This is a genomic window from Streptomyces sp. NPDC050806 (genome assembly GCF_055586425.1).
The window spans coordinates 449872-563886 of the sequence record NZ_JBVJIF010000006.1 but is presented as its reverse complement, the minus strand read 5'-3'; the positions used below and the strand labels follow the sequence as shown (position 1 = coordinate 563886).

96 protein-coding genes, 3 tRNA genes and 1 pseudogene (2 of these 100 cut by a window edge) are annotated in these 114015 nt (G+C 71.5%); 42 read left to right on the top strand and 58 right to left on the bottom strand.

Features of this window, described 5'->3' with window-relative positions; all coding sequences use genetic code 11:
- Positions 1-261 carry the 5' portion of a hypothetical protein gene (locus ACZ6WH_RS21850; protein ID WP_469729977.1) on the bottom strand. Its footprint begins 153 nt before the window's first position, so the window shows 261 of its 414 coding nt (coding positions 1-261); it begins with the start codon at positions 259-261; its stop codon lies off the left edge, out of view.
- Between the two features lie 289 nt (positions 262-550).
- On the opposite strand from ACZ6WH_RS21850, the gene ACZ6WH_RS21845 reads away from it, so the two are divergent.
- Complete coding sequence (locus ACZ6WH_RS21845; RefSeq protein WP_469729976.1) at positions 551-2974, top strand: phosphoketolase family protein; 2424 nt, start codon at positions 551-553, stop codon at positions 2972-2974.
- Positions 2975-3007: 33 nt separating this feature from the next.
- On the opposite strand, the gene ACZ6WH_RS21840 is transcribed toward ACZ6WH_RS21845, so the two are convergent.
- The gene (locus ACZ6WH_RS21840; protein ID WP_469729975.1) at positions 3008-4123 is read right to left on the bottom strand and encodes a Gfo/Idh/MocA family oxidoreductase; all 1116 of its coding nucleotides are present in this window, start codon (positions 4121-4123) and stop codon (positions 3008-3010) included.
- 63 nt (positions 4124-4186) lie between these two features.
- On the opposite strand from ACZ6WH_RS21840, the gene ACZ6WH_RS21835 reads away from it, so the two are divergent.
- The 6 genes from ACZ6WH_RS21835 (at position 4187) to ACZ6WH_RS21810 (ending at position 9285) form a co-directional block, all read left to right on the top strand.
- On the top strand, positions 4187-4579 hold the full coding sequence (locus tag ACZ6WH_RS21835) for a winged helix-turn-helix transcriptional regulator (RefSeq protein ID WP_432856645.1): 393 nt from the start codon (positions 4187-4189) through the stop codon (positions 4577-4579).
- A 425-nt stretch (positions 4580-5004) separates the two neighbouring features.
- Entirely contained in the window at positions 5005-6633 is a 1629-nt protein-coding gene (locus ACZ6WH_RS21830; protein WP_469729974.1) for a sensor histidine kinase, read from the top strand.
- Positions 6630-7052 carry a roadblock/LC7 domain-containing protein gene (locus ACZ6WH_RS21825; protein ID WP_361553608.1) on the top strand — a complete coding sequence of 141 codons (423 nt, stop codon included), beginning with the start codon at positions 6630-6632 and terminating at the stop codon, positions 7050-7052. The genes ACZ6WH_RS21830 and ACZ6WH_RS21825 overlap by 4 nt, the downstream gene beginning before the upstream one ends.
- The gene (locus tag ACZ6WH_RS21820) at positions 7049-7402 is read left to right on the top strand and encodes a DUF742 domain-containing protein (protein WP_469729973.1); all 354 of its coding nucleotides are present in this window, start codon (positions 7049-7051) and stop codon (positions 7400-7402) included. Before ACZ6WH_RS21825 ends, ACZ6WH_RS21820 begins: the two co-directional genes overlap by 4 nt.
- On the top strand, positions 7383-8012 hold the full coding sequence (locus ACZ6WH_RS21815; RefSeq protein ID WP_361553602.1) for a GTP-binding protein: 630 nt from the start codon (positions 7383-7385) through the stop codon (positions 8010-8012). The genes ACZ6WH_RS21820 and ACZ6WH_RS21815 overlap by 20 nt, the downstream gene beginning before the upstream one ends.
- Before the next feature lie 22 nt (positions 8013-8034).
- Positions 8035-9285, top strand: coding sequence for a cytochrome P450 (locus tag ACZ6WH_RS21810; RefSeq protein WP_469729972.1), 1251 nt, complete (start codon positions 8035-8037; stop codon positions 9283-9285).
- A 43-nt stretch (positions 9286-9328) separates the two neighbouring features.
- Here the strand turns inward: ACZ6WH_RS21810 and ACZ6WH_RS21805 are convergent, their stop codons facing one another.
- Positions 9329-10501 (bottom strand): cytochrome P450, encoded by a 1173-nt coding sequence (locus ACZ6WH_RS21805; protein WP_469730017.1) that lies wholly within the window; start codon positions 10499-10501, stop codon positions 9329-9331.
- Between the two features lie 315 nt (positions 10502-10816).
- On the opposite strand from ACZ6WH_RS21805, the gene ACZ6WH_RS21800 reads away from it, so the two are divergent.
- Together ACZ6WH_RS21800 and ACZ6WH_RS21795 are read left to right on the top strand one after the other, a co-directional pair.
- Positions 10817-11821: a cation diffusion facilitator family transporter gene (locus ACZ6WH_RS21800; protein ID WP_469729971.1), complete on the top strand. Its 1005-nt coding sequence runs from the start codon at positions 10817-10819 to the stop codon at positions 11819-11821.
- Positions 11822-11946: 125 nt separating this feature from the next.
- Positions 11947-12924 (top strand): hypothetical protein, encoded by a 978-nt coding sequence (locus ACZ6WH_RS21795; RefSeq protein WP_469729970.1) that lies wholly within the window; start codon positions 11947-11949, stop codon positions 12922-12924.
- Here ACZ6WH_RS21795 and ACZ6WH_RS21790 read toward each other — a convergent pair.
- Positions 12911-13852, bottom strand: coding sequence for an NADP-dependent oxidoreductase (locus ACZ6WH_RS21790; protein ID WP_432856659.1), 942 nt, complete (start codon positions 13850-13852; stop codon positions 12911-12913). The two genes, ACZ6WH_RS21795 and ACZ6WH_RS21790, sit on opposite strands and share 14 nt — an antisense overlap.
- Positions 13853-14050: 198 nt before the next feature.
- On the opposite strand from ACZ6WH_RS21790, the gene ligD reads away from it, so the two are divergent.
- The gene (ligD, locus tag ACZ6WH_RS21785) at positions 14051-14986 is read left to right on the top strand and encodes a non-homologous end-joining DNA ligase (RefSeq protein WP_469729969.1); all 936 of its coding nucleotides are present in this window, start codon (positions 14051-14053) and stop codon (positions 14984-14986) included.
- A 37-nt stretch (positions 14987-15023) separates the two neighbouring features.
- Here ligD and ACZ6WH_RS21780 read toward each other — a convergent pair whose 3' ends face one another.
- Positions 15024-17111: a PhoX family protein gene (locus tag ACZ6WH_RS21780; protein ID WP_469729968.1), complete on the bottom strand. Its 2088-nt coding sequence runs from the start codon at positions 17109-17111 to the stop codon at positions 15024-15026.
- A 302-nt stretch (positions 17112-17413) separates the two neighbouring features.
- Here ACZ6WH_RS21780 and ACZ6WH_RS21775 point away from each other — a divergent pair, with 302 nt between their 5' ends.
- Positions 17414-19102: a vWA domain-containing protein gene (locus ACZ6WH_RS21775; RefSeq protein ID WP_469729967.1), complete on the top strand. Its 1689-nt coding sequence runs from the start codon at positions 17414-17416 to the stop codon at positions 19100-19102.
- Between the two features lie 147 nt (positions 19103-19249).
- On the opposite strand, the gene ACZ6WH_RS21770 is transcribed toward ACZ6WH_RS21775, so the two are convergent.
- Positions 19250-19441 carry a DUF397 domain-containing protein gene (locus ACZ6WH_RS21770; protein WP_469729966.1) on the bottom strand — a complete coding sequence of 64 codons (192 nt, stop codon included), beginning with the start codon at positions 19439-19441 and terminating at the stop codon, positions 19250-19252.
- A gap of 176 nt (positions 19442-19617) precedes the next feature.
- Here ACZ6WH_RS21770 and metG point away from each other — a divergent pair, with 176 nt between their 5' ends.
- Positions 19618-21333, top strand: a complete 1716-nt coding sequence (gene metG / locus ACZ6WH_RS21765; RefSeq protein ID WP_469729965.1) for a methionine--tRNA ligase — start codon at positions 19618-19620, stop codon at positions 21331-21333.
- A 57-nt stretch (positions 21334-21390) separates the two neighbouring features.
- Here metG and ACZ6WH_RS21760 read toward each other — a convergent pair whose 3' ends face one another.
- Both ACZ6WH_RS21760 and aspS read right to left on the bottom strand, forming a co-directional pair.
- On the bottom strand, positions 21391-21945 hold the full coding sequence (locus ACZ6WH_RS21760) for a Uma2 family endonuclease (protein WP_469729964.1): 555 nt from the start codon (positions 21943-21945) through the stop codon (positions 21391-21393).
- A gap of 104 nt (positions 21946-22049) precedes the next feature.
- Positions 22050-23813: an aspartate--tRNA ligase gene (aspS, locus tag ACZ6WH_RS21755; RefSeq protein WP_469729963.1), complete on the bottom strand. Its 1764-nt coding sequence runs from the start codon at positions 23811-23813 to the stop codon at positions 22050-22052.
- Positions 23814-24083: 270 nt separating this feature from the next.
- Here aspS and ACZ6WH_RS21750 point away from each other — a divergent pair, with 270 nt between their 5' ends.
- Positions 24084-26297 (top strand): SpoIIE family protein phosphatase, encoded by a 2214-nt coding sequence (locus tag ACZ6WH_RS21750; RefSeq protein ID WP_469729962.1) that lies wholly within the window; start codon positions 24084-24086, stop codon positions 26295-26297.
- On the opposite strand, the gene ACZ6WH_RS21745 is transcribed toward ACZ6WH_RS21750, so the two are convergent.
- The 3 genes from ACZ6WH_RS21745 to ACZ6WH_RS21735 all read right to left on the bottom strand — a co-directional run bounded on the left by ACZ6WH_RS21745 (position 26216) and on the right by ACZ6WH_RS21735 (position 29057).
- A complete protein-coding gene (locus tag ACZ6WH_RS21745) occupies positions 26216-27331 on the bottom strand; it encodes an AI-2E family transporter (protein ID WP_469729961.1) in 1116 nt (371 codons plus the stop codon). The genes ACZ6WH_RS21750 and ACZ6WH_RS21745 overlap by 82 nt on opposite strands.
- A 113-nt stretch (positions 27332-27444) precedes the next feature.
- A complete protein-coding gene (locus tag ACZ6WH_RS21740; RefSeq protein ID WP_469729960.1) occupies positions 27445-28398 on the bottom strand; it encodes a pirin family protein in 954 nt (317 codons plus the stop codon).
- A 185-nt stretch (positions 28399-28583) separates the two neighbouring features.
- Positions 28584-29057 (bottom strand): SseB family protein, encoded by a 474-nt coding sequence (locus ACZ6WH_RS21735; RefSeq protein WP_361553559.1) that lies wholly within the window; start codon positions 29055-29057, stop codon positions 28584-28586.
- A gap of 131 nt (positions 29058-29188) precedes the next feature.
- Here ACZ6WH_RS21735 and ACZ6WH_RS21730 point away from each other — a divergent pair, with 131 nt between their 5' ends.
- From ACZ6WH_RS21730 to ACZ6WH_RS21705, 6 genes are all read left to right on the top strand, one after another.
- Entirely contained in the window at positions 29189-31015 is a 1827-nt protein-coding gene (locus tag ACZ6WH_RS21730; protein WP_469729959.1) for an acyl-CoA dehydrogenase, read from the top strand.
- Positions 31016-31256: 241 nt separating this feature from the next.
- Positions 31257-32549, top strand: a complete 1293-nt coding sequence (locus tag ACZ6WH_RS21725; protein WP_432856695.1) for a M18 family aminopeptidase — start codon at positions 31257-31259, stop codon at positions 32547-32549.
- A gap of 1 nt (position 32550) precedes the next feature.
- Positions 32551-34497, top strand: a complete 1947-nt coding sequence (locus ACZ6WH_RS21720) for an AfsR/SARP family transcriptional regulator (protein WP_469729958.1) — start codon at positions 32551-32553, stop codon at positions 34495-34497.
- 102 nt (positions 34498-34599) lie between these two features.
- Positions 34600-34827, top strand: coding sequence for a DUF6458 family protein (locus tag ACZ6WH_RS21715; RefSeq protein ID WP_030621558.1), 228 nt, complete (start codon positions 34600-34602; stop codon positions 34825-34827).
- Positions 34828-35220: 393 nt separating this feature from the next.
- The gene (locus tag ACZ6WH_RS21710; protein WP_469729957.1) at positions 35221-36168 is read left to right on the top strand and encodes an NlpC/P60 family protein; all 948 of its coding nucleotides are present in this window, start codon (positions 35221-35223) and stop codon (positions 36166-36168) included.
- A 154-nt stretch (positions 36169-36322) separates the two neighbouring features.
- Entirely contained in the window at positions 36323-37114 is a 792-nt protein-coding gene (locus ACZ6WH_RS21705; protein WP_432856705.1) for a helix-turn-helix domain-containing protein, read from the top strand.
- A 32-nt stretch (positions 37115-37146) separates the two neighbouring features.
- Here the strand turns inward: ACZ6WH_RS21705 and ACZ6WH_RS21700 are convergent, their stop codons facing one another.
- Positions 37147-38958: an NHL domain-containing thioredoxin family protein gene (locus ACZ6WH_RS21700; RefSeq protein WP_432856708.1), complete on the bottom strand. Its 1812-nt coding sequence runs from the start codon at positions 38956-38958 to the stop codon at positions 37147-37149.
- Between the two features lie 65 nt (positions 38959-39023).
- Here ACZ6WH_RS21700 and ACZ6WH_RS21695 point away from each other — a divergent pair, with 65 nt between their 5' ends.
- On the top strand, positions 39024-39515 hold the full coding sequence (locus ACZ6WH_RS21695) for an LURP-one-related/scramblase family protein (protein WP_432856711.1): 492 nt from the start codon (positions 39024-39026) through the stop codon (positions 39513-39515).
- Between the two features lie 49 nt (positions 39516-39564).
- On the opposite strand, the gene ACZ6WH_RS21690 is transcribed toward ACZ6WH_RS21695, so the two are convergent.
- Positions 39565-40353, bottom strand: coding sequence for a carbon-nitrogen family hydrolase (locus ACZ6WH_RS21690; RefSeq protein WP_469729956.1), 789 nt, complete (start codon positions 40351-40353; stop codon positions 39565-39567).
- A 143-nt stretch (positions 40354-40496) separates the two neighbouring features.
- Between ACZ6WH_RS21690 and ACZ6WH_RS21685 the strand changes: the two genes are divergently transcribed.
- On the top strand, positions 40497-41321 hold the full coding sequence (locus ACZ6WH_RS21685) for a maleylpyruvate isomerase family mycothiol-dependent enzyme (RefSeq protein ID WP_469729955.1): 825 nt from the start codon (positions 40497-40499) through the stop codon (positions 41319-41321).
- A 121-nt stretch (positions 41322-41442) separates the two neighbouring features.
- Here the strand turns inward: ACZ6WH_RS21685 and ACZ6WH_RS21680 are convergent, their stop codons facing one another.
- Together ACZ6WH_RS21680 and ACZ6WH_RS21675 are read right to left on the bottom strand one after the other, a co-directional pair.
- The gene (locus ACZ6WH_RS21680; protein WP_432856720.1) at positions 41443-42756 is read right to left on the bottom strand and encodes an MFS transporter; all 1314 of its coding nucleotides are present in this window, start codon (positions 42754-42756) and stop codon (positions 41443-41445) included.
- A complete protein-coding gene (locus ACZ6WH_RS21675) occupies positions 42753-43436 on the bottom strand; it encodes a GntR family transcriptional regulator (RefSeq protein ID WP_432856723.1) in 684 nt (227 codons plus the stop codon). The genes ACZ6WH_RS21680 and ACZ6WH_RS21675 overlap by 4 nt, the downstream gene beginning before the upstream one ends.
- Positions 43437-43622: 186 nt before the next feature.
- Between ACZ6WH_RS21675 and ACZ6WH_RS21670 the strand changes: the two genes are divergently transcribed.
- Entirely contained in the window at positions 43623-44399 is a 777-nt protein-coding gene (locus tag ACZ6WH_RS21670; RefSeq protein ID WP_469729954.1) for a class I SAM-dependent methyltransferase, read from the top strand.
- Between the two features lie 13 nt (positions 44400-44412).
- Here the strand turns inward: ACZ6WH_RS21670 and ACZ6WH_RS21665 are convergent, their stop codons facing one another.
- The 4 genes from ACZ6WH_RS21665 to pdhA (ACZ6WH_RS21650) all read right to left on the bottom strand — a co-directional run bounded on the left by ACZ6WH_RS21665 (position 44413) and on the right by pdhA (ACZ6WH_RS21650) (position 48626).
- Positions 44413-44853 (bottom strand): NUDIX hydrolase, encoded by a 441-nt coding sequence (locus ACZ6WH_RS21665; protein WP_469729953.1) that lies wholly within the window; start codon positions 44851-44853, stop codon positions 44413-44415.
- An 89-nt stretch (positions 44854-44942) separates the two neighbouring features.
- Entirely contained in the window at positions 44943-46397 is a 1455-nt protein-coding gene (locus ACZ6WH_RS21660) for a dihydrolipoamide acetyltransferase family protein (RefSeq protein ID WP_469729952.1), read from the bottom strand.
- A 23-nt stretch (positions 46398-46420) separates the two neighbouring features.
- Positions 46421-47404: an alpha-ketoacid dehydrogenase subunit beta gene (locus ACZ6WH_RS21655; protein ID WP_432856735.1), complete on the bottom strand. Its 984-nt coding sequence runs from the start codon at positions 47402-47404 to the stop codon at positions 46421-46423.
- A gap of 1 nt (position 47405) precedes the next feature.
- Entirely contained in the window at positions 47406-48626 is a 1221-nt protein-coding gene (gene pdhA, locus ACZ6WH_RS21650; protein ID WP_469729951.1) for a pyruvate dehydrogenase (acetyl-transferring) E1 component subunit alpha, read from the bottom strand.
- Positions 48627-48953: 327 nt separating this feature from the next.
- Between pdhA (ACZ6WH_RS21650) and ACZ6WH_RS21645 the strand changes: the two genes are divergently transcribed.
- From ACZ6WH_RS21645 to ACZ6WH_RS21635, 3 genes are all read left to right on the top strand, one after another.
- Entirely contained in the window at positions 48954-49610 is a 657-nt protein-coding gene (locus ACZ6WH_RS21645) for a response regulator (RefSeq protein WP_432864502.1), read from the top strand.
- A 137-nt stretch (positions 49611-49747) separates the two neighbouring features.
- The gene (locus ACZ6WH_RS21640) at positions 49748-50164 is read left to right on the top strand and encodes a pyridoxamine 5'-phosphate oxidase family protein (RefSeq protein ID WP_432856741.1); all 417 of its coding nucleotides are present in this window, start codon (positions 49748-49750) and stop codon (positions 50162-50164) included.
- A gap of 57 nt (positions 50165-50221) precedes the next feature.
- Positions 50222-51247, top strand: coding sequence for a phosphotransferase (locus ACZ6WH_RS21635; RefSeq protein WP_469729950.1), 1026 nt, complete (start codon positions 50222-50224; stop codon positions 51245-51247).
- A gap of 86 nt (positions 51248-51333) precedes the next feature.
- Here ACZ6WH_RS21635 and ACZ6WH_RS21630 read toward each other — a convergent pair whose 3' ends face one another.
- A complete protein-coding gene (locus ACZ6WH_RS21630; RefSeq protein ID WP_432856746.1) occupies positions 51334-52884 on the bottom strand; it encodes a protein kinase domain-containing protein in 1551 nt (516 codons plus the stop codon).
- 449 nt (positions 52885-53333) lie between these two features.
- On the opposite strand from ACZ6WH_RS21630, the gene ACZ6WH_RS21625 reads away from it, so the two are divergent.
- Positions 53334-54977 (top strand): Stk1 family PASTA domain-containing Ser/Thr kinase, encoded by a 1644-nt coding sequence (locus ACZ6WH_RS21625; RefSeq protein WP_432856749.1) that lies wholly within the window; start codon positions 53334-53336, stop codon positions 54975-54977.
- A gap of 75 nt (positions 54978-55052) precedes the next feature.
- On the opposite strand, the gene ACZ6WH_RS21620 is transcribed toward ACZ6WH_RS21625, so the two are convergent.
- On the bottom strand, positions 55053-55622 hold the full coding sequence (locus ACZ6WH_RS21620) for a bacterial proteasome activator family protein (RefSeq protein WP_432856752.1): 570 nt from the start codon (positions 55620-55622) through the stop codon (positions 55053-55055).
- Positions 55623-55846: 224 nt separating this feature from the next.
- Here ACZ6WH_RS21620 and ACZ6WH_RS21615 point away from each other — a divergent pair, with 224 nt between their 5' ends.
- On the top strand, positions 55847-56698 hold the full coding sequence (locus ACZ6WH_RS21615; protein WP_469729949.1) for a hypothetical protein: 852 nt from the start codon (positions 55847-55849) through the stop codon (positions 56696-56698).
- 159 nt (positions 56699-56857) lie between these two features.
- On the opposite strand, the gene ACZ6WH_RS21610 is transcribed toward ACZ6WH_RS21615, so the two are convergent.
- The 7 genes and pseudogenes from ACZ6WH_RS21610 to pdhA (ACZ6WH_RS21580) all read right to left on the bottom strand — a co-directional run bounded on the left by ACZ6WH_RS21610 (position 56858) and on the right by pdhA (ACZ6WH_RS21580) (position 66211).
- Positions 56858-57838, bottom strand: coding sequence for an NAD(P)H-quinone oxidoreductase (locus ACZ6WH_RS21610; RefSeq protein ID WP_469729948.1), 981 nt, complete (start codon positions 57836-57838; stop codon positions 56858-56860).
- A gap of 347 nt (positions 57839-58185) precedes the next feature.
- The gene (locus ACZ6WH_RS21605) at positions 58186-59373 is read right to left on the bottom strand and encodes a potassium channel family protein (protein ID WP_432856764.1); all 1188 of its coding nucleotides are present in this window, start codon (positions 59371-59373) and stop codon (positions 58186-58188) included.
- Positions 59370-61136, bottom strand: a pseudogene (locus ACZ6WH_RS21600) (molybdopterin molybdotransferase MoeA); the annotation flags it as partial. The pseudogene ACZ6WH_RS21600 and the gene ACZ6WH_RS21605, both read right to left, overlap by 4 nt.
- 401 nt (positions 61137-61537) lie before the next feature.
- Positions 61538-62422 (bottom strand): DUF6457 domain-containing protein, encoded by an 885-nt coding sequence (locus tag ACZ6WH_RS21595; protein ID WP_469729947.1) that lies wholly within the window; start codon positions 62420-62422, stop codon positions 61538-61540.
- Between the two features lie 71 nt (positions 62423-62493).
- Positions 62494-63975: a dihydrolipoamide acetyltransferase family protein gene (locus ACZ6WH_RS21590; protein ID WP_469729946.1), complete on the bottom strand. Its 1482-nt coding sequence runs from the start codon at positions 63973-63975 to the stop codon at positions 62494-62496.
- Entirely contained in the window at positions 63975-65057 is a 1083-nt protein-coding gene (locus tag ACZ6WH_RS21585; RefSeq protein WP_469729945.1) for an alpha-ketoacid dehydrogenase subunit beta, read from the bottom strand. Before ACZ6WH_RS21585 ends, ACZ6WH_RS21590 begins: the two co-directional genes overlap by 1 nt.
- Positions 65057-66211 carry a pyruvate dehydrogenase (acetyl-transferring) E1 component subunit alpha gene (gene pdhA, locus ACZ6WH_RS21580; RefSeq protein ID WP_432856779.1) on the bottom strand — a complete coding sequence of 385 codons (1155 nt, stop codon included), beginning with the start codon at positions 66209-66211 and terminating at the stop codon, positions 65057-65059. Before pdhA (ACZ6WH_RS21580) ends, ACZ6WH_RS21585 begins: the two co-directional genes overlap by 1 nt.
- 233 nt (positions 66212-66444) lie before the next feature.
- Here pdhA (ACZ6WH_RS21580) and ACZ6WH_RS21575 point away from each other — a divergent pair, with 233 nt between their 5' ends.
- On the top strand, positions 66445-66933 hold the full coding sequence (locus ACZ6WH_RS21575; RefSeq protein ID WP_361553471.1) for an Lrp/AsnC family transcriptional regulator: 489 nt from the start codon (positions 66445-66447) through the stop codon (positions 66931-66933).
- A 42-nt stretch (positions 66934-66975) separates the two neighbouring features.
- On the opposite strand, the gene ACZ6WH_RS21570 is transcribed toward ACZ6WH_RS21575, so the two are convergent.
- The gene (locus ACZ6WH_RS21570; RefSeq protein WP_432856785.1) at positions 66976-67569 is read right to left on the bottom strand and encodes a TetR/AcrR family transcriptional regulator; all 594 of its coding nucleotides are present in this window, start codon (positions 67567-67569) and stop codon (positions 66976-66978) included.
- Between the two features lie 223 nt (positions 67570-67792).
- On the opposite strand from ACZ6WH_RS21570, the gene paaN reads away from it, so the two are divergent.
- Positions 67793-69490 (top strand): phenylacetic acid degradation protein PaaN, encoded by a 1698-nt coding sequence (gene paaN, locus ACZ6WH_RS21565; protein ID WP_469729944.1) that lies wholly within the window; start codon positions 67793-67795, stop codon positions 69488-69490.
- A 9-nt stretch (positions 69491-69499) separates the two neighbouring features.
- On the opposite strand, the gene ACZ6WH_RS21560 is transcribed toward paaN, so the two are convergent.
- The 3 genes from ACZ6WH_RS21560 to ACZ6WH_RS21550 all read right to left on the bottom strand — a co-directional run bounded on the left by ACZ6WH_RS21560 (position 69500) and on the right by ACZ6WH_RS21550 (position 72272).
- Positions 69500-70171, bottom strand: coding sequence for a TrmH family RNA methyltransferase (locus ACZ6WH_RS21560; RefSeq protein ID WP_362212646.1), 672 nt, complete (start codon positions 70169-70171; stop codon positions 69500-69502).
- Positions 70172-70260: 89 nt separating this feature from the next.
- Positions 70261-71586 (bottom strand): HTTM domain-containing protein, encoded by a 1326-nt coding sequence (locus ACZ6WH_RS21555; RefSeq protein WP_469729943.1) that lies wholly within the window; start codon positions 71584-71586, stop codon positions 70261-70263.
- Entirely contained in the window at positions 71583-72272 is a 690-nt protein-coding gene (locus tag ACZ6WH_RS21550; RefSeq protein ID WP_432856791.1) for a DUF5819 family protein, read from the bottom strand. Before ACZ6WH_RS21550 ends, ACZ6WH_RS21555 begins: the two co-directional genes overlap by 4 nt.
- 231 nt (positions 72273-72503) lie before the next feature.
- On the opposite strand from ACZ6WH_RS21550, the gene ACZ6WH_RS21545 reads away from it, so the two are divergent.
- Positions 72504-73637 carry an acyl-CoA dehydrogenase family protein gene (locus ACZ6WH_RS21545; RefSeq protein ID WP_469729942.1) on the top strand — a complete coding sequence of 378 codons (1134 nt, stop codon included), beginning with the start codon at positions 72504-72506 and terminating at the stop codon, positions 73635-73637.
- A gap of 152 nt (positions 73638-73789) precedes the next feature.
- On the opposite strand, the gene ACZ6WH_RS21540 is transcribed toward ACZ6WH_RS21545, so the two are convergent.
- Genes ACZ6WH_RS21540 through ACZ6WH_RS21530 form a run of 3 tightly spaced genes read right to left on the bottom strand, consistent with a single transcriptional unit; the run spans position 73790 to position 76551 of the window.
- On the bottom strand, positions 73790-74134 hold the full coding sequence (locus tag ACZ6WH_RS21540; RefSeq protein WP_361553456.1) for a rhodanese-like domain-containing protein: 345 nt from the start codon (positions 74132-74134) through the stop codon (positions 73790-73792).
- A gap of 41 nt (positions 74135-74175) precedes the next feature.
- Positions 74176-75045: a J domain-containing protein gene (locus ACZ6WH_RS21535; RefSeq protein WP_469729941.1), complete on the bottom strand. Its 870-nt coding sequence runs from the start codon at positions 75043-75045 to the stop codon at positions 74176-74178.
- Between the two features lie 21 nt (positions 75046-75066).
- Positions 75067-76551 carry a DUF2252 domain-containing protein gene (locus ACZ6WH_RS21530; RefSeq protein WP_469729940.1) on the bottom strand — a complete coding sequence of 495 codons (1485 nt, stop codon included), beginning with the start codon at positions 76549-76551 and terminating at the stop codon, positions 75067-75069.
- A gap of 596 nt (positions 76552-77147) precedes the next feature.
- Between ACZ6WH_RS21530 and ACZ6WH_RS21525 the strand changes: the two genes are divergently transcribed.
- On the top strand, positions 77148-77582 hold the full coding sequence (locus ACZ6WH_RS21525; RefSeq protein WP_432856800.1) for a MarR family winged helix-turn-helix transcriptional regulator: 435 nt from the start codon (positions 77148-77150) through the stop codon (positions 77580-77582).
- Between the two features lie 100 nt (positions 77583-77682).
- Here the strand turns inward: ACZ6WH_RS21525 and ACZ6WH_RS21520 are convergent, their stop codons facing one another.
- Positions 77683-78045 (bottom strand): winged helix-turn-helix transcriptional regulator, encoded by a 363-nt coding sequence (locus ACZ6WH_RS21520; RefSeq protein WP_361553444.1) that lies wholly within the window; start codon positions 78043-78045, stop codon positions 77683-77685.
- Positions 78046-78197: 152 nt separating this feature from the next.
- Between ACZ6WH_RS21520 and ACZ6WH_RS21515 the strand changes: the two genes are divergently transcribed.
- Entirely contained in the window at positions 78198-78848 is a 651-nt protein-coding gene (locus tag ACZ6WH_RS21515; RefSeq protein WP_469729939.1) for an FMN-dependent NADH-azoreductase, read from the top strand.
- 208 nt (positions 78849-79056) lie between these two features.
- Here ACZ6WH_RS21515 and ACZ6WH_RS21510 read toward each other — a convergent pair.
- Positions 79057-79140 (bottom strand) — tRNA-Leu (locus ACZ6WH_RS21510).
- Between the two features lie 555 nt (positions 79141-79695).
- Between ACZ6WH_RS21510 and ACZ6WH_RS21505 the strand changes: the two genes are divergently transcribed.
- The 6 genes from ACZ6WH_RS21505 (at position 79696) to pknB (ending at position 87702) form a co-directional block, all read left to right on the top strand.
- Entirely contained in the window at positions 79696-80508 is an 813-nt protein-coding gene (locus ACZ6WH_RS21505) for an FhaA domain-containing protein (RefSeq protein ID WP_469729938.1), read from the top strand.
- A gap of 10 nt (positions 80509-80518) precedes the next feature.
- Positions 80519-81052: an FHA domain-containing protein FhaB/FipA gene (locus ACZ6WH_RS21500; RefSeq protein WP_361553434.1), complete on the top strand. Its 534-nt coding sequence runs from the start codon at positions 80519-80521 to the stop codon at positions 81050-81052.
- A 129-nt stretch (positions 81053-81181) separates the two neighbouring features.
- The gene (locus tag ACZ6WH_RS21495) at positions 81182-82693 is read left to right on the top strand and encodes a PP2C family protein-serine/threonine phosphatase (RefSeq protein ID WP_469729937.1); all 1512 of its coding nucleotides are present in this window, start codon (positions 81182-81184) and stop codon (positions 82691-82693) included.
- A 23-nt stretch (positions 82694-82716) separates the two neighbouring features.
- Positions 82717-84114 carry an FtsW/RodA/SpoVE family cell cycle protein gene (locus ACZ6WH_RS21490; protein ID WP_432856808.1) on the top strand — a complete coding sequence of 466 codons (1398 nt, stop codon included), beginning with the start codon at positions 82717-82719 and terminating at the stop codon, positions 84112-84114.
- Positions 84111-85577 (top strand): peptidoglycan D,D-transpeptidase FtsI family protein, encoded by a 1467-nt coding sequence (locus ACZ6WH_RS21485; protein WP_469729936.1) that lies wholly within the window; start codon positions 84111-84113, stop codon positions 85575-85577. Before ACZ6WH_RS21490 ends, ACZ6WH_RS21485 begins: the two co-directional genes overlap by 4 nt.
- 145 nt (positions 85578-85722) lie before the next feature.
- Positions 85723-87702: a Stk1 family PASTA domain-containing Ser/Thr kinase gene (gene pknB, locus ACZ6WH_RS21480; RefSeq protein ID WP_469729935.1), complete on the top strand. Its 1980-nt coding sequence runs from the start codon at positions 85723-85725 to the stop codon at positions 87700-87702.
- Positions 87703-87828: 126 nt separating this feature from the next.
- Here the strand turns inward: pknB and ACZ6WH_RS21475 are convergent, their stop codons facing one another.
- From ACZ6WH_RS21475 to ACZ6WH_RS21450, 6 genes are all read right to left on the bottom strand, one after another.
- Entirely contained in the window at positions 87829-88614 is a 786-nt protein-coding gene (locus ACZ6WH_RS21475) for a class E sortase (RefSeq protein WP_469729934.1), read from the bottom strand.
- A gap of 23 nt (positions 88615-88637) precedes the next feature.
- Positions 88638-90044, bottom strand: coding sequence for a class E sortase (locus ACZ6WH_RS21470; RefSeq protein WP_469729933.1), 1407 nt, complete (start codon positions 90042-90044; stop codon positions 88638-88640).
- On the bottom strand, positions 90041-90679 hold the full coding sequence (locus tag ACZ6WH_RS21465) for an aminodeoxychorismate/anthranilate synthase component II (protein WP_469729932.1): 639 nt from the start codon (positions 90677-90679) through the stop codon (positions 90041-90043). Before ACZ6WH_RS21465 ends, ACZ6WH_RS21470 begins: the two co-directional genes overlap by 4 nt.
- A complete protein-coding gene (locus tag ACZ6WH_RS21460) occupies positions 90676-90852 on the bottom strand; it encodes a hypothetical protein (RefSeq protein WP_361553413.1) in 177 nt (58 codons plus the stop codon). The genes ACZ6WH_RS21465 and ACZ6WH_RS21460 overlap by 4 nt, the downstream gene beginning before the upstream one ends.
- Positions 90853-90923: 71 nt before the next feature.
- Positions 90924-91664: a class E sortase gene (locus ACZ6WH_RS21455; RefSeq protein WP_469729931.1), complete on the bottom strand. Its 741-nt coding sequence runs from the start codon at positions 91662-91664 to the stop codon at positions 90924-90926.
- A gap of 131 nt (positions 91665-91795) precedes the next feature.
- Positions 91796-92566, bottom strand: coding sequence for a DUF881 domain-containing protein (locus ACZ6WH_RS21450; RefSeq protein ID WP_432856821.1), 771 nt, complete (start codon positions 92564-92566; stop codon positions 91796-91798).
- 141 nt (positions 92567-92707) lie between these two features.
- Here ACZ6WH_RS21450 and crgA point away from each other — a divergent pair, with 141 nt between their 5' ends.
- Positions 92708-92965 carry a cell division protein CrgA gene (gene crgA / locus ACZ6WH_RS21445; protein WP_030615198.1) on the top strand — a complete coding sequence of 86 codons (258 nt, stop codon included), beginning with the start codon at positions 92708-92710 and terminating at the stop codon, positions 92963-92965.
- 604 nt (positions 92966-93569) lie between these two features.
- Here the strand turns inward: crgA and ACZ6WH_RS21440 are convergent.
- Together ACZ6WH_RS21440 and ACZ6WH_RS21435 are read right to left on the bottom strand one after the other, a co-directional pair.
- On the bottom strand, positions 93570-94499 hold the full coding sequence (locus ACZ6WH_RS21440; RefSeq protein WP_469729930.1) for a rhomboid family intramembrane serine protease: 930 nt from the start codon (positions 94497-94499) through the stop codon (positions 93570-93572).
- A gap of 186 nt (positions 94500-94685) precedes the next feature.
- Positions 94686-95213 (bottom strand): peptidylprolyl isomerase, encoded by a 528-nt coding sequence (locus tag ACZ6WH_RS21435; protein ID WP_399716670.1) that lies wholly within the window; start codon positions 95211-95213, stop codon positions 94686-94688.
- 446 nt (positions 95214-95659) lie between these two features.
- On the opposite strand from ACZ6WH_RS21435, the gene ACZ6WH_RS21430 reads away from it, so the two are divergent.
- Entirely contained in the window at positions 95660-96373 is a 714-nt protein-coding gene (locus ACZ6WH_RS21430) for a DUF5324 family protein (protein ID WP_432856827.1), read from the top strand.
- Between the two features lie 78 nt (positions 96374-96451).
- Here the strand turns inward: ACZ6WH_RS21430 and ACZ6WH_RS21425 are convergent.
- Positions 96452-96524, bottom strand: a tRNA-Ala gene (locus tag ACZ6WH_RS21425).
- Positions 96525-96641: 117 nt separating this feature from the next.
- Between ACZ6WH_RS21425 and ACZ6WH_RS21420 the strand changes: the two genes are divergently transcribed.
- Positions 96642-97187 (top strand): helix-turn-helix domain-containing protein, encoded by a 546-nt coding sequence (locus ACZ6WH_RS21420; RefSeq protein WP_361553396.1) that lies wholly within the window; start codon positions 96642-96644, stop codon positions 97185-97187.
- A 33-nt stretch (positions 97188-97220) separates the two neighbouring features.
- Positions 97221-98582: a serine/threonine-protein kinase gene (locus ACZ6WH_RS21415; RefSeq protein ID WP_469729929.1), complete on the top strand. Its 1362-nt coding sequence runs from the start codon at positions 97221-97223 to the stop codon at positions 98580-98582.
- Between the two features lie 168 nt (positions 98583-98750).
- On the opposite strand, the gene ACZ6WH_RS21410 is transcribed toward ACZ6WH_RS21415, so the two are convergent.
- From ACZ6WH_RS21410 to dnaA, 12 genes are all read right to left on the bottom strand, one after another.
- Positions 98751-100196 (bottom strand): hypothetical protein, encoded by a 1446-nt coding sequence (locus ACZ6WH_RS21410; protein WP_469729928.1) that lies wholly within the window; start codon positions 100194-100196, stop codon positions 98751-98753.
- On the bottom strand, positions 100190-102067 hold the full coding sequence (locus tag ACZ6WH_RS21405) for a vWA domain-containing protein (protein WP_469729927.1): 1878 nt from the start codon (positions 102065-102067) through the stop codon (positions 100190-100192). The genes ACZ6WH_RS21410 and ACZ6WH_RS21405 overlap by 7 nt, the downstream gene beginning before the upstream one ends.
- 167 nt (positions 102068-102234) lie before the next feature.
- The gene (locus ACZ6WH_RS21400; protein WP_003958712.1) at positions 102235-102369 is read right to left on the bottom strand and encodes a DLW-39 family protein; all 135 of its coding nucleotides are present in this window, start codon (positions 102367-102369) and stop codon (positions 102235-102237) included.
- A gap of 157 nt (positions 102370-102526) precedes the next feature.
- A tRNA-Ile gene (locus ACZ6WH_RS21395) sits at positions 102527-102600 on the bottom strand.
- A 113-nt stretch (positions 102601-102713) separates the two neighbouring features.
- Complete coding sequence (locus tag ACZ6WH_RS21390; protein WP_469729926.1) at positions 102714-103388, bottom strand: DUF3566 domain-containing protein; 675 nt, start codon at positions 103386-103388, stop codon at positions 102714-102716.
- A gap of 15 nt (positions 103389-103403) precedes the next feature.
- On the bottom strand, positions 103404-106028 hold the full coding sequence (gene gyrA / locus ACZ6WH_RS21385) for a DNA gyrase subunit A (protein WP_469729925.1): 2625 nt from the start codon (positions 106026-106028) through the stop codon (positions 103404-103406).
- Between the two features lie 49 nt (positions 106029-106077).
- Positions 106078-108108: a DNA topoisomerase (ATP-hydrolyzing) subunit B gene (gene gyrB / locus ACZ6WH_RS21380; RefSeq protein WP_469729924.1), complete on the bottom strand. Its 2031-nt coding sequence runs from the start codon at positions 108106-108108 to the stop codon at positions 106078-106080.
- 390 nt (positions 108109-108498) lie between these two features.
- The gene (locus ACZ6WH_RS21375; protein WP_432856843.1) at positions 108499-109056 is read right to left on the bottom strand and encodes a DciA family protein; all 558 of its coding nucleotides are present in this window, start codon (positions 109054-109056) and stop codon (positions 108499-108501) included.
- On the bottom strand, positions 109057-110190 hold the full coding sequence (gene recF, locus ACZ6WH_RS21370; RefSeq protein ID WP_469729923.1) for a DNA replication/repair protein RecF: 1134 nt from the start codon (positions 110188-110190) through the stop codon (positions 109057-109059).
- Positions 110191-110263: 73 nt separating this feature from the next.
- Positions 110264-111142, bottom strand: a complete 879-nt coding sequence (gnd, locus tag ACZ6WH_RS21365) for a phosphogluconate dehydrogenase (NAD(+)-dependent, decarboxylating) (protein WP_432856846.1) — start codon at positions 111140-111142, stop codon at positions 110264-110266.
- A 264-nt stretch (positions 111143-111406) separates the two neighbouring features.
- Positions 111407-112537 carry a DNA polymerase III subunit beta gene (gene dnaN / locus ACZ6WH_RS21360; RefSeq protein WP_361553368.1) on the bottom strand — a complete coding sequence of 377 codons (1131 nt, stop codon included), beginning with the start codon at positions 112535-112537 and terminating at the stop codon, positions 111407-111409.
- Between the two features lie 954 nt (positions 112538-113491).
- Positions 113492-114015 carry the 3' portion of a chromosomal replication initiator protein DnaA gene (dnaA, locus tag ACZ6WH_RS21355; protein ID WP_469729922.1) on the bottom strand. The gene runs 1486 nt beyond the window's last position, so 524 of the gene's 2010 nt are visible here — the last part of the coding sequence; its start codon lies off the right edge, out of view — the gene reads right to left on this strand; its stop codon occupies positions 113492-113494.

The following is a 114015-nucleotide window of genomic DNA, read 5'->3' as shown; positions in this document are numbered from 1 at the left end:
GGCGGCGAGGAGCCGGCGGATGCGGCCCTGCCAGTCCCGGCGCAGCTCTTCCTCGGTCTCCTCGTCGGCGGAGTCGCGGGCCGCGAGCAGGTCCTCGCGGGCGGCCTCCAGCTCGGCCGAGACGGCGTCGGCGCGGTCCGGGCGGGCCCGCCGCCACAGGCCGACGACGCCGTCGCGTACACCCTGCCAGGCCTCGGTGGCCATCAGCGTGACGAGCGTCGTGCCGGCGGTGCCCGCCAGCGTCGCGATCTCCGGATCCATCCGCGCTCCCCCTTCGCGTACGGCGGCCGTCCGCCGCCTTCCCTGCCCGCACGGTACGTGACGTGTTCCCCTTCCGCAGGGCGTCCGTGGGTGCCTTTCGTCCGGCCCCCTCCCGCAGGGCGCCCGCGGGCATCTCTCTTCCCGCCCACCTTCCGCAGCACGCCCGCGGGCATCTCTCTCCCGGTCACGGGTACCGCGTACCCCGGCCGATCCTGCGTTGCCGGGTGGCGCCCCCGCTCCCAGCATGGAAAGGGTCGGTTCGACGGGTAGGCCGGAGAAGGGTTGATTCATGCGGGATGCACCGGGGACCGGGACGGCGGTGGACGGCGGCGAGCGGGGCGCCGGCACGCTGTCCGACGAGGACGTACGGGCACTGGACGCCCACTGGCGGGCGGCGAACTACCTCGCCGCGGGCCAGATCTACCTGCTGGACAACCCCCTCCTGCGCGAGCCGCTGGCGCCCGAGCACATCAAGCCCCGGCTGCTGGGCCACTGGGGCACCTCGCCCGGCCTCAACCTCGTCTATACCCATCTCAACCGGGTGATCGTCGAGCGCGACCTGGACGCGATGTGCATCTGGGGTCCCGGGCACGGCGGGCCCGCGGTGGTCGCCGGGTCCTGGCTGGAGGGCAGCTACTCGGAGATCTATCCGGACGTCGCGCAGGACGAGCCGGGCATGGCGCGCCTGTTCAAGCAGTTCTCGTTCCCGGGCGGGGTGCCGAGCCATGTCGCGCCCGAGACGCCGGGCTCGATCCACGAGGGCGGCGAGCTGGGGTACTCGCTGGCGCACGCGTACGGAGCCGCCTTCGACAACCCCGGTCTGGTAGTGGCCTGCGTCATCGGCGACGGCGAGGCGGAGACCGGCCCGCTGGCCACCTCATGGCACTCGAACAAGTTCCTGGACCCGCGGCACGACGGCGCCGTGCTGCCGATCCTGCACCTGAACGGCTACAAGATCGCCAATCCGACGGTGCTCGCCCGGCTGCCCGAGGAGGAGCTGGACGCGCTCCTGCGCGGGTACGGACACGACCCCGTTTACGTCACCGGCGACGATCCGGAGACCGTGCACCGCGAGCTGGCCGCCGCCATGGACCGTTCGCTGGACCGCATCGGCACCATCCAGCGCGCCGCGCGGGAGGGCTCCGCCACCGCCCCGCCCGCGCGGCAGCCCTGGCCGGTGATCGTGCTCCGTACGCCGAAGGGCTGGACCGGGCCGCGCGAGGTCGACGGCAAGCCCGTCGAGGGCACCTGGCGCGCCCACCAGGTACCGCTGGCCGCCACCCGCGAGAACCCCGACCATCTGCGCCAACTTGACCGCTGGCTGCGTTCCTACCGGCCCGAGGAGCTGTTCGACGAGCGGGGCGCGCCGCGCGAGCAGGTACTGCGCTGGGTGCCGGAGGGCGCGCGCCGGCTGGGCGCCAATCCGCACGCCAACGGCGGGCAGCTGACCCGCTCGCTGCCGATGCCGCCGCTGACCGAGTACGCGGTGCCGGTCGAGCGCCCCGGCACGGAGCTGCGCGAACCGACCAAGGTGCTCGGCAAGCTGCTGCAGCGGGTCATGGCCGACACCGCTGAGAGCCGCAACTTCCGGCTGGTGGGCCCGGACGAGACGGCCTCGAACCGGCTGCAGGCGGTGTACGAGGCCTCCGGCAAGACCTGGCAGGACAGGCTGCTGGACACCGACGAGGACCTGGACCGGCACGGCCGGGTGCTGGAGATCCTCTCCGAACACACCTGCCAGGGCTGGCTGGAAGGCTATCTGCTCACCGGCCGGCACGGCCTCTTCTCCTGCTACGAGGCCTTCGTGCACATCGTCGACTCGATGGTGAACCAGCACATCAAGTGGCTGAAGGTCACCCGCGACCTGGACTGGCGGCGTCCCGTACCGTCCTTGAACTACCTGCTCAGCTCGCACGTCTGGCGCCAGGACCACAACGGCTTCTCGCACCAGGACCCGGGCTTCGTCGACCACGTGCTCAGCAAGTACCCGCCGGCCGTCCGGGTCTATCTGCCGCCGGACACCAACACCCTGCTCTCCGTGGCCGACCACGCGCTGCGCAGCCGGGACTACGTCAACGTCATCGTCGCGGGCAAGCAGCCCACCTTCGACTGGCTGGACATGGACCAGGCCATCGCGCACTGCGCGCGGGGCGCGGGCGTGTGGGACTGGGCGGGCACCGAGCGCGGCGGCGCCTCCCCGGACGTGGTGCTGGCCTGCGCGGGCGACGTGCCGACCCAGGAGGTGCTGGCGGCGGCCGCGCTGCTCCGCGAGCACCTGCCCGAGCTGGCCGTACGGGTGGTCAACGTGGTGGACATCGCGCGGCTGCTGCCCAGCGAGGACCATCCGCACGGGATGAAGGACGCCGAGTACGACGCGCTGTCCACCCCCGACAAGCCGGTGATCTTCGCGTACCACGGCTACCCGTGGCTGATCCACCGGCTGGCGTACCGCCGCACCGGCCACGAGAACCTGCACGTACGCGGCTACCAGGAGCGGGGCACCACGACCACCCCGTTCGACATGGTGGTCATCAACGACCTGGACCGGTTCCGGCTGGTCATGGACGTCATCGACCGGGTGCCGGGGCTCGCCGTACGGGCCACGGCGCTGCGCCAGGAGATGCAGGACGCGCGCACCCGGCACCACGCCTACATCCGTGAGCGCGGCACGGACATGCCCGAGGTCGCGGACTGGACGTGGCCGTACCACTGACCACCGGAAGCCGGTCGTCAGAAGGCGGGCGCGTCAGAAGGTGACGCGCTCGCCCGACGCCGCGGACCGCTGGATCCCGGCGAGCAGCCGCTGGCGCCGGGCGGCGTGCGCGAAGTCCGGTACGGAAGCGGTGCCTTCGGCGAGGTCGGCGCGGATCTCGGCGTACTGGGCGCCGACGTTGTACGGGGTGCGGTCGACCACGTCGCCGAGGGACGGGACGTCGTAGTAGCGGCGGGGAACGGGGAGTTCGGCCAGGTCGGAGGCGGTGCCGCGGGCGCCGCGCACGGTGAGGACGGCCTGCTGGAGGTGGCCCGAGTCGCCGGTGACGACCAGGTCGCCGTCGGTGCCGTTGATCTCCCAGTGGAAATCGGTGCCGCGCGACAGGCCACCGCGGAAGTGCACGGACGCCACCGCTCCCGTGTCGAGCACGCCGCTCACCGCGACCTGGTCCTCGGCGGTCATCGGCGCGGAGCGCCCCGTGCCCTGCTCGCGCACCGTGCGGCGCCGGGTCGCGGTCACCGCCGCCAGTTCGGCGAACTCGCCCAGCACCATGGTGAACGCGTCGATGGTGTGCCCGAAGGGGATGGTCAGCATGGTGGCGCCGTTCTCCCGGTCCAGGAGGTAGTCGACGCCCCGCGGGAACTCCGCCCCCCAGCTCCGGCCCGAGGCCACCAGGCCGGTGGAGAGCACCTCGCCCACGTAGCCGTCGGCGACCAGGTCACGGAGGTACCGGACCGCCGGCGAGGTACGGGCCTGCAGCCCGGTGAAGGTCCGTACGCCCGCCCTCGCGGCGGCCGCGGCCAGCTCCTCGGCCTCGGCCACGCCGTTGCCCAGCGGCCATTCCGAGAGCACGGCCTTGCCGGCCCCGACCGCCGCCAGTACCGCCTCGCGGTGCCGCGGCACCTTCACGCTGACCACCACGAGGTCCACCTCGCCGCTGCGGACCAGCTCACCGGCGCTCCCGAAGGCGAGCGGGACGCCGTACTTCTCGCCGGCAGCGCGCGCCGATGCGGTGCTGCTCGCCGACAGGGCGCGGACCTCGAAGCCGGGCAGCCGGGTCAGCGCGGGCAGATGGGCCCGAGCGGCCCAGCCGCCGCGGGCGGAGAGGCCGATGATGCCGATACGGACGGGTGCGGTGGAGTGCGTCATGGCCGGGACGCTAGGCCCAGCGGCCTGATAACCCGCAAGGACCCTTGCTACCTTTTGGAAACCATGACTGCTCAGCGAGGACCTCACCCCCGTACGGAGCCGGCTTCCCGGCACGACATCTATGCGCTGCTCTGCCCGGGCCGGGCCGTTTTCGAGCTGCTGGCCAACAAGTGGACGGGGCTGGCGATCACCGCGCTGGAGGACGGCCCGCGCCGCTTCGGCGAGCTGCGCCGCAAGCTGGAGGGCGTGAGTCCGAAGGTGCTCACCCGGACCCTGCGCCGGCTGGAGGACCACGGCCTGGTCGACCGGACCGTGTACGCGGAGGTCCCGCCCCGCGTCGAGTACGAGCTCACAGCACTGGGGCGCGGCGCGCTGGAGCCGCTCGCGCACCTGCGGACGTGGGTGCGCGCCAACACCGGCAGCTTCGTCGCGGAGCCGCCGGTGCCGGGCGCATGACCGGCAGGACAGGGGCCGGTCGGGCGCCGGGCGGGGCGGGCGCCGGACCGCAGTCCTCCGGCACCCGCCACCGCCCGGTCGACGGGAATGCCCGACGAGGGCTGCCGGCCCGCTGGGCATTCCCGAGTCCGGGCCGTCCGGGGCGTGCGACCCCGGGCGGGGCCGGACACCGGACGGCGCGCGGCGCATACCGGAACCGTAGCAGTTGATAATCATGTTCAACAAGGGCGGGCGGCGAACTTCGCAGATCCGGTGGAAGCGCACGTGAGGGAAGAGCGGCGCTCCGGGTCCGGACACACATTCAAAAGTTCGTCCCTACGCGGAAGTTGCTCGCCGGTAGGAAGCGGATAGGGTGCAGTCGATCTTCGCTTGTCCTGCGCCCGCAGGGCTGTTTGCGACCCCGCGACCGCCCGAGGACCCGTTTGATGTCAGCTCAGACACCCACCCGTCCGCAGCCGGCACGCTCGCCCCTGGCGGCGGCGCTCTACGCGCTCCTCGCCGCCCTCGTCGTGACCGGCGCCCTGGCGCTGTGGCCGGTGCTCGCCGGCCCGGCGGAGTCGCGGACCTGGCTGGCGTGGTGCTGCGGCACGGCGGCGGTGGCGCTGAGCGTGCTGGTGGCGGCCACGGTGTACGCGTTCCGTACCGCCGCCCGGCACCGTGCGCGGCTCGCCGGGGTGGAGGCCGCGGCGGAGCAGCTCGCGTCCGAGACGCTGCCCGCGCTGGTGACCCGGCTGCGGGACGGTGCCTCGGTCGGCACCGCGCTCGGGCACACCCCGATGCCGGAGTCCGCCGCGCACCGCCGCATCGTGGAGACGCTGGCCACCGAGGTCGGCCGGGGTGAGCGGATGCGGGCCGCCGCGATGTCCGCCTGCGCCAGCGCCGCCGGCCGGGTCCAGGCCCTGGCCACCAGCATGCTCGCCGACCTGCGCGAGATGGAGCACCGGCACGGCGAAGAGGTCCTGGGCGACCTGCTGAAGCTGGACCACAGCACCGCGCAGGCGGGCCGGCTGGCGGACAGCATCGCCGTACTGACCGGCTCCCGCTCCGGCCGCCGCTGGAACAAGCCGATCACCATGGAGAGCATCCTGCGCGGCGCGATGGGCCGGATCAGCGCCTACCGCCGCATCCGGCTGCACAGCAGCAGCACCGCGGCGGTCGCCGGGCACGCGGCCGAGGGCGTGATGCACGCGCTCGCCGAGATCATGGACAACGCCACCTCCTTCTCGCCGCCCACCTCGACGGTGCACGTGTACGTCGAGGAGGCGCAGGCCGGCGTCGTGATCAGTGTCGAGGACAGCGGCCTGGTGATGACCGAGACGGCGCTGCGCCGCGCCGAGGCTGCGGTCTCCGCGAAGACGCTGGACCTGATGTCGCTGTCCGGCACCCGGCTCGGCCTCGCCGTCGTCGGCTGCCTGGCCGGCAAGCACGGCCTGACCGTCTCCTTCCGGCCCTCGGCACGCGGCGGCACGAGCGTCGTCGTGCTGGTCCCGCAGCACCTCATCTCCCAGCAGCCCGCGCACCGGCCGGACGACGCCCGGACCGCGGCCGGCGAGACGCCCGCCACGCGCCTGCGCACCGCGCACGACCTGCAGGACCGCGAGGTGCACGAGCGTGACGTGCCCGAGCTGCCCGCCACCCGCGAGCGCGGCGACGCCACCGCGGCGCGCGCCGTACGGGAGGCCACCGACGATCGCTTCACCGTCCCCGACCGGGACGCGGGCACCGCGCGCGACGGGGGCGCGCCGCGGAGCCCGGACGACCCGCACGACCGGAGCACGCCCCACCGGGACGCGCCGGACGTGCCCGCGCCGCGCGGAGCCGGCCCGGCGCCCGCGACGGAGTACGGGCCGAGCGGGCTGCCCAAGCGGCGCCGCGGCCAGACCCTGGCCGGCGCGCCCATCCCGCAGAACCCGTCGGCCACCGGACGCACCCGCAGCCGCTCCCACGAGGAGTCGGCGGCGCGCCTGCGCTCCTTCCGCCGGGCCGTGCAGGGCGAGGCCCCGCCCGCCCGGCCCACCACCCCCGAAGAAGCCCCGAAGGACGATCCCCGATGAACACCACCGACAACCGCCTGGACTGGATGCTGGAGAACCTCCTGCAGAAGACGCCGGGCGCGCGGCACGCGCTGGTGCTGTCCCGCGACGGCCTGAAGCTGTGCCACTCCAAGGACCTCAGCGTCGACCAGGCCGACCAGCTGGCCGCCATCGCCTCCGGCATCCAGTCGCTGTCGCACGGTGCCTCCGTGGAATTCGGCGACGGCAGCGGCGGGGTGCGGCAGGCCATGACCGAGTTCCACGGCGGGATCCTCTTCATCGTCGAGGCGGGGCACGGCGCGCATCTGGCCGTGGTCGCCGTCGAGGACGCCGACGTCGGCGTGATCGGCTTCAACATGAACGAACTGGTCGAGCAGATCGGCGAGTACCTCAGCGCCGCGCCCCGCGAGGACGGCGGCGCGCCGGGCCGACCGGCATGAGCCCGCTGGGCCCGGACGACGACCCGGACCGGCTCTATACCGTCACGGGCGGCCGCAGCCGGGCCACCGGCAGCGCCTTCGACCTGGTCACGCTGATCGTGGCCGAGTGCGAGCCGGCGCCCGGGATGCAGTCCGAGCACATCCGCATCCTGGAGCTGGCCCGGCGCCCGACGGCGGTCGTCGAGCTGTCGGCGGCGCTGCGGCTGCCGGTGAGCGTCGTCCGGATCCTGCTCACCGACCTGCTCGACACGGGCCGGATCACCGCCCGCCATCCGCGCACGCCCGCCCGGGCCGAGCTGCCCGAACCCGACCTGCTGAAGGAGGTGCTCGATGCACTCCACCGCCTGTGACGACACGGCCGGGACCGCCGTGGACGAGAACGTACGGGCCCCGTTGCACCAGTCCGCCGAGAACGGCCTGAAGATCGTGATCGTCGGCGGCTTCGGCGTCGGCAAGACCACCATGGTCCGCTCGGTCAGCGAGATCCGTCCCCTCAACACCGAGGAGACGATGACCCAGGCCGGCGTGGGCGTGGACGACCCGGCCGGCGTCGAGGGCAAGTCGACGACCACCGTCGCCTTCGACTTCGGCCGCATCACGATCAATGAGCGCAACGTCCTGTACCTCTTCGGCGCGCCCGGCCAGGAGCGCTTCTGGTTCCTGTGGGACCGGCTCTTCTCCGGCACGCTGGGCGCGGTGGTGCTGGTCGACACCCGGCGGCTGGACGACTCCTGGTACGCGATAGACCGCCTGGAGGCCCACGGGATGCCGTTCGTGGTCGCGCACAACGACTTCGGCGGCGAGCGGCACACCCTGGAGCAGATACGGGACGCGCTGGACCTCTCCCCCGGCGTGCCGCTGATCGCTTGCGACGCCCGCGACCGGGAGTCCAGCAAGCAGGTGCTGATCTCCCTCGTCCGCCACCTGTACGCGCTCACCGCCCAGGAGACCACCGCATGAACCGAGTTCAGGAGGGTGCACCGTGACCGAAGCCCCGCAGACCGCCGGCTGCCCCGTCTCCGCAGGGGCCGTCCCGCTGTACGGCGAGGGGCTGAGCGGCGATCCGGCCCGGCTGTACCGGGAGATGCGCAGCCGGCACGGTGCGGTGGTGCCGATCCTGCTGGACGGCGGCTTCCCGGCCTGGTTCGTGATCGGCTACCGCGAGCTGCACCAGGTCACCTCCGACCCCGAGCTGTTCCCCCGCGACTCGCGCCGCTGGCACGCCTGGGACCGGGTGCCGGACGACTGGCCGCTGCTGCCGTTCGTCGGATACCAGCCGTCGGTGATGTTCGCCGAGGGGCCCGAGCACCGGCGGCGGGCCGGCGCGATCAGCGACGCGCTGCTGGCGATCGACCAGTTCGAGCTGCGGCAGATCTGCGAGCGGGTCGCGGACCGGCTGGTCGACGCCTTCGCCGGGCGCGGCGAGGCGGACCTGATGGCCGAGTACGCGCTGGGGCTCCCGCTGCGTGTCGTCGCCGAGCTGTACGGCGCCCCCACCGAGGAAGTCCCCGGCCTGGTACGGGACATCGCCGAGTCGCTGGACGTCCACGAGGGCGCGATCGACGCGCACCGGCGGGTCGCGGAGCGGATGGCCCACCTGCTCGCGGTGAAGCACGAGCGGCCCGGCCCGGACATCCCGTCGCGGCTGCTGGCCCACCCGGCGGGGCTGACCGACGAAGAGGTGGTCATCGACCTGCTGGTGGTGATGGCGGCGGCGCAGCAGCCCACGGCCAACTGGATCGGCAACACGCTGCGGCTGATGCTGACCGACGACCGCTTCGCGGTCAGCCTGACCGGCGGGCGGCGCAGCGTCGGCCAGGCGCTGAACGAGGTGCTGTGGGAGGACACCCCCACGCAGAACTTCATCGGGCGCTTCGCGGCCCGCGACACCCAGCTCGGCGGCCACCGCATCAAGGCCGGGGACATGATCGTCCTCGGCCTGGCGGCGGCCAACAACGACCCGTTGGTGCGGCCCGACTTCACCGCTGCCGACGCCGACGGCAACCAGGCGCACATGGCGTTCAGCCACGGCGAGCACGCGTGCCCCTACCCGGCGCCGCAGCTGGCTGAGGTGATCGCGCGGGCGGCGGTGGAGGTGCTGCTGGACCGGCTGCCGGACGTGGTGCTGGCGGTGCCGGACAAGGACCTGGTCTGGCACCCGTCGGTGTGGATGCGCGGCCTGACGGGGCTGCCGGTCACCTTCACCCCGACGTACACGCCGGGGCCCGCCTGAGACACGGGACCGTACGGGGGCGCCCCCGTACGGTCCCTCGTGCTCAGCCCACCGGCGTGAACGTCACCGGCAGCGCGTCCAGGCCGCGGGTGAAGACACCCTGCTCGCGCGGGGTGGCCCCGTCCTCGATCGCCGCGTCCGGCAGCGCGTCCAGCAGCTGCCCGACACCGGCCGCCACCTCGGCCTTGGCCAGCAGCGCGCCGACGCAGAAGTGCCGGCCCAGCGCGAAGGCCAGGTGGTCGGCGGCGGCGGAGAACGCCGTCGCCGACTTCAGGTCGTCGCGGAAGATGTCGAAGGTGTCCGGGTCCGCGTAACGCCGCTCGTCCCGGCCGGCCGCGCCGATCAGGCAGGTCACGGTGGCGCCCGCCGGCACCTTGCCGCCGCCGATGAGAACGTCCTCCGCCGGCTGCCGCATGATCATGTGCACCGGGGGCGTGTACCGCAGCGTCTCGGCGAAGGCCCGCTCGATCAGCGACCGGTCCTCCCGCACGGCGGCCAGCTGCTCCGGGTGGCGCAGCAGGTTGTGCATGACGCTGGAGATCGCCTTGTCGGTGGTCTCACCGCCCGCGGCCAGCAGCAGGCTGCAGAACGCCTTGATGTCCTCGTCGCTCATCGCCGTGCCGTCGATCTCCGCGGTGCACAGCGTGGAGAGCAGATCGTCGCCGGGGTTCGCGCGCCGCTCCCGGATGATCGGCAGCATGTACGCGGCGAACTCCTGCTGCGTCCGCAGCCCGGCCGCGGCCACGTCCGGGTCCTGGCTCAGGTTGCCGAGGAAGCCGATGATCGCGGTGTACCAGCGGTGGAAGCGGTCGTAGTCGCCGCGGTCCAGGCCGAGCATGTCGACGATGACGTTCACCGGGAAGCGGGTCGCGAACTGCGCGACGAGATCGGCCCGGCCCGCGTCGCGGAAGCCGTCGATGAGCTCGCGCGCGTTGCGGTCGATGACCGGCTGGAAGGTCTCCTGGAGGGACACGCCGCGGAAGGCGGGCGCCACCAGGGCCCGGCGTACGGAGTGTTCGCGGCCGCTCATCTGGAGGATGGTCCGGCCGTGCACCGGCTCCAGCTGCCAGTCGTAGTTGTCGGTGGTGAACGCCGGGTCCTTGAAAGCCCGCTCGACGTCCTCGTACCGGGAGACGATGTAGCTCTGGGTGGGCTCGTGGTGGAGCAGCGGGAAGTCGTCGCGCATGACGCGGTACGCGGCGTACGGGTCCGCCATGAACTCGGGCGACAGTATGTCCGGCGCTTCTCGGTTCGCGGCCAAGAACGCTCCCTGGGGGTGTGGATGGGGTCCTGCGGTCCGTACCAAGATCGTCTCTGTCCGGCGCCCTTTCAAGACCGGAAGCGGAGATCCTTTTCGGGACGACGCGCGGGACACCCGCCCGCACGCGGCTCTGAACTGCGGCGATACCCGGATGCCGGGGGAATGACAACGGGTACCGATGCAGCCTTTGGATCTTTCGCCGAAGTGCGGTTTCCTTCGTTCGAGGGCCCTTGCGGCAGCCATGCCGCCCGACCCAGGAGGGAGTGGGCCATGACGGGGCACGCCCACGCGCACGGTGATCACTCAGGCCACTCGCACGCCGTGGCGGCGGACGCGGACCGCCGCTGGCTGCGCGCCGCACTGATCCTGATCACCGCGTTCATGGCCATCGAGGTCGTGATCGGATTCATCGCCCGGTCCCTGGCCCTGATCTCGGACGCGGCACACATGCTCACCGACGCCGCCTCGATCGTCCTCGCGCTGATCGCGATGCGGCTGGCGGCCCGCCCGGCACGCGGCGGCTACACATACGGCCTCAAGCGCGCCGAGATCCTCTCCGCCCAGGCCAACGGCGTCACGCTCCTGGTGCTGTCGGTCTGGCTCGCGTACGAGGCCGTTCACCGGCTCATCGAGCCGCCCGAGGTCACCGGCGGGCTGGTGCTCGTCACGGCGCTCGCCGGAGTCGCGGTGAACCTCGTCGCGACCTGGTGCATCTCCAAGGCCAACCGCTCCAGCCTGAACGTCGAGGGCGCCTACCAGCACATCCTCACCGACCTCTTCGGCTTCATCGCCACGGCGGTGGCCGGTGCGGTCGTGCTGACCACCGGCTTCGCCCGCGCGGACGCCATCGCGTCGCTGCTGGTGGTCGCGCTGATGCTCAAGGCGGGCATCGGGCTGGTCCGCGACTCGGGCCGGATCTTCATGGAGGCCGCGCCCGCCGGTGTGGACCCGGACGCGCTGGGGGACCGGCTGGTCGCCGCCGACCAGGTCGTGGAGGTCCACGACCTGCACGTCTGGGAGATCACCTCAGGTGATCCCGCGCTCTCCGCGCATGTCCTGGTCGAGCCCGGCGGCGACTGCCACAAGGTGCGCCGCACGCTGCAGGAGCTGCTGGCGGCCGAGTACGGCATCACCCACGCCACGCTCCAGGTCGACCACCTCGGCGAGCAGGACGGCGAGGAACTGCTGCGCATAGGGCATCGGGCCGATTCCTCCGGCGCCCACTGTGCCGACACGCACGGGCCCGTGCACCGGGCGGGGCCGCACGACCACTGAGCCGGGAGCGACGCGACTCACGTGGCCGGATCGAGCGTCGGCGGGACGGGGCGCGGCACACTTGCGGGAGAACGGGCGTCCATGGCACGCCCGGAGGTGCCGGTTTCACGTGAAACGGAGGAGACATGGCAGCGAGCGCACCGGCCCGCACCGGCGCTCCGACCGTCCTCGGACCACCGCCCCGTCATCGGCCCCGTGCCGCTCTGGCCATCGTGCTGCTGCTCCTCGGCTGTCTCCTGGCACCGCCGGCCCTCGCCTCCGGCTGGGCACGTGCCGAACTGACCGACACCGCCCGCTACACCGCCACTACCGCGCCGCTCTCCCGAGACCCCGCCGTCCAGCGGAACATGGTCACCGCGATCACCGACGGCGTGCTGCGCCGGGTGGACCTGTCGCCGCTGGTGGATGCCGTGCCACCGGCACAACGCCCCGCGGTGCGCGAGCGGTTCACCCACGGCGTCCGGGACTTCGTGGCCACTCAGATCCGCGGCGTGGTCACCTCGCGCGGCTTCCCCGCCCTGTGGAACCGCGTCAACGGCACCACCCACGCCTCCCTCGTCACCGCGCTCTCCTCGTCCGGTGAACGGACCGTGCAGCTCGATCTCCAGCCCGTCGTCGACCGGGCCCGGGCCCGCCTCGTGCACACCGTGCCGGCCGGCGCCCGGCTGATCCAGCGGGTCCATGTCTCCGGCACCACGCTCACGTTGCTGCGGTCCGACGAGGTGGCCGAGGTCCGCGGCCCGTACGCGGCGGTGCGTACGCTCGGCCGGCTGCTGCCCGTCGCCGCCGGTCTGTGCCTGGTGGCCGGGCTGCTGCTGGCGCCGCGCCGCCGCCGGGCGCTGATCGGTACCGGCCTGGGCTGTGCCGTGGGCGGCGCGCTGCTGCTCGCCGTGGTCGCCGGGGCCCGCGGCTACGCCCTGGACGTGCTGCCGCAGTCGGTGACTCCGGCGACGGGCGCCGCGGTCTTCGACACGCTCACGGCGAGCGCTCGGACCGGTGGCCTGCTGCTGGGCGCGGCAGGGCTCGTCGCCGCCCTGGCGGCCTGGTTGCCCGGCGTCCTCGCGGGGCGGCTGCGGGCCCGCCGGGGGCTCAGAGCCCGATGACCGTCTTGCCCTGCGCCCGGCCGCCGCGGCTGCGGGCGAGGGCCGCCGGGGCGTCCTCCAGCTGCACCTCACTGGTGATCAGCACGGTGAGCCGCCCGGCGTCGAGCTGATCGGCGAGGATCGACAGCAGCTGCGGCGAGGGCCGGTTGAGGAAGTTGAAGCCGCGCAGGTTGTGCTCGATGAGCATGTCCGTGTCGGCCGCGCCGACCGTGGACACGACCGTGCCCCCGTCCCGTACGACACCGGTCAGCTCCGCGAACGTCTCCACCCCGCTGACCAGGTCGATCAGGATGTCCACGCCGTCCGGGTGGGCGGCCCGCACCTGATCGGCCACCGGCCCCCGGGTGTGGTCCACCGTGGCCGCCGCGCCGAACTGTCCCATCAGCTCCGCGCTGCCCGCCCGTGCGGTGGCGATCACCTCGGCGCCGCGCTGCGCGGCCAGTTGCGTGACGAAGGTGCCGACGCCGCCGGTCGCACCGACCACCAGCACCCGCTTGCCCTCCACGACCCGGGTCTCCTCGACGAGGTTGTACGCGCTCGTGCCGGCCGTCGGCACCGCGGCCGAGGTCGCGTACGTGACGTTCCGGGGCGCGGGCGCGACGGCGTCCTCCGCCGCCACGGCGTAGTCCGCGTACGAACCGCCGCCCCTGCCCACCAGCTGGAACTGACCGAACACCTGGTCACCGACCGTGCAGCGGCGCACCCCGGGACCGATCGCGACCACCTCGCCCGCCCCGTCGTCCCCCAGGACCAGCGGGAAGGTGTGCGGCGCCGCGTCCTTGAGCATGCCGTCGGCGATCTTCCAGTCGACCGGGTTCAGGCCCGCGACCGCCATCGCGACCAGCACCTCGCCCGGCCCCGGCTCGGGCTGCGGCAGGTCCATGAGCTCGGGCTCGGCCCCGAAGGCGCTGACTGCTACGGCTCTCATCGCGGCGTCCCTTCCACTTCTCCGTACCCGGCCCCTGTCCGGCCCCTGCCGCCAAGGATCGTAAGCACGCCGGTACCGCCCCGCACGGCAGGCGAACGGCCGTGGCCCGGAAGCAACTCGTACGGCCGTCCCCGGTGGCGGTCCGGGCACCGTGGCGGCGGGTTTGGCACCCGGCCGGCGCGGTTACCCCTCCCCCTTATGAAGGGCGACAAGAAGGACGAGGAGACCGTACGGGCGGGCCGGCGTACCGTCGCGATCACCCGCCCCGACAAGGTGCTCTTCCCGGACGACGGCCTCACGAAGCTGGACGTGGCCGAGCACTACCGGGCCGTCGCCCCGCGCGCGCTGCCGCACCTGCGCGGCCGCCCGCTGATGATGGAGCGCCACCCGGACGGCATCGGCGGCCGGCCCCTGATGCAGAAGAACGCGCCGGACTACTTCCCCGACTGGATCCGCACCTCCGTGCAGGAGAAGGCCGGCGGCAAGGTCACGCACGTGGTCTGCGACGAGGCCGCCACCCTCGTCTACCTCGCCGGGCAGGCCTCCCTCACCCAGCACCGCTGGCTCTCCCGGGAGGACACCCCCGACGACCCCGACCTCCTGATCTTCGACCTCGACCCTTCGGAGGGCGCTGACTTCGAGGACGTGCGCTGGGCGGCCGCCCGGGTCTGCGAACTGTGGGACGAGGTCGGACTGCCCGTACGGCTGATGACCACCGGCTCGCGCGGACTGCACGTCATCGCGCCGCTGGACGCCGAGCACGACTACGACACGGTGCGGGACTTCGCGCACCGCGCCGCCGGGCTGCTCGCCGACCGCCACCCGGACCGGCTCACCACCGAGCAGCGCAAGGCCGACCGCCCTACGAAGGGCGGCCGGGGCCGCATCTACCTCGACGTGCAGCGCAACGCCTACGCCCAGACCGCCGTCGCGCCGTACAGCGTGCGGGCCAAGCCGGGCGCGCCGGTGGCCATGCCCCTCACCCGCGACGAACTCGACGACCCCGGCCTGACCGCCCAGCGCTGGACGCTGCGGACCACCCCGGAACGGCTGGAGGCGGCCGACCCGTGGTCCGGTGACGGCTGGCGGGCCCGCTCGGTGAGCGCGGCGGCGAAGCGACTGCCGGAGGAGTGAGGCGCGGCGCGGCGGGGTGCCGCGCCGCGCACCCGCCTCAGACGCCGATGTCGTCGCCGTCCTTGCGCCAGACGCTGATCACCGACGGGCGGACCAGCTTGCCCGGACCGTCCGGCCAGTGCGACGCCGGCTGCTCCACGCTCGCGCCGTCCAGCTCGCCGGGGTGCTGCACCGCGACCAGTACCCGGCGCTCCTGCACGATCGGCCCGCAGGTCTCGGCGCCGGTCGGCACGGTCAGGAACTGCCGCACCTGGCCGCGCCGCGAGCCGGTGGTGGCCACGCCGAAGAGGCCGTCGTGGCTGCCCAGGGCGTTGCCGTCGGTGGAGATCCACAGGTTGCCGTGCACATCGAAGGTGATGTTGTCGGGGCAGGAGATCGGGCTGACCTGGTCCTTGGGGAACCCGCCGAAGTACGTCGACGGGTCCTCGGGGTCGCCGCAGACCAGGAAGAGGTTCCACGTGAAACGTCCGGCCGCCGGGTCGTCTCGGTGCTCCGTCAGCTCCAGGATCTGGCCGTGCTTGTTGCCGTTGCGCGGGTTGGCCTCGTCGGCGGCGGCCTTGCCGTCCTTGCCCCGGTCGCTGTTGTTGGTCAGCGCCACGTAGACCTTGCCGGTACGGGGGCTGGGCTCGACGTCCTCGGGACGGTCCATCTTCGTGGCACCCACCTTGTCGGCGGCCATCCGGGTGAAGACGTAGACCTCTTCCGCGGTCATGCCGGGCACATGCGAGGTGGTGCCCGTGGCCAGCGGAATCCACTCGCCGTGGCCGTCGAACTCGCCGTCCTCCGGCAGCTTCCCCGATCCGTCGATCCCGTCCGCCGGGCTGTCGCCGGTGAACTTCGCGACGTACAGCGTTCCCTCGTCCAGCAGCGTGCGATTGTGCTCGCGGGCCGCCGCGCTGTTGCCGCGCTTCATCCGCTTGGCGGAGACGAACTTGTAGAAGTAGTCGAACTTTTCGTCATCACCCATGTAGAGCACGGGCCGGCCGTCCGGGGTCAGCCGCGGCTCGGCGGCCTCGTGCTTGAAGCGGCCGAGCGCGGTGAGCTTGCGCGGGGTGGAGTCGGGGTCGAACGGGTCGATCTCCACGACCCAGCCGAAGCGATTGGTCTCGTTCGGCTCCTTCGCCACGTCGAAGCGGCGGTCGAACCGCTCCCACTTGCGCTCGCTGGCCGCGCCCTTGATGCCGTACCGCTTCAGCCGCTCCGCGGTCTTCGCGTCGCCGGCCGCGTCGCCGTTGGCGAAGTACTGGTTGAAGTTCTCCTCGCCGGACAGCACCGTGCCCCACGGGGTGATGCCGCCGCCGCAGTTGTTGAGCGTGCCCAGGATGCGGGTGCCCTCGGGGTCGGCGGAGGTCTTCAGCAGGTCGCTGCCGGCCGCCGGGCCGGTCACCTCGAACGGCGTGGTGCCGGTGATCCGGCGGTTGAGGTGGTGGCGGCGTACCGCGGTGAGCCGGCCGCTGCGCCGCTCCTCCTGCGCGACGAGCACCGTCAGGCCGTGCGCCTGGAGGCCGATCTCCGCCTGTGCGCGGGTGGGGTTGTCCGCGTCGTACCCGGCGAACATCAGGGCCTCGTCGGTGTACTCGTGGTTGATCACCAGCAGTTGCCGGTCCCGCTCGCCCGGCAGGTCCAGCACGGCCATGTAGTCGTTGTTGTAACCGAACTGACCGGCCTGCGCCTTCGCGGACTGCCGGTCCGCGTCGAACGCCGGAGCCCCGCGCAGCACCGGGTCGCCCCAGCGGATCACGATGTTCTGCTCGTGACCTGCCGGGACGGTCACGGAGTCCGCGGTGTTGGGCGCGACGGGCGCGAAGCGCAGGCCACGGGCGGGGCGACGGGCGTGACGGGTGGCGCCGGCCGCCGTGCCGGACGCGGTGCCGGACTCCGCCGCGGTGGCGGGGGCGGCGCCCGGGCCGACGAGCGCGGCACCGGTGGCCGCTGCGGCCGTGACGACGGCGCTGGCGCGCAGCACGGACCGGCGGGAGAGCGCCCCCGCGATCACGTCACCGACGTAGGCATTGCCACTGGTGTTGGGCGTCTCGTGGAAGCAGGCGTCGCCGCAGCGGTAGCGGCAGGTCATGGCCGAACGGCCGCCGGGGTGCGAGCCGATCAACGGCAGCAGCTTGCGCACGGTGTTCCTTCCCTGGTCCGGCCGGTGTGCCGGTCCGTAGGCCTGTCGGCCGGTATGACGATGAGTCGTGTGATCAGCGGCGACGGTATGGGCACAGGTCCGACACGCGGCGACAAAAAGATGAACTGACGGTGAATCCGGGCGGCTTCGGCTCGTGCCGCAGCACGACGCGCGGGGTCCCACGATGCGATAGGGACAGGCCGCTACCCTTTGGTGTCCGTCCAGGTCAGGAACGCGCCTCGTTTTTCGGACATTCGCCGCACCCACACATGCACGACACCACACGCACGAGAGGTACGCCGATGGGCATTCGGAGTCTGCTGCGCAACGCTTTCGGTCGCTCCAAGGCGGCCCGTAACGAACCGAATGCCCCCGCGGCGACGGAGGCCACCGACGCGGCGGCCATTCCGGAGGCCCGCGAGGAGTCGGCCCCCGTGACGGAGGCGGCGCCGGCCGCACCGGCCGCCGAGACCGAGGTACCGGCGGCCCGTACGGAGCAGGAGCCGGCCCGTACGGAGGTGTACGCCGAGACCGCACCCGCCGCGGGCGCCGCGGTGGTGGCCGGCTCGGCCGCGCCCTCCACCACGGAGCCGGCCACCGGGTCCTCCGTCTCGGACGTGCCCGACGTCTCCGAACTGGTACGGGAGGCCTTCGACCGCCCGTCGCCGCAGAAGTCGGAGCGGAAGCCGGAGCCGGAGCCGACTTCGGCTCCGAAGTCGGAGTCGAAGTCGAAGTCGGAGACCGCGAAGGCCGCGGTCGCCGAGCCGGAGGCCGCGAAGGCCGCAGAAGCCGGGGAGGCCGCTGAGGCTGCTGGCACCGAGGCCGAGACCTCGCCCGCCGAGGCCGCGCCCGAGACCAAGACCGTGGCCGAGCCGGACGCAGAGGCCAAGGCCAAGGCCAAGGCTGAGGTCGTGAGCGAGCCCGCGGCTGCCGAGCCGGTCGCGGAGCCCGCGGCCGAGCCGGTGGCCGCCGCGGCCGAGCCCGAGACGAAGCCCGTGCCCGAGCCCGTGAGCGAGCCCGAGCCCGAGGCAGCGGCCCAGGCCGAGGCGGAAGCCAAGGTCGAGGCGGAGCCCGCGGCCGAGGTCGCGGAGGCGGAGCCCGCGGCCGAGGTCGCGCCCGAGGCCGAGCCCGTGGTGCCCGCCGCCACCATTCCCGCCGCCCGTACCGAGGCCCCGGCCGAGCCGGCCACCGTCGAACCGGCCGCGGCCCCCGCGCCCGAGACCGCGCCCGCGTCCGTCGCCACCGCCGCGGCGGACGGCGGGAGCGGTGCCGCGATCTCCCTGAGCAAGGTCGAGGAGGTCGCGCCCGGCCTGGTCAGCCTGTACAAGGACGCCGGCGCGGCGCTGGCGAAGCAGGGGCTCGGCACCCAGCGCGCCGCCGTCTACCTCGTGCTCGACCGCTCCGGCTCGATGCGCAACTACTACAAGGACGGCACCGTCCAGCACCTCGCCGAGCAGGCCCTCGGCCTCTCCGCGAACCTGGACGACGACGGCACCGTGCCCGTCGTCTTCTTCTCCACCGACATCGACGGCACCGCCGACATCGACCTGACCTCCTACGAAGGCCGGATCGAGGAGCTGCACGCGGGCCTCGGCCACATGGGCCGGACCAACTACCACTGGGCGATCAAGGCCGTCATCGACCACTACAAGAAGTCGAAGACGACCGCCCCGGCGTTCGTGATCTTCCAGACCGACGGCGCCCCCACCTCCAAGCCCGCCGCCGAGAAGGCGCTGTGCGAGGCGGCCGGGCTGCCGATCTTCTGGCAGTTCGTCGGCTTCGGCGACCCCGAGGCCAAGGGTTTCGACTTCCTGCGCAAGCTGGACGACCTCGCCGTGCCGGAGAAGCGCAAGGTCGACAACGCCGGCTTCTTCCACGCCGGCCGCGACCCGCGTGCGGTGGCCGACGCCGACCTCTACGCGCAGCTGATGATCGAGTTCCCGGAGTGGCTCGCCGACGCGCGCGCGGCGGGCGTGCTCAAGGACAGCTGACCGACAGCAGGACAGCCGACCGGCAGCAAGGACTGCTGACCGGCAGCGGCAGAACCGTCACGGCCCGGCGGCCCCTCACGGGGCGGCCGGGCCGTTCCGCTGCACCGGCACGTCCGTACTCGTACGCCGCTCGGTCTCGTACTCCGCTCAGTCCGCCGTCGTATGCGCGAGGAACAGCGTCCACGCCGCGACGGAGAACGTCAGCCGGGGCGCGTCCTCGTCCCCGCCCTGCCGCGAATCCCGCACGTGCACCCGTCCCGCCGTGATCGCCGCTTCCACGCAGGTCGCGTCCGTGTCACAGCTGTAGCTCGACGAGACCCATCTCCGTTGCTCTCCCATGGCCCGCCCCTCCCCCTGGCCCCTCCTCCCCACAGCATCCCCGGTCGTCCGCGCACCATGCGTACGCCGCGGGGGCGGGGAAAAGGGGGCGCGGTGGCACCCGGTCGGGCGAGTACGATATTGGCGTTCCGTAGTGCAAAAAATCACTCACCGTAGCGACTTGGGAGCAGCCGGCAATGGCTCGACACCTCATCACCAGCGCCCTTCCGTACATCAACGGGATCAAGCACCTGGGCAACATGGTGGGGTCCATGCTCCCGGCCGACGTGTACTCCCGCTATATGCGCCAGCGCGGGCACGACGTGCTGTACATCTGCGCGACCGATGAGCACGGCACCCCGGCCGAGCTGGCCGCGAAGGACGCCGGCCAGTCCGTCGACGCGTTCTGCGCCGAGCAGCACGACGCGCAGAAGGCGATCTACGAGGGCTTCGGGCTGGCCTTCGACCACTTCGGCCGCAGCTCCTCGCAGCAGAACGTCGAGCTGACCCAGCACTTCGCGCGCAAGCTGCACGAGAACGGCTTCATCGAGGAGCGGGCGATCCGCCAGGTCTACTCGAAGGCCGACGAGCGCTTCCTGCCCGACCGCTACATCGTCGGCACGTGCCCGCACTGCGGCTACGACAAGGCCCGCGGCGACCAGTGCGAGAACTGCACCCGCGTGCTGGACCCGACCGACCTGATCGACGCCCGCTCGGCGATCAGCGGCAGCAGCGACCTGGAGGTGCGCGAGACCAAGCACCTCTTCCTGCTGCAGTCCAAGCTGCAGGGCGAGGTCGAGAAGTTCATCGACGAGACCGGTGAGGAGTGGCCGACGCTGGCCTCCTCGATCGCCCGCAAGTGGCTGACCGAGGGCCTGCACGACCGCGCGATCACCCGCGACCTGGACTGGGGCGTGCCGGTGCAGGCCGACGTCTGGCCGGACCTCGCCGCCGAGGGCAAGGTCTTCTACGTCTGGTTCGACGCCCCGATCGAGTACATCGGCTCGACGAAGGAGTGGGCGGACGCGGCCGCCGACGGCGAGACCCGCGACTGGAAGTCGTGGTGGTACGAGGCCGACGACGTCCGGTACACGGAGTTCATGGCCAAGGACAACGTCCCGTTCCACAGCGTGATGTTCCCGGCCACGCAGCTGGGCACCCGCGAGCCGTGGAAGAAGGTCGACTTCCTCAAGGCCTTCAACTGGCTGAACTACTACGGCGGCAAGTTCTCCACCTCGCAGCGGCGCGGCATCTTCACCGACGCGGCGCTGGAGCTGCTGCCCGCCGACTACTGGCGCTACTTCCTGATCGCGAACGCTCCGGAGTCCGACGACACGTCCTTCACCTGGGAGCTGTTCTCCTCCTCGGTCAACAAGGACCTCGCCGACACCCTCGGCAACTTCGTCAACCGCGTGCTGTCCTTCTCGCGGAAGCGCTTCGGTGACGAGGTCCCGGCGGGTGCCGAGGCCGGCGAGGCCGAGGTGAAGCTGGGCGAGCAGATCGCCGAGCTGCTGGCCGAGTACGAGGGCCACATGGAGGCCCTCCAGTTCCGCAAGGCCGCGGCCTCGCTGCGTGCCCTGTGGAGCGCGGGCAACTCCTACCTGGAGGAGAAGGCCCCCTGGCTGGAGATCAAGACGGACAAGGACGCGGCGGCACTGACGCTGCGTACGGCGATGAACCTCATCCACCTGTACTCGGTGGTCTCCGAGCCCTTCATCCCGGCGTCGGCGAAGGCGATGCGCGGCGCGTTCGACCTCGCCGACGACACGGCGCTCTGGGTCACGCAGGACGAGGCGAAGGCCCTCTCCTCCGTCCCGGCGGGCACGTCCTTCACCGTCCCCCCGGTCCTCTTCGCCAAGATCACCGAAGACGACCTGACCACCTACCGCGACCGTTTCGGCGGCGAGGAGTAGGACGCAGAGCATGCGGGAGGGCCCGGAACCACACGGTTCCGGGCCCTCCGCACGTCGCTACGCGGCCGTACCGCCGTACGGATGCCAGCCCGCCGTACGTACCGTGAAGCCCATGGGCTCCGGCATCGTGATCTCCTGCCCGAAGATGCCCTTCGCGGTCTCGACGAAGTGCCGGCCGTCGAGCTGGAGCACGTGCCAGGTCGCGTCGTTCGGATCGACGATCAGGTAGACGAGGATGCCCGCCTCGGCGTACCGCTCGCGCTTGTCCTCCCAGTCGCGCCGGATCGCGGCGCGAGTCGTGGAGACCGTTTCGACGACTGCCCGGACGATCCGAGCGGGCCAGTCGGGTTCCGCGCCGTCGTGGGCCGGGCGGTCCTCGGCTCGGATGATGACGGCGTCGGCGCGTGGGCGGTAATCGTCGGCCACCAGAACGCCACGGCCGCTCCACGCTTCGAACGGTGCCAGGGTGTGCCGCACCAGGGTGCGGCCCGGCAGGTCGTGGAAGAGCCCGGGGTCGGGTTGCAGGACCAGTTCGCCGTCGAGCAGCTCGACGCGCGGCCCGCCGGAGACGTCCAGTTCGTGCCACATCCGGATGAGCGCATCACGGTCCACGCAACGTCCTCCTGATGCAGCGCTTGGCGCTGAGGGTAGTGCGCGGCAACGCAGAGGGGCCCGGGACCGCTGAACGGTTCCGGGCCCCTCTGCATGCCTGCGGCCTACTTCACCTGCGGCTTGCGGATGTTCAGGTGGAGTTCCTTCAGGCGGGACTCCTCGACCTCGCTCGGGGCGCCCATGAGGAGGTCCTGGGCGTTGCCGTTGAGCGGGAAGGCGATGGTCTCGCGGATGTTCGGCTCGTCCGCGAGGAGCATCACGATGCGGTCCACGCCCGGGGCGATGCCGCCGTGCGGCGGGGCGCCGAACTTGAACGCGCGGAGCATGCCGCCGAACTCCGCCTCGACGGTGTCCTTGTCGTAACCGGCGATCGAGAAGGCCTTGTACATGACCTCGGGCTCGTGGTTACGGATCGCGCCGGAGGACAGCTCGACGCCGTTGCAGACGATGTCGTACTGCCAGGCCAGGATGTCCAGCGGGTCCTTGGTCTCCAGCGCCTCCAGGCCGCCCTGGGGCATGGAGAACGGGTTGTGCGAGAACTCGATCTTGCCGGTGTCCTCGTCCTTCTCGAACATCGGGAAGTCGACGATCCAGCAGAAGCGGAAGACGCCCTCCTCGAAGTGACCGGCGCGCTTCGCGGCCTCGACGCGGACCGCGCCCATGATCTTCGAGACCTCGTCGAACTCGCCGGCGCCGAAGAAGACGGCGTGGCCGGGGGCCAGGTCCAGCTTGCTGACCAGGGCCTTGACGTCGTCCTCGGTGAGGAACTTGGCGATCGGGCCGGTGAGCGCGTTCTCCTCGCCGACGCGGACCCAGGCCAGGCCCTTCGCGCCCTGCTCGACGGCGTAGTCGCCGAGCCCGTCGAAGAACTTGCGCGGCTGGTCGGCGGTGTCCGGCACGGCGAGCGCGCGGACGTGCTTGCCGGCGAACGCCTTGAAGCCGGAGCCCTCGAAGACGTCGGAGACGTCCACCAGCTCCAGCTTGGCGCGCAGGTCCGGCTTGTCGTTGCCGTACTTGAGCATGGACTCGCGGAACGGGATCCGCGGGAACGGGGAGGTGACCTCGCGGCCGCCGCCGAACTCGGTGAAGAGCTCGGTCATCAGCTTCTCGACCGGCCCGAAGACGTCCTCCTGCTCGACGAAGGACATCTCGATGTCGAGCTGGTAGAACTCGCCCGGCGAACGGTCGGCGCGGGCGTCCTCGTCGCGGAAGCACGGCGCGATCTGGAAGTACCGGTCGAAGCCGGCGATCATCAGCAGCTGCTTGAACTGCTGCGGGGCCTGCGGCAGGGCGTAGAACCGGCCGGCGTGCAGGCGCGAGGGGACCAGGAAGTCGCGCGCGCCCTCGGGGGAGGTCGCGGACAGGATCGGCGTCGCCATCTCGTTGAAGCCGAGCGTCACCATCTTCTGGCGGATGGCGGAGATGACGGCCGTGCGCAGCATGATGTTGCGGTGCATGCGCTCGCGGCGGAGGTCGAGGAAGCGGTACTCCAGGCGCTTCTCCTCGTTGACCCCGTCCTCGGCGTTGATCGTGAAGGGGATCTGCTCGGCGGCGCCGAGCACCTCGACCGCGGAGACCTCGATCTCGACCTCGCCGGTGGGCAGGTCGGGGTTGACGTTGTCCGTGCCGCGGGCGCTGACCTTGCCGTCGATGCGGACGACGGTCTCCTTGGTCAGGGAGCCGAGCGCTTCGTTGGCGGGGGTGCCGGGGCGGGCGACGAGCTGCGTGATGCCGTAGTGGTCGCGCAGATCGATGAAGAGGATGCCGCCCAGGTCACGTCGATTGTGCAGCCAGCCGCTGAGGCGGACGTCCGTGTCGACGTCCGCGGCCCGGAGCTCGCCGCAGTTATGGGACCGGTACCGATGCATCGCTCATCCAAGTCGTCGCGAGTCGAGGTGGGGCAACGGGGGCGGGAGGCCGGGTCGGCTCCCGGGCGACACCCGATGATCACCCCAGGATTGGCATAACCGCTCCAGGTTACCGCTCCGCCCCCTCGTCACGGGCTGCCATATACACGTCAAGAAACTCGCGGAGATCCCCCGGGGGAGCACCGGAGGACTTCCTGTCGGCACACCATGGGACCAGGGTCACGTCCTTCTCACTGGTGGGCCTCCGTGAAACCCACATAAAGTGATGCAATGCGCACCAAGGACGTCCTGGCCGCCATCGGCACGGGCCTGTGGCACTGGGACCACGCAGTCGGCAAGGTGACGCTGGACGCCGAGGCGGCCAGGCTGCTCGGCCTGCCCGAGGAGCCCGCCGACTTCAGCGAGGCCTTCATCCGCTCCCGCTTCCACGCCGTCGACTTCGCCGAGATCAACGGCGTCGTCCACCTCGCGCTGACCGAGGGAACCCTCGCCGAAGGCCGGCTCCGCGTCATGCGCGACGACGGCAAGGTACAACGCGTCGTCCGCTGCCGCGCCCGGGTCACCCCGCTGGACAACAGCTACGAGCTGGTCGGCACCCTCCAGGAGGTCCCCGAGCCGCAGCCGGGCACCTCCGCGGCGCGCACCCCCGTCACCGGCGACTGGCGCCGCTCCCGCGAGGCGTTCCTGCTGGACGCGGGGCGTGCGCTGGCCGAGGCCCGCTCCACCGCCGAGGTGCTGCGGGTGGCCGCCGGCCTGTCCATGCCCGGGTTCATGCCCGACGGGCTGGCCGTCTTCGGCATCAAGGGCGACCACATATCGGTGATCGGGCACCACGGCCACAAGCCCGGGGCCGAGCGCCCCTTCGTCGACATGCCGCTGCAGACCGACTACCCGGCCGCCGAGGTGATACGGACCGGACGGGCGATCTACCTGCCCACGCCCGAGGAGTACCGCCGCCGGTTCCCCGCCACCTGGCCGATGGCCGAGCGGTTCGAGCGCCAGTCCTGGGCCTTCCTGCCGCTGATCAGCGCGGGCCGCACGGTCGGCGCCTGGATGGCCGCCTTCGGCCACCGCGTCGCCTTCACCCCCGACGAGCGCTCCGTGCTCACCACCGTCGCCCGGATGCTCGCGCAGGCCCTGCACCGCGCCGGGGACCAGGAGTCGCAGCTGGAGCTGACGACGGGCCTGCAGCGCAGCATGATGCCGACGGTGCAGCCGGACATCCCGGGGATGGCGGTGGCCGCGCGGTACGTGCCCACCGGCGGCGGCCTGGAGGTCGGCGGCGACTGGTACGACATGATCACCCTGCCGTCGGGCCGGATCGCGCTGGTCATCGGGGACGTACAGGGCCACGACGTACGGGCCGCCGGCCTCATGGGCCAGCTGCGGATCGCGCTGCGCGCCTACGCCTCCGAGGGCCACCACCCCGACGCCGTGCTCTCCCGCGCCTCCCGCTTCCTCTCCGGCCTGAACGACACCGAGGCCGAGGGGATGGACCCGCGCTTCGCGACCTGCCTCTACATCGAGGTCGACCCGGCCACCGGGCTGCTGGACATCGCGCGGGCCGGCCACCCCGACCCCGCCATCCGGATGACCGACGGCACGATGCTGGTACGGCCGACCGCGGGCGGGATACCGCTGGGCATCGACCCGGACACGGACTACCCGACCACCCGGCTCGTCCTGGAGCCCGGCGAGACGATGCTGGTCTGCACGGACGGGCTCATCGAGACCGGCGGGCACGACCTGGAGAGCGGCTGGACCCGGCTGCGGGACGTCATGGAGGCCCATGAGGACCCGGACACCGACGACGGGCTGGAGCGCCTCGCGGACGCCCTGGTACAGGCCGTGCACGGGCCGTCCTCGCACCACACCACCGGGCCGCTGGCGGACCGCCGCGAGGACGACATCGCGATGCTGCTGCTGTCCCGTGAGAGCGCCAGCTGCGCCATCGGCACCGGCGGCATGCAGCCCGGGCCGCCCCTCCGCCGTACGGTCCTGACCATCGCGCAGGCCGAGCCGGAGCGGATCGCCGAGGCCCGCGGCCAGATCCGCGACGTCCTGCACGACTGGGCCGACGAGGACCAGGTCGACTCGGCCGTCCTGATGGTCTCCGAGATGGTCACCAATGTGCTGCTGCACACCGACGGCGACGCCCTGCTGGTCGCCGAGATCTCCGGTACGCGGGGCGCCCGGCGGATCCGGGTGGACGTGGCGGACAGCAGCGACGAGCTGCCGCACCGCCGCCGCCCCGGCGAGCTGGCCTCCTCCGGACGCGGCCTGGTCCTGATGGAGCTGCTGGCCGGCGCGTGGGGCGTGGACCCGCGCGGGGACGGCAAGTCCATCTGGTTCGAGCTGTACGAGGACGCGGGGGACGGCGGCGGCATCGTGGCGGACGCGGCTCAGGCCGGCGTTCCCCCGGAGGAGCCCCCGGACGGCGGCCCCTCGCTGTCCGGCCCGCCGTTGTCCGAACCGGCGGCGTAACGCCCGTGCAGCTCTGACAGGATCCCCGTCACCGCGGCCGCCAGCGGCACGGCCAGCAGCATGCCGAGGATGCCCGCCAGGCTCGCGCCCGCGGTGATCGCGATCAGCACGACGGCCGGGTGCATGTGGACGGTGCGGCTCTGGATGAGCGGCTGCAGGATGTGCCCCTCCAGGACCTGCACGAACAGCACCACGCCCAGCGCCCACAGCGCGATCACGAAGCCCCGGTCGGCCAGCGCCACCAGCACCGACACCGCACCGGAGAGGAACGCGCCCAGGTACGGGATGTAGGCGCCGACGAACACCAGGGCACCCAGCCCGACCGCGCCCGGCACCCCCAGGATCAGCAGCCCGACGGTGATGCACACGGCGTCGATCAGCGCGATGACGGTCGTACCGCGCATGAAGCCCTCGACGGCCTCGAAGCCGCGTCGCGCCATCCGCTCCAGCTGCGGCCCGGAGTCGCCCGGCGCCCAGGACCGCAGCACGCCCACCGCCTTGTCCGCGTCCCGCAGGAAGAAGAACGTCAGCAGCAGCGCCAGCACGGCGGCGGCCACGGTCTGGCCGACCAGGCTGATGCCGGAGAGCAGCCCGGTGGCGGCCCGGCCGCCGAACTTCTCCGCCAGCTGCTTGATGTTCCCCGTCAGGTCCCCGAGCGAGGTGCCGGTGGCGCCGAGGTACTTGCTCAGCTCCTTGGTCGCCTGCTGCACCGACGCCACGATCTGGTCGCCGGTGTCGATCAGCGCGGAGACCACGATGTACCCGGCGCCGCCGACGACCACCAGCAGTGCGGCGCAGGTCAGCGCGGACGCCAGCGAGCGGTTGAGTTTCATCGCGACGAGCCGCCGGTAGAGCGGTTCGAGCAGGGCGCTGCCGAGCAGGGCCAGCAGGACGGGCGTCACGGCCGCCTTCAGGTGCACCGTCAGCCAGACGGCGACCGCGAGCACGGCGGCGACGAGCAGCGCCACTCCGCACCAGGCCGCGGTCCGGCGCGCACCGAGGGGAAGCAGAGCTTCCTGTTCATCCCTGTTCATCCGTTTATGCACCCGCCCAGTCCACCACGCGGAGGCGCGTCACGGCCCGCACAGCACAGAGCCGGGCCCGGCGTTTCACGTGAAACGCCGGGCCCGGCCGGAGCGCGTTCGGGTCAGCCGGCAGCAGCCGGGATGGTGCCGAGGCGGCCCGCCTGGAAGTCCTCGAAGGCCTGGGCCAGCTCCGCGTGGGTGTTCATCACGAACGGGCCGTAGTGCATCATCGGCTCGCGGATCGGCTGCCCGCCGAGGAGGACGACCTCGAAGTTCGGGCTGCGGGACTCCTGGGTGGCATCCGCCTTGATCGTGACCGAGTCGCCGGCGCCGAAGACGACCGACTGGCCCATACGGAACGGACGGCCTTCGGGGCCCGCCGTGCCGCGCCCGGCCAGCCCGTACGCCAGCGCGTTGAAGTCCGACCGCCAGGGCAGCGTCAGCTCGGCACCCGGGTTGATCGACACATGCATCATCGTGATCGGCGTGTGCGTGATGCCGGGGCCCTCGTGCCCGTCGATGTCGCCCGCGATCAGCCGCAGCAGCGCACCGCCGTCGGACGAGGTCAGCAGCTTGACCTGACCGCCGCCGATGTCCTGGTAGCGGGGGGACATCATCTTGTCCCTCTTCGGCAGGTTCACCCACAGCTGGAGGCCGTGGAAGAGACCGCCGGACATCACCAGCGACTCCGGCGGCGCCTCGATGTGCAGCAGGCCGGAGCCCGCCGTCATCCACTGGGTGTCGCCGTCGTTGATGGTGCCGCCGCCCCCGTGCGAGTCCTGGTGCACGAAGGTGCCGTCGATCAGGTACGTCACCGTCTCGAAGCCGCGGTGCGGGTGCCAGGGCGTGCCCTTGGGCTCGCCGGGCGCGTACTCCACCTCGCCCATCTGGTCCATCATGATGAACGGGTCGAGGTGCTTGTAGTCGATGCCGGCGAAGGCCCGGCGGACGGGGAAGCCCTCGCCCTCGAACCCGGTGGGCGCGGTCGATACGGCGAGCGCCGAGCGCTGCCGGGCGTCGGCAGGCGCCGCGACACGCGGCAGGGTCAGCGGGTTCTCAACGGTCACTGCGGGCATGACGGCCTCCTCGGTCGTTCGGCTTTCAAGTTAGTTGAACTCTGAACAACCTGCAAGGCGCACTTCATTCCCCACGCGTTTCCGCAGGTCACCGGGGAGAGAAAACCGGTGGGCCGGTCGCGTACGGACGCGACCGGCCCACCGGGACGGGGTGGGCGACGCCTCGGCCGCCCGGGAAGTGAGTGCTAGCCGTACATCCGCCGCATCGCGAAGTCGACCATCTGCTCCACGGCCTTGGCGTCGAAGACCATGCGGTGCTCGCCCTCCATGTCGAGCACGAAGCCGTACCCGGTGGGCAGCAGGTCCAGCACCTCGGCGCCCGTGATCACGAAGTACTTGGACTCCTTGCCGGCGTACGCGCGCAGCTCCTTGAGCGAGGTGAACATCGGGATCACCGGCTGCTGGGTGTTGTGCAGCGCCAGGAAGCCCGGGTTGTCGCCGCGCGGGCAGTACACCTTGGAGGTCGAGAAGATCCCTTGGAAGTCCTCGGCGGACATCGACCCGGTGGTGAAGGCACGCACCGCGTCGGCAAAGGAGGGCGGGGACGGCTCGGGGTACAGCGGCTGCCCGCCGTAACCGCCAGGAGCCTGCTGCGGCGGAGGCGGCGCAGCACCGTAACCCTGCTGACCCGCACCCACGTTCTGGTCGTAGCCGTACATAGCTGCAAAGCGTACTGAGTCACAGATGGGCCGTTAGGGGTTGCTTCTTATTACCGACGGGTAGCATCCTGGTAGCTACTACCTGGTATGCGTTTGAGGACCTCCTCACGAAGGATTACGGAGCCGTCGCCATGGGGCACTACAAGTCGAATCTCCGCGACATCGAGTTCAACCTCTTCGAGGTGCTCGGCCGCGACAGCATGTACGGCACCGGACCGTTCGCCGAGATGGACGTCGACACCGCCAAGAGCGTGCTGTCCGAGATCGCGCGGCTGGCGGAGAACGAGCTGGCCGAGTCGTACACCGACGCCGACCGGAACCCCCCGGTCTTCGACCCGGAGACCAACACCGCGCCGGTCCCGGCGTCCTTCAAGAAGAGCTACCAGGCGTACATGGACGCCGAGTGGTGGCGGCTGGGCGTGCCGGAGGAGATCGGCGGCACCACGACGCCGCGCTCCCTGCTGTGGGCCTTCGCCGAGTCCATCCTGGGCTCGAACCCGGCCGTGTGGATGTACGCGTCCGGCCCGGCCTTCGCCGGCGTGCTCTTCGAGGAGGGCACCGAGCAGCAGAAGCACATCGCCAAGGTCGCCACGGAGAAGGGCTGGGGCTCCACGATGGTGCTGACCGAGCCCGACGCGGGCTCGGACGTCGGCGCGGGGCGCACCAAGGCGATCAAGCAGGAGGACGGCTCCTGGCACATCGAGGGTGTGAAGCGCTTCATCACCTCCGGTGAGCACGACATGTCGGAGAACATCCTTCACTACGTGCTCGCGCGCCCCGAGGGCCACGGCCCGGGCACCAAGGGCCTCTCCCTCTTCCTCGTGCCGAAGTACGAGTTCGACTTCGAGACCGGTGAGCTGGGCGACCGCAACGGCGTCTACGCCACCAACGTCGAGCACAAGATGGGCCTGAAGGCCTCCAACACCTGCGAGATGACCTTCGGCGACAAGCACCCCGCCAAGGGCTGGCTCATCGGCGAGAAGCACGACGGCATCCGCCAGATGTTCCGCATCATCGAGTTCGCGCGGATGATGGTCGGCACGAAGGCCATCGCCACCCTGTCGACCGGCTACCTGAACGCCCTGGAGTACGCCAAGGAGCGCGTGCAGGGCCCGGACCTGGCGGCCTTCACCGACAAGACCGCGCCGCGCGTCACGATCACCCACCACCCCGACGTGCGCCGCTCGCTGATGACGCAGAAGGCGTACGCCGAGGGCATGCGCGCCCTCGTCCTCTACACGGCCACCGTCCAGGACGAGATCCTGGTCAAGGAGAGCGCGGGCGAGGACGCCTCCGCCGAGCACGCGCTGAACGACCTGCTGCTGCCGATCGTGAAGGGCTACGGCTCGGAGAAGTCCTACGAGCAGCTGGCCCAGTCGCTGCAGACCTTCGGCGGCTCCGGCTACCTGCAGGAGTACCCGATCGAGCAGTACATCCGGGACTCCAAGATCGACACCCTCTACGAGGGCACCACCGCGATCCAGGGCCAGGACTTCTTCTTCCGGAAGATCGTCCGCAACCAGGGCGCGGCGCTGACCACCCTGTCCGAGACCATCAAGAAGTTCCTGGCCGAGGCGGTCGGCGGCGAGGAGCTGGAGGGCGCCCGCGGCGAGCTGGCCAAGGCGGCCGGTGACCTGGAGGCGATCGTCGGCGCGATGCTGACCGACCTCGCCGCCACCGAGAAGGACGTCAAGTCCATCTACAAGGTGGGCCTGAACACCACCCGCCTCCTGCTGGCCTCGGGTGACGTCGTCATCGGCTACCTGCTGCTCAAGGGCGCCGCGGTGGCCCAGGAGAAGCTGGCCACGGCTTCCTCCAAGGACACGGCGTTCTACCAGGGCAAGATCGCGGCGGCGAAGTTCTTCGCGCACAACGTCCTGCCGGGCGTCACCGTGCAGCGCGGCCTCGCCGAGTCCGTCGACCAGTCCCTGATGGAGCTGGACGAGGCGGCGTTCTGATCCGGCGCGTGGCCTCCCGCCGCTGAGGTCCCGTGCCGCCCGCCTGCCGCTCGTCGTGGCCCCGTCCGGTTCGCTCCGGGCGGGGCCCTCGGCGTACCCCTGCGCGAGGTACTCGCGGGCACGGCGCCCTGCCCGCGAGTACCTTTCGTCGCAGTGGACACACAGGCCACGCGGGCGCCGTATTCCACTCATCCGTACGGCGTACCGCCCACCCGGTGCGACGCCTCCTTATGCTGAATCCATGAGCACATCTGTCCGCTTCGACCGCGGCCACACCGACGACCTGATGTCCTTCCTCGCCGCGAGCCCGTCGCCGTACCACGCGGTGGCGAACGCGGCCGCCCGGCTGGAGAAGGCCGGCTTCCGGCAGGTCGCCGAGACCGACGCCTGGGATGGTGGGGCGGGCGGCAAGTATGTGCTCCGCGGCGGCGCGATCATCGCCTGGTACGTGCCCGAGGGGGCCACCCCCGCGACGCCCTACCGCATCGTCGGCGCGCACACCGACTCGCCCAACCTGCGGGTGAAACCGCTCCCGGACACCGGGTCACGCGGCTGGCGGCAGATCGCGGTCGAGATCTACGGCGGCACGCTGCTCAACACCTGGCTCGACCGGGACCTGGGCCTGTCCGGGCGGCTGACGCTGCGGGACGGCACCCACCGGCTGGTCAACGTCGACCGGCCGCTGATGCGGGTACCGCAGCTGGCCGTCCACCTCGACCGCTCGGTCAACGCCGACGGCCTCAAGCTCGACAAGCAGCGGCACATGACGCCCGTCTGGGGCCTGGGCGAGGTCCAGGAGGGCGATCTGCTCTCCTTCGTCGAGCAGGAAGCGGGGCTCGCGGCGGGCGAGGTCCGCGGCTGGGACCTGATGGTGCACAGCGTCGAGCCGCCCGCCTACCTCGGCCGGGACCGAGAGCTGCTCGCCGGGCCGCGGATGGACAACCTGCTCTCCGTGCACGCCGGTGCGGCCGCGCTCGCCGCCGCCTCCGCGCGGGACGACCTGACCTGCATCCCGGTGCTGGCCGCCTTCGACCACGAGGAGAACGGCAGCCAGTCCGACACCGGTGCGGACGGCCCGCTGCTGGGCACGGTGCTGGAGCGTTCGGTCTTCGCCCGCGGCGGTTCGTACGAGGACAAGGCGCGAGCCTTCGCGGGTACGGTGTGTCTGTCTTCCGACACCGGTCACGCCGTGCACCCGAACTACTCCGAGCGGCACGAGCCGGGCCACCACCCGATGCCGAACGGCGGCCCCATCCTGAAGGTCAACGTCAACCAGCGGTACGCCACCGACGGCGGCGGCCGCGCGGTCTTCGCCGACGCCTGCGAGCGGGCCGGCGTGCCCTGGCAGTCGTTCGTCTCCAACAACTCCATGCCGTGCGGCACGACGATCGGCCCGATCACCGCCGCCCGGCACGGCATCACCACCGTCGACATCGGCGTCGCGATCCTGTCCATGCACTCGGCGCGCGAGCTGTGCGGCGCCGAGGACCCGCACCTGCTGGCCACCGCCCTGACGTCCTTCTTGGAGGGCTGAGTTGGAATTCTCCCTGCTCGGCCCGGTTGCCGTCACCACCGCCGCGGGTGAACTCCCGCTCGGGCCCGCCAAACGGCGCAGCGTGCTCGCGCTGCTGCTCCTGCGTCCCAACACCACGGTCCCGCTGGAGCAGTTGATCGACTCCCTGTGGGAGGACGAGCCGCCCGCGCATGCCCGTACGGTCGTACAGGGACACGTCTCGCGGCTGCGCGCCACGCTCGCCGAGGGCGGCGCGGAGGCGTACGGCGTGGAGCTGGCCACCCACGGCTCGGCCTATCTGCTGCGGCTCCCCGAGGAACTGATCGACGCCCACCGGTTCGGTGAACTGGTCTCGCTGGCCCGGCCGGAGGCGACCCCCGCCGACGCCGTGCCGCTGCTGCGCGAGGCGCTCGGGCTGTGGCGCGGCCCGGCGCTGACCGGCACGGTCACCAGCCCGCCGTTCGCCGCCGCCACGCACGCACTGGACGAGCGGCGGCTGACCGCCGTGGAGGCGCTGGCCCGCGCCCACAGCGCGCTGGGCGAACACGAGCAGGCCGCCTCGGTCCTCTACAACGCGGCCGTCGCGCACCCGCTGCGGGAAGGGCTGATCGCCGCCCTGATGCGGGCGCTGTTCCGTACGGGACGCCAGTCCGACGCGCTGGACTGGTACCACCGCACCCGGCGCCTGCTGAGCGAGGAGCTGGGCGTGGACCCGGGCGCCCGGCTGCGGGAGGCCTACGAGCAGATCCTGCGGGCCGAGGAGACGGCTTCGGGGGCCGACGCGGCTCCGGCTGCCGACGCCGCGGCCGGTGCGCCCGCCGCCGGGTCCCGGATGCCGGGACAGCGGGACGCGGACGCCACCGGGCGGCCGGACGCGGGGGTTTCACGTGAAACCGGCGCGGCGGAGCCCGGAGCGGACGGTGGCGCGAGCGGCGCGGCCGCGGGCCCGCCGCGGCTGCTGCCCCGTCCGCCGGCCCGTTTCCTGGGCCGCGAGACGGCGATGGGCCGGCTCACCACGGCGCTCACCGGCGACGCCGGTGACGGCGACAGCCCGCTGGCGGTCGTCACCGGACCGGCCGGGGTCGGCAAGACCGCGTGCGCCGTGCAGTGGGCGCACCAGCATGCCGCCGAATACCCGGACGGGCAGCTCTTCGCCGACCTGCGGGGGTTCGGTGAGGGCGACGCCATCGAACCGGCCGCCGTGCTGCGCTTCTTCCTGACCGCCCTGGGCACGCCCGAGCACGCCGTACCGGCCTCCGCGACGGCCGCCTCCGCGCTCTTCCGGTCGCTCGTCGCGGACCGACGGCTGCTGGTCGTGCTGGACAACGCGTACAGCTCCGCGCAGGTGCGGCCGCTGCTGCCGGGCGGGCCGGGCTGCGCCACGGTCGTCACCAGCCGCAGCAGGCTGGACGGTCTGGTGGCCACCGACTGCGCCCGGCCGGTGGGACTCCAGGTGTTCGGCGTGGCCGAGGGCGTGGCGCTGCTCGGCGCGATGCTCGGCGCCGAGCGGGTGGACGAGGATCCGGAGGCCGCCCGCGAGCTGGTCGAGCTGTGCGACGGGCTGCCGCTGGCGTTGCGCGCGGCGGTCGCCCAGCTGACCGCACGGCCCCGCTGGCGGCTGGCCCGGCTGGCGTCCGCGCTGCGCGACGAGCGGCGCCGGCTGTCCCTGCTGTCGGCGGAGGACACCGGCATCGCCTCGGCGCTGCGGATGTCCGTGGCCCGGCTGTCGGCGGACGACGCGCGGCTGCTGAGCGCCCTGGCGACCAGTGCGGACGGGCAGCTGAACGCCTCGGCGGCGGCCGCGCTGGCCGGCTCGGACCTGGAGCGCACGCAGGACGGACTGGCTCGGCTGGCCGAGATGCACCTGGTCGACGAGGCGGCCACGGACGTCTACACGATCAGCACGCTGACGCAGTTGTTCGCACGGGACGGGACCGGTGAGGCGGACGGGACGAAATCGGGCGACTGAGGTGCCGCAACTCTTGTTGTGTGTCCCCTGATTGACAGCTTGACGGCCGGGTACCCGGGGCGCGACCTGCCCGGAACCGCCGATCAAGAGGAGGCGCACATCATGGGCATCGGCTGGTGCATCGGTCTGCTCGCCGTCGGAGGGATCCTGACGTTCGCGGTGGACTGGCAGATGGCCGGGGTCAATCTCGATCTCGTGGGCCTGATCCTGATGGCGGTCGGCATCATCGGTATTGCCGCGTACGTCAGCATCTTCAAGCGGCGTCGGATGCAACCACCGCCGCCCGCAGCCCCGGTGATCGAGGAGACCCACCGGCACGGCTACGAGTGACGGACCCGCGGCCATGTGACCTCATGTGACACTCGGACCTCATACGTACTTGCCTGAAGGGGCGCCCGCGCAACGCCGCGCGGGCGCCCCTCTCGCGTGCGCGTACGGGAGGTCCTGCCGCGTGCGCACAGGGGAGCCCTGCCGCGGGGCCCGCACGTCCCGTCATGTCCCGGAGCCGCCCGCGGGGCGTCCCGCGCCCGACCCACCACGTCCCACGTCCCAGCAGGTCAGCGACGTCTCGCAGGCGTCCCGGCGGGCGGGATGTCCCATGGGACACGGCAGCCCCGGAAAGCCCCTTCTCCCCGCCCAATGATGGATCCCGTCGCCGAGGCCGACAGGGCGCCGCACCGGAAAGCGCGGCGCTCACCGCCTCACAAACGAGGGGAATCCATCATGTCGCAGACCAAGCACGCCACATTCGGCACGACCACACTGCGCCGCGTCCTGCCCGCGGTCGCCGCGGCGGGCATCGGCATCGCCGCCGTCACCGGCTGCTCCGGCGGGGAGGCGAAGGCCGACACCGGCAGCAAGGCCGCCGCACAGACCACCGTGAAGGCGCGGGACACCAAGGCGGACCTGAAGACCCAGGCGGGCACCGCTGCCGCGCTCAAGACGACGGCGGCCGGCAGCACCTTCCCGACCTGGGGGACCCGCTGGGTGGTGCACGCCTCGCCGGACACCAACTCGCCGTCCGTCGGCATGATCAACAAGGACACGGCCGGCCAGGACAAGATCACCGCGGACTATCAGGTCAACACCGGCAAGAAGGTCTGCGAGGGCAGCGCCTGCTCGACCTACATGGCGCACATCACGGGCCCGGTGACCGGCTTCCTCAGCGTGATCGCCGTCGACATCCCGCAGGACAAGCTGCCCGGCGTACCGGAGCAGGGCGGCCAGAACCCGCCCCCGCCGGCGCCCGGCGGCACCCGCGGCGAGGCGCTGCAGCGCGCGGCCACCTGGCTGACCGCCAACAACGGCGCGCAGGTGCCCTACAGCCAGGCGAAGAACTGGAAGGACGGGTACCGCCAGGACTGCTCCGGCTACGTCTCCATGGCGCTGAACCTGGGCGCGCCCGGCACCAACACCGTGGGGCTCACCAGCTCCAAGATCACCCGGCCGATCTCCGTCAACGAGCTGAAGCCCGGCGACCTGCTCATCGACGCGGCCGGTAACAACAACACCCGGCACGTCGTGATGTTCGAGAAGTGGGACAACGCCGCGCACACCTCCTACACCGCGTACGAGCAGCGCGGCGGCCACGGCACCGACCACCGGTCGCTCACCTACGGGCTCAACGGCGGGGAGTTCAAGCCCTACCGCCCCGTGAAGTTCACGGACTGATCCGGGCAGTATCCGGATTCGGTAACGAGAGGCACTTCCGCCACAGGGGAGCGGAAGTGCCTCTCGCGGTGCGTGCCGCGGCTGTGCTGGAATGCCGTCCGTGCATGGGAATCCGAACCGCGCCACCAATCCCCGCCGTAAGCCGCTCGCCCCCTTGCCCGACCAACTCGACGGTCCCGTACGCGACTTCGTGTCCGGGCTGCGACACATGCACGGCGAACTGGGGCTGAGCCTGAAAGAGCTGGAAGCCCGGCTGCCCGCCAGCAGATCGTCGCTCTCCCGCTACCTGCGCGGCCAGAGCCTGCCGGACGAACGGCTGTTGGTGCAGTGGTGCAAGCTCTCCTTCACCGGCGAGGACCGGCTGCCCGAGCTGGTGCGGCTGCTGCACCTCGCCAACGAAGCGGCACCGGCGAGCGCGACGGAGGGCACGGACGGCCCTGAGCCCGGGGAGGAGGCCGGCGAAGCGCCGGACCGGCCCCCGGCGTCCTCGCCCCGGCTGAAGTGGACCCTCGCGGTGGTGGGCACCGTGCTCGTCATCGGAGCGGCCACCGCCGTGGCCATCGACCTCGCCACCGACTCCCCGGCAGGGAAGGGTGTTTCACGTGAAACCGGCCCGGCCGCCAAGAACCACGAGACCGAGCGGATCACCATCCACAACATCGAGAAGGCCTGCCGGGACAGCCGCAGCAGAGAATGCGCCCTCGGCCTCGCCCTCGATCCGTACGTGCCCTACCGGCCCTCCAACATCGGCGGCCGGGCCTGGCACGGCGACCGGCTGACCGCCTCCTGCCGCATCGCCAACGGTGTCACCGTCACCGACGAGGCCGGCGGCCACAGCAGCGTCTGGTACGAGGTCCGCAAGGACGGCAAGAAGCTGTGGGTGCCCGGCGTCCGGATCGACCCCGGTCAGCTGCAGTACTCCTCGCTCCGCAACTGCCCGGACTGATCCGCCGCCGGGTCGCTCCCCACGGCCGGGTCTCAGGCCTCGCTGTCCATCCCCGCCAGCACCAGACCGAGCCGGGCGGTCCCGTCCGCGGTGACGGTGACCGGCACGCCCCAGTCCTGCTGGTGCACATGGCAGGCCGGGTACTCGATGTCCGGGTCGTCGTCGCAGGACGCGGCCATCGCCGAGACATGGAGCACGCCCTCCGTCACCCCGTCCGCGAGGACCAGGTCACGGCTGAGGTCGGTGTCCGCGCCGTCGCCCTCGGCCAGCAGCTCCGGCGGGGTCGAGCTCACCAGCAGCCGGGTCGAGGGGCCGTAGCGGGTGTCCAGCTTCTGGCCGGCCGGCGCCTGGAAGACCACGTCCAGCCGGAGCCGGCCCGGGGCCACCTCGGTGGCGGCGCGCTGGGTGCGGTGCGCGACGGACTCGACCCGTACCGCCTCCTCGGGCAGCCGCAGCCGGGTCAGCCGGTGCCGCGCCGACTCCACGACCACGATGTCGTCGCCGACGAGCACCGCGTCCGACGGCTCCCGCAGGTCGGTGGCGAGCGTGGTCACCTCGCCGGTCGCCGGGTCGAAGCGGCGCAGCGCGTGGTTGTAGGTGTCGGAGACCGCGACCGAGCCGTCCGGCAGCGCGGTGACGCCCAGGGGGTGCTGAAGCAGCGCCTGGTCCGCCGCGCCGTCGCGGTGGCCGAAGTCGAAGAGGCCGGTGCCCACCGCCGTGCGGACGACGCCCTCGCGGTCGATCCAGCGGACCGCGCTGGTCTCGGAGTCCGCGATCCACAGCCGGTCCTCGGTGGCGGCCAGGCCCGAGGGCTGCGCGAACCAGGCCTCGGCGGCCGGGCCGTCGACCAGGCCCTCGTTGGTCGTGCCCGCGGCCGCCCGTACGGTGCCGGCCTCCGGGTCGTACGTCCACAGCTGGTGCACGCCGGCCATGGCGATCCACACCCGGCCGTCGAAGTACGCCACGTCCCACGGCGAGGAGAGGTCCACCTCGCGGGCCGGGCCCTCGGTGGCCGAGCCCTGCCACCACTGCCGGCCGGTACCGGCGACGGTGGCGACCTCGCCGGTGGCGGGATCGAACGTGCGCAGCGCGTGGTTGACGGTGTCCGCGACGATCACCGTGCCTCCGGGCAGCAGCGCCAGGCCCTGCGGCTCGCTGAAGGCGGCGGTCTCGGCGGGCCCGTCGGTCAGGCCGCGCTCGCCGGTGCCGATCCGGCGCAGCACGCTCTCGCCGTCCGCGTCCAGCTCCACCAGCTGATGCCGGGTGGTGTCCGAGACCAGGAAGGTCCCCCCGGGCAGCTGGAGCGCCTTGCCGGGGAAGCGGAGGTCGGTGGCGACCGGCTCCGGCGGTACGTACGGGCCGTCGCCGCGGCGCAGCGTGCCCTTCGCGGCGTGCTCGGCCTCCAGCTCCTCGACCAGCTTCTCGATGGCGTGGGCGTGGCCCTCACCGGCGTGCTGGGCGACGACGTAGCCCTCGGGGTCGATGACGACCAGCGTCGGCCAGGCGCGGACGGCGTACTGCTTCCACGTGGCCAGCTCGGGGTCGTCCAGCACGGGGTGCTCGACCTCGTACCGCTCGACGGCGTCGACGACCGCCTGGTGCTCCGCCTCGTGCACGAACTTCGGGGAGTGCACGCCGATGATCACGACGGTGTCGCGGTGCCGCTCCTCCAGCTCCCGCAGCTCGTCCAGGACGTGCAGACAGTTCACGCAGCAGAACGTCCAGAAATCCAGGACGACGATGCGTCCCCGCAGGTCGGAGAGGGTCAGTTCCTTGTCGCCCGTATTGAGCCAGCCGCCCTTGCCGACCAGCTCGGGGGCCCGGACGCGTGCACGTGAAGCCATGTGCACATTCAACGCCACCCACCCGGTCGCGCATTCCGGCGGGGCCCATGGGAAGGCGTCAGGACATGAGATACCTGGTACGCGACCGGATCTTCGGCATCGGCGAGGACTACTGGATCGAGGACGAGACGGGACGCCACGTCTACCTCGTCGACGGCAAGGCGCTCCGCATGCGGGAGACCTTCGAGATCAAGGACCGCGAGGGCCGGGTCCTCATCACGCTGCGCAAAAAAGTGCTCAGCCTGCGCGACGCGATGACGATCGAGCGGGACGACCAGGCGCTGGCGACCATCCGCCGCAAGCGGCTGTCGCTGCTGCGCAACCACTACCGCGTGGAGCTGGTGGACGGCACGGAGCTGGACGTCAGCGGCAGGATCCTGGACCGGGAGTTCGCGGTCGAGTACGACGGCGAACTGCTGGCGGAGATCTCCCGTCGCTGGCTGACCGTACGGGACACCTACGCGGTCAACGTGCTGCGCGAGGACGCGGACGCGCCGCTCCTGATCGCGATCGCGGTGTGCGTGATCCGGCTGGCGGAGCGGGAGCGCGAGGACTGAGCGCGGGGCCCGGGACGCTCTGCGAGCACGTGCCCCGGGCCCCGCCCCGTCACGGCGTCGGCAGGCCCAGAACCCGGTCCCGCAGGACGGGGAAGACGTGCCGGGTCTTCCCGACCAGCTCCGGGTCCAGCTCGGCGCTGATGATCTCCTCGTCGGGGCCCGCCTCGGCCAGCACCTCGCCCCACGGGTCGACGATCATGCTGTGCCCGGCCTGCTCGACCCCGCCGTGGGTGCCGCCCGTGCCGCAGGCGAGCACGTACGCCTGGTTCTCCACCGCGCGGGCGCGGGCCAGCAGCGACCAGTGCGCGCGGCGCCGCTCCGGCCAGCCGGCCGGGATCACCAGGGTCTGCGCGCCGGCGTCCACCAGCTGCCGGAACAGCTCGGGGAACCGGAGGTCGTAGCAGGTGGCCAGGCCCAGCGTGGTGGCCGGCAGCTCGACCGTCACCGGCTCGGTGCCGGCGCCCAGCAGGGTCGCCTCGCCCTTGTCGAAGCCGAAGCGGTGGATCTTGCGGTAGTGCGCGGCCTGTTCGCCGTCGGGGGAGTACACCAGCGCGGTGTTGTAGAGCGCGCCGTCCGCTGCCCGCTCGATGACGGACCCGGCGTGCAGCCAGACGCCCGCGTCCCGCGCCGCAGCGGACATCAGCCGGTGGGTCGGGCCGTCCAGCGGCTCCGCCACCTCTTCGAACGCGTCGTACGCGAAGGCGCCGACCGGCCACAGTTCGGGCAGTACCACGAGGTCGGCCGCCGATTGAGCACGCACGAACGAAGCCACTCGCTCGCGACGGGAATTGACCGATTCCTGCTGGTCCACACCGACTTGGATCAGTGAAGCGCGCACAGTACCACCGCCTGGTCTTCGGAGCCGGTTCGCCGTCAAAAAATGCCTACGATGGTCACCCGAAAGCACTGCCGGGGTGCCCGTGCGCAGCGTAACTTAACTGCACAGACAGCAGCCCGCGTACGAACCGTCCGAGGGGTCCCGTGACCGTCCACCCAGTCCTTCAGCCCTCCATCGACGCCTGGACGCACTCCATCGAAGCAATATCCGAGCTGGTGACACCGCTCGTGGAAGGGGAGTGGAATCGCGCCACCGAATGCCCCGGCTGGTCGGTGCGGGACGTCGTGTCCCATCTCATCGGCCTGGACTGCGAGGCGCTGGGCGATCCGCGCCCCATCCACTCGCTGCCGCGCGATCTCTACCACGTACGCAGCGAGTTCGCGCGGTACATGGAAATGCAGGTCGACGTCCGACGGCACCACACCGGCCCCGAGATGACGGCCGAGCTGGAGTACACGATCATCCGCAGGGCCCGGCAGCTGCGCAACGAGACGCGGGAGCCGGACGCCACCGTCCGCGGCCCCCAGGGCAAGGAGCAGACGCTCGAACACGCGCTGAAGGTGCGGGCGTTCGACACCTGGGCGCACGAGCAGGACATCCGGCGGGCGCTGGGACAGCCCGGCAACCTCGACTCCCCCGGCGCCCACCTCACGCGCGACTTCCTCATACCCTCGCTCGGCAAGGTCGTGGCCGAGGGCACCGGCGCCCCGGCCGGCACCGCCGTGGTGATCGACGTGACCGGCCCGGTGGAGTTCATGCGGACGGTACGGGTCGACGCTGAGGGCCGCGGCTCGGTCGACGGCAGCGTCTCACTGGGCCCGGCGGTGACGCTCACCACCGACTGGGAGACCTACGTACGGCTGGCGTGCGGCCGGGTGCGGCCCGCCGCCGTCGCCGACCAGATCAAGATCGACGGCGACCGGGCGCTGGGCGAGGCGGTGCTGGACCACTTCGCGGTGACGCCGTAGCGGCCGTAGCGCGGGCGTCGCGGGAGACGGAAGAAGCGGGCGGGCCCGCCACCGTGGAGCACGGCGGCGGGCCCTCGTACGTACCCGGGAGGCGCGCGCCGTGTGAGTGCGCGCCGGACGGTCACACCGGTACGTGCACCGCCTCCACCCGGCTGGCGACGGTCCGCTCGCTCTCCCGGCGCGCCGCCCGCTTGCGCAGCCGCAGGATCTGGCTGAGGCCGAGCGCCTCCAGGACGAACACCGTCACGAAGGCGATGCGGTAGTTGTCGCCCGTGGCGTCCAGCAGGACGCCGACCGCGAGCAGGGTCGTCATCGAGGCGATGAAGCCGCCCATGTTGACGATGCCGGAGGCGGTGCCCTGGCGCTCCGGCGGGTTCGCCGGGCGGGCGAAGTCGAAGCCGATCATCGAGGCGGGGCCGCAGGTCCCGAGCACGAGGCAGGTGACGACCAGCAGCGCCATCGGCGCGTGTCCGGGCCAGCACAGCATGGCCGCCCAGAGCGTCGCCGTGGCGGCGACGGTGCCGAGCGCGAGCGGCAGCCGGGCCGCGTGGTGGCGGGCGATGATCTGCCCGTAGACCAGCCCGGAGGCCATGTTCGAGACCACGATGAGCGTCAGCAGGCCGCCGGCCGCGGTCTCGGTCAGGCCCTCCGCCTCGACCAGGAACGGCATCCCCCACAGCAGCAGGAAGAACATCGCGGGGAACTGGGTGGTGAAGTGCACCCACATGCCGAGCCGGGTGCCGGGCTCCCGCCAGCACTGGGATATCTGCCGCCGTACGTAACCGCCGCCGGCGGCCGGCTTGCTCGTGGGCACGGGGGCGAACCCCTCGGGGTGGTCCTTCAGGAAGAGCAGGACCAGCGCGATGACCACGATGCCGCAGACGGCGCTGCCCGCGAAGGTCGGCGTCCAGCCGAGGGTGTCCAGCAGGCGGGCGAGGACCAGGGTGGAGACGAGGTTGCCGGACATCCCGATCAGCGCGGCGACCTGCGCGATCAGCGGACCGCGGCGGGCCGGGAACCAGCGGGTGCCCAGCCGCAGCACGCTGATGAACGTCATCGCGTCGCCGCAGCCCAGCAGCCCGCGGGAGACGAGCGCCATGACGTACGAGCTGGAGAGCGCGAAGCCGAGCTGGCCCACGGTGTAGAGCGTCGCGCCGAGGATCAGGACCTTCTTCGGGCCCATCTTGTCGACCATCAGGCCGACGGGTATCTGCATGCCGGCGTAGACCAGCAGCTGGAGGATGGAGAAGGTGGACAGCGCCGAGGCGTTGATGTGGAAGCGCTCGGCGGCGTCCAGTCCCGCGACGCCGAGGCTGGTGCGGTAGATGATCGCGACGAAGTAGACCGCGACGCCGATGCCCCAGACCCACACGGCCTTCCGGCCGCCGGGCGGATCACCGGGCAGCGCGACCGGGGCGCTCTGTGCGGTGGTCATCGCACGTCCCCCTGGGCAAGGTTCCGCACCCAGCTGACGTGCCGGTGCACGGCGGCGGTCGCCGCCTCCGGATCACCGGCCCGCAGCGCTTCGAGGATCTCGGAGTGCTCGGCGATGTTCTTGGCGATCCGGTCCGGGTGCGCGTGCATCACCGCGACGCCCATCCGCAGCTGGCGGTCGCGCAGCTGCTCGTAAAGCCGGTCCAGGATCCGGTTGCCCGCGCTGCGCACGATCGCGGCGTGGAAGCAGCGGTCGGTGACCGAGACGGCGGCCAGGTCACCGGCGTCGACCTGCTCCCGCATGGTCGCCAGCAGCGTCTCCAGCTCCTCGATCAGCGCGGCGGGCGCGGGCACGGCCTTGCGCGCCGCGTGCTCCTCGACCAGCAGCCGGGTCTCCACGACGTCCGCGATCTCCTGGGCGGAGACCGGCAGGACCATCGCGCCCTTCTTCGGGTAGAGCTTGATCAGCCCTTCGACCTCCAGCCGCAGCAGCGCCTCCCGTACCGGGGTCCGGGACACGCCCACGGCCTCGGCGAGCTCGCCCTCGGTGAGGAGCATGCCGCCCTCGTAGCGGCGCTCCAGGACGCCCTGCTTGACGTGCGCGTACACCCGGTCGGCGGCTGGTGGCTGCTTGACGGGGGCTTTCTCCGGGGGCGGCGTGAGAGCTGAAGCTGATGGCATGAGCACAGGATAGATACAACAGGTATACGTCTGTGGAATGCGTCCATCATCCGGACGGAGGCGGTACCGGGGGACGGCAAAGCTGCGTACGCCAACTACTCACACCCCACCTACGCTCCATGAGCAGAGCGCCACGATTCCGTGTCCACCCCGTGACGCCCGGTGATCGAGATGGGGTGCATCCGCATGTCCGTCAGGAAGAACCTCGCCGTGGACCGGACGGCGCTCGGCCACAAGGTCCGCTACGCCCTGGGCCACCCGGGGCGGATACCGCCGTACGTCCGGCGGGCCGCCAGGGACCGCTGGCTGGCCCTCCACCACCCCGACCACGTGAGCTACTACCGCGCGGTCATGGCGTCCGACACCCGGCGCGACCCCGAGGGCGCGGTCGGCAGCCAAACCCACGACCGCTGGGTCGCGCTCGGCGCGATGCAATTCGACTACCTGCGGGAACACGGCCTCACCCGGCAGTCGCGGATGCTCGACATCGGCTGCGGCAACCTCCGCGCCGGGTGGCGCTTCATCGAGTACCTCGACGCCGGGAACTACTACGGCATCGACATCTCCCCCGACATCCTCATCGCGGCGAAGCGCACGCTGACGGACCAGGGGCTCCAGGCGAAGCTGCCGCACCTGACGCTGACCAGGGACCTCACGCTGGACTTCCTGCCCGAGGCGCACTTCGACGTCGTGCACGCGCACAGCGTCTTCTCGCACTCGCCGGTCGAGGTCATCGACGAATGCCTGGCACACGTGGGGCGGGTGCTCGCCCCCGGCGGCTTCTTCGACTTCACCTTCGACCGCACCACGGGCACCGAACACCAGGTGCTGCGCGAGGACTTCTACTACCGCACCGAGACCCTCACCGGCCTCGCCGCGCGGCACGGCCTCATGGCCGACTTCATGGACGACTGGGAGACCCGCGGCCACGGCCAGTCCAAGATCCGCGTCACCGCGGGCTGATCTCCCGGCCCGGCTACCGGAGCCCGCCCGCCTCGGTGAGCCGGTGTACGACCTGGCGGAACGCCGGGGCGCACACCCCGAAGTCCTCCGCGTTGTGCCAGGCGACCTCGGCGATCTCGCGGCCCGGTACCGGATCCACCGTCGCCGGACCGCCCGTGAAGCAGGTCATCCGGAGGCGGCGGCCCGCGCGGCCGTGCGCCACGTCGTCGACGGTGAAGGCCTCGGTCAGCTCGCTCGCCGGGATACGTACGCCGACCTCCTCGGCCAGCTCGCGGGAGAGCGCCTCCGCGGCCGTCTCACCGGGCTCGTACTTGCCGCCGGGGAGGTAGAAGGTGTCGTTGCCGCGGGTACGGACGCTCAGCAGCCGGCCGTCGCGGACGTGCAGCCAGGCGACGGACTTCAGGGGCGGGAGGCCGTCCGGGCCGACGTCAGCAGCGCTCTGTGTATCGGTCATGGCAGCGACCGTAGGCAGGGCGGCGCGGCGACACCAATTCCTTTTCGCCGACGCCGCCCTGCCGAGCCGCTGTGCTGCTGTGCTGCGGGCTACGCCCAGGTGATCAGGCGCTTGGGGCGCTCCAGTATCGCCGCGGTGTCCGCGAGGACCTTGGAGCCCAGCTCGCCGTCGACCAGCCGGTGGTCGAAGGAGAGCGCCAGCGTCGTCACCTGACGCGGCTTGACCTTGCCCTTGTGGACCCAGGGCTGCTCCTTGACCGCGCCGAAGGCGAGGATCGCGGATTCTCCGGGGTTCAGGATGGGCGTACCGGTGTCGACGCCGAAGACGCCGACGTTGGTGATGGTGACCGTGCCGCCCGCCATGTCCGCCGGGGAGGTCTTGCCCTCCCTGGCCGTGGCGACCAGCTCACCGAGGGACTCGGCCAGCTGCGGCAGCGTCTTGGCGCCGGCGTCCTTGATGTTCGGGACGATCAGACCGCGCGGAGTGGCGGCCGCGATGCCCAGGTTCACGTAGTCCTTCTGGACGATCTCCTGGTTCTCCTCGTCCCAGGAGGCGTTGACCTCCGGGTGGCGCTTGATGGCGACCAGGAAGGCCTTGGCGACCAGGAGGAGCGGGTTGACGCGGACGCCCGCCATGTCGGGGTCCTGCTTCAGCTCCTGCACGAGCTTCATCGTGCGGGTCACGTCGACGGTGATGAACTCCGTGACGTGCGGCGCGGTGAACGCCGACTGCACCATCGCCTGGGCGGTGGCCTTGCGTACGCCCTTGACCGGCACCCGGGTCTCGCGCGCCGCGGCCACGGTCTCGGGGGCCGGCGCGGGCACGGCGGGGGCCGGCGCCACGTCGAACTCCGGTGCCGACGCCGGCGTGGGCGCGGGCGCTGCCGCCGCGTGCACGTCCTCGCGGGTGATGATCCCGTCGGGGCCGCTGGGGACGACCGTGGCCAGGTCGATGCCGAGATCCTTGGCCAGCTTGCGCACCGGCGGCTTGGCCAGCGGGCGGCCGTCGGTCACGGGCTCGGCCGCGGCGGGTGTTTCACGTGAAACCGGCTCGGGGGCCGGCTCCGGCGCGGCGTGGCCGTTCAGCTCCGCCTGGACGGCGGCTTGAGCGCCGTTCACGGCAGCGGTGTTGGGCTGCGCCTTCCGCGCCCGTCGCTTCGTCGAGGACGGCGCGGCGCCGTAGCCCACCAGGACGGCCTTGCGGCCCTCCTCGCCGCCCTCGCCGCCCTCGGCGGCCGGCTCGGCGGGCTCCGGCGCGGCCGCCGGAGCCTCGGCGGGACCCGCGCCCGGGTCGGTGTCCACGGCGATGATGACCGTGCCGACGTCGACCGTGGTGCCCTCGCCGAACCGCAGCTGGTGCACCACCCCGTCGTACGGGATGGGAAGTTCGACGGCCGCCTTGGCGGTCTCGACCTCGCAGACGACCTGCCCGTCGGCGACGGTGTCGCCCTCGGCGACGAACCACTTGAGGATCTCGGCCTCGGTGAGCCCCTCGCCCACGTCGGGCATCTTGAACTCGCGGAAGCGCTGATCGGTTGCAGTCATGGTCACGACTCTCCTCAAGCCCCTCAGTACGCCAGCGACCGGTCGACCGCGTCGAGCACCCGGTCCAGGTTCGGAAGGTACTCGTCCTCCAGCCGGGACGGCGGATAGGGGGCGTGGTAGCCGCCCACCCGCAGCACCGGCGCCTCCAGGTGGTAGAAGCACCGCTCCGTGATGCGCGCGGCGATCTCCGCGCCGGAGCCGAGGAAGACCGGCGCCTCGTGCACGACGACCAGGCGGCGGGTCTTCTCGACGGAGGACTGGAGCGTGTCGAAGTCGATCGGGGAGAGCGAGCGCAGGTCGACGACCTCGACCGACTTGCCTTCCTCGGCGGCGACCTGGGCGACGTCCTGGCAGACCTTGACCATCGGGCCGTACGCGGCGAGCGTCAGGTCGCTGCCCTCACGGGCCACCCGGGCCTTGTGCAGCGGGTGCGGGATGGCTTCGGTGTCCAGCGCGGACTTGTCGTGATAGCGGCGCTTGGGCTCGAAGTAGATGACCGGGTCGTTGCCGGCGATGGCCTGCTGGAGCATCCAGTAGGCGTCCGAGGAGTTCGAAGGCGTGATCACCTTCAGGCCCGCGACGTGCGCGAACAGCGCCTCGGGGGACTCGGAGTGGTGCTCGACGGCGCCGATCGCACCGCCGTAGGGGATGCGGATGACGATCGGCAGCTTGATCTTGCCGAGCGCGCGGGCGTGCATCTTGGCGAGCTGCGTGACGATCTGGTCGTACGCGGGGAAGACGAACCCGTCGAACTGGATCTCCAGGACCGGGCGGTAGCCGCGCAGGGCCATGCCGATCGCGGTGCCCACGATGCCGGACTCGGCGAGCGGGGTGTCGATCACCCGGTCCTCGCCGAAGTCCTTCTGCAGGCCGTCGGTGACCCGGAAGACGCCGCCGAGCTTGCCCACGTCCTCGCCCATGACGAGGACCTTGGGGTCGGCCTCCATGGCCGTGCGCAGCGATTCGTTGATCGCCTTGGCGATGGTGATCTTCTCGAAGACGGCCATGTCAGTTCTCCTCCGCGAACGAGGCCTGGTACGCGGCGAACTGGGCGCGCTCCTCGTCGACGAGCGCGTGCCCGTCGGCGTAGATGTGCTCGAACATCGCCATGTCGTCGGGGTTCGGCATGGTGCGGACCGCGTCCCGCACCCGCTTGCCGAGCGCCTCGTCCTCCTTCTCGACCGACGCGAAGAACGCCTCGTCGGCGATGCCCTCGGCCTCCAGGTACCGGCGGAGCCGCAGGATCGGGTCCTTGGCCTCCCACGCCAGCAGCTCGTCGTTGCCGCGGTAGCGCGTCGGGTCGTCGGAGGTGGTGTGGGCGCCCATGCGGTAGGTGTACGCCTCGACCAGCATCGGCCCCTGGCCGGTACGGGCGCGGTCCAGGGCCGCCTTGGTGACGGCGAGGACGGCGAGCACGTCGTTGCCGTCGACCCGTACGCCGGGGAAGCCGTAGCCGCGGGCGCGCTGGAAGAGCGGCACCCGGGTCTGCTTCTCGGTCGGCTCGGAGATCGCCCACTGGTTGTTCTGGCAGAAGAACACCACGGGGGCGTTGTAGACGGCCGCGAAGGTGAAGGATTCCGCGACGTCACCCTGGCTGGACGCGCCGTCACCGAAATAGGCGATGACGGCGGAGTCGGCGCCGTCCTTCTGGACGCCCATGGCGTAGCCCGTCGCGTGCAGCGTCTGGGAGCCGATCACGATCGTGTACAGGTGGAAGTTGTTGCTGTTCGGGTCCCAGCCGCCGTGGTTCACGCCGCGGAACATGCCCAGCAGGTTCGTCGGGTCCACCCCGCGGCACCAGGCGACGCCGTGCTCGCGGTAGGTGGGGAAGACGTAGTCGTCGTCGCGCAGGGCACGTCCCGAGCCGATCTGCGCGGCCTCCTGGCCCAGCAGCGAGGGCCACAGGCCCAGCTCGCCCTGGCGCTGCAGGGTGGTCGCCTCGGCGTCGAACTTCCGCGTCAGCACCATGTCGCGGTACAGGCCGCGCAGCTCGTCGGCGGACAGGTCGATCCCGTACTCGGGGTGCTCGACGCGCTCCCCTTCGGGGGTCAGCAGCTGGACGAACTGGTCCGGGTCCTGCTCCGCCGAAGCCGGTGCGCCGGCGGCCGGGCCGGTGCCGGCCTTGCCCGCCTTGGCCTTCGCCGCGGTCCCGCCCGGCGCTTTCTTCGCGGTGGTGCGCTTGCCGCTACTGCGCGTAGTTTTCCGTGCGGCAGTGCTGTCCACGGTCACGTGCTGCTCCTCCGTCTGTCCGGCCCCCGGGGTCCGCCGGTGGCCGTATTGCGGCTCACCCGGTATCCGATACGGCGCACGGGGTGTGTGCGAACGCGGTCAGGCCCGGGTGGAACAAAACTGCCCCGGACGTGGCCTGCCCATGCACGTTACCCATTTCCCGAGCCTAAGCGAAAACGGCCCTGACCTGCGATTTTGCTTGGATTTCCAAGTAAATCGCGAAGGGTGGGAACAACTCCTGGTCACAGCGTCGCAGGCCGCCGGGACAACGGCACGTTATATCGCCGGACCGGAGCACGGGAAGGGTTCGTGTGTGAGACTGAGGCCGTGCACGAAGACGGAAAAATCACGGTATTCCTGCTCGACGATCATGAGGTCGTCCGGCGTGGCGTTCACGACATGCTCACGGTCGAGAGCGACATCGAGGTGGTCGGCGAGGCCGGTACCGCCGCAGACGCCCTGGTCAGGATCCCTGCGACGCGTCCCGACGTGGCCGTGCTGGACGTCCGGCTGCCGGACGGCAGCGGCGTCGAGGTGTGCCGGGAGGTCCGGTCGCAGAACGAGGACATCAAGTGCCTGATGCTCACGTCTTTCGCCGATGACGAGGCACTTTTTGACGCGATCATGGCCGGTGCCTCCGGGTATGTGCTCAAGGCGATCCGCGGCAACGAACTGCTCTCGGCCGTCCGGGACGTGGCGGCCGGCAAGTCCCTGCTGGACCCGGTGGCCACGCAGCGCGTCCTGGAACGGCTGCGGGACGGCGGCGCCAAGGGCGACGACCGGCTGGCGAACCTCACCGAACAGGAACGGCGGATCCTCGATCTGATCGGCGAGGGACTGACCAATCGGGCCATCGGAGAACGGCTGCATCTCGCCGAGAAAACCATCAAGAATTACGTCTCCAGCCTGCTCGCCAAACTCGGCATGGAACGCCGTTCCCAGGCCGCCGCATACGTCGCCAGAATGCAGGCGGAAGGCCGCTGAACGACATCACCCGACGGTGATTGCCGTCTATTCGACGAGCTGACCTGCGGAATCATCCATTTCGGGACCAACGTCCCGGCGGCACGGGGGCGGCCGCCCCTACAGCCGTGCCCGCAACGCCGGGCAGGGTGGTTCTCATGCCCGACGAATTCCGCGCACTGGAGCTGCTCGGCCGTACGCCCTACGGCCGGGTCTCGGCCAGCCTGCGGGCGCTGCCCTTCACGACGATCGCCCGGCACGTGGTGACCGAGGAGCGACGGCTGCTGCTGCGCCTGCACCGCGGCTACGGCTACCACCGCGCCCTCGACGGCAGCGTGGTCTCGTACCAGGCGGACAACGTCACCGACGGCGAGCCCGAGACCTGGGCCGTCCAGTTCACCGGCACGGCCGGCGTCATCCGCCCGGAGCCGGCCGACCACGACGCCTTCGGGCGCACCCCGGCGCTCGCCGACGGCGAGCCGTTCGACCCGGTCTTCCTGCACATCGAACCGGTCTTCGCGAAGGTGCACACGCTGACCGATGTACCGCTCTTCCGGTACGCCCATTCAGGCTGACCGATAGCCGACCGGTCCGGGAATCCGGCCCGATCGAAGTGATCTAACATCTGACGGGTGCTCCGCTCATCTGCGGTCCGGACGGCAACGGCGCCCGACGGACACACCCTCGGCTCCCTGCTGCGCCGCTACGAAGGCGCCGGGGAGCCGCTGACGTGCGAGCCGGTCGCCGAGGGCCTGCTCAACCACGGCTACCGGCTGACCACCACGCGCGGCCTGTTCTTCCTCAAGCACCACCTCGACGCCGACCACGGCGCCCTGGTCCGGCAGCACCGCGCCACCCGCCTGCTGGGCGCCATGGGCCTGCCCGTCGCGCCGCCCGTGCGCGCCGCCGACGGCCGCACCGTCGCCGTCCTCGACGACCGCTGCTACGCCCTGCACCCGTGGGTCGAGGGCCGCCACCTGGACGGCGCGGCCCTCACCCCCACCCAGTGCCACCGGCTCGGCACGCTGCTCGGCCGGGTGCACGTGGCCCTCTCCCAGGTCATGCCCGAGGCGCCGCCGCAGCCGGGCCAGGAGAGCGCCGACCCCGCCGCCACCTTCGTGGGCATCGACGAGCTGCTGGCACTGGCCCGGGACGCCCGCCCGCACGACAGCTTCGACGCGCTCGCCGAGCACCGGCTCCTGGAACGCCGCGCCCTGCTGGCCGCGCACGCCCACCACCGCCCGGCACGGGCGGCCCCGGCGGGCTGGGTGCACGGCGACTTCCACCCCCTGAACCTGCTCTACCGGGGCGCCGAGCCGGCCGCGATCGTCGACTGGGACCGGCTGGCGGTCGCGCCGCGCGCCGAGGAGACCGTACGGGCCGCCGCGATCTTCTTCGTACGGCCCTCGGGCAGCCTGGACCTGGCGAAGGTGGCGGCGTACGCGCGTGCCTACCGGCGTGCCTCGGGCGTCGGCCCGGACGAGCTGGCGGCCGCCGTGCACCGCGTCTGGTGGGAACGCCTGAACGACTTCTGGATGCTGGACTGGCGGTACCGGCTGGGCGACCGGCGCGCCGACGGCCTCTTCCCGCCCGCGGCGGCGCTGGCGGTGTGGTGGACGGACGAGTACGCGGCGGTCCGGCAGGCGTTCACGGGCTGAGGGCAGCGGCCGGTCCCGGCCCGCTACGCGAACGAGCGAGGCACCATGCCGGTGCCTCGCTCGTTCAGGTCAGATGCCGGACCGGCTCACTCGCCGCCGTCGTCGTCCGCCGGCGGCGGGATGATCGGCGACGAGTCGTCGGTCGGCTCCGTCGTCGGCGCGGTCGGCTCGTCCGTCGGCTCGCCCGTGTCGGTCGCCGTGGGGGTCGGGTCGTCGGTCGGCTCGTTCGTCGTCGGCTGGGTGTTCGTCGGCGTCGGGTTGCCGGTCTCGGTCGGCGTCTGGGTGTAGTCACCGGTGTTGCCGCCCGTACCGCCGGGCAGCGTCGCCTCCGTCGTCGGGTCCTCGGACGGCGGCTCGCTGGTCTTCTCGTCCTTGCTCTCCGTCGCCGTGGGCGTCGGCTTCGGGTTCTTGTCGGGCTTGTCGTCGCCGGTGTTCTGCAGCGCGAAGACGACGCCCGCCACGACGGCGATCAGCGCGAGCGCGGCGATCAGCCAGATCTTGCCGCGGCCGCCGCCCTTGGAACCACGCGGGCCGCCCTCGTAACCGCCGTCGTCGTCCCGCATCCCCTGCGGGAGGATCGGCTGCGCGGCCGTCGCGCCGTGCGCCGGGTGCGGCATGGCCGTCGTGGCCGCCACGCCCATGGCGGGCGTCGAGCCGCCCTCGTGCACGGCGACCGGCCCGGTGCTCCAGGTACCGGTGTGGCCGCCCTGCTCGTGCAGCATCTGGAGGGCGTACTGGACCAGGCCGCGCATCTCCTCGGCGGTCTGGAACCGGTCGTCCGGGTCCTTCGCCAGCGCGCGCATGACCAGCCCGTCCAGCTCCGGCGGCACCTCGTCGGAGACCTCCGACGGCACCTTCGGCATGTCCTGCACGTGCTGGTACACCACGGACAGCGGCGTCTCGCCGACGAAGGGCGGGCGCAGCGCGAGCAGTTCGTACAGCAGGCAGCCGGTCGCGTACAGGTCGGAGCGGGTGTCGACGGTCTTGCCGAGCGCCTGCTCCGGCGACAGGTACTGCGGCGTGCCCATGACCATGCCGGTCTGGGTCATCGTGTTCGACGCGCCGTGCAGGGCGCGCGCGATGCCGAAGTCCATCACCTTGACCGCGCCGCTGTTCGTGATGATCACGTTGGCGGGCTTGATGTCGCGGTGCACGATGCCGTGCTGGTGGCTGTAGGCCAGCGCCTCCAGCACCCCGGAGACGATGATCAGCGCCTGGTCCGGCGGCGGCGCGTCGGCGTTGAGCAGCAGATCGCGGATGGTGTGGCCCTCGACCAGCTCCATCACGATGTACGGGATGGTGTTGCCGCCGACCAGGTCCTCGCCGGAGTCGTACACGGCGACCACGGCGTGGTGGTTCAGGCCCGCGACGGACTGCGCCTCACGGGTGAAGCGGGCCTTGGAGACCGGATCCTCCGCGAGGTCGGAGCGCAGCAGCTTCACCGCGACCGTACGGCCCAGCCGTACGTCCTCGGCCGCGAACACCTCCGCCATGCCGCCTCGGCCCAGACGGCGCGTCAGGCGGTAGCGCCCGTCACCGACCAGACCGCCGTTGCCCCACATCTCCGGTGCGTCGGGGATATTGGAGCCGGTGGCTTCAGGATCGGACGGGCCCTGGGGGCTCTGCGTCTGTGCCATCGGTCCTCGCCGTCGAATCGATCCGCGTGAACGCGGTAATAAGTCTCGGTCTTCGCAAGAGCACGCTACAGGCTCCGCGGGGCGCACCGGTTTTGTGAGGGACCGGCCATCAAAGCGTGCACCGCTCACATGTCGCAAGTTCACTACGAGTGACCCTTTTGCCCTCCCGATGCTGACAGAGTCGTGACGAGTTTCTGACACGCTCGCGACAACCCGCCCGCGTGTTCCTGGCAGGCTCCTGACACACGGCACGTCCGTGCGGGGTTGTTGCCCATCTGGTCACGGAACGGGCACGCGGCTTGACTGGCCGGAGGCCTGAGGCACACTTGGCTGCGGAATTCCAGAACCTGGCCCGCCGGTCGCATACCGGTCCCGGCCAGCAACAGAACAGCCCGACCAGTGCCGCGTACGGGTCAGTGCGGGCAGTGCGCCGAGGGGGAAACGGAAAGATGAGCCAGGACGGCGCACAGGGCCATGGCGCGGGCCGTGCGGTGGGGCGGGGACGCTACCAGCTCCGTGATCTTCTCGGCGCCGGCGGCATGGCCTCCGTGCACCTCGCGTACGACAGCGTGCTGGACCGCGAGGTCGCGATCAAGACGCTGCACACCGAGCTCGGCCGCGAGCAGGCCTTCCGCGAGCGCTTCCGCCGCGAGGCCCAGTCCGTGGCGAAGCTGTCGCACACCAACATCGTCTCGGTCTTCGACTCCGGCGAGGACGAGCTCGACGGCGGCATGACGCCGTACATCGTCATGGAGTACGTCTCCGGACAGCCGCTGCGCTCGGTGCTGGACGCCGACATCGCGCAGTTCGGCGCCATGCCCACCGACAAGGCGCTCAAGGTCACCGCCGATGTGCTGGCGGCCCTGGAGGTCAGCCACGAGATGGGCCTGGTCCACCGGGACATCAAGCCCGGCAACGTCATGATGACCAAGCGCAACGTCGTGAAGGTCATGGACTTCGGCATCGCCCGCGCCATGCAGTCCGGCGTCACCTCGATGACCCAGACCGGCATGGTCGTCGGCACCCCTCAGTACCTCTCGCCCGAGCAGGCCCTGGGCCGCGGCGTGGACGCCCGCTCCGACCTGTACTCCGTCGGCATCATGCTCTTCGAGCTGCTGACCGGGCAGCTGCCCTTCGACGCGGACTCGCCGCTGGCCATCGCGTACGCGCACGTGCAGGAGGAGCCTCCGGTGCCCTCCAGCATCAACCGCTCGGTGCCGCCGGCGGTGGACGCGCTGGTCGCCCGGGCGCTGAAGAAGAACCCCAACGAGCGCTTCCCGACCGCCCAGGCGATGCAGGACGAGTGCCTGCGCATCGCCCAGGCCGGGCAGTCCGGCGCCTCGCCGGTGATCGTCGGCGGCCACGGCCCGCGCACCAGCGGCGCCTCGGTGGCCTCCGCGGTCTTCCCCTCGGCGACCGGCACCCCGGGTACGGGTACGCCGAACGTGCAGAACCCTTACACCCCGCCGCCCGCGAGCGGCCAGTTCGGCGGCTTCGGCCCGTCCACCCCGCCGCCGCCGAGCCACGCGTACCAGACGCCGGCCCCCGGCCCGTACAACGGCGGCATGCAGACTCCGCCGCCGTACACCATCGCGCCGCAGGGCGGCGGGCAGCAGGGCGGCGGCAAGAGCAACAAGCCGGTGCTCATCGGCTCCGCCGTGGTCGCCCTGATAGCGGTCGTCGCCGTGGTCATGGTCATCGCGCTCAGCGGCGGCGACCCGGACCGGCCCGGCCCCCAGGCCAACGGCAGCGCATCCCCGCAGCCCGCCGCCTCCGCCACCGAGGACTCCGCGAACAAGGTCCAGCCCGAGCAGAAGGACCGGATCGTCGAGGCGAAGGAGTGCACGGAAGCGGTCAAGAGCTTCGACGACAAGTCGAAGATCATGATGCCGAACTTCTACAGCAAGAACCTCGCTTCGGTGAAGAACTGCATGCAGAAGGCCGGTTGGCAGTGGGACATCACGTACGAGAACAGCGAACCGATGTGGGGCAAGAACGCCGTCATCCGGCAGACGCCGAGCGAGAACGACAGCTACGACCCCAAGGGTGACCAGAAGATCCAGCTCGTCGTCTCGACGGGCAAGGCCGGCTGACGCCGGAGCCCGACGCACCTGCACCGAGGGGCCCTTCGCGCACACCGCGCGCAGGGCCCCTCGGTGCAGGTGGGATCAGAGGTACGGGCCGGAGCGGGCGCCGCCGCGGCCGGGGTGCTGCAGGTCGTCGTCCTCGGCGGGTACGGCGCCGGGCGGGAGGGCGCGGCGCATCTGCTCCAACTGGGCGCGGGCGGCCATCTGCTGGGCGAACAGCGCGGTCTGGATGCCGTGGAACAGGCCTTCCAGCCAGCCGACCAACTGAGCCTGCGCGATGCGCAGTTCGGCCTCGGTGGGCACGGAGTCGTCGGTGAACGGCAGGGACAGCCGCTCCAGCTCCTCCACCAGCTCGGGGGCCAGCCCGTCCTCCAGCTCCTTCACGGAGCCGGCGTGGATCTCCTTGAGACGGACCCGGCTCGCCTCGTCGAGCGGGGCGGCCTTCACCTCTTCCAGCAGCTGCTTGATCATGCTGCCGATGCGCATGACCTTCGCCGGCTGTTCGACCATCTCCGTCACCGGAACCTCGCGTGGCTCGTCGTCGCCGTCTCCGCCACCGGAGCCGCCTGCGCTGCCGAGAGCCATGCCGTCCGGGCCGACAACCAGGACGTGCGGGCTCTCCTGCGACCGTTCGTTCATCGGCATATCCATGCCGCCATTCTCTCGTACATGCACTTAAGAACAGTTGTGCCCCGGCGAACTATTGATCCACCCTCGTCCGGCGGGGCAGTCTCCGTACTTCCGTGCACATCCATGGACATCGCGCAAGTTGGCCAGCCTTTTAGGTGTTCTTTCTCTCTTTCCTGAGATGCCGTAATTGTCGGCTCATGTGAACCTGAAGTCGTCACTCGAGGCTCGGCACGGGAGGGCACGGCGTGGGTTCAGGACTCCGCTCACTCATCGCCGCCGGACTGCTGACGGCAACCACGCTGTTCCCCGCCGTTCCCGCGGCCGCCGTTGCCGCCGGAGCGCCACCCGGCCAGTCGCACGAGACACGGCCCGGCGATCTGCCGCAACCACAGCCGCAGATCACCGACGGGCGGTCGGCCGCCGGCCGGCTCCCGAGCGCCCCCTCCACCGGCCGCGGAACGGCCCCGGGCGCACCGGCCGACCCGACCGCCGAGGACACGACGGGTGACGGCTCCGCAGGCCGGTCGCAGGGCCCCGGCTCCTCCTCCTTGCCCTCCGGGTCGTCGGCGGCGCCGACAGGACCGGGGCAGAGCCCCTCGCCGTCCTCGACCGCCTCCGGCCCGAGCCCGTCCGCGAGCACAGGCTCGGACACCCCGTCACCCACTCGGACCGCACCGAGCCACTCGGCCTCCGACAGCCCGCCCAGCCGCCCGGGCTCCCCGGCCCGGACCAGCGGATCGCCCCCGGCCGGCACCGAAGGGACCAGCGGACTCGGCACGCCCCAGGACTCCGGCTCCGGCGCGGCGGTGCAGAGCCCCGGTACGTCCGACCGGCCGTCCGGCGAACGGCCCGGCAGCCCGCACCCGCCCTTGTCGCCGCACGGCCAGGGGATGCACAACTGGCAGTCGCTGAGCCCGCCGGAGGGCTCGCCGGCCACCGGGCCCACGGCGACCGGCCGCGAGTCCTCCGGCGCCCTCCGCCCGCCCTACGCCGCCGAACGGGCCGCCCGGGTCGCCCGCGTCCTGCCCTTCGGCGCGGGGCTCGCGCTCACGGGCCTGGGGCTGGCGTTCATCGGGCTCCGGCTGCGCCGGCGGTGAGGGGCGGGGCGAGCGGGCCGGCGGTTCGGCGGGGGCGAGTGGGCCGGCGGTTCGGCGGGGGCGGGCTCCCGGCTCTACGGCTCTACGGCCCTGCCGCCCTGCCGCCCCGCCTCGCCCTACGCGAGCTGACGGGGTGGCGGGCTTGCGGGGCGGTCCCGGTCAGCCGACCGTCAGGACGACCTTGCCGATGTGGCCGGACTCCTCCAGGATCCGGTGGCCCTCGGCGGCCTCCGCCATCGGCAGCGTACGGTCCACGATCGGCCGGACCTGGCCATTCTCGATCAGCGGCCAGACGTGCTCCCGCACGGCGGCGACGATCGCGGCCTTCTCCTCGACGGGCCGGCCGCGCAGCGACGTCGCGGTGACCGCGGCGCGCTTGGCCAGCAGCGCGCCCAGGTTCAGCTCGCCCTTCCGGCCGCCCTGCAGGCCGATGACCGCCAGCCGCCCGTTGGTGGCCAGCGCCCGCACGTTCTGGTCCAGGTACTTCGCGCCGATGATGTCCAGGATGACGTCCGCGCCCCGGCCGTCGGTGGCGTTGCGGATCTCCTCGACGAAGTCCTGCTCGCGGTAGTTGATGAGCACGTCGGCGCCCAGTTCGCGGCAGCTCTCCAGCTTCTCGGCGCTGCCCGCGGTCACCGCGACCCGCGCGCCGACCGCCTTGGCCAGCTGGATCGCCATGGTGCCGATGCCGCTGGACCCGCCGTGCACCAGCAGGGTCTCGCCGGGCCGCAGGTGGGCCACCATGAACACGTTCGACCAGACCGTGCAGGTCACCTCGGGCAGCGCGGCGGCCTGCGTGACGTCGATGCCCTTCGGGAGCGGCAGCAGCTGCCCGGAGGGCACCGCCACCTGTTCGGCGTAACCGCCGCCCGCCAGCAGGGCGCAGACCTCGTCGCCGACCGCCCAGCCGCTCACGCCAGGGCCGACCTCGGTGATCGTGCCGGCGCACTCCAGGCCGGGGTAGGCGGAGGCGCCGGGCGGCGGGTCGTAGAAGCCCTGGCGCTGCATCACATCGGCACGGTTGACGGCGCTGGCCGCGACCCGGACCAGCACCTCGCCCTCGGAAAGTTGCGGCGCGGGCACCTCGGCCCACACCAGGGCCTCGGGTCCGCCGGGTTCGGGAATGGTGATCGCACGCATGGCCGCGAGGCTACTCGCCTCCTCCGTCCGAGGCCGAGGGCGCTCCGGTACGGGACGGACCGGAAGCCGCTGCCGGATTCCTGCGGCGGCCGGATCGCCGTGGCGGCCGGAGGACTGCTGTCGGCGCGGAGGATGCCTGCCATCGCGTCGGAGGCCTGGCGTCGGCGTCTGAAGCCTGGCGTCGGCGCCGGAGGGCTGGCGTCGGCGCCGGAGGGCTGCCTTCGCGCCGGATGCCAGCCGTCGGCGTCAGGGCCTGCCTTCGGTGCCGGGGAGCGGCCTGATGCGCGCGCTCGGGCCGGCGGGGCCCGTGGCGCTCCGCCCCTGTGGCGGAGCGCCATCCGTGCCGGTCAGTCGCCGAGGCCCTGTTCGTCCGCGCGGCGGATCACCCGGTCCTTCTCGTCCGCCCGGCGCATCGGCTTCACTCCGCTGCCCGGCAGCCCCTGCGCGGCCGGGCGGCCCAGGTCCGCGCGGTCCTCGCCGGGCATCGCACGGACGATCGTGATCAGCCGGTCGGCGTGCTGCAGCGGGCTCGCCGCCGGGTCGTCGTACGCCAGCAGCCGGTGGCCGCGCAGTACGGAAACAACCAGGTCACCGGTGTCCCGTACCGACTTGCCGACCTCCGCCTTCACCACCGGGCGCTCGATCAGGTCCAGGCCGCTGCCCTGCTGGATCAGGTCCTCCATGACCGTGCTCGCGCTCGGGCTGTTGACCGACAGGCCCAGCAGCCGGCCCGCCGCGCTCGCTGAGGTGATCACCGAGTCGGCGCCGGACTGCCGCAGCAGCGGGGCGTTCTCCTCCTCCCGCACGGCCGCCACGATCGTCGCCTTCTTGTTCAGCTGACGCGCGGTCAGCGAGACCAGGACGGCGGTGTCGTCGCGCTGCGTGGCGATGATGATCTGCCGGGCGCGCTGCACCTCGGCACGCAGGAGTACGTCGCTGCGCGTGGCGTCGCCGAGCACGCCCGCGAAGCCCTCGGCCACGGCCGAGTCGATCACCTTGGGGCTCGGGTCCACGATGACGATGCGGTCCCGGCCGGCGCCCGTGGCGCGCAGCGTCTGCACGGCCGACCGGCCCTTCGTACCAAAGCCGACGATGACGGTGTGGTCGCGCAAGGCGGTCCTCCAGCGGTTGAGCCGCCACTGTTCACGGGTCCGCTCGGTGAGGACCTCCAGGGTGGTGCCGACCAGGATGATCAGGAACAGGACGCGGAGCGGCGTGATGAGCAGGATGTTCAGCAGCCGTGCGGTGTCTCCGTACGGGACGATGTCGCCGTACCCGGTCGTGGAGAGCGTGACGGTGGCGTAGTAGACGCAGTCGAGGAAGTCGACCGCGTTGTCGGCGTTGTCGTGGTACTCGTCGCGGTCCAGCCAGACGATCAGGACCGTCAGCACCAGCACTATCAACGCCATCAGGAGCCGGCGGATCACCTGGCGCAGCGGGGCCTCGGGCGCACGGCGCGGCAGCTGCACGCGGTGCGAGACGTCCTCGGGGAGCTGCTGGTCACGCGCCGCGGCGTCGTGCATGGGGAGTTTCACGCGTGGCCTCCGTGTGCACCCGTGTCCGGAGCCGCGGCGGTGTCCGATGCCGTGGCGGCGCCGGCGTCCGGTGCCGTGCCAGTGGCCGGGGCCGTGGCAGTGAGCGTTTCCGGTGCCGTGGTCGCCGCGGACCAGGGCAGGTCCAGCAGTACGGCCGGTTCGCCCGCGGCGGCGCCGCCCGGCGGGATCACGGCCAGCGCGCCGGCGGCGGCGATGCCGCGCAGCATGGCGGGACCGTTGAAGTGGAGGGGGAGCGCCACGGCGCCTCCCTTCTCGTCGGTACGGCAGGCCACGGGGACCAGCCGGGTGTCGTGCGGATGCCCCTGCACACCGTCGGCGAGGCACACCCGGCGGGGCTCGGAACGCGTACGGCCGGAGAGCGTACCGAGCAGCGGTTCGGCGAGCGTCAGCAGGCCCGAGACTGCGGCGAGCGGGTTGCCGGGGAGGCCCACCAGGTGGCGTGGAGCGGGTGTTTCACGTGAAACACCGGCGGTGGCCTTCCGGGCGGCGCGCCGGGCGGACCGCCCACGCGGCGCGGTGCCGTCCGCCGGTCCGAGCCGGGCGAGCAGCATCGGGTGGCCGGGGCGTACCTGTACGCCGTCCACGAGCAGTTCGGCCCCGAGGCGGCGCAGCACCGGGTGCACGTGGTCGACCGGTCCCGCCGCCGTCCCGCCGGTCGTGATCACCACGTCCGCCGTGGAGCCGGCGATGGCTTCGTACAACGTCGCCTCGTCGTCCGCGAGATGGCGCGGGCCGATGGTCTCCGCACCCATGGCATGCAGCCACGGCGCGAGCATCGGGCCGAGCGCGTCCCGGATGCGGCCGTCCTGCGGCAGCCCGCCGTGCAGCAACTCGTCGCCCAGGACGAGGATCTCCACCACCGGGCGGCGGTACGACCACAGCTCGTCGTAGCCCGCGGCGGCGGCCAGGCCGAGCACGGCCGGGGTGACCGGGGTGCCGGGCGGCAGGAGCGGGTCGCCGTTGCGGCACTCCTGACCGCGCGGCCGGATGTCCTGGCCGGGCGGCGCGCCGCGCGGCGCGCTCAACAGCAGGCCGCCGTCGGGCTGTTCCGCGGTCTCGCCGTGCTCGGAGCGGAGCACGGCCGAGGCGCCCGGTGGTATCCGCGCCCCGGTGGCGATCGGTACGGCGTGTCCGTCGGGCAGCGGCCGGGCGGGCCCCTGACCGGCGAGGATGCCGGCGGACGCGGCGGGGGCGACGGTACGGGGAGCGGTGAGGCGCCAGGGGCCGGGGCCGGAGACGGCCCAGCCGTCCATCGCCGAGGTGTCGAACGAGGGCAGGTCCGTGAGCGCGGTGAGCGCCCCGGCGAGCACCCGCCCCAGCGCCTCGGGCCCGAGCGGCACGGCGCCGGGCTCCAGCGGCCCGTCCACGGCATCCGCTGCGGCAGCGCGCGCAACGGACCAGGGGGAGTGGGCGGGAGAGCGGGTGCGGGAGGGGGATGGTGGGGACGCATCGGGCCGGGGAGCGCCGGGGCCGGAAGCTCCTGGACGGGAAGCTCCGGGTTGCGCGGCTCCGGGCCGGACTGCCGCCTCGGGGTGGGGAGTACCGGAGGCGGGGGCGCCCGCCCTGGGAGCGCGCGCGGGGGAGGGCTCGGTGGGCTCGCCGGCCCCGGTGGGTTCCGTGGGCTCGGAGCCGTTCGGGGAGTGAGCGGAGGCGGTCGGCGCCGTCCAGTCTTCGGGGAGGAGCGGCCGCGGTTCGGAGCGGGCGGGCCGTGTCGCGGGGGCGGACGGCTGCGATCCGGGATTGGTCGGCCGGGGATCGCGGCCGGTGGACCGCGCTTCAGCGGCAGCCGCCGATCCGGTCTCAGGGCGGGGCTCGTGGCGGCTGTTGCCCCACGGGGCGTGCCACGGGTCGAACCAGGGGCGTTCGGGGGGCCGCTCGTCGGCCCGCTCGCCCGGGTGCGGCTCGGCACCGCGCGACGCGGCACCACGCGACTCGGTGCCGAGCGACTCGGTGCCGCTGGCTGCCGCACCGCGGGAGGCCGCGCCCTCTTGCGCGGCATCCGTCGTCCGGGGCTCGGCGCCCCGGTCCCGGCCGGGCCCCGCGCCCGTCGAACGGGCCGCCGGGTCCGCCGACCTCGCCCGCCCCGCGTTGGCGATGGCGAGCGCGTCGTCGAATTCGCCGGGGTCTCCGGTCGGACCCGGCATCATTCCCCCGCTTCCGCGGCCCAACGGTTCGCCAGCGCCGCCGCGCGCCTGCTGACCTCCGCCACGTCCAGACCCTGCTGGGCGGCGGCGTACCCGACGAGGAACGTCGTCAGCGGGGCGGCCGGCCGGGCCACGCCGTGTGCCGCGTCCCGCGCCAGGTCGAGGAGGACGGCCGTGTCGACATCGAGTTCGATGCCCAGTTCGGCCTTGACTGCAGTGATCCATTCGTCCAACACGTGTCCATGCTCCCTGATGCGGGCGCGCGCCGCGCTGAGGGCCTCCCAGGTGTCGCAGTCGTACGAGGCCGTGGCCGTGTCGTCCCGTACCCGGCGCACCGTCATCTCCGCGAGCAGCGCCCGCAGCGGCAGCCCGGCGAGCCCGCCGTGCGCGGTCCGCAGCGTCTCCAGGGCCCGCCGCAGAGCCGCGGCCCGGTACGCCGCTACGAGCGGCTGGTCCCGCCCGTCCGCGTCGACCAGAAGGGCACCATCGGGCCCGGCCGGCTCGCCCTGTGAGCCCGGTGAGTCCTGTGTGCCCTGTGAGCCCTCGGTGTCCGCCACCGCAGCCAGCAGGGCGTCCACCGTCGTGGTGGTGAGGAAGGGCAGGTCGGCGGAGAGGACCAGCACCGTGCCGGCCGTGGTGTGCCGCAGGCCCGCGTCGAGCGCCGCGACCGGTCCGGCGCCCGGCGGGTCCTCCCGAGTCGTCACCACGGGGCGCATGGTCGGCCGCTCCGGCCCGACCACCACGGTGCGCGCCGCGCCGGGGCAGGCGGCGAGCACCCGGTCCAGCAGGGACCGGCCGCCGACCGCGAGGGCGGGCTTGTCGGCGCCGCCGAGCCGGCGCGCCGCGCCCCCGGCCGGGACGATGGTGTCGTAGTCGGTCGTCACCCTCCGAGTATCACCGGGCCCCGGCGATCAACACCCCACCCGTACCCCGGGTTCGTACCTGCGGTCGCCCGTCACAGCCCCCGCAGCAGAACCGCCGGCTGTTCCACGCAGTCCGCCACGAAGCGCAGGAAGCCGCCCGCGACGCCGCCGTCGCACACCCGGTGGTCGAAGGTGAGCGAGAGCTGTACGACGCTCCGTACGGCCAACTCCCCTTCGTGCACCCACGGCTTGGCGGCTATGCGCCCGACGCCCAGCATCGCTGCCTCGGGGTGGTTGATGATCGGCGTGGAGCCGTCGACCCCGAAGACGCCGTAGTTGTTCAGGGTGAACGTGCCGTGCGTCAGCTCGGCGGGCGCGAGCCGGCCCGCCCGGGCGGTCTCGGTGAGCCGGGCCATCTCCGCGGAGAGGCCCTCCGCCGTGCGGACGTGCGCGTCCCGTACGACCGGCACGACCAGGCCGCGGTCGGTCTGCGCCGCGAAGCCCAGGTGCACCTCGGGGAGCCGGACGATCTCCTGTGCCGCGGTGTCGACGGTGGAGTTCAGCTCCGGGAAGCGCGCGAGGGCCGCCGTGCAGATCCGGGCCAGCAGCGCGAGCAGCGAGACCTTCGGTCCGCCGGACGCGTTCATGGCGCGGCGTACGGCGAGCAGCTCCGTGGCGTCCGCGTCCACCCAGCAGGTCGCCTCCGGTATCTCCCGCCGGCTGCGGCTGAACTTCTCCGCCGCGGCACCGCGCATCCCCTTCAGGGGCAGTCGCTCGGCGCCCTCCGTCGCCGCGGGTCCGGGGCCCGCGGCGACGGCGCCCACCGCCTCGGCCTGCTCCGGTACGCGCAGCTCACGCTCCACGTCGGACCGCAGGATCAGCCCCTCGGGACCGCTCCCCCGCACCGTGCGCAGATCCACACCGTGCTCCCGTGCCAGCCGCCGCACCAGCGGCGATATCACCGGCACGGGCCCGGGCTCACCGGGCTCACGGGCCGCCGCCCGGGGCGAGCCGGCCCGTGCGGCCTCCTCACGTGCCCCATCGGCCCCGTCGGAACCGTCAGAACCAGTGCCCTTGCCGGTACCCGCCCCACGACCTCCGCCCCTGAGCGCCCCGGTCGCCCCTGCCGCCCCTGTCGTCCCCGCTGTGCCGCTCCCCATGCCGCCCGTACCGGCCGGCCGTACCCGTCGCCTCCGCCCGGCCGGGGCGCTCGTCCCGTACCCCACCAGGACGTTCCCCGAGCCCTCGGACTTCTCGGATGCGTCGGACGAATCGACGGCCTTCCGCTGCGGCTCGGCCACGGCGGGCCCGCCGCCGCTGCTCTCCGAGGCGCCCACCGCAACCGTCACCAGGGGCGCGCCCACGGGCAGTTCGTCGCCCTCCGTGCCCATGCGGGCGGTGACGACGCCGCCGTACGGGCACGGCACCTCGACCATCGCCTTGGCCGTCTCGACCTCCACCACCGGCTGGTCGACGGCGACCACCTCGCCCACCTCGACCAGCCAGCGCACGATCGTCGCCTCGGTCAGCCCCTCGCCCAGGTCGGGCAGCGGGAACTCGCGCACCTCGGCCATCACGCACCACTCCCCTCGGGGCCGCCGGCGCCGCGCCCGGCGCCGTCCCCCGTCCAGTCGGACTCCCACTGCAGGCGCGCCACGGCGTCCAGGACACGGTCGACGCCGGGCAGGTGGTGCCGCTCCAGCATCGGCGGCGGATACGGGATGTCGAAGCCGGCGACCCGCAGGACGGGCGCCTCCAGGTGGTGGAAGCAGCGCTCGGTGATCCGGGCGGCGATCTCCCCTCCGGGACCGCCGAAGCCTGTGGACTCGTGGACGACGACGGCACGCCCCGTGCGCCGTACGGAGGCGCACACCGTCTCGTCGTCGAACGGCACGAGGGAACGCAGGTCCAGCACCTCCAGGTCCCAGCCCTCCTCGCGCGCCGCCTCGGCCGCCTCCAGACAGACCGGCAGCGACGGCCCGTACGTGATCAGCGTGGCGCTGCGCCCCGTACGGCGGATCTCCGCGCGGCCTATGGGCGCGACGGGCGTGGGCTCCTCGGGGGACCAGTCGGCCTTGGACCAGTACAGCCGCTTCGGCTCCAGGAAGACCACCGGGTCGTCGGAGGCGATCGCGGCCCGCAGCATGCCGTACGCGTCGGCGACGGTCGCCGGGGCGAGCACCTGGAGGCCGGGCGTGGCCATGTAGTACGCCTCGGAGGAGTCGCTGTGGTGCTCGACGCCGCCGATGCCGCCGCCGTACGGGATGCGGATGGTCAGCGGCATCGGCATCGTGCCCCGCGTGCGGTTGCGCATCCGCGCCACATGGCTGACCAGCTGCTCGAAGGCGGGGTAGGCGAACGCGTCGAACTGCATCTCGACGACGGGCCGCAGGCCGTACATCGCCATGCCGACCGCCGTGCCGAGGATGCCGGCCTCGGCGAGCGCGGTGTCGCTGCAGCGGTCCTCGCCGAATTCGGCGGCGAGGCCGTCGGTGATCCGGAAGACGCCGCCGAGCTGCCCGACGTCCTCCCCCATGATGTGCACGGCCGGGTCCTCGGCCATGGCGTCCCGCAGCGCTCTCGTGAGGGCCTGCGCCATCGTGGCGGGCCTGCGCTCCGTCGCGGTCGTGCCCCCGGCGGCGACTGCCGTGCTCATCAGTGCTCCCCTTCCGCTTCGATCTCGGCCCGCAGCCGGTCCGACTGCTCGCGCAGCTGGCCGGTCGGCGCGGCGTACACATGGGCGAAGAGATCCATCGGGTCCAGCGCCGGGTCGGCGTTCATCCGGGCGCGCAGCGCGCCGGCCATCTCCTCCGCCGCGTCCTTCGTCCCGCTCACGTAGCCGGGCGTCAGCAGGTCGCGCGCGGCCAGCTCGCGCTCCACCAGGGCGATCGGGTCGTGGCCGCGCCACTCCTCGACCTCGGCGTCGCTGCGGTAGCGGGTGGCGTCGTCGGCGTTGGTGTGCGCCTCCATGCGGTACGTCACCGCCTCCACGAGGGTGGGGCCGCCGCCGCGGCGGGCACGTTCGACGGCCTCACCGAGCACCTCGTGCACCGCGGGCGCGTCGTTGCCGTCCACCAGGCGGCCCGGCATGCCGTACCCCACCGCCTTGTGGGCGAGGGAGGGCGCTGCGGTCTGCTTGGCGAGCGGCACGGAGATCGCGAAGCCGTTGTTCTGCACCAGGAAGACGACCGGCGCCTGCCATACGGCCGCGAAGTTCAGCGCCTCGTGGAAGTCGCCCTCGCTGGTCCCGCCGTCGCCGACCATGGCGAGCGCGACGACGTCGTCGCCCTTGAGGCGGGCGGCGTGCGCGAGGCCCACCGCGTGCGGCAGCTGGGTCGCCAGCGGGGTGCACAGCGGCGCCACGCGGTGCTCGTGCGGGTCGTACCCCGTGTGCCAGTCGCCGCGGAGCAGGGTGAGCGCCTGCACGGGGTCCAGGCCGCGGGCGACGGCGGCGAGGGTGTCGCGGTAGCTGGGGAAGAGCCAGTCCCGCTCCTCCAGGGCCAGCGCCGCGGCCACCTCGCAGGCCTCCTGGCCGGTGGAGGAGGGGTAGACGGCGAGGCGGCCCTGGCGGGTGAGGGCGGTGGCCTGGGTGTTGTACCGACGGCCGCTGACCAGCTGCTCGTACAGCCGCTTCAAGAGGGCGGTGTCCACCTTGCCGGCGGCGTCCGTGCCCAGGACCCGGTAGGGCTCCTCGTCGGGCAGGAGGGGCCCGGGGTCGACACGGGGGCGCCAGGCGGGCGGCGGGGCAGGGCGGTCGCCGGTCGCGGTGCTGCCGTGCCTGCTGCTGCCGGGCTGGTCGAGGACCGTCATGGGGGCACCTCCTCGGTTCGAAGGGGGTGGCGCTGTGCGCCTCGTGCGGGGTGGGGACGGGCGGCTGAAGGGAAAACTGCGATGCAGAGGCACCGGCCGGTGGGCCGGATCCCTCCCTACCGATTGTTCGGTTGCCGACACATTTTGGCTACAGGCGGGGGAAGCCTGTGGACAATCGGTTCTGCACAGCCTGGAATGGAGTCAGGACGTCCAAGAAGGGGAGACGGGACGGCATGCCGGACGAACAGATGGTCAATCCCGCCGGACGGCAGCCCGTCCGCGCGCTGGACGCCGTGGACCGCGACATCCTGCGCATGCTCCAGACCGACGGCCGTGCGTCGATACGGTCCGTGGCCGACCGCGTGCACATCTCCCGCGCCAATGCCTACGCGCGGATAAACCGGCTCCTGGACGACGGCGTGATCCGCGGCTTCAGCGCCCGGGTGGACCAGGAACGGGCGGGTCAGGGCGCCTCGGCGTACATCACGCTGAAGATCGTGCAGAACTCCTGGCGCACGGTCCGCGAAGCGCTCCAGGCGCTGCCGGGCGCCGCCCACATCGCACTGGTCAGCGGGGATTTCGATGTCCTGCTGCTGGTCCACACGCAGGACAACCGGGCGCTGCGCGAGCTGGTCCTCACCCGCATCCAGTCGATACCGGAGGTGCTCTCCACCCGCACCCTGCTGGTCTTCGAGGAGACCGACCTCGAACCGGAGGGCTGACCCGCCGGTCGGGGCGTCCGGCGCGGCGGGAGCCGTGCGGGGTCAGGCCTCGTTGCGCAGGCCCGCGAAGGCGGTGCGGACCACGGCGTCGGCGACCTCTTCGCTGCTGGCCGAGCCACCGCGACCCGGCCGGTACCACTCGACGATCGAGTTGATCATGCCGAAGAGCAGCCGCGTCGCCAGCCGGATGTCGGCGTCCGGCCGCAGGTCCCCTTCGGCGGCCGCTGCCTTGAGCAGCTCGGCGACCTCGTTGTCGAAGTCACGGCGGCGCTCCATCGCCCACCGCTCCGTGTCGGTGTTGCCCCGTACCCGCAGCAGCAGCGTCACGTACGGCAGCTCCGCGATCAGCACCTCGACCTCGCGCCGGGTCACGTACTCCAGCCGCTCGATCGCCCGCCCCCGCGTCGCGCCCGGCTCCTGGAGCACGCCGAAGAGGCCGTCCAGCGCCCGGCTTATGGCCCGCCGCAGCAGCTCTTCCTTGCTGCGCACGTGGTGGTAGATGGAGGACTTGGAGATGCCGGCGGCCCGGGAGAGGTGCTCCATGGACGTGCCGTCGTACCCGCGCTCGTTGAACACCTCGACGGCGACCGCGAGCAGCGAATCGGGCGTGTAGGTGTCGCGCTTGGCCATGGTCATGATTACAGCAGCTTTCCGGACGGGGCCGCGCAGCGGACCGGGGAGCGGGACGGAACGGCGGCCGGCGGGGGAGCGGCGGGGCCCCGACACCGCCATGGTGACCGGCGCGTCCGCGGAGTTTTCCACAGACTTTCCAAGCCCCCTTGCCCCGACCGATCGTTCGGTTACTCTAGCTCCGTTGCCTGTCCGCTCCCAGCCTGATCGACGAGGAGTTGGTTCCCCGATGGCCGCCGACCCGACCACCACGCAGCTGATCGAGAAACACCGCCCCACGCTCGACAAGGCGCTGGAGACCATCCGCAGCCGCGCGTACTGGTCCCCGCACCCGGAGCACCCCAAGGCGTACGGCGAGAATGCCGCGCCCGAGGGCCAGGCCGCCTTCGACGCCCTCCGCGGCACCCGCTTCGAGCTGGACCAGCCCGGCACCGACGGCTGGACCGGCCAGGAGATCTCGCCGTACGGCATCGAGCTGGGCATCTCCTACCCGCATCCCGACCCCGACGTCCTGCTGCCCGCCATGCGCGCGGCGATGCCGGCCTGGCGGGACGCCGGACCCGAGGCCCGCGCCGCGGTGTGCCTGGAGATCCTCGCCCGCATCAGCGCCCGCACCCACGAGTTCGCGCACGCGGTGATGCACACCAGCGGCCAGGCGTTCATGATGGCGTTCCAGGCCGGCGGGCCGCACGCCCAGGATCGCGGCCTGGAGGCGGTGGCGTACGCCTACGCCGAGCAGACCCGCACCCCCGGCGAGGCCCCGTGGTCCAAGCCGCAGGGCAAGCGCGACCCGCTGGAGCTCAGCAAGACCTTCCAGGCCGTCCCGCGCGGCGTCGCCCTGATGATCGGCTGCAACACCTTCCCCACGTGGAACGGCTACCCGGGCCTCTTCGCCTCCCTGGCCACCGGCAATGCGGTGCTGGTCAAGCCGCATCCGCGGGCCGTCCTGCCGCTCGCCCTCACCGTCCGCGCAGCCCGCGAGGTGCTCGCCGAGGCCGGCTTCGACCCGAATCTCGTCGCGCTCGCCGTGGACCGCCCCGACGAGGGCCTGGCCAAGGTCCTCGCGCTGCGCCCCGAGGTCCGCGTCATCGACTACACCGGCTCCACCGAGTTCGGCGACTGGCTGGAGGAGAACGCCCGCCAGGCCCAGGTGTTCACGGAGAAGGCCGGCGTCAATACCGTCGTCATCGACTCCACGGACGACTACAAGGGCATGCTCGGCAACCTGGCGTTCTCGCTGTCCCTCTACAGCGGCCAGATGTGCACCACGCCGCAGAACCTCCTCATCCCGCGGGACGGCATCACCACGGACGCCGGGCGCAAGTCGTACGACGAGGTCGTCGAGGACCTCGCGGGGGCCGTGCAGAAGCTGCTGGGCGACGACGCCCGGGCCAACGCCCTGCTCGGCGCGATCGTGAACCCCCAGGTCACCGCGCGCATCACGGCCGCCCCGGAGCTCGGCGAGGTCGCGCTGCCCTCCCGCGAGGTGACGCACCCCGACTTCCCCGGCGCCACGGTCCGCACGCCCGTCGTGGTCAAGGCGGACGGCGAGCGGAAGCAGTGGGAGAGCGCGGACGCCGAGCCGCCCTTCCTCTCCGAGTGCTTCGGCCCGGTCTCCTTCGCCGTCGCGGTGGACTCCACGCCGGAGGGCGTGGAGCTGCTGCGCCGTACGCTGCGCGACAAGGGCGCCATGACTGTCGGCGCGTACACCACCTCTTCCGAGGTGGAGCGGCTGGTCGAGGAGGCCTGCCTGGAGGAGTGCGCGCAGCTGTCGCTGAATCTCACGGGCGGGGTGTACGTCAACCAGACCGCGGCGTTCTCCGACTTCCACGGCTCCGGCGGCAACCCGGCGGCGAACGCCGCGCTGTGCGACGCGGCGTTCGTGGCCAACCGGTTCCGGACGGTGGAGGTGCGCCGACAGGCCTGACCCGCGGCCCTACGCGGGGCCTTCGATGCGGGCGTGGCGGCCGATCCAGGCGTGCATGGCGATGGCGGCCGCCGCCCCCGCGTTGATCGAACGGGTCGAGCCGAACTGCGCGATCGAGCAGACCATCGCGGCGTGTGCCCGGGCGTCCTCCGTGAGGCCCGGCCCTTCCTGCCCGAAGAGCAGTACGCAGCGCCGGGGCAGTTCCGTGGTCTCCAGCGGCACGGCGCCGGGGAGGTTGTCGATCCCGATGATCGGCAGGTCCTCGGCGGCCGCCCAGGCGGTGAGGTCGGCGGTGTCGGGGTGATGGCGTACGTGCTGGTAGCGGTCGGTCACCATCGCGCCCCGCCGGTTCCAGCGCCGCCGGCCGACGATGTGGATCTCCTTGGCCAGGAAGGCGTTGGCTGTCCGTACGACCGAGCCGATGTTGAAGTCGTGGCCCCAGTTCTCCACCGCCACATGGAAGTCATGACGGCGGGTGTCCAGGTCGGCGACGATCGCCTCGCGGGTCCAGTAGCGGTACTGGTCGACGACGTTGCGCCGGTCGCCGTGCGCGAGCAGCTCCGGATCGTACCGCTCGTCCCGCGGCCAGGGCTCCGGGTGCGGCCCCACACCGACGACCGTCGCGAACCCCTCGTCGTACTGCACGGGCTCGGCGGTCCGCGCGGACTCGTCGGGGAGGATCGTCGCCGGGCCCGTGGTGCGCGGGCCGGAGGTCTCCCGGCCGCTGCCGGTGGTGCCCTGACCGCTGCCGGGGGCGGTGTTCTCGCTGCTCACCCCACGAGCGTATGGCCACCGCCGGACTCCCGCGTACGAGCCCCCGGCCCGTCGGCCGGCTCCGGCCCGGACTCCGGCGCCGCGGGCGCGGACCGCGGGGCGCTGCCCGGGAGCAGCCGGGCGCGGAGGGCCGAAGCGCGCGCCCCCAGCCACCGCAGGAAGTTCGTCGGCAGGAAGACCGCGTCCGCCGCCACCATCGCGAGGGAGAAGAACGGCAGTCCGAGGAGCACCGCGATCGACAGGTGCTCCAGGATCATGGCCACCAGCAGCACGTTCTTCAGGCGCCGGTTGAAGAGCGTGAAGGGGAACGCGACCTGCACGATCACCGTGCCGTAGGTGATCAGCATGATGAGCAGCCCGCTGCCCGCGAGCACCGCGGACAGCTCGGGCCACGGCGAGAAGTAGTCCAGGTGCATCGGGTAGAAGACCGCGGTGCCGTCCTGCCAGCGGCCGCCCTGGATCTTGTACCAGCCGGCCGTGGCGTAGATCAGGCAGACCTCGACCACGATGACCAGCAGCGCGCCGTTGTGCGCGAGGTCGGCGACGGTGTTCAGGACCGCACGCGGCTCCCCCGGCGCGTAGCGCCGCACCCACCACCACGCGCCGTGCGCCAGCCACAGCGCCCACAGCGTCAGGCCCCAGCCCACGTGCGGGAACGGCCCGTCGCCCGTCCATTCCAGCCCGTACAGTCCCGCCAGCTGGGCGAGCGCGAGGACCAGTCCGAGGACCGACCACAGCACGATGCCGGTGATGTCCCGGCCGGGCACGTCCCCGGTGCCCGCCGCTGCCGCCCGCCGCGCGCGCCGGGCGTCCAGCGACCAGACCTGCCCGCACCGGGTCAGGACCAGGTACATCGACATCAGGTGGATGACGTTGTCGCCGCCGTCCCCGAGGAAGATGCTGCGGTTCTGCAGCGACAGCACGCCGATCATGAACAGCACCGACATGGTGCGGGTGCGCCAGCCGACCATCAGCAGCGCGCTGGAGAGCATCGCCAACGCGTACACCAGCTCGAACCAGCCGCGCCCGTCGGACCAGACCAGCACCGAGAACGCCCCGTTGCTGCCGAGCAGCCGGCGGGCCATGTCCAGGCTGAACGCCCCGTCCGGCCCGTAGAGCTCATGGCGGTTCGGCCACTCGCGCAGCAGGAACAGCAGCCAGGTCATGGCGAAGCCGATACGGATCACCGCGGACTGGTACGGGGCGAACGGGCCGGCCGTGACCCGGGCGAACCCGCGGCCGATCACCCGCTCTATCCAGGTGTCGCGTACGACGTAGTCCTGCTCGTCGGCGCTCCCGCGCTCCGTGGCATGGGTGGTCACTGGTTGCTCGCCCCCTCGGGCAGGTCGTCGACGGTGACCGGCCACCAGGGCAGCACGCGGTACGCGGGCTTGGTGCTGATCTTCTCCGCGCTCCACGGCGGCGGGCTCACCGGCGTCGTCACCGACCGGAACTCCACCCGGTCGACCGTGCCGCCGGCCGCCGTCCACTGCTCACCGAGGCGGCCCATCGCGATCCGCCGCAGATAGCGCTCGGAGAGCTCACCGCGGAGGCCGGTGGCGCGGTTCCGCTCGTCGTGCGAGCCGACGAAGGACTCCCAGGCGCGGCGCAGTTGATTCTGCTGCGTGTGGCTGGGGAAGAGGTTGTGGTGGATGGCCCGGCCGTCGCGCGCCGACAGGTCGGTCCAGCCGGTCGTACGGGCGCTGCCGCCGTCCCCGGGGCGTATCTCCGCGCGGACCTGCACGGAGACGTTCTGCTGCAGCGGGTTGGGCGCGAACAGCTTCCAGTTCTGCTCGTACTCCGGGTAGACGTAGTCGCCGACCGCCGCGCCGTGCGCCTTGGTGAGCGTGTTGGACGGGGCGACGTGCAGGAACATCATCGCGATGTGGACCAGCGCGGCGACCGCGATCCCGCCCGCGGCGGTCGCCAGCACGATCCGCGAGGGCAGTGAGAGCGCGGACGCCGGTGGTGTCTCTGGTGGTCGCGATTCCTCCGCGTATGACTGCATTCCTGCCCCGTTTCCCGGTCCTCTGCGGGCTGTCCCGCCACGGAACCGTACCCAGGAGGCGTGCGCGGCGACAGTGATCCCCCAGTTGTGCACAGGCTCGGCACGTCCCGTGCCGCCCGGGCGCCCCGTACGGATGACACCGGCCGCACCACACCCACCCGTCGCCCTTCCCCATTCCTGCAACCTGTTCTACCTTGCAGCCCCCAACGGTGCGTGCGGAAGGACAGACCCGTGGACTTCACCTTCACCGAGGAACAGCAGGCGGCCGCGGAAGCGGCCGAGGCCGTCTTCTCCGGGGTCACCCCCGACGCCGTCCCCTCACCCGCCCTCACCGCCGGAGCCGTCGCCGACGACATCGACCGCGGCCTCTGGCGCACCCTGGCCGACGCCGACCTGCTCTCCCTCTGCCTCGACCCCGCGTACGGCGGCACCGGACTCGACCCCGTCGCCCTCTGCCTCGTCCTGCGCGAAGCCGGCAAGGCCCTCGCCCGCGTACCGCTGCTGGAGACCACCGCCGCCGCCCTCACCCTGCAGACGTACGCCGCCCCCGCCCTCCGCGAGGAGACACTGCCCCGCGTCGGCCGCGGCGAACTGCTCCTCACCGCCGCCGGCGCCGGCCGCACCGGCCACGAGCCCGCCGAACTGGCCGTCACCGCACACCGCGAGGGCGCCCGCTGGACCCTGGACGGCACGCACACCGCCGTGCCCTGGGCCCACAGCGCCGACCATCTCCTGCTCCCCGCCCACACCCACGACGGCGGCGCCGTACTCGCCCTCGTCCCCCGCGACCACCCCTCCGTCACCCTCACCGAGCAGACCTCCACCAACGGAGAGCGGTACGCCGAGGTACGCCTGGACGCCGCACGGCTCACCGACCACGAGATGGTCACCGACCCGGACGCGTGGGAACGGCTGCGACAGCTCCTCACCGTCGGCACCTGCGCCCAGGCCCTCGGGCTGGGCGAACGCGTCCTCGCCATGACCGCCGCGTACACCGGCACCCGCGAACAGTTCGGCCACCCCGTCGCCACGTTCCAGGCCGTCGCCGTACAGGCCGCCGACCGGTACATCGACCTGCGGGCCATGGAGGCCACCCTCTGGCAGGCCGCCTGGCGCCTCGGCTCCGGCGCACCCGGCGCCCTGCCGCCGGCGGGCGACGTCGCCGTCGCCAAGATCTGGGCCGCGGAGGGCGTACGCCGCGTCGCACAGACCGCCCAGCACCTGCACGGCGGCTTCGGCGCCGACACCGACTACCCGCTGCACCGCTACCACGCCTGGGCCAAGCAACTGGAGCTCGCGCTCGGCTCCGCCCCGGCCCATGAGGAAGCCCTCGGAGACCTGCTGGCCACCCATCCGCTGGGGTGAACCGCCTCCACCCTGCGAGCAGACGTGAAAAACACGGCCTGCATACGGACCTGAAAAAACGGCCCGCAAGCGGACGTAAAAAAACGCGGCGGCGCTCTGCTCCACGTTTCACGTGAAACAGAGCGCCGCCGCCAACAACCCTCGGCCGGGCGTCAGATGACCACGCCGGTCCCGCCCTCGTCGGTGACCACCGGACGACCGGCGGCCTCCCACGCCTGCATGCCGCCGTCGACGTTCACCGCGTCGAGGCCCTGCTGGACCAGGTACTGCGTCACCTGCGCCGAACGGCCACCCACCCGGCACAGCACGTACACCTTGCCGTCCTCGGGCGCCTTCTCCGTCAGCTCGCCGTAACGCGAGACGAAGTCACTCATCGGGATGTGCAGGGCACCCTCGGCGTGCCCGGCCTTCCACTCGTCGTCCTCACGCACGTCCAGCAGGAAATCCGCAGGCGCGAGCGCATCGACACCAACCGTGGGCACAGAACCGAAATGCATGGACCCGACGCTACCCGACCGGCGTCCCCGCACGCGCCGCGCTATCCGACCAGCTGCGCCAGCCGCTGCTCGCGCTCCGCGACATCCGCCAGCAGCTTCTCCGCGATCTCCTCCAGCAGCGCGTCAGGATCCGCCGGCGCCATCTTCAGCATCTGACCGATCGCGCTGTCCTCCAGCTCCGCCGCGACCGCCGTCAGCAGCTCCTTGCGCTCGGCCAGCCACTCCAGCCGCGCGTACAGCTCCTCGCTCTCGCTCAGCAGCCGCTCCTGCGGTACCGGCCCGGCCTCCCACTCCGCCGCCAGCTCCCGCAGCGCCCCCTCGTCACCCGCGGCGTACGCGGCATTGACCCGCACGATGAACGCGTCCCGGCGCTCCCGCTCCCGCTCGTCCTGCGCCAGGTCCGGATGCGCCTTCCGCACCAGCTCCCGGTACACCTTGCGGGCCTCCTCGCTGGGCCGCACCTTCTGCGGCGGACGCACCGGCTGGTCCGTGAGCATCGCCTGCGCCTCCGGCCACAGCCCCTCCCCGCCCATCCAGCCGTGGAACAGCTCCTCCACACCCGGCATCGGCAGCACGGCGGCACGGAGCTCCTGCGCCCTGCGCGCGTCCTCCGGATCGCCCGACCGCGCCGCGACGGCCTCCGCGATCTGCGCGTCCAGCTCGTCCAGCCGCGAGTACATCGGCCCGAGCCGCTGGTGGTGCAGGCGCGAGAAGTTCTCGACCTCCACCCGGAAGGTCTCCACCGCGATCTCGAACTCGATCAGTGCCTGCTCGGCCGCCCGCACGGCCTGCGCCAGCCGTGCGGTCCCCGCGTCACTTCCCTCGGGGCCGCCCGCCGCCGGGCCCTGCGGGCCTCCGTCACCGCCGGCTGCCTGGCCGTCCTGCCCGTTCTCCGCTTGCGAGTTCGTCACCCGGCCACCCTACGGCCCGGCTCACACTCCCGGCTCCGCGGCCATCCGGCCGTTGCGCACCGCCGTCACCAGCTCCTCGTGGTCCGCCTCCGTACGGTCCGCGTACGCCACCGCGAACGCGGCCACCGCGTCGTCCAGCGCCTCGTTCTTCCCGCAGTACCCGGCGACCAGCCGCGGGTCGGCACTGTGCGCATGCGCCCTGGCCAGCAGCGCACCGGTCATCCGCGCGTAATCGTCCAGCTCGTCCGCCGGCAGCGCCGCCGGATCCACGCTCCCCTTGCGATTGCGGAACTGCCGCACCTGGAACGGCAGCCCCTCCCGGCGCCCGCCCGACGCCGCCTCCGTGCCGTACACCGTCGTCCAGCCCAGCAGCATGTCGCTCACCACCTGCATCCGCTTCTGGCCCAGCACCGCCCGGCGCGCCTCGTGCTCCACCGGCGCCATCTCGAACCCCGCCTTCTGCACGTACGGCGCCAGCGCCGACCCGCGGACCTCCTTCACCTGCAGGACCAGCGGCTCACCCCGCGGATCCACCAGCAGGACGACGTACGACCGCAGGCCCACGCTGCCCGTGCCGACCACGCGGAACGCCACGTCGTGCACCGCGTACCGGGACAGCAGCGGCAGCCGGTCGTCGGGCAGCGTCCGCAGGTACCCGCCGAGCGACGAGACCACCGCCGCGGCCTCCGCGTCCGGCACCCGCCGCAGCACGGGCGGCGCGTCCACGAACCGCCGCAGCCCACTCCCACGGCGGCCGTCGGTGCCCGTCGCCCCGTCATCGGCGGGGCCGGCACCGTCATCCGGCACCACCTCGGTCGCCTTCGCCGCGAACCGCGCGCTGGTGTTCTTGCGCGCCTTGTCCATGACCCGCTGCAGGGTGCCCACCAGATCCCGGGCATCGGCGTGCGAGACCAGGTCCTCGTCCACGATGGCGTGCCACGCGTCCAGTGCCGGCATCCGCGCCAGCAGCCGCATCGTGCGCCGGTACGCGCCCGCGGCGTCCCGCGCCGCGTCCCGGCAGGTGTCCTCGCCGACCCCCGCCTCGCGGCCCGCCAGGACGAACGAGGTGGCCAGCCGCTTGAGGTCCCACTCCCATGGCCCCCGCAGAGTCTCGTCGAAGTCGTTCAGATCGATCATGAGCCGCCCGCGCGCGTCGGCGTACAGACCGAAGTTCGCGGCATGCGCGTCGCCACAGATCTGCGCCGCGATGCCGGTGACGGGCGTGGTCATCAGGTCGTACGCCATCAGCCCGGCCGAGCCGCGCAGGAAGGCGAACGGCGAGGCCGCCATCCGGCCGACCCGTATCGGGATCAGCTCCGGAATGCGCCCGGCGTTGGACTCCTCCACCGCCGCCACGGCGTCGGGACGCCCCGCCCCGAGAGCCGGCTCACCATGCGCGGACCGCGGAACCGTCTCCCGCAACCCCTTGCCGACCGCCTTCGGCCCGGGCCCCTCATCACCGCGCCGCGCAAAACCACTGACATAGGGGAGACGAAGGGAATCCATGACGGGTCCTTGGGGTCGGGGGTGAGGGACGTGGGGAGAGTGAGCGACTGGAGCCGGGCGGGGCGAGTTGGGGTGGGAGTGGGAGTGGCGGGGTGATCGGGGGCGGGCGGGGCGAACTGGGGTGGGAGTGGCCGGGTGATCGGGGGTGGGCGGAGGGAGCGGGGGCGGGCGGCAGGAGCGGGAGCGGGCGGGGCAGAGGCGAGCGTGCGTCCGGGGGGGGCGGAGGCGTGGGGTTGGGGAGGGGTGGAGGCGGAGGTGTGGGGTGGGGTGGGGGAGCCGGGCGGAGGAAGCCTCGCCGAACCGTTTCCCCTCCTTCCCCCGGGGCCCCCGCCCCCACCCCTCCCCAACCCCCTCACCACCCGCCCCATCAGGCCATCCATCCCCGTTTTTTCGGTCGGATGCCGCGTGCGGAATGTTGATGGAGATGACGCTACAGACAGGCCGCGTCGGGCGGCAGGGCCTGTGGATAACTTGCGGGAGGGGGTGCGGAACAGACGGCTCACACGACTCGGGCGGCTGCCCCCGCGCCACCCGTCGGCTTACACAACTCGGCAAATAGGTTGTAATATGCAACAAATCGAGAAAGGGCAAAGACAGTGGCAAAGCGAGACGACTCCGTCGGGATCATTCAGCAGGAGCTGACCGCGTTCGCACGTCGCGCCCGCGCCACCGCGGCCCGGATGCACCCCGAGCTCTCCCTCGTCTCGTACACCCTCCTCGCCCACCTGGACGACCAGAAGGGCTGCCGCGCCACCGACCTCGCCGCGCATTACCTGCTGGACAAATCCACGGTGAGCCGACAGATCTCCGCGCTGGAGCGGCTGGGCTTCGTCGAGCGCCGCGTCGACCCCGACGACCATCGCGTCCAGGTACTGCACCCCACCGAACTGGGCGCCCAGGTGCTCGCCGGCGCGGGTGCGCAGCGCCGCCAGGCCTTCACCGACCGGCTGGCCGAATGGAACGACGCGGATCTGGAGCGTTTCGCCTCGTACCTGCTGCGCTACAACGAGGCACAGCAGCAGCTGGGCTGACCTCACCGCTCAAGACGGCACCGGGGCCCGGGCCCCGAGGAGGCTCACCCCCAACGCCCTCACCGACCCCCGCCAGCCCCCCGTCAGCCCCTCAGCCCCCTCAGTCCCGAAACCGCTCCGGGCACTGACCGCCGTCCGCCAAATACGTCTCGGCCCAGCGCGCGAGCTCCTTGAGCGCCGGCTCCAGGGCGAGGCCGGCGGTGGAGAGCCGGTACGCGACGCGCAGCGGCGGCCCGGCGTCGACCTCGCGGACCACCAGGCCCGCCGAGCCGAGTTCCACGAGCCGGTCGGAGAGCATGCGCTCACTGATGCCCGGGATCGCCCTCCGAAGATCGGCGAAGTGCACCGGGCCGGACATCAAGGTGGCCACGATGAGCCCCGTCCACCGCTTTCCGAGCAGCCCGAAGACGCGCGTCATACCGCTGTCGACCTGCTTGCATGCCTCTCCGCCGCGTTCCGCCATGAGACCAGAGTACTGCGTTCCCGTTGGGTACTGCAGAAAAGTAAGCTACTGTGCTATTCATAGGTACATACGGTTTTCCATCCACTGCCGAGGAAGGGGACGCCGGCCATCGGCCCCGGCCCCTACCGGCCTCCAGCCACCAGGAGCCCACCATGGCCACGCTGCTGCTCATCGACTCGTCCGTCTCCCCCGAGGGCGCCTCCGCCTCGCGCGCGGTGACCACCGCATTCCGCAAGACCTGGGAGGAGCAGCACCCCGGCGGCACGGTGATCCACCGCGATCTGGCCGTCGACCCGCTGCCGCACCTCGACGGCGTCGCCGCCTCGGCCGGTTTCAGCGACCCCGCCACCCACACTCCGGAGCAGCAGTCGGCGTTCGCGGTGCGGACGACGCTCGCCGAGGAGATCGAGCATGCGGACGCGATCGTCATCGGCGCCCCGATGTACAACTTCACGATTCCGTCGACCCTGAAGGCGTGGCTGGACCAGACGATCATCATGGGCCGCACCGCCGGGGAGACCCAGTCCGCCAAGGGCACCCCGGTCGTCGTCGTGGCGAGCCGCGGCGGCAGCTACGCCCCGGGCACCCCGCGCGAAAGCTTCGAGTACGTGCAGAACTACCTGGAGTCCGTGCTGACCGGCGCCTTCGGCTTCGAGGTGCACTTCATCGTGCCCGAGCTCACCATGGCGCCGTCGAACCCGGCGATGGCCGAGCTGATACCGCTCTTCGAGGCCTCCCGCGAGAAGGTCCAGCAGGAGGCGGTCACCAAGGCCAAGGAGCTCGCGGAGCGCGTGGCCGCCTGAGCCGGACCGACTCCGGCAGCCGCCGGGCCGGCCCCATCAAAAAGGGGATGTGAGGTACGCCTCACATCCCCTGCTCCATTCTCCGCTGCCCGGCTCGAAACCGCTCCGCCGCGGCCGCCCACGGCCGTCGCCCCGAGCACCGCTCCCACGGCACCACCGACAACGAAAAACCCCCGGTCCGGATCTCTCCGGGACCGGGGGTCCTCTGTGCGCGAGGGGGGAGTTGAACCCCCACGCCCTTTCGGGCACTGGAACCTGAATCCAGCGCGTCTGCCTATTCCGCCACCCGCGCATGGGTGTTGTCGTTCGATTCTCTCACCGGTGATCCGGGCCGTTGGTCCGGGTCTTCGGCGGGAGCGCCTTTCGACATGGAAAACATTAGCACGCTGCGAGGGGTGCCTTCACACTCGTTCCCCGCGGGCCACCTGCCGGCCGCACCTGGGCCGTTTCCCCGACCGCTGCATGGCCGGCCCCGGGCGCCGCTCTCGAACTCTGCGCGCTCCGGCTCGTGCGGACCGTTCGTGCGCCGGTCACCCGCCCGGCCCCGCTGCGGGCATCCAATCCTCCCCGTCACGTCAGTACGGCGCCCGCCACAAAGGTCCATCCGGGCCCCGCGCACCTCCTCAACGGCCCCGCCCGCCCGGGGAGCCGGGCAGTTGCGGGACACTGTCGTCCGGCCGCATCTACGATCGCAGTCAGCATGGGACGGCGAGCGTGGGCAACCTTGTGAGAGGCGACACTCGTCCTCTAGGCGGGAAAGGGGAACCAGCTGTTTTCCCGACGCGTGGATACGATCAGTAAGCAGTACAGGGGCGACCCTGAAGAAGACTGAGGAAGGAGGTGCCCCGTGGGAGTACTGAAACGCTTCGAGCAGCGTCTCGAGGGCCTCGTCAACGGCACCTTCGCCAAGGTGTTCAAGTCCGAGGTGCAGCCCGTGGAGATCGCGGGCGCGCTCCAGCGTGAGTGCGACAACAACGCCACGATCTGGAACCGCGACCGGACCGTCGTCCCCAATGACTTCATCGTGGAGCTGAGCACGCCGGACTACGAGCGCCTCAGCCCCTACAGCGGTCAGCTCGGCGACGAGCTGTCCAGCATGGTGCGGGACTACGCGAAGCAGCAGCGCTACACGTTCATGGGCGCGATCAAGGTCCACCTCGAAAAGGCGGAGGACCTCGACACCGGCCTGTACCGGGTGCGCAGCCGCACTCTCGCCGCCAGTTCGTCACAGCAGGGAGGCGCCGCCCCGCAAGGGGCAGGCGCGGCCCGGGCCGGCCGGCCCGGCGGCGGACACGTGGGCCCGCCCCCCATGCCCTCGTCTCCTCCGCCCGGTGCGCCGCAGGCCGCGCGCACCAGCGCCGGACCGCAGCCGCAGGCCCAGACCCGGCGCTGGATCGAGATCAACGGCACCCGCCATCAGATCTCGCGTCCGACGCTGGTGCTCGGCCGCAGCACCGACGCCGATGTACGCATCGACGATCCGGGGGTCTCGCGCCGCCACTGCGAGATCCGGACCGGATCGCCGTCCTCGATCCAGGATCTCGGGTCGACGAACGGCATCGTGGTGGACGGGCAGCACACCACCCGCGCTACGCTCCGCGACGGCTCGCGGATCGTCGTGGGCAGCACCACCATCGTTTACCGGCAAGCCGAAGGGTGAAGCGGGGGCAATGTCAGAGCTGACCCTCACGGTCATGCGGTTGGGTTTCCTCGCCGTACTGTGGCTGTTCGTCATCGTGGCCGTACAGGTCATCCGCAGCGATCTGTTCGGCACGCGCGTCACGCAGCGCGGCGCCGCTCGTCGCGGGGGCCAGGAACCGCGGGGCGCACAGCGGCAGGCGGCGGCACCGCAGCAGGCGCAGCGTCGTCAGGAGAGCGGGCGGGGCGGCAACAACCGCCAGCGCCGCGGCGCACCCACCAAGCTGGTGGTCTCCGAAGGGACCCTCACGGGCACGACGGTCGCCCTGCAGGGCCAGACCATCACGCTGGGGCGGGCGCACGATTCCACGATCGTGCTGGACGACGACTACGCCTCCAGCCGGCATGCCAGGATCTACCCGGACCGTGACGGGCAGTGGATCGTCGAGGACCTCGGGTCCACGAACGGCACGTATCTCGACCGGACCCGGCTGACGACTCCGACGCCGATTCCGCTGGGAGCGCCGATCCGCATCGGCAAGACCGTCATCGAGCTGCGGAAGTAGTACGACAATGAGCGAGCGGAGCGAGCGAGCCGCGGCGGTCCACTCGGCCGGCCCGTGCGCGCTCCCGACCGGAGGGTGGGCAGTGTGGCGCGAGACCGGCTGTACCCCGAGCCGACGGGCGAGGTGCGCATGAGTCTGTCACTGCGCTTTGCCGCGGGGTCCCACAAGGGCATGATCCGGGAGGGCAACGAGGACTCCGGGTACGCCGGCCCGCGCCTGCTCGCCATTGCCGACGGCATGGGCGGCCAGGCCGCCGGTGAGGTCGCCTCGTCCGAGGTCATCTCCACCCTCGTCCAGCTCGACGACGACGTGCCGGGTTCCGACATCCTCACCTCGCTCGGCACCACCGTGCAGCGCGCCAACGACCAGTTGCGCGTCATGGTCGAGGAGGACCCGCAGCTGGAGGGCATGGGGACGACCCTGACCGCCCTGCTGTGGACCGGGCAGCGGCTCGGCCTCGTGCATGTCGGCGACTCCCGCGCATACCTGCTGCGCGATGGGGTGCTGACCCAGATCACGCAGGACCACACGTGGGTGCAGCGGCTGGTCGACGAGGGCCGGATCACCGAGGAAGAGGCCACGACGCACCCGCAGCGGTCGCTGCTGATGCGGGCGCTGGGCAGCGGTGACCATGTCGAGCCGGACCTCTCCATCAGAGAGGTGCGCGCCGGGGACCGGTACCTGATCTGTTCGGACGGTCTGTCGGGGGTGGTGAGCCACCAGACGCTGGAGGACACCCTCGCCAGCTACCAGGGCCCGCACGAGACGGTGCAGGAGCTGATCCAGCTCGCGCTGCGCGGCGGTGGCCCGGACAACATCACCTGCATCGTGGCCGACGTGCTGAACGTCGACGACACCGACACCCTCGCGGGCCAGCTGAACGACACCCCGGTGATCGTGGGCGCGGTCGCGGAGAACCAGCACCAGTTCGGTGACGGTGCCATGCAGACCCCGGCGGGCCGCGCGGCCGAGCTGGGGCGCGGCGGTCGCGGTGACGTACCGCAGCAGCCGTCCGGCGGCTTCGGCCCGCCCGGGAGCGGCGCCGAGGCGGTTCCGCCGCAGGGCGCGTACGGCGCGTTCGTCGACGAGGACTACGCGCAGCCGCGGCGGCGCGGCCGGTGGATCAAGCCGACGCTGATCGTCGCGCTGTGCCTGGCCGTGGTCGGCGGTGGTCTGTACGCGGGGTACCGCTGGACGCAGTCGCAGTACTTCGTGGGTGCCAAGAGCGGGCATGTGGCCCTGTATCAGGGCATCAGCCAGGACCTGGCGTGGTTCAGCATGAACAAGATCGACCAGGATCACCCCGAGATCGAACTCAAGTACCTGCCCGCCTACCAGCGCAAGCAGGTCGAGGAGACGATCGCGGTCGACAGCCGGACGCAGGCGCTGGCCAAGGTCGGCGAGCTCGGCAAGCAGGCGGGCGCGTGCAAGTCCATGCAGCAGCGGGAGGCCGCCGAGCGCGAGGCGGCCCGCAAGAAGAGCGAGGGCCGGGCCGGCGGGACCGCCGGTACCAAGCCGGACGCGACCTCCGGGCCGGGCAGCTCGACGAGCAGCGCGAGCCCCACTCCCACGCCGTCCACCAGCAACTCCCCCTCCGCGGAGCAGCAGCGGCTGGAAAAGAATTGCAGCACCCAGCAGTGAGGGCGTAGGGGGCAGTTGATCTCATGAGCAGTACCAGCAACACCACCACCATCGGGACGATCGGAGCCCCGAGCCGCCGGAACACCGAACTGGCGCTGCTCGTGTTCGCCGTGATCATCCCGGTGTTCGCCTACATCAATGTCGGGCTCGCCAAGGAGGACACGGTCCCGGCCGGCGTGCTCGGCTACGCGCTGGGCCTCGGCCTGCTGGCGGGCGTCGCGCACCTGGTCGTGCGGAAGTGGGCGCCGTACGCGGACCCGCTGATGCTGCCGATCGCGACGCTGCTGAACGGCCTGGGCCTGGTGTTCATCTGGCGCCTGGACCAGGAGCCGCAGATCACCACGCCGCAGCTGGGCGGGGCGATGGCACCGGGGCAGCTGATGTGGTCGACGCTGGGCGTGGCGCTGTTCCTGGGCGTACTGATCTTCCTGAAGGACCACCGTGTCCTGCAGCGCTACACCTACATCTCGATGGTGGTGGCGCTGGTCCTGCTGATCCTGCCGGTGTTCTTCCCGGCCCGCTTCGGTGCCCGCATCTGGATCACCATCCCGGGCGTGGGTTCGCTGCAGCCGGGCGAGTTCGCGAAGATCATCATCGCGATCTTCTTCGCCGGTTACCTGATGGTGAAGCGGGACGCGCTGGCGCTGGCCAGCCGCCGCTTCATGGGCCTGTACCTGCCGCGCGGCCGCGACCTCGGCCCGATCCTGGTCATCTGGGCGCTCAGCCTGATGATCCTGGTCTTCGAGACCGACCTCGGTACGTCGCTGCTGTTCTTCGGCCTCTTCGTGATCATGCTGTACGTCGCGACGGAGCGGACCAGCTGGATCGTCTTCGGTCTGCTGCTCAGCGGCGCCGGCGCGGTCGCGGTGGCCTCCTTCGAGTCCCACGTGAAGACCCGTGTGCACAACTGGCTCAACCCCCTGGAGCTGCTGAACGGCGGCGTCACCGAGACCGCGCAGGCGATGTACTCCTTCGGCTCCGGCGGCATTCTCGGTACGGGCCTGGGGCAGGGCTACTCGCGCCTCATCGGCGGTATCGCGCCGAAGAGCGACTACATCCTCGCCACCGTCGGCGAGGAGATCGGCCTGGCCGGTCTGATGGCGATCCTGCTGCTGTACGGCCTGCTCATCGAGCGCGGCATCCGTACGGCGCTGGCCGCCCGCGACCCGTTCGGAAAGCTGCTGGCCGTCGGCCTGTCCGGCGCGTTCGCGCTGCAGGTCTTCGTCGTCGCCGGCGGTGTCACCGGGCTGATCCCGCTGACCGGTATGACGATGCCGTTCCTGGCCCAGGGTGGTTCGTCCGTCATCGCCAACTGGGCGCTGGTGGCGATCCTGCTCCGGATCAGCGACACCGCGCGCCGGCCGGCCCCGGCTCCCGCCCCCTCGACCGACGCCGAGATGACCCAGGTGGTCCGACCGTGAACAAGCCCCTGCGCCGGGTCGCGATCTTCTGCGGCCTTCTCGTCCTCGCCCTGCTCATCCGCGTCAACTGGGTGCAGTTCGTCCAGGCCGACGAACTCAAGAACGATTCCCACAACCGCCGGGTGGCCATCGAGCGGTACAGCATCCCGCGCGGCAACATCATCGTCGGCGACAAGGCCGTGACCGGCTCGACCACCACCGACAGCGGCGACTTCAAGTACAAGCGCACGTACAAGGACGGCCCCATGTGGGCGCCGGTCACCGGGTACGCCTCGCAGGCGTTCGACGCCAACCAGCTGGAGAAGCTGTACGACCCGATCCTGACCGGCACCGACGACAAGCTCTTCTTCAGCCGCACGGTGGACATGTTCACCGGCGAGAAGCAGCAGGGCGGCGACGTCGTCACCACGCTCGACGCCAAGGCGCAGAAGGCCGCGTACGAGGGCCTGAAGGGCAAGAAGGGCGCGGTCGCGGCCATCAACCCGGAGACCGGCGCGATCCTCGCCCTGTCCTCCGCACCCTCCTACGACCCGTCCAGCTTCGCCGGCATGAGTGACGACGACGCGAAGGCGTACAACGGGCTGCTGAAGAAGAGCAATCCCGACGAGCCGATGCTGAACCGTGCGCTGCGCCAGACCTACCCGCCGGGCTCGACCTTCAAGGTCGTCACCGCGGCCGCGGCGCTGGAGAACGGCCTGTACACGGACATCGACGCGAAGACGAACTCGCCGCTGCCCTATTACCTGCCGGACACCGCGCACCAGCCGCTGAACAACGAGGGCAACCTCCCGTGCAAGGACGCCAGCCTCCGTGAGGCGCTGCGCGTGTCCTGCAACAGCGTCTTCGGCAAGATCAGCGCCGACCTCGGCAACGAGAAGATGATCAAGGAGGCCGACGAGTTCGGCTTCAACAAGGAGCACTTCACGCCGGTCCGCGCGGACGCCAGCGTCTACCCCAAGGACAACCGGCCGCAGAACGCCATGGCCGGCATCGGCCAGGCCTCCAACCGCGCCACGCCGCTCCAGATGGCCATGGTCGCCTCGGCGGTCGCCAACGGCGGCACGCTGATGAAGCCGTACATGGTCGACAAGCTGGTCGCGCCGAACCTGAACGTGCTGCAGCAGACCCAGCCGGAGAAGCTCAGCGAGCCGCTGAAGCCGGAGAACGCGCAGAAGCTGCAGGACATGATGGAGACGGTCGTCAAGACCGGTACCGGTACCACCGCGCAGATCCCGGGTGTGACGGTCGGCGGCAAGACGGGTACCGCGCAGCACGGCGAGGACAACAAGGACAACCCGTACGCCTGGTTCATCTCCTACGCCAAGACCGACAAGGGCACCCCGGTGGCCGTCGCCGTGGTCATCGAGGGCTCCGACACCCTGCGTGGCGACATCGCCGGTGGCAAGCTGGCGGCGCCCGTCGCCAAGGCGGTCATGGAGGCGGTACTCGACGGCAACAAGTGACCTCGGTCACGCCCGTACCGGTCGCATATCAGGTGGCGGCCGCGGCCGGGCCGCGTCAGGCGTGCCGGGTACGGTATGCCCGAACAGCACACCGCCGGACCACACACAGGTGCGGTCGGGATCGACGGAGAGGGCTGGAGTAGCTATGGAAGAGCCGCGTCGCCTCGGCGGCCGGTACGAGCTGGGCTCGGTGCTCGGCCGCGGCGGCATGGCCGAGGTCTACCTCGCCCATGACACCCGCCTGGGGCGCACCGTCGCTGTGAAGACGCTGCGGGTCGACCTGGCCCGCGATCCGTCCTTCCAGGCCCGGTTCCGCCGTGAGGCCCAGTCGGCCGCCTCGCTGAACCATCCGTCCATCGTCGCGGTGTACGACACCGGCGAGGACTATGTCGACGGCGTCTCGATCCCGTACATCGTGATGGAGTACGTCGACGGTTCCACGCTGCGTGAGCTGCTGCACTCCGGCCGCAAGCTGCTGCCCGAGCGGTCTCTGGAGATGACCATCGGCGTGCTGCAGGCGCTGGAGTACTCGCACCGGGCGGGCATCGTCCACCGCGACATCAAGCCCGCGAACGTCATGCTGACCCGCACCGGTCAGGTGAAGGTCATGGACTTCGGCATCGCCCGTGCGATGGGTGATGCCGGCATGACGATGACGCAGACCGCAGCGGTGATCGGCACGGCGCAGTACCTCTCCCCCGAGCAGGCCAAGGGCGAGACCGTCGACGCTCGGTCCGACCTGTACTCCACCGGCTGCCTGCTGTACGAGCTGCTGACCGTGCGGCCGCCGTTCGTCGGCGACTCCCCGGTCGCGGTCGCGTACCAGCACGTGCGGGAAGAGCCGCAGCCGCCGAGCAACTTCGACCACGAGATCACGCCCGAGATGGACGCGATCGTCCTCAAGGCCCTGGTCAAGGACCCGGACTACCGCTACCAGTCGGCGGACGAGATGCGCGCCGACATCGAGGCCGCGCTGGACGGGCAGCCGGTCGCGGCCACCGCGGCGCTCGGCGCCGTCGGCTACGACCAGGACCAGCCCACCGCGACGCTGCGGCCGCAGGACCCGGCGGGCGCCACCTCGATGCTGCCGCCGACCAATCCGGACGACGGCGGTTACGGCTACGACGAGCGGCCCGACCGGCGCCGCGGCCAGAAGAAGAACCGCACCTCCACGATCCTGCTGATCGTTGCGGCGGTCCTGGTGCTGATCGGTGCGATCTTCATCGGCAAGGCGATGTTCAGCGGCGGCAAGACGGAGGGCAGCTTCCCGGCCCCCAGCCTGGTCGGCAAGACCCTGGACGAGGCGCGGCAGGCCGGCCGCAACGGCGACTTCAAGGTCGTCAAGGGCGGCAGCAAGACCTGCGACAACGTGAAGAAGGGGCAGGTCACCAAGCAGAACCCGACGGCCGGCTCCGACATCGAGAAGGACGACACGGTCACGGTGACGATGTGCACCGGCGTCGCCAAGGTCACCGTGCCGGATGTGAAGGGCTACACCTTCGACAAGGCGAAGTCCATCCTGGAGGGCAAGGGCTTCACCGACATCCAGCAGACCACCGAGGCCTCCGACCAGACCCCGGGCTCGGTCATCAAGCAGAACCCCGAGAGCCAGACCGAGGCGGCCAAGGACAAGACGATCACCTTGACCATCGCGGCCGAGAAGCCGAAGACCTCGGTGCCCGACGTCACCAACAAGCCCTTCGACCAGGCGCAGAAGCAGCTGACCGACCTGGGCTTCAAGGTGTCCCGCACCGACCAGGAGTCCGACAAGCCGGCCGACACCGTGCTGTCGCAGGACCCGGCCGGCGGCAGCCAGGCCGAGAACGGCTCCCAGATCACCCTGACGGTCGCCAAGGCGGCCGAGAAGGTCCAGGTGCCCGACCTGGCCAACCAGAAGCTCAAGGACGCCAAGAAGACCCTCACCGACATGGGTCTCGCGGTCGGCAACATCACCGGTCCGCAGGACGACAACGCCACCGTCGTGGTCTCCGCCCCGATCGCCGGCACGGAGGTCGCCAAGGGCACCTCCGTGAACGTCACGACGATGCCCGGCAACGGGGACGACGGCGGCGACGAGGGCGGCTGGTGGGGCGGCGTGGGCAACTGGGGCCGCGACAAGAACTGACGCCGAGACAGAACCGGCGGCAGCCGATATGTGAGAGGGCCCGGGGCGATCACTAGCCCCGGGCCCTCTCACATGCGCGCCGGACGGCGGGTCACCCGCCTCGCTCGCCGCGTACGGCGGTGGCGGCTAGCGCAGTTCCTTCGGCGGGGTGCGGTCGGCGTCGACCTTTTCGGTACGGACCAGCTCGCCCCAGACGATGTAGCGGTAGTTCGAGGTGTAGACCGGCGTGCAGGTCGTCAGGGTGATGTAGCGGCCCGGCTTGCGCTTGCCGGACTCCTTGGGGACCTTGTTCAGCACGTCGACGTTGAACTTGCTCGTCTCCGGCAGGGTCGCGAAGACCTTGTAGACGTACCAGCGGTGCTGCGACTCGTAGACGATCGGGTCGCCGTCCTTGAGCTTGTCGATGTTGTGGAACTTGGCGCCGTGTCCGTCCCGGTGCGCGGCAAGCGTGAAGTTGCCGGTCTTGTCCTGCGGCAGCGCGGACTTCACCGGGTCGGTGTAGTAGCCGGCGACCCCATCGTTGAGGATCTTGCTGCTGGTGCCCTTCTTGACCAGCACCTCGCCGTTCTTCATCGCGGGGACGTGCAGGAAGCCGATGCCGTCCTTGGTGTCCAGCTCCTTCTGCTCCTCCGGCCCCGGCGAATCGGCCCAGTGCTGCCGGATCCGGTCGCCCTGGTGGTGCGCCTCGCGGTCGGCGAGGACGTTGGTCCACCACAGCGAGTAGGCGACGAAGAGGCCCATCACCACGCCGGCCGTGATCAGCAGTTCGCCGATGAAGCTGACGACCGCGGCTATTCGGCGCCGTACCTTCCGCGGCGCGGGCCGTGACGCCGCGCCGGACGACCCGGACGCCCCGGTGTCATCGGTCCCCTCGACGCCCTCGACGTCCGCGTCCTGTCCGGTGGCAGTCACCGCGTGGTACCCCCTGATGGTGCTCAGCTGACGAGCGCATCCGGCTTGCCCTTGCTCCGCGGTCGCTCCTCGACCATCTTGCCCCACACGATCATCCGGTAGGTACTGGTGAACTCCGGGGTGCACGTGGTCAGCGTGAGGTACCGGCCGGGCCCGGTGAAACCGGAGCCGGGCGGGACCGGACCGATGACACCGACGTTGGAGGGCAGGGTCTGCGGGAGGATGCTCGCCATCTCGTACGTGTAGAAGCGGCTGCGGGTCTCGACGACGATCTTGTCGCCCTTCACCAGCCGGTTGATGTAGCGGAACGGCTCACCGTGGGTGTTGCGGTGGCCAGCCACCGCGAAGTTGCCGGTCTTGTCCCAGGGCATCGCCGTCTTCAGCTTGCCCTCGCCGTAGTGGCCGACCATGCCGCGGTCCAGGACCTCGTGCTTGCTGATGCCCTCGGCGATCGGGACCTTCACGTCCAGCTTCGGGATGTACATGATCGCGAAGCCCTCGCCGGGCGAGAACGCGCCCGCCGCGCGCTTCTCGTCCTCGCCGTCCTTGTCCCACTGCTGCTGGAGGTTGTTGGCCGCGCCGCCCGCCTCGTTGTGCGCCAGGACGTTGGTCCACCACAGCTGGTACGCGACGAACAGCAGCATCAGCACGCCGAGGGTGATGAACGCCTCGCCGGTGATCCGGCTGGCGACGACACCGACGCTCTCCTTGCGGGCACGCGCGGCCTGGCGCGCGGCGACCCGCGACGTCGGCACGGGCTCGGGAGGGGTCTCCGCGGCCGGGGTGGCGTGGCGGCCGCGTCTGCCGCCCCGTTTGGCGGCCGCCTGCGCCGCTCTGCGCCGCTCGGCGCGGCCACCGGTCGTCGGAGGCGTTGTTTCACGTGAAACAGCGTCCTCGGGCCGTTTCACGGCCTTCGGGTCCGCCTGCCGCAGCGCCATCGTTTCCTCATCGGCGGGCAGGGGCGGAACGGCCGGCGCGATGACGGTGTCCGCAGCGGCGAGCGCCGCATGAGCCGAGGCCTGGTCATGGGCCGGACCTTGCTCGTACGCCGAAGGCTGGTCGTACGCCGAAGCCCGACCCGGTGCCGGAGGCTGGTCGTGTGCCGGGATCCGGTCGAAGAGGGCGGTCGGCTCGTAGGCAGCGGGCTGCTGGTAATCGACGGCCTGCTGATAGCCGGCAACCGACGCGAAGTCGGAAGGCTGCTGGAAGTCGGAAAGCTGATCGTACGGGCGGGCCGCCTGGTCGTACGCGGAGGCAGCCTGTTGGTTCTGGACCGGCTCCGCCCCCTGGCCGCCGTTCTGGCCGGGCAGCGGGTCCGTGAGGGGATCGCCGAGCTGCCCGACGGCCGCCTCGAACGCGGCAGGGTCGCCGTACGAATCGTAAGGACCGTACGACGACGTGCCTTCGCGCTCGGGGCGGAGCGCGGTCACGCGCCGGCCTTGCCGACCACCGGGGCAAGCCCCGTCGAACGCTCCACAGCTCCCTCGTCACCGCACTCGACCAGCCAGTTGGCGAGCATTCCGTGGCCCCACTCGGTCAGCACCGACTCCGGGTGGAACTGCACGCCCTCGACCTGCAGTTCACGGTGGCGTACGCCCATGACCAGGCCGGTCTCCGTCCAGGCGGTGACCTCCAGCTCGTCCGGCAGGGTGTCCCGCTCGACCGACAGCGAGTGGTACCGGGTGGCCGTGAACGGCGAGGGCAGGCCCTGGAAAACGCCCTTGTGCTCGTGCGTCACCAGGGACGTCTTGCCGTGCAGCAGCTCGGGGGCGCGGCCGACGACGCCGCCGTACGCCACCGCCATGGACTGCATGCCCAGGCAGACGCCGAAGACCGGTACGCCGGTGTCCGCGCAGTGCCGCACCATGTCGATGCAGACACCGGCCTGCTCGGGCGCGCCAGGGCCGGGCGACAGCAGCACGCCGTCGAAACCGTCCTGTGCGTGCCCCGGCTCCACCTCGTCGTTGCGCCGCACCTCGCACTCGGCACCGAGCTGGTAGAGGTACTGGACGAGGTTGAAGACGAAGCTGTCGTAGTTGTCGACGACGAGGATCTTCGCGCTCATCGGACGGCCCCCATTCCCTGGTCCACCGTGACGTCACCGAAGGGCAGCAGCGGCTCCGCCCATGGAAAGACGTACTGGAAGAGCAGGAAGACGATCGCCAGCGCGAGCACGAGCGAGATCAGTGCCTTCACCCATGCGTTGCCCGGCAGATGCCGCCAGATCCAGCCGTACATGCTGTCCCTACTTGCCGATGCCAATGGTCATTTGCCCCACCAGAGTAAGGGGCGAGTCCCGGCGGTGTGGCTCAGCTGCGCAATGCGGACGGACGTCCCCCGGCCACGGGCTCGGTCGCGTCCAGGTGCGCCCAGGCGATCAGCCGGTGGCTGTGCCCCCACTCTGGCTCGCAGGTCGTAAGGGTGAGGTAACGGCCGGGGCCTTCGTAGCCTGATTTGCGCGGTACGGGGTCGATGACCCCGATGTCGCCGGGGAGAGTGCGGTAGGGGCGCTTGTCGATGCGGTACGTGAACCACGTCGTGCCGTCGCTGATCACGACCGCGTCGCCGGGCCGCAGCCGCGGGAAGTCCTTGAACGGGTCGCCGTAGGTGCGGCGGTGGCCGGCGACGGCGAAGTTGCCGGTGGCGCCGGGCCCGGCGGTGCGGGCGTAGTGGCCGAGGCCTTTCTTCAGGGTGCCGGTGGCGGTGCCCTCCAGGACGGGCTTGGCCCAGTCGCGGCCGAAGCGCGGGATGTACATGACGGCGAAGGGCTCACCATCCCGGAAGGCGGGCCGCGGCGGCGATCCGTCGTCCGACGGGCCGCCCTCACCCGGAGCGGCGGTCCCGTCCTGGGACGGGCCGCCGGGGGCGGGCGAGGCGGTGCCGACCGGCCCTGTGGACCAGCGTTCCTGCAGCCTGCCGAGTTCGCCGTCCATCGCGCTGTCGGCCCGTACGCCGGTCCAGAAGAGCACGTAGACCACGAAGAGGACGATCAGGCTGCCGACGGTGAGGCACAGCTCGCTGAACGTCCTGACGACCCACCGCACCGACATTCCGGCCCCGCCCTCCCGTCACCCAGCCGCCGCCCCTCAAGGAGCTTCGCACCCCGCCCTCCCGTCACCCAGCCGCCGCCCCTCAAGGAGCTTCGCACCCCCTCCTCGGCGCTCCGGCGCGCCGGAGCGCGCTACGGCTGCACAGGCTGTGCGTAGTGGAGATCCACTGTGCCGGAGTAACCGGGCAGAGTCATCGTTCCGCGCGGCTCGACTTTCCAGCCGAGTCCGTAGGCGTCGACGTACTGCAGGTAGTTCTGGATGGCGGGAGAGGTGTTGAGCGCGTCGGACAGCGCCTGGCGGTCGCCCACGGCGGTGACGGTGTAGGGCGGGGAGTAGACGCGGCCCTGGAGGATCAGGGTGTTGCCGACGCAGCGGACCGCGCTGGTGGAGATCAGCCGCTGGTCCATGACCTTGATGCCCTTGGCGCCGCCCTTCCACAGGGCGTTGACGACGGCCTGCAGGTCCTGCTGGTGGATCACCAGGTCATTGGGCTGCGGCTCGGGCACGCCGGGGATCTTGGCGGTGGCGTTGGGCGGGGCGTCGGTGAGGGTGACGGAGAGGCCCTGGCCGGACACCTTCTTCGTACCCGCGTTCTTCTCCAGCGCCTGCACCCGGGCCTTGTCGGCATCGGTGCTGCCACTGTCCTCGTCGGCGAGCCGGTCGACGTCGGAACGGAGGGAGGCGTTGCGCTCGTCCTGGATCTTGTTCTTCTGGCTGTGGTCCTGGATGAGGTCCGACAGCCGCAGCATCGAATCGTCCGAGCGCAGGTTGGTGCCGCGTGCGGTGTCGAAGCTGATCCAGAAGAGCAGTCCGGCGAGCGCGAAGACCGTCAGCGTCAACAGCCGTACCGGGCGCAGCCGCGGACGCGGACGGCGGCCGGGGGAGTCAGCGGAATTGCTCAACGTACCCTTACTCCTTACGACGCCGCGGAAGCACTACGCTAACGGACGCCCGGGGGGAGCACCCGATCCCCGACGCCCCCCGACCGGCGCCAGCCTTGTACATCCGCGCGGTTACGCAGCGCATCGACAGGAGAGTTCCTCGTGCCGAAGTCACGGATCCGCAAGAAGGACGACTTCACGCCGCCGCCGGCGAAGCAGACCAGTTCGATCAAGCTGAACTCAGGGCGGGGCTGGGTGGCGCCGCTGATGCTGGCGATGTTCATGATCGGCCTGGCCTGGATCGTGTGCTTCTACGTGACCGAGGGCGATCTGCCGATCAAGTCGATGGGAAACTGGAACATCGTCGCCGGCTTCGGCTTCATCGCGGTGGGCTTCGGCGTCTCCACGCAGTGGAAGTAGCCCGGCCCCTCTCCACGCGGCGGAAGTAGCCCCGGCCTTCCGCGCTGCCTGATCACCGGGCAAGTGCGACCTGATCACCGGGTCGGCGCCGACCGAATCGCCAGGCCGGCGCGACGCGTACCGGCCCGGCGAGGGCGCCGTTTCCTGGAGCGGTGCGGCCCCGCACACCTTGGGGCGGCGTGGCTGCGCGCCTTGGAGCGGGCCCGGAAAGCGCGCTGAACGCAAGCTGTGCCCAAGACCATCCACACGGTTATCCACAGCCGGGGAAAACTTCAGAAGATCTGTGGATAACCCCCGTGGGGTTGACGCCGGTCACACCGGAGGCGGGTGGCGCGAACGCCTCGGGACCACTGGGTTGTACTGGGAAAACGTCCCTGCAGTGGTCCCCCTTACCGAAATTCTGCACGGTGCGCACAGAGGCCGACACGAGCTGTGGACAAGTGAACGGCCGGTCACCCCCCGCGGGTGGCCTGTGGGTATACCGGTGTTCCTGTGGGGGATGCGGGTCGGCCGTTTCCTGTGGGCAAACAAGCCGACGTTTCCGGTGAGGGCGAGGCCTCCCCCTCTCATGAGGACCGAGCCACCCGCCCCCGCTGGGCGAGCCTCACCCCGTCAGCTGAGCCGTGCGTACCCAGACCACCGCGACGATCACCAGGAGCGCCAGTACGCAGGCGCCGGCCTGGACCAGGTTCCGGCGGCCGCGCGGGGCGTGGACCATCGCGTACGTCACCGCGGCGCCCACCACCAGGCCGCCCACGTGGGCCTGCCAGGCGATGTTCGGCCACAGGAACGTGAAGGCGAGGTTGAGGCCGAGCAGGATCAGTACCGGCTTCATGTCGTAGTTCAGCCGGCGCAGCAGCACCGCCGTGGCGCCCAGCAGCCCGAAGATCGCGCCGGACGCGCCCAGCGACGGCTGGTTCTGCGCGGCGAGCAGGTACGACAGGGCGCTGCCGCCCAGTCCGGCGAGGAAGTACAGCGCGAGGAACCTGACCCGGCCGAGCGCCGCCTCCAGCGGCGGCCCCAGCCACCACAGCGAGAGCATGTTGAACGCGAAGTGCATGACCTGCTCGTGCAGGAACATCGCGGTGATCAGGCGGTACCACTCGCCGTGCGCGACGCCGACGACGTGCAGTTCGCCGGGGTCGAAGGCCCAGCCGACCAGGTCCAGCGCGTTGACGAACGGATCCTTGAGCACCAGGGCCACGACGAGGACCGCGGTGTTGACGCCGATAAGGATCTTGGTGAGCAGCCTGGGGTCGGCGGTCAGGGCGCCGCCGGCGACCGTGCGGGGCCGGTTTGCGCCCGGCGCGTGCCCCGTGCCGCTGCCGCCGCGTACGCACTCCGGGCAGTGGAAGCCGACGGAGGCGCTGACCATGCATTCCGGACAGATCGGCCGGTCACAGCGGGTGCAGCTGATGCCCGTGGCCCGGTCGGGGTGGCGGTAGCAGCCGCGCGCGTCGTTCCGGTCCTCCGGCGAACCGTTTCCGCCCTGGGCGTCCCGCGGTTCCTGCGGATTGCCTGGCGCCTGCTCCATCGCTACCCCTCGTCGTCAGTGGCCCGCGGCACCGACACGCTGCGCGCCCCGCCTGGTCTACGACCGGGCGGGGCGTCATGGTTCCACGCCGCCCGCGGCCGAGCGCGGGCAGGGGTGACCGGCCGGTGCCGGCGCGTCCTCGCCGAGGCGGGCGGGTCCTGACGGCCGGCTCGACGACGACGCCGTTCAGCGGGTCTCGACGACGACCTGCTCGATGACGACGTCGTTCACCGGACGGTCGGTGCGGGGGTTCGTCTGGGTGGTCGCGATGGCGTCCACGACCTTCTTGCTCTCCTCGTTGGAGACCTCACCGAAGATGGTGTGCTTGCCGGTCAGCCACGCGGTCGGCGAGACGGTGATGAAGAACTGCGAGCCGTTGGTGCCCGGGCCGGCGTTGGCCATGGCCAGCAGGTACGGACGGTCGAACACCAGGTCGGGGTGGAACTCGTCGGCGAACTCGTAGCCCGGGCCACCGGTGCCGTTGCCCAGCGGGTCGCCGCCCTGCAGCATGAAGCCGCTGATCACCCGGTGGAAGACGGTGCCGTCGTACAGCTTGTCCGTGGACTTCTGACCGGTCGCCGGGTTCGTCCACTCACGCTCGCCCTTGGCGAGCTCGACGAAGTTCTTGACCGTCTTCGGGGCGTGGTTCGGCAGGAGCCGAAGTTCAATGTCGCCCTGGTTGGTCTTCAGGGTGGCGTAGAGCTGCTCAGCCACGATCTACCTTCCATAAGTCTTCACTGACGGTTCCCGATCCTCGCACGAACGGCCGCGCCCGTCCCCCGCACGCCACCTCACGACCGGTGTTCGCACTGATTTCCCCCCTCCCCGACGTTTCCCGCGCCCGTCAGCGGGGACCCGTACATTCCGGTCGGGAAGCGGTCATCGACCGGTACCGGCTGGACGACAGGAAACGCAGACAGGGGGCGAGAAACCGCCGAATCGCGATACCGCGGCCGGAAGCCGCCTAATCGGCGCACGCCGCGCCGAACCGTGGCATTGTCATCACAAGGCGCCCGAAGTCCGCATTGACCCGGATGCCCGCCAGCACGTGCCGTACGTCCGCTGCGCAGGCATGATCTGCAAGCGGGCGGAGAGGCGAGAGACAGCAGACGTGGGCAAGCGCCCCCGAGCCCGGACACGCCACCGATGAGGAGGATCCCGTGACCCGCAAGGACAGCGTGCGCGCCGCGACCGGCACGGCCAAGGAGAGCGTGCGGCACGCCGCGGAGGTGGTGGCTCCGTATGCCGGCACGGCCAAGGAGACCGCCGTGCACCTCAGCCATGAGGCCCGTACGAAACTGGCCCCGAAGGTGACCGAGGCCGCGCATCAGGCCCGTCACCAGTACGACGCACGGCTGCAGCCCCGCCTGGAACACGCCCGCGGCGCGCTGCCCCCGAAGGTCGACGCCGCCGCGACCAAGGCCGCGGCCCGTACCCGCAAGGCCGCCCGGCAGGCCACCGATTACACAGCCCCGCGCGTGGAGAAGGCCGTACGCAACGCCCGTGCGGCGGCCGAGCCCGCCCGCGAGGAGGCCGTGCTGCGCGGGTCCGCCGCGCTGGCGGCGCTGCGCGGAAATGTCACCGCCGCCGAGATCGAGAAGCTCGCCAAGAAGCACCGCCGCCGGGCGCGTACCGGCAAGGCCCTCAAGCGGGTCACCCTGCTCGGCATCCTCGCCGGCGGCGCCTACGCCGCGTGGAAGTGGTGGGACAAGCAGGCCAACCCCGACTGGCTGGTCGAGCCGCCCGCCGCGACCGAGGTCGGCGAGCGCACCCCGCTGAGCGCCGTGGACGGCAGCCCCGGCGCGGTCCTGGACCCCGAGGTCCAGGCGAAGCAGGCGGAATCCGAGGCGGACGAACGCCACGGGCAGCCGTAAGGCGGGCGGGATCGCGGTCCCGCCGCCGCAGCAGAAAGCCCTCCGAACGCGTTTCCGCAGTTCGGAGGGCTTCTTCTGTGGAGCCTAGGGGAGTCGAACCCCTGACATCTGCCATGCAAAGACAGCGCTCTACCAACTGAGCTAAGGCCCCGTCGCGCACCAGAATACCCGGTACCCGCCCGCTTTCCCGACCGGGTATCGCTCCGGACGGTCGCTCTCCGTAGGATGCTTCGCGAGATTCGCGGCAGCGAAGCGAAGGGGAGACGCCATGGACGCAGCACAGCAGGAAGCCACCGCGCGCGCTCGGGAGCTGCAGCGCAGTTGGTACGGAGAGCCTCTGGGGGCGCTCTTCCGGCGTCTCATCGACGATCTCGGCCTCAATCAGGCCCGTCTCGCCGCCGTGCTCGGGCTTTCGGCTCCCATGCTGTCGCAGCTGATGAGCGGCCAGCGCGCGAAGATCGGCAACCCGGCGGTGGTCCAGCGTGTGCAGGCGCTCCAGGAACTGTCGAGCCAGGTGGCCGACGGCAGTGTCAGCGCCGCCGAGGCCACCGAGCGGATGGACGAGATCAAGAAGACGGCAGGCGGGTCCGTCCTGAACAACACCACGCAGACCTCCACCACGGGCGCCACCACCGTGCGTCGAGTCGTGCGGGAGATCCAGTCGCTGCTGCGGTCGGTCGCGGCGGCCGGCGACATCATCGACGCGGCGGACTCGCTCGCCGCCACCCATCCCGAACTGGCAGAGTTCCTGCGGGTCTACGGGGCGGGGCGGACCGCGGACGCGGTGGCCCACTACGAAGCGCACCAGAACTAGTCACGCATGCTGTGAGGGAGCGGACGCGGCGCCATGGGTGAGGTCTTCGCCGGCAGGTACGAGCTGATCGACCCGATCGGGCGGGGCGGGGTGGGCGCCGTGTGGCGCGCCTGGGACCAGCGGCGCCGCCGGTACGTCGCGGCCAAGGTGCTGCAGCAGAGCGACGCGCACACGCTGCTGCGCTTCGTGCGGGAACAGGCGCTGCGCATCGATCATCCGCATGTGCTCGCGCCGGCCAGCTGGGCCGCCGACGACGACAAGGTCCTGTTCACGATGGACCTGGTCAACGGCGGTTCGCTGGCGCACCTGGTGGGTGACTACGGGCCGCTGCCGCCGCGCTATGCGTGCCTGCTGCTGGACCAGGTGCTCTCGGGGCTGGCCGCGGTGCACGAAGAGGGCGTGGTCCACCGGGACATCAAGCCGGCCAACATCCTTCTGGAGGCCACCGGTACGGGGCGGCCGCACGTGCGCGTCTCCGACTTCGGGATTTCGATGCGCAAGGGGGAGCCGCGGCTCACCGACACCAACTACGTGGTCGGGACGCCCGGTTACTTCGCTCCGGAACAACTGCTCGGCTCAGAGCCGGACTTCCCCGCCGATCTCTTCGCGGTCGGCCTGCTCGGCCTGTTCCTGCTCACCGGCAACAAGCCGGACGCCCAGGCGCTGGTGGAGCTCTTCGTGCAGCACGGGGTGCCCGGGGCGCCCGAGGACGTCCCCGAGCCGCTGTGGCAGGTCCTGGCCGGTCTGCTGCACCCGGATCCCGACGCGCGTTTCCGGACGGCGAACGGGGCCCGCAAAGCGCTCCTGTCGGCCGTCGAGCTGCTGCCCGAGGAGACGGTCGAGGACGAGATCGTCGAGGTCTTCGACCACATCGGGCCGCTTCCCTCCGGGTACGGGCCCGAGGGGCCGGCGGGCGGGGGTGCACGAGGCGGCGACCTGAGCGGGCCTTCGGTGTCGGCGTCCGGCAGCTTCCCGTTGGCGCCGCCCCTCCCGCAGGGGCCGCCCACGCCGTCCACTCCGGCGCCGCTCCCGGCGCCCGGCCCCGATCCGTCCCCGTCCGGCCCCGGCTTCCCGGTGGCGGGCCCCGACGCGTCCCCTTCGGGGCCCGGGACCCCGCTCGTACCGGGGCCCGGCCATCCGCCGCCCGGTACGCCGTCCGCGCCGCCCCTGCGGCATTACGAGCCGACCGCGCCGGTACGGGGGGACCTGCCGCTCACCCGGCCGTACACCATGGGGCAGCCCCGGGTGCCCGGCCAGGCCCCGGCACCCGCCGGGCCCGGTGGGCACGGCGCGAAGCCCGTACGGACCGGGCCGCCCGCGAAGGTCGCCGTGCCGGTGCTGGTCGTCGCGCTGCTGTGCATCGCGGTGGGGGTCTGGGCGCTGACAGCCGGCTGACGGGCGTGACCGCCGGCTGACGGCCGCTACGGGCACAACGGCCCGTGGCGGCCCTGAGGCGCGCTCACGGCCGGAGCGGCCGGAGCCGCCGGGGCCCGCCCTCGACGCCCGCAGCCGGGCGGAGAGGCCCGCGCGAGGCCCCTGACGGGCCTGTGCGGCCCCCGCGGCTCACCGGCCCCGCGGGGGCTGCCCGTATCCCTGTCCGGCGTCCTGAGGCCCGCTCCGGCCGTCGTACGGCTGCTGCCCGGGCATCTGGACTCCCGGGCCGGGCATCGGGGCTCCCGGCGCGCCCGCGGCCGGCCCCGTGACCGCCGTGGCGCCCGCAGCGGCCTTGCGCCGGGCCGCGACCGTCCACACGCCGAGCCCGGCGAGCAGCACCGCGCCGACGCCGAGGCCGGTGAACCCGACCGTCTGCAGGTTCCCGTGGCGCTCCGCCTCGGACGCCGTACGGCCCGTCTCGGCCAGCTCCCGGTCCTCGGGCGAGACGGAGAAGTCCGCGGCCGGCCGCGCGTACCGGGGGCCGGCCTGTGCCGCTCCCTTGAGGTCCACCCGCAGGGTGACGTCCGCGCCCTTCTTGAAGAACTTCGCGGCGTCCGGGTTGAGGGAGACCTCCAGGTAGTACCAGCCCGCGACGCTCATCGCCCGGACGGACTGGTCGTCGCCGGAGCGGTTCCCGTAGTGCACCGGCGCGGTGAACAGCCGCGCCTCCTTCTGCCGGCCCTCGTACGGTTCGAAGGCCTCGTCGCTCACCACGCCGCGTGCCGGGTTGTACGCGGTCAGGCCGAACGCGTCCGGGGTGAACGTCGAGACGCCCACGCCCGGTTGCTTCGGGGCGCTGGGCAGCTCGGCGCTGACGTTCAGCCGCTGTCCCCAGTCGACCGGCACCCGGTAGAAGCGGGTCTCGCCGGGCCGGATGCGGTCGCTCCACTGGCCCTTCCCCACCGAGGCGGCGTCGTTGAAGCCGGTGCCTCCCGTGACGCGCTTCTCCGCGCCCCCCGTGGGCGCCGCGGGCGTTGCGCTGCTCCAACTGCCTTCCCCGGGCTCTCCGGGGGCCGGGCCGCTCAGCTGCGGCTCGGTCATGTAGCGCAGCTCCAGGGGCCAGCGGTCGGGGCCCGAGGTGGCGTCGCCGGAACGCTTCACCACCACGTAGTACCGGCCGGCCTGCTTGCATTCCGAGAAGTCGCCGCCGACACGGCGGGTGGCGTAGGCGGCGAGGGGGTAAGCCGTCCTGCCGCCCCGGTACCGCGCGTCGCCGTCGGTGCCGCAGGTCGTGCCGCTGTTGTCCTGGAGGGACACGGTCAGCCCGTCGGTGTAGTCCTCGACCTTGCTCCCGGGCGCGGGCGCGGCCACCGCCGAGACGTACGCGGTGGTCTTCGTGTCCAGCGTGAGGGCGTAGCGCCGCTCCTCGCCGCGCCCGATGGAGTCGCTGTACGTGCCGGGGCGGACGGACGGGGCGTCCGCCGTGCTCGCCCGGCCCTTGACGGGCGTGGCGTCCTGCGCGGGCGCGTACGTGGGCAGCTTCGTGTCCGCCGTGGCCACCCCGGGGAGCAGCGCCAGAACGCCGAGCGCCACCGGGCCGGCCAGCCCCCTCCTGATCGTGCGCCGCCTCACCACGTGCCTGCCCCTCCCGAGCCCGTTCCGGTCGTGCGCTGCTTGCCCCGGCCCCTGAGGTACGCCACCGCGAGGCCGGCGAGGAGCAGGACTCCCGCACCGATGCCGACGGCGGCGATCACCGGACGCGCCGCCCATACTCCACCGCCGGCCGTGCCGCTGTCCGCGGCGGTGGCGGAATCCTTCGCCACCGCCGCGTGCGCCTGGGGGCCGCTCTTCGCGTCGCCGAGCACGGCCACCCGCAGGACCACACCGATCCGCGGATTATCCGCGATCTCCGCGGCCTTGGCACCGAGGGTGACGGCCAGGTAGAAGTCGCCGGCGCGGTGCACGGGGGCGACGTTGGGGTCGCTCTCGTAGCGGTTGGTCCAGCTGACCGGGACGGTGCCCATGCGCAGCGCCGTCTGCCGCCCGTTGTAGGGCGTCTGCGGGGTGAATTCCCCGGTGCCGCTGCCGACGGGCTGCCGGGCCGGGGTGTAGACCTGCGTGGCGCCGTACGAGGTCTGCGCGCTGTACCCCTTCACGGTGGGCTCGTTGGCGAACTCCACGTCGTAGCGCAGCTGCTGGCCCCAGCCGACCGGGACCTTGTACCAGAGCGTCTGTGAGGGCAGGACCTTGTCGCGCCAGGCGCCTTCGCCGATCTCCCTGGCGTCGTTGAAGCCGGTGCCGCCGGTGACGTCCTTCGGGGCACCGGAGGGCACGACCGCGTCCTGGCCGCCGGCGCCGTACTCGGGCTCCGACTGAGCCGGTGTCACGCCCTTCTTGAGGGGCCGTTCGCTGCGGTAGGTCAGCTCCAGGGGCCAGCGGGCGGCGTCGGAGCCGTCGGCGGCCTCACGTTCGACGACGAACCAGTAGCGGCCGGCCTTGTCGCAGCTGCCGTGGCCGTCCTCCGACGGCACCCGGCTGACGCCCGAAGTCAGCGGTGCGGCGCCCTCGTTCTGGCCGAAGAGCTCGGTGCGGGTCTCACAAGCGCTGTCGGTGCCGTACGCGAGCTGCGTGCGCAGCACGGTGGTGGTGTCGACGGCGGCGCCCGGGTGCGGGACGGCGGTGGCGGCGAAGTCGGCGGTGGCGCTGTCGTCGAGGTTCACCTCGTAGAAGCGCTGCTCACCGGGGCCGATGGTGTCCCGGTACTGGCCCGGCGCAAGGGCGGGCGCACCGGAGCGTGCGGGTGTGCCGCGCACCTGCTTCCCCCGGAAGCGGTAACCGTCGGCGGAGAGCTTGCCCGCGCGCTGCATCTGGCGGGCCAGGGCATCGGCGTCCGGGGCGTCGTAGTAGCGGCCGTTGCCCGCCTCCGCGACGCACTCCAGCTGTTCCCGGGCCTTGCCGCGCACCTGGAAGCCGATGGTGTCGATCCGCAGGTCGACGCCAGACCTGCCGAGTTCCCCGGCGACCTCGCAGGGCGGCGGGGACTGGCAGGTGTCCTCGCCGTCGGAGATGAGCACGATGGTGCGGCGGCCGTCGCTGCCGCGTGGGAAGTCGGCGGCGGCCTTCTTGAGCGAGAGGCCGATCGGGGTGTCGCCCTTGGGCCCGACGTCGGCCACGGCCTTCCTCAGGCCGGCCCGGTCCAGCGGCCGTACCGGCTGGACGAGGCGGGTGTCGTCACAGCCGCGGTTCTTGTCCGCGCCGTAGACGCGCAGCCCGGTGGGGAATCCGTCGGGGAGGGCGTCCGCGACGGTGCCGACCGCTTTGCGGGCCGCGGCGATCCGGGTGTGCCCGGAGCCGTCCGGCTCCGCCATCGAGCCGGAGGAGTCCAGCACCATCACCATGCCGGCGCTGGTGAAGGACGGTTCAGCGGACGCCTGCGGCGCGACCGGGAGCGTGAGGAGCAGCCCCCCGGTCAGTGCGGCCGCCGTCCTCCGGCGTCGTCGTGCCATGTCGCCCGTCCCCCTCTGCCCACCGATCACGTTTGCCATCGCAACCTAGTGGTGTGCTATAGCAAACTCAACCCATCGAGTGTCACAGTCCCGCAACGGCGCCGGACAGACGAAACCCCGGCCACCGCCGAGCGGGGACCGGGGTCACGTACGTACGGAACTGGGGCTCACACGCCCGAACCTGCGGGCACGGAGTCGGTCGCCTCCGTCCACAGATCCTGCTCGGCGCGATCCGCCTGGATCTGGCGGTACACGAGGAGCCCGCCGATGGCGGCCAGTGCGACCAGGAGAAGCTTCTTCACCGCGCGACCTCGTCTTTCGTTGACGTAGGGGACCTTCGGGGGCCGATGATACACACCGGTCGATATCAATCGGTGACCTAGTCCGACCCCAACTCCGGAGAAGCACAAAGAGATCGGCCCGGGCGGAGAATTCTCCGCCCGGGCCGATCCTTGCCGGTGGGGCTAACAGGACTTGAACCTGTGGCCTCTTCCTTATCAGGGAAGCGCTCTAACCGTCTGAGCTATAGCCCCTGGCTTGTTGCCGCCTCGCTGGCTGCACCGAAAGATTAGCGCACTTCAGAGCCATGACCCAAATCGATGACCGGGCCGGCCGCGAAAGCCCCTCAGCGGCGGCCCGCACCAGGTCATTCGTCCTCGGCCAGGGTCAGCTCCACGCCGCCCACGAAGCCTGCCGAGAGGTTGTAGATGAACGCGCCGAGCGTGGCCAGCGCCGTCGCCAGCACCACGTCGATCGCCGCGATGACACCGGTGAACATCAGCACCCGCGGCAGCGACAGGAACGTCTCCAGATCGAAGCCCGAGCCGCCGTCGGAGCTGGTGGCCTCGCTGATCGTGCCGCCGACCGTGGAGAAGACGCCCATCGCGTCCATCACCATCCACAGCACCGACACCGCGACCAGCGTGCACAGCCCCAGCGCGATGGAGAGCAGGAAGCTGACCTTCATCACCGACCACGGGTCGGCACGGGACACGCGCAGCCTGGCCTTGCGCGTACGCGGGGTCGTACGGACGCCCGGGCGGGGCACCCGCAGCCCCGGCTTGCCGCCCCCCGCGGGGTACGCGGACGGCGGGACGTACGGCTGGCCCTCGCTGCCCTGCGGGCGGGGCTCGGGCTGCGGCTGTGCCTCCGGCTGCGGCTGCCTGGTGTCGGTCACGGTTCCCCCCTCGGCGGCGGCCTCCTTGTGGGGGCCGTCGCCAGTATCGGAGCCACGGGCGCCGCCCGTCACGGTCGCGGGCCCGGAAGAGGGCTTCCTGCCCTCGTCCGATCCGCCCGCCTGCGCACCCGTGGCTCCACTCACGACCTACTCCTCGTGCTACTCCGCCGCGGGCTCCTCGCCCCCGGCCGCCGGGGCCTGGTCCTGCGCCGCGTCGTCGGCCGGCTCACCGTCCGCCAGCGCCTCGACCTCTTCGGCCTCGCGACCGGCCTCGGCGTTCCGGGCGATACCGACGACGGCATCGCGCTTGCCCAGGTTGATCAGTTGGACGCCCATGGTGTCACGGCCCGTCTCCCTGACCTCGTCGACCCGCGTGCGGATCACCCCACCGCCGAGGGTGATGGCGAGGATCTCGTCGCTCGCCTCGACCACCAGCGCGCCGACCAGCTCTCCTCGATCCTCCACGATCTTCGCAGCCTTGATACCGAGGCCGCCGCGACCCTGGACGCGGTACTCGTCGACGTTGGTGCGCTTGGCGTACCCGCCGTCGGTGGCGGTGAAGACGTAGGTGTTCGCCCGCACCACGTTCATCGAGAGGAGCTCGTCGCCCTCGCGGAAGCTCATCCCCTTGACGCCGGAGGTGGCACGGCCCATCGGGCGCAGCGAGTCGTCCGTCGCGGTGAACCGGATCGACTGTGCCTTCTTGGAGATCAGCAGCAGGTCGTCGTCGCTGGAGACCATCTGGGCGCCGATCAGCTCGTCGTCCGAACCGTCCTCCTGCTCGCGCAGGTTGATGGCGATGACACCACCGGAGCGCGGCGAGTCGTAGTCCTTCAGCGGGGTCTTCTTCACCAGGCCGGCCTTGGTCGCGAGGACCAGGTACGGCGCCGCCTCGTAGTCCCGGATCGCCATGACCTGGGCGATCTGCTCGTCCGGCTGGAAGGCGAGGAGGTTCGCGACGTGCTGGCCGCGCGCGTCCCGGCCCGCGTCGGGCAGCTCGTACGCCTTGGCGCGGTAGACCCGGCCCTTGTTCGTGAAGAACAGCAGCCAGTGGTGGGTGGTGGACACGAAGAAGTGGTCGACGATGTCGTCTTCCTTGAGCTTCGTGCCGCGGACGCCCTTGCCGCCGCGCTTCTGCGAACGGTAGTCGTCGGTCTTGGTGCGCTTGACGTAGCCGCCACGGGTGATCGTGACGACGATGTCCTCCTCGGCGATCAGGTCCTCGATGGACATGTCGCCCTCGAAGGGCACCAGCTTGGAGCGCCGGTCGTCGCCGTACTTGTCGACGATCGCGGTCAGCTCCTCGCTGACGATCTGCCGCTGGCGCTCCGGGGAGGCCAGGATCGCGTTGTACTCGCGGATCTTGGCCAGCAGCTCGTCGTGCTCGGCGGTGATCTTCTGCCGCTCCAGGGCCGCCAGGCGCCGCAACTGCATCTCCAGGATCGCGTTCGCCTGGATCTCGTCGATGTCCAGCAGACCCATCAGGCCCTCGCGCGCCACGTCGACCGTGTCGCTGCGCCGGATCAGGGCGATGACCTCGTCGATGGCGTCCAGGGCCTTGAGCAGGCCGCGCAGGATGTGCGCCCGCTCCTCGGCCTTGCGCAGCCGGAACTTCGTCCGGCGGACGATGACCTCGATCTGGTGCGTCACCCAGTGGCGGATGAACGCGTCCAGCGAGAGCGTGCGCGGCACGCCGTCGACCAGCGCCAGCATGTTGGCGCCGAAGTTCGTCTGCAGGTCGGTGTGCTTGTACAGGTTGTTCAGCACGACCTTGGCGACGGCGTCCCGCTTCAGCACGATGACCAGGCGCTGGCCGGTGCGCGAGGAGGTCTCGTCGCGGACGTCGGCGATGCCGCCGATCCTGCCGTCCTTCACCAGGTCGGCGATCTTCTGCGCGAGGTTGTCGGGGTTGACCTGGTACGGAAGCTCCGTGACCACCAGGCACTGGCGGTTCTGGATCTCCTCGACCTCGACCACCGCGCGCATCGTGATGGAGCCGCGCCCGGTGCGGTACGCCTCCTCGATGCCCTTGCGGCCCACGACCAGCGCGCCGGTCGGGAAGTCCGGGCCCTTGATCCGCTCGATCAGGGCGTCCAGGAGCTCCTCGTTGGAGGCCTCCGGGTGCTCCAGGTGCCACTGGGCGCCGGCCGCGACCTCGCGCAGGTTGTGCGGCGGGATGTTGGTCGCCATGCCGACCGCGATGCCGGCCGAGCCGTTGATCAGCAGGTTCGGGAAGCGCGACGGCAGGACCGTCGGCTCCTGGCTGCGGCCGTCGTAGTTGTCCTGGAAGTCGACGGTCTCCTCGTCGATGTCCCGGACCATCTCCATGGACAGCGGGGCCATCTTGCACTCGGTGTACCGCATGGCCGCGGCCGGGTCGTTGCCCGGGGAACCGAAGTTGCCGTTGGAGTCCACCAGCGGCATCCGCATCGACCACGGCTGCGCCAGGCGGACCAGCGCGTCGTAGATCGAGGAGTCGCCGTGCGGGTGGTAGTTACCCATGACGTCACCGACGACACGGGCGCACTTGTAGAAGCCCTTCTCGGGGCGGTACCCGCCGTCGTACATCGCGTACAGGACGCGGCGGTGCACCGGCTTGAGGCCGTCCCGGACGTCGGGCAGGGCACGCGAGACGATGACGGACATCGCGTAGTCGAGGTAGGAGCGCTGCATCTCCGTCTCGAGCCCGACGGGCTCGACGCGCATGCCCACGCCTTCGATGGCGGCGGGCGCGCCCTCGGCGGTCACGCCGTCCGGGGTCACAGGGGGGTTCTCGTCGGCCATTGCTGTTCAAAGTCCTTTCGAGCTGCGGCTGCGTTACGGGCCGACGGGCTCAGATGTCGAGGAAGCGGACGTCCTTGGCGTTGCGCTGGATGAACGAGCGTCGTGCCTCGACGTCCTCGCCCATGAGCACGGAGAACAGGTCGTCGGCGCGGGCCGCGTCGTCCAGCGAGACCTGGCCGAGCACGCGGTGCTCGGTGTCCATGGTGGTCACGCGCAGCTCTTCGGCGTTCATCTCGCCCAGACCCTTGAAGCGCTGGACCGAGTCGTCCTTGATGCGCTTGCCGGCCTGCTTGCCCATCTCGATGAGGGCGTCGCGCTCGCGGTCGGAGTAGGCGTACTCGAAGTCGTCCCGGCCCCACTTGATCTTGTACAGCGGGGGGCGGGAGAGGTAGACGTGCCCGGCCTCGACCAGCGGCCGCATGAAGCGGAACAGGAAGGTGAGCAGCAGGGTGTTGATGTGCTGGCCGTCGACGTCGGCGTCCGCCATCAGGATGATCTTGTGATAGCGGAGCTTCTCGATGTCGAAGTCCTCGTGCACGCCCGTGCCGAAGGCCGAGATCAGCGCCTGGACTTCCTGGTTCTGCAGGATCTTGTCGACCCTGGCCTTCTCGACGTTCAGGATCTTGCCGCGGATCGGGAGGATCGCCTGGTACTCGGGGTTACGGCCGGACTTGGCCGAGCCGCCCGCGGAGTCACCCTCGACGATGAAGATCTCGCACTTGGTCGGGTCGTTGGACTGGCAGTCGCTCAGCTTGCCCGGCAGCGACGCCGTCTCCAGCAGGCCCTTGCGGCGGGTGAGGTCGCGCGCCTTGCGGGCGGCGACGCGGGCCGTCGCGGCCTGGATGCCCTTGCGGATGATGTCCGCGGCCTCGTTCGGATTCCGGTCCAGCCAGTCCGTGAGGTGCTCGTGCACGACCTTCTGCACGAAGGTCTTGGCCTCGGTGTTGCCCAGTTTGGTCTTGGTCTGGCCCTCGAACTGGGGCTCGCCGAGCTTGACGGAGATGATCGCCGTCAGGCCCTCGCGGATGTCCTCGCCGGTGAGGTTGTCGTCCTTCTCGCGGAGCAGCTTGCGGTCGCGCGCGTACCGGTTGATCAGGCCGGTCAGCGCGGCGCGGAAGCCCTCTTCGTGCGTACCGCCCTCGTGGGTGTGGATGGTGTTCGCGAAGCTGTAGACACCCTCGGTGTACTGGGTGTTCCACTGCATCGCGATCTCCACCGAGAGCATCCGCTCCTTGTCCTCGGCCTCGACGTCGATGACCGTGGGGTGGACCGTCTCGCCCTTGCGGGAGTTCAGGTACTTCACGAAGTCGACGATGCCGCCTTCGTAGTGGTACCGGACGGAGAGCGGCTTGCCGTCCTCGTCGACGTGCGCCGCGCGCTCGTCGGTGAGCTGGATGGTGAGGCCCTTGTTGAGGAAGGCCATCTCCTGGAAGCGCCGGGACAGCGTCTCGAAGCTGTACTCGGTCGTCTCGAAGATGTCGCCGTCGGCCCAGAACGTCACCGACGTCCCGGTCTCCTCGATGGCCTCGTTACGGGCCAGCGGCGCGGTCGGCACACCCAGCTTGTAGTCCTGTGTCCAGCGGTAGCCGTCGGTCCTGACCTCGACGGAGACCCGCTGCGACAGGGCGTTCACCACGGAGACGCCCACTCCGTGCAGACCACCGGAGACGGCGTAGCCGCCGCCGCCGAACTTGCCGCCCGCGTGCAGGACGGTGAGCACGACCTCGACGGCCGGCTTCCCCTCGGAGGGGATGATGCCCACCGGGATACCGCGGCCGTTGTCCACCACGCGCACGCCGCCGTCGGGCAGGATCGTCACGTCGATGGTGTCCGCGTGGCCCGCCAGCGCCTCGTCGACGGAGTTGTCGACGACCTCGTACACGAGGTGGTGCAGACCGCGCTCGCCGGTGGAGCCGATGTACATACCCGGTCGCTTGCGAACCGCGTCCAGGCCCTCAAGGACAGTGATCGCACTGGCGTCGTACGACTTCTCTTCCGAGGAGCCGCCACTGGCGCCGGCAGAAACCCCCTCTTCGGTAGAAGCCGTGATGTTCTCGTTGAGGTCGCCGGAGTCGGCCACGAAGCGCCCTTTCTGGCACAGGCACGAGCCTTCTCCTGCCGCCGGCGGGGAGGCCCCGTGCCGGTCAGGAGCGGCTGCGTCGTTCGACATGTTCCGCGAGTGGGCGGGATTGCCATCAGTCTACCGGTAGCGCCGACACTCATGGGGGTTTGCGGGCGCCTGAGTCCTCACGTGCCGCCCTGAACCGACATCCACCGACTCCCCATATCTGAGGAGGGCCTCCAGGACGCTCACACCGGCACTCAGCGCTTCGGGCTGTCAACCTCCGACTACGGTGAGCGGAGTCTCATCCGTCACACCGGAACATCCCCGGACATCTCGCCACGTACAGGCACCCTCCAGGGCCCTGGTTTCACGTGAAACGGTGGCCTTCGGCCGCGCATGTACGGATCAGCCGTACGTGTCGCCCGGACCCTTGCTCCCCGGAGCCCGCAGCGAGCCGTACTTCCGGGGCGGGCCGCCCGGCCCCAGCACCTTGATGATCTTTACCGAGCCATGGCCCAGGTCTTCGTTCAGACGTGCCACCAGCGTCGGAGCGAGCAGCCGCAGCTGCGTAGCCCAGGCGGTCGAGTCGCACTGCACCGTCAGCACCCGGGCGTCCTCGTCGTACTTCTGCGGTTCGCAGTGCTGCGCCACCTCGGCACCCACGAGCTGGGGCCAGCGCCCCATCACCCCGCCGACCGCGGCCGGCGTCTCCCAGCCCCGTTCGGTGATCAGACGGTTGATCGCCGCACCCAGCGGCAGCGGATCACGCCCGTCCGCGCGTGCTCCCGATCGCAGCCCGCCCCCGCGTCTGGCCTGCTTCTTCTGCTGCGCGGCCGCGCCCCGCGCCCGCGCCTGCTCCTTCGCGGCCACCAGCGCCTGCCGCGCCAGATCGATGCCGGACAGCTCCGGCGGCCGGGGCTGCTCGGGTCCCGGGGGGTCCTGTGGACCGGACTGCTCACTCACTTACGACACCTTCTCCGCCGTGCCCTCGGAGACCGCGAACCGCGTCCCCGCCAGCACGCCCGGCACATCGTCGTCCACCGCCGCCGTCACCAGCACCTGCTCGCCCGGCGCCACCAGCTCCGCCAGCCGCTCCCGCCGACGGGAGTCCAGCTCGGCGAAGACGTCGTCCAGGACGAGAACCGGCTCGTTGCCCTCACTGCTCAGCAACTCGTACGACGCCAGCCGCAGCGCCAGCGCGTACGACCAGGACTCGCCGTGGCTCGCGTACCCCTTGGCCGGCAGTCGCCCCAGCTTCAGCAGCAGGTCGTCGCGGTGCGGACCGACCAGGGTCACGCCCCGCTCGATCTCGTTCTTGCGGGCCTCGCCCAGCGCTTCCATGAGCAGCTCGTACAGCTCCTCACGGTTCGACGCCTCGGCGAGTCGCTCGCCCACCGAACCGCGGTACTCCAGCGCGACCGGGCCGCCGCCCGGCGCCAGCTGCTCATACGCCTTGTCCGCCAGCGGCTGCAGCGTCGCGATCAGGTCCAGCCGCTGCGCGAGCAGCTCCGCACCGGCCCGCGCCAGGTGCTGGTCCCACACGTCCAGCGTGGAGAGGTCCATCTTCCGGCCGCCGTGCCGGCGCGCCAGGGCGGCGCTCTTGAGCAGGGTGTTGCGCTGCTTCAGCACGCGGTCGTAGTCCGAGCGCACCCCCGCCATCCGCGGCGAGCGCGCCGTGATCAGCTCGTCGAGGAAGCGCCGCCGCTCGCCCGGGTCGCCCTTGACGAGGGCCAGGTCCTCCGGCGCGAACAGGACCGTCCGTACGATGCCGAGCACGTCACGCGGCCTGACCTGCGAGGATCTATTGATCCTGGCCCGGTTCGCCTTGCCGGGGTTCAGCTCCAGCTCGACCAGCTGCTGCCGGTCGCCCTGCACCACCTGCGCCCGGACGATCGCCCGCTCCGCGCCCATGCGGACCAGCGGGGCGTCGGAGGAGACGCGGTGGCTGCCGAGGGTGGCGAGATAGCCGACCGCCTCGACGAGGTTGGTCTTGCCCTGGCCGTTGGGCCCGACGAAGGCGGTGACGCCCGGGTCGAGCGGGACCTCGACCCGGGCGTACGAGCGGAAGTCGGCGAGCGACAGATGCGCGACATGCATAAAGGGCGCCGACCTCCCCCGGCGTGGTACTGCTGCGGGCTTCCGGGACGCCTGCCCCGGAAGCCCGGACTGCTTACTTCGTGTTTTCGACCGCGTGGCCGCCGAACTGGTTCCGCAGCGCGGCGATCATCTTCATCTGCGGCGAGTCCTCCTGACGTGAGGAGAACCGCGCGAACAGCGACGCGGTGATCGCCGGCAGCGGCACCGCGTTGTCGATCGCGGCCTCGACCGTCCAGCGGCCCTCGCCGGAGTCGGCCGCGACACCGCGCAGCTTCTCCAGGTGCTCGTCGTCGTCCAGCGCGTTGACCGCCAGGTCCAGCAGCCAGGAGCGGATGACAGTGCCCTCCTGCCAGGAGCGGAAGACCTCGCGCACGTCCGTGACGGAGTCGACCTTCTCCAGCAGCTCCCAGCCCTCGGCGTAGGCCTGCATCATCGCGTACTCGATGCCGTTGTGGACCATCTTCGCGAAGTGGCCGGCGCCGACCTTGCCGGCGTGCACGGAGCCGAATTCGCCCTCCGGCTTGAGTGCGTCGAAGATCGGCTGGACCTTCGCCACGTCCTCGGCGGCACCGCCGTACATCAGCGCGTAACCGTTCTCCAGGCCCCACACACCACCGGAGACGCCGCAGTCGACGAAGCCGATGCCCTTGGCGCGCAGCTCCTCGGCGTGCTTCTCGTCGTCCGTCCAGCGGCTGTTGCCGCCGTCCACGACGATGTCGCCCTCGGACAGCAGCTCACCCAGCTCATCGATCGTCGCCTGGGTGGCGGCGCCGGCCGGCACCATGACCCACACGACCCGCGGACCCTGCAGGCCGTCCACCAGCTCCTTGAGGCTGGAGACATCCGCGAGGTCGGGATTGCGGTCGTAACCGATGACCGTGTGGCCGGCGCGGCGGATGCGCTCGCGCATGTTGCCGCCCATCTTGCCGAGACCGACGAGACCGAGCTCCATCAGAGACCCTCTTTGCACATAGTCGTTGCCCTTGTACCTGACCTACGTCGAGCCTACGCCCGAAGGGCCGTGCACAGCTGTGGGCTCAGCCGCTCATAAGCCGCAGGTCAGCCCCGTCATACGGGCGGCCGTACGGAGCCGGTCCGAACGGCCTTCCGAATGTGGCGGAGGGCACCGCGCGCCTGCTCGGCCGGAGAGGCGCACCGGCACACTGCGGCCTTGCGAGGGGCGACCCTCGCACTCCCGGCCGGAGGGCCCGCGGGGTCAGCCCGACAGACGCACCGGCATGATCAGGTACTTGTAGGCGTCGTCCGCCTCGGCGTCGGCGGCGGGCTTGCCGCTCAGCAGCGCGGGCTTGGTCGAGGTCGTGAAGGACAGCTGGGCCACCGGGGAGTCGATCGCCGACAGGCCCTCCAGAAGGAAGCCGGGGTTGAAGGCGATGGAGATGTCGTCGCCGTCCAGCTGCGCGTCCACCCGCTCCACAGCCTGTGCATCGTCGCTGGAGCCGGCCTCCAGGATCAGCACGCCCTGCTCGAAGCTGAGCCGCACCGGGGTGTTCCGCTCGGCCACCAGCGCCACACGCTTGACGGCCTCGACGAACGGAGCGGTCTCGATCACCGCGACGGAGTTGAACTCGGTCGGGAAGAGGGTGCGGTACTTCGGCAGGTCGCCTTCCAGCAGGCGGGTCGTCGTACGGCGGCCCGCGCCCTCGAAGCCGATCAGACCCTCGCCGGCACCGGAGCCCGAGAGCGCCAGCGTGACCGTGTCACCGCTGCTCAGCGACTTGGCGGTGTCCAGCAGCGTCTTGGCGGGGACCAGCGCGACGGCGGAGGCGTCCGGGCTCTCCGGCTTCCACAGGAACTCGCGGACCGCGAAGCGGTAGCGGTCGGTGGAGGCGAGGGTGACGGTGTCGCCCTCGATCTCGATGCGGACACCGGTGAGCACCGGGAGGGTGTCGTCACGGCCGGCCGCGATGGCGACCTGGGCAGCAGCGGAGGCGAAGACCTCACCGGGGACGGTGCCGGTGGCGGTGGGCATCTGCGGCAGCGCCGGGTACTCCTCCACAGGCAGTGTGTGGAGGGTGAAGCGGGAGGAGCCGCAGACCACGGTCACTCGTACACCGTCTGTGGAGATCTCCACAGGACGGTTCGGCAGCGAGCGGCAGATGTCGGCGAGCAGCCGGCCGGAGACGAGGACCGTGCCCTCCTCCTCGGTCTCCGCGTCCACCGAGACCCGCGCCGAGACCTCGTAGTCGAAGCCGGAGAGGCTCAGGGAGCCGTCCTCCGCCTTCAGGAGCAGGCCCGCGAGGACGGGCACCGGCGGACGGGCCGGGAGGCTCTTGGCCGCCCAGGCCACTGCCTCCGCGAGTACATCGCGCTCCACCCGGATCTTCACCGGAAACCGCCTCCTGCTGTTGCTGGCTCTCGCCCTGCTGGCCTTCGTCGTCGGCTGGGTTGCCGGAGACCAGTCTGACGCACGCCACCGACAGCCGGTGCGGCTCGGGGGCAAGTCGGGACGAGAGCTCGGAGAGGCCCGGTCCCCAAGTTGTGCACAGCACCCGATTCGAAACGAGTTCCCCGCTAGATATCCGTGGTCGTAGTAGTAGGGGCTGTGGAAACCGTGGACAACTGCTTTTGCGCAGGTCAGAGCCCGAATTTTGTCCACCGGTGACTGTGGGCGCAGCCGTGGACAACCGGCCGATGCTGTGGACCGCCGCCGGTTGTGCACACCCGATGCACAGGGCAGGCCGGTTTCTCCCCAGTGCCATCCCCAGCTTTACCCAGGTTCCCCACAGCCCAACCCGGCACTTTGGTGTGACCGCTTTCACTCGCGCCAGTGAGAGGGGGTGTTGCCTTGCCGAACAGTGGACAGCGATGTGGACGGGGTGTGCACAACACCGCTTCTCCTGTGGGCGGCCGGTGGACAGTCGCGCGCACAGCCTGTGGAAGATCTCTTCGTCCACACCCTGTGGACAACAGTTGTCCGCAAATCCACACCCTGCTGACCTGGGGTGATCCACTCACGTGCGGAGCGCTTGTGGATGTCATCGGGATAACTTCCCAGTCCCCAGGGTGTGGAAGGAAGATTCTCGCCCAAACTGTGGAGAGAAGCCGTGTCCTCGTCAGAAATCGAACAGCGGCGGGGAGTTCGGAGGCGGCCGGCGCGCGCGTTCCACAGCGTGGGGACGCCTCCCGAGGGTTCCGGACCGCGCTGTGCGGCCTCCTGACGCCCCTTCGGTGAACGGGCCGAGCGGGCTCTCCGCGTACTGAGGGGCTCTCAATGACGAAGGGCGCCCCGGGAGTTCGTCCCGGAGCGCCCTGGGCGCGCCTGCGGCCTTCGCCGCGCGCTTCAGCCGTTCTTGATGCGGTTCGTCAGCTCGGTCACCTGGTTGTAGATGGAGCGCCGCTCCGCCATGAGCGCGCGGATCTTCCGGTCCGCGTGCATGACGGTGGTGTGGTCGCGGCCGCCGAAGTGTCCGCCGATCTTCGGCAGCGACAGGTCGGTCAGCTCACGGCACAGGTACATCGCGATCTGCCGCGCGGTCACCAGCACCCGGCTGCGCGAGGAGCCGCACAGGTCGTCCACCGAGAGCCCGAAGTAGTCGGCGGTGGCCGCCATGATCGCCGTGGCGGTGATCTCCGGCGCCGCGTCCTCGCCGCCCGGGATCAGGTCCTTCAGCACGATCTCGGTGAGGCCGAGGTCCACGGGCTGCCGGTTCAGCGAGGCGAAGGCCGTGACCCGGATCAGCGCGCCCTCCAGCTCACGGATGTTCCGCGAGATCCGGGAGGCGATGAACTCCAGTACCTCCGGCGGCGCGTTCAGCTGCTCCTGCACCGCCTTCTTGCGGAGGATCGCGATACGCGTCTCCAGCT

Excerpts from the sequence above, each read along its gene's own strand:
- gnd (WP_432856846.1), bottom strand. The coding sequence starts at position 111,142 with ATGGAGCTCGGTCTCGTCGGTCTCGGCAAGATGGGCGGCAACATGCGC.
- ACZ6WH_RS21730 (WP_469729959.1), top strand. The coding sequence starts at position 29,189 with ATGGGGCACTACAAGTCGAATCTCCGCGACATCGAGTTCAACCTCTTC.
- ACZ6WH_RS21465 (WP_469729932.1), bottom strand. The coding sequence starts at position 90,679 with ATGAGCGCGAAGATCCTCGTCGTCGACAACTACGACAGCTTCGTCTTC.
- ACZ6WH_RS21585 (WP_469729945.1), bottom strand. The coding sequence starts at position 65,057 with ATGAGCACGGCAGTCGCCGCCGGGGGCACGACCGCGACGGAGCGCAGG.
- ACZ6WH_RS21660 (WP_469729952.1), bottom strand. The coding sequence starts at position 46,397 with ATGACTGCAACCGATCAGCGCTTCCGCGAGTTCAAGATGCCCGACGTG.
- ACZ6WH_RS21835 (WP_432856645.1), top strand. The coding sequence starts at position 4,187 with ATGACTGCTCAGCGAGGACCTCACCCCCGTACGGAGCCGGCTTCCCGG.
- pknB (WP_469729935.1), top strand. The coding sequence starts at position 85,723 with ATGGAAGAGCCGCGTCGCCTCGGCGGCCGGTACGAGCTGGGCTCGGTG.
- ACZ6WH_RS21490 (WP_432856808.1), top strand. The coding sequence starts at position 82,717 with ATGAGCAGTACCAGCAACACCACCACCATCGGGACGATCGGAGCCCCG.
- gyrA (WP_469729925.1), bottom strand. The coding sequence starts at position 106,028 with ATGGCCGACGAGAACCCCCCTGTGACCCCGGACGGCGTGACCGCCGAG.
- ACZ6WH_RS21840 (WP_469729975.1), bottom strand. The coding sequence starts at position 4,123 with ATGACGCACTCCACCGCACCCGTCCGTATCGGCATCATCGGCCTCTCC.
- ACZ6WH_RS21820 (WP_469729973.1), top strand. The coding sequence starts at position 7,049 with ATGAGCCCGCTGGGCCCGGACGACGACCCGGACCGGCTCTATACCGTC.
- metG (WP_469729965.1), top strand. The coding sequence starts at position 19,618 with ATGGCTCGACACCTCATCACCAGCGCCCTTCCGTACATCAACGGGATC.
- ACZ6WH_RS21455 (WP_469729931.1), bottom strand. The coding sequence starts at position 91,664 with ATGTCGGTGCGGTGGGTCGTCAGGACGTTCAGCGAGCTGTGCCTCACC.
- paaN (WP_469729944.1), top strand. The coding sequence starts at position 67,793 with ATGGCCGCCGACCCGACCACCACGCAGCTGATCGAGAAACACCGCCCC.
- ligD (WP_469729969.1), top strand. The coding sequence starts at position 14,051 with ATGAAGGGCGACAAGAAGGACGAGGAGACCGTACGGGCGGGCCGGCGT.
- pdhA (WP_432856779.1), bottom strand. The coding sequence starts at position 66,211 with ATGACGGTCCTCGACCAGCCCGGCAGCAGCAGGCACGGCAGCACCGCG.
- ACZ6WH_RS21740 (WP_469729960.1), bottom strand. The coding sequence starts at position 28,398 with ATGCCCGCAGTGACCGTTGAGAACCCGCTGACCCTGCCGCGTGTCGCG.
- ACZ6WH_RS21770 (WP_469729966.1), bottom strand. The coding sequence starts at position 19,441 with ATGGGAGAGCAACGGAGATGGGTCTCGTCGAGCTACAGCTGTGACACG.
- ACZ6WH_RS21700 (WP_432856708.1), bottom strand. The coding sequence starts at position 38,958 with ATGGCTTCACGTGCACGCGTCCGGGCCCCCGAGCTGGTCGGCAAGGGC.
- aspS (WP_469729963.1), bottom strand. The coding sequence starts at position 23,813 with ATGCATCGGTACCGGTCCCATAACTGCGGCGAGCTCCGGGCCGCGGAC.
- ACZ6WH_RS21575 (WP_361553471.1), top strand. The coding sequence starts at position 66,445 with ATGCCGGACGAACAGATGGTCAATCCCGCCGGACGGCAGCCCGTCCGC.
- ACZ6WH_RS21520 (WP_361553444.1), bottom strand. The coding sequence starts at position 78,045 with ATGGCGGAACGCGGCGGAGAGGCATGCAAGCAGGTCGACAGCGGTATG.
- ACZ6WH_RS21620 (WP_432856752.1), bottom strand. The coding sequence starts at position 55,622 with ATGGATATGCCGATGAACGAACGGTCGCAGGAGAGCCCGCACGTCCTG.
- ACZ6WH_RS21775 (WP_469729967.1), top strand. The coding sequence starts at position 17,414 with ATGGGCATTCGGAGTCTGCTGCGCAACGCTTTCGGTCGCTCCAAGGCG.
- ACZ6WH_RS21805 (WP_469730017.1), bottom strand. The coding sequence starts at position 10,501 with ATGGCGGACCCGTACGCCGCGTACCGCGTCATGCGCGACGACTTCCCG.
- ACZ6WH_RS21630 (WP_432856746.1), bottom strand. The coding sequence starts at position 52,884 with ATGGCACAGACGCAGAGCCCCCAGGGCCCGTCCGATCCTGAAGCCACC.
- ACZ6WH_RS21405 (WP_469729927.1), bottom strand. The coding sequence starts at position 102,067 with ATGGCACGACGACGCCGGAGGACGGCGGCCGCACTGACCGGGGGGCTG.
- ACZ6WH_RS21830 (WP_469729974.1), top strand. The coding sequence starts at position 5,005 with ATGTCAGCTCAGACACCCACCCGTCCGCAGCCGGCACGCTCGCCCCTG.
- ACZ6WH_RS21550 (WP_432856791.1), bottom strand. The coding sequence starts at position 72,272 with ATGCAGTCATACGCGGAGGAATCGCGACCACCAGAGACACCACCGGCG.
- ACZ6WH_RS21675 (WP_432856723.1), bottom strand. The coding sequence starts at position 43,436 with ATGCCATCAGCTTCAGCTCTCACGCCGCCCCCGGAGAAAGCCCCCGTC.
- ACZ6WH_RS21500 (WP_361553434.1), top strand. The coding sequence starts at position 80,519 with ATGTCAGAGCTGACCCTCACGGTCATGCGGTTGGGTTTCCTCGCCGTA.
- ACZ6WH_RS21420 (WP_361553396.1), top strand. The coding sequence starts at position 96,642 with ATGGACGCAGCACAGCAGGAAGCCACCGCGCGCGCTCGGGAGCTGCAG.
- ACZ6WH_RS21795 (WP_469729970.1), top strand. The coding sequence starts at position 11,947 with ATGGCAGCGAGCGCACCGGCCCGCACCGGCGCTCCGACCGTCCTCGGA.
- recF (WP_469729923.1), bottom strand. The coding sequence starts at position 110,190 with ATGCATGTCGCGCATCTGTCGCTCGCCGACTTCCGCTCGTACGCCCGG.
- ACZ6WH_RS21815 (WP_361553602.1), top strand. The coding sequence starts at position 7,383 with ATGCACTCCACCGCCTGTGACGACACGGCCGGGACCGCCGTGGACGAG.
- ACZ6WH_RS21800 (WP_469729971.1), top strand. The coding sequence starts at position 10,817 with ATGACGGGGCACGCCCACGCGCACGGTGATCACTCAGGCCACTCGCAC.
- ACZ6WH_RS21845 (WP_469729976.1), top strand. The coding sequence starts at position 551 with ATGCGGGATGCACCGGGGACCGGGACGGCGGTGGACGGCGGCGAGCGG.
- ACZ6WH_RS21825 (WP_361553608.1), top strand. The coding sequence starts at position 6,630 with ATGAACACCACCGACAACCGCCTGGACTGGATGCTGGAGAACCTCCTG.
- ACZ6WH_RS21695 (WP_432856711.1), top strand. The coding sequence starts at position 39,024 with ATGAGATACCTGGTACGCGACCGGATCTTCGGCATCGGCGAGGACTAC.
- ACZ6WH_RS21745 (WP_469729961.1), bottom strand. The coding sequence starts at position 27,331 with ATGAACAGGGATGAACAGGAAGCTCTGCTTCCCCTCGGTGCGCGCCGG.
- ACZ6WH_RS21515 (WP_469729939.1), top strand. The coding sequence starts at position 78,198 with ATGGCCACGCTGCTGCTCATCGACTCGTCCGTCTCCCCCGAGGGCGCC.
- ACZ6WH_RS21680 (WP_432856720.1), bottom strand. The coding sequence starts at position 42,756 with ATGACCACCGCACAGAGCGCCCCGGTCGCGCTGCCCGGTGATCCGCCC.
- ACZ6WH_RS21495 (WP_469729937.1), top strand. The coding sequence starts at position 81,182 with ATGAGTCTGTCACTGCGCTTTGCCGCGGGGTCCCACAAGGGCATGATC.
- ACZ6WH_RS21440 (WP_469729930.1), bottom strand. The coding sequence starts at position 94,499 with ATGGAGCAGGCGCCAGGCAATCCGCAGGAACCGCGGGACGCCCAGGGC.
- ACZ6WH_RS21725 (WP_432856695.1), top strand. The coding sequence starts at position 31,257 with ATGAGCACATCTGTCCGCTTCGACCGCGGCCACACCGACGACCTGATG.
- ACZ6WH_RS21540 (WP_361553456.1), bottom strand. The coding sequence starts at position 74,134 with ATGCATTTCGGTTCTGTGCCCACGGTTGGTGTCGATGCGCTCGCGCCT.
- ACZ6WH_RS21415 (WP_469729929.1), top strand. The coding sequence starts at position 97,221 with ATGGGTGAGGTCTTCGCCGGCAGGTACGAGCTGATCGACCCGATCGGG.
- ACZ6WH_RS21715 (WP_030621558.1), top strand. The coding sequence starts at position 34,600 with ATGGGCATCGGCTGGTGCATCGGTCTGCTCGCCGTCGGAGGGATCCTG.
- ACZ6WH_RS21610 (WP_469729948.1), bottom strand. The coding sequence starts at position 57,838 with ATGCGTGCGATCACCATTCCCGAACCCGGCGGACCCGAGGCCCTGGTG.
- ACZ6WH_RS21665 (WP_469729953.1), bottom strand. The coding sequence starts at position 44,853 with ATGACCGATACACAGAGCGCTGCTGACGTCGGCCCGGACGGCCTCCCG.
- ACZ6WH_RS21590 (WP_469729946.1), bottom strand. The coding sequence starts at position 63,975 with ATGGCCGAGGTGCGCGAGTTCCCGCTGCCCGACCTGGGCGAGGGGCTG.
- ACZ6WH_RS21530 (WP_469729940.1), bottom strand. The coding sequence starts at position 76,551 with ATGGATTCCCTTCGTCTCCCCTATGTCAGTGGTTTTGCGCGGCGCGGT.
- ACZ6WH_RS21655 (WP_432856735.1), bottom strand. The coding sequence starts at position 47,404 with ATGGCCGTCTTCGAGAAGATCACCATCGCCAAGGCGATCAACGAATCG.
- ACZ6WH_RS21750 (WP_469729962.1), top strand. The coding sequence starts at position 24,084 with ATGCGCACCAAGGACGTCCTGGCCGCCATCGGCACGGGCCTGTGGCAC.
- ACZ6WH_RS21640 (WP_432856741.1), top strand. The coding sequence starts at position 49,748 with ATGCCCGACGAATTCCGCGCACTGGAGCTGCTCGGCCGTACGCCCTAC.
- ACZ6WH_RS21625 (WP_432856749.1), top strand. The coding sequence starts at position 53,334 with ATGAGCCAGGACGGCGCACAGGGCCATGGCGCGGGCCGTGCGGTGGGG.
- ACZ6WH_RS21790 (WP_432856659.1), bottom strand. The coding sequence starts at position 13,852 with ATGAGAGCCGTAGCAGTCAGCGCCTTCGGGGCCGAGCCCGAGCTCATG.
- ACZ6WH_RS21735 (WP_361553559.1), bottom strand. The coding sequence starts at position 29,057 with ATGTACGGCTACGACCAGAACGTGGGTGCGGGTCAGCAGGGTTACGGT.
- ACZ6WH_RS21570 (WP_432856785.1), bottom strand. The coding sequence starts at position 67,569 with ATGACCATGGCCAAGCGCGACACCTACACGCCCGATTCGCTGCTCGCG.
- ACZ6WH_RS21710 (WP_469729957.1), top strand. The coding sequence starts at position 35,221 with ATGTCGCAGACCAAGCACGCCACATTCGGCACGACCACACTGCGCCGC.
- ACZ6WH_RS21670 (WP_469729954.1), top strand. The coding sequence starts at position 43,623 with ATGTCCGTCAGGAAGAACCTCGCCGTGGACCGGACGGCGCTCGGCCAC.
- ACZ6WH_RS21460 (WP_361553413.1), bottom strand. The coding sequence starts at position 90,852 with ATGTACGGCTGGATCTGGCGGCATCTGCCGGGCAACGCATGGGTGAAG.